Below are 115,343 nucleotides of genomic sequence, written 5' to 3'. Positions count from 1 at the left end.
GGGTGATACACGGAAATCTCCTTCCATGATCTGCCGACCCCGACCGATGAAATGCCCGCTGCAATAAGCGGGTATCGCCGGGGATTTCGCGAACCGTGGCATGGAAATGTCGGGAAATATCAAATGCGCGCACGCGACGTATCAGCACGCAGGGGGGCGGATACCTGACGCGCTGTCGAGGCAACTTCGGTCACAATCGCACAGCATGCACCAGTCGACGGTGTCTGATTGCAGAGGCAGAACCGAGTCTTTCGACTGCATCGAGATCAATGGATCCGGGCAGGAGCAGGAACGAGGGAACCTCTCGCCCCTTTATTCACCGCGATCAGACGATACGCTGGAGCCAGCATATGCGCGGGATAATTTATTCAATCGAAACCATTCGATTCGACTACCTCATCCAGACGAAAGGTCTCCGCCCGAACCCCTTCGCGGGACCGGAAGCGCCCGGGATACCTCAGCCGGAAGCAGGGCGCTACCTGGCTGAACATGCTCAACGACCAGTCCGATGGCTCGAGTGCGTGGCGTCGGCTCACGGAGAGCAGTTCGCGTGGGTCACCCCGAAGATGTTCCGCAAGACCGTCGCGACGCTGCCGGCTCAGGACCTCGACGCGCGGGCGGCGCAGCAGCAGTTGGGCCACGCGGGCGATGCCACGACCAAGCGGCACTACATCGATGAGCCGAACCAGGCTCCGGACTTCACCCAGGAGAGTGCCGGCGACCGATTTTCCGACCGGCTGAGGCCAGCGCTCGCACATATGGAGTTCGCCGTATCCAATCTCGAGCTTCTCGCCGTGATGTTCTCGGACTTCACTTCCGCTGGCGCAGCATCGGTGGGCCGCGATGGCCTGACCGCCGAAGCTGCTCGACAGAGGGTGCGCGAGAGCCCAGGGGGCGCGCACTCTCCGGCTTTTCGGGGCCGACCCTCAGGATGCCGATTCGAGCGAATCCGTTGTGCCGCAAGGCTCGATCCCCGCCGACGTGGTGTGGACGCCGCCGCCGGCCGCCGTGTCGGCCAGTCCACCGGGGCAGTGCCGTGCGGTGAAGTGGGCATCGATGGTCTCGGCGATGTCGGTGAGGGAATCGAGCTGGGTGGGGGACAGGACGTCGGTGAAGCAGTGGCGGATGCCCTGCACGTAGGTCGGCCAGGCGGCCTCGAATGCGGCGCGGCCCGCGTCGGTGAGCACGACGTCGTAGCCGCGGGCGTCGCCCTCGCTCGGCGCGCGTGTCACCGTGCCGCGCGCCTGCATCCGGGAGATCTGGCGGGACAGGCGGCTGCGCTCCCAGTTCAGTGCCGCGGCGAGGTCGCGGGCCCGGAACCGCCGGCCGGGGATGTTGAACAGCCGGAGCAGGATGACGAAGTCGGCCTCGGTGAGCCCGAAGTCGCGGACCAGCGTGCGGGCCAGCACCTCGTTGACCTCGATCCGCATGCGCTGGAAAGCGACCCAGGCCCGGGTCTCCCGTTCGTCCATCCACACCTCGCTCATGGCGTCGAGCCTACCGGCCGGCTCGCTTTTGTTGACATGTAACCCTCATCAGCCTAGGGTTTAGTTGTTTACATGGCAACAAAAGGAGCTTCGATGACCACATCGCTGACCGCGACGCTGCGTTCACCAAGTTCTGACTTCCGACGCCCGCGGCCTGATCGCCGTCGAACAGGCCCTTCCAGCAATGGATCTCGGTAGATCCGGGATCTCGACAAAGGAGTTCGACATGAGTGCTGCCAACGACTGGAACGCGCAGACGATCGCGGAGTTCCGTGCCAATGAGGGCAAGGTCGGCGGAGTCTTCGAGGGCGCCCCGATCGTGCTGCTACATCATCGCGGCCGCAGGACCGGGCGGGAGCTGATCACTCCGGTGATGTATCTCCCGCACGAATCCCGGCCCGACCTCATCTATGTCTTCGCGACCCGGGGTGGTGCGCCCGTCAACCCGGATTGGTACTACAACCTCATCGCGGCGGGCGGTGGCAGCGTCGAACGGGGAACCGACGCATACCCCGTCACCCTGCGCGAACTGCCCGGCGGCGAACGTGATCGCGTCTACGCCGAGCAAGCGCGGCGCTTCGCAGGCTTCGCCGAGTACGAACGCCAGACTGCCGGTGTGCGCACCATTCCCGTTCTCGAATTGGCCCGGGCCTAGCCGACTTTCGACCGAGAGGAGAGCACGATCATGACCAAGGCAGTCAGGTACGACGAGTTCGGCGGTATCGACGTGTTGCGCGTCGACGAGATCGATCGCCCGGTGCCCGGAACCGGGCAGGTGCTGGTTCGGGTGCGGACCGCCGGGATCAATCCGAGCGAGTCGGTCATCCGCACCGGTGCGCTGAACGACATGTTTCCCTCCACGTTCCCGTCCGGACAGGGCAGTGACCTCGCCGGGGTCGTGGCAGAGGTGGGCGCCGGAGTCGGCGGCTACGCGCCGGGTGACGAAGTGATCGGATTCTCCGAGAAGCGTTCCGCCCAAGCCGAACTGGTCGTGGTCGACGCGGACAACCTCACGCCGAAGCCGGGGAACATGCCGTGGGAGGTCGCCGGCGGCCTCTATGTCGTCGGCGTCACCGCGTGGGGAGTGGTCCAGGCCGTCGAGCCGAAACCCGGTGAGACGGTCGTCGTCTCCGGTGCCGCCGGGGGTGTCGGCTCGCTCGCCGTCCAGCTCCTGCGCGACGCCGGTGTCACGGTGATCGGGCTGGCAAGTGCGGACAATCACGACTGGCTGCACGGCCACGGTGTGCTCCCGGTCGCCTACGGCGACGGCGTCGCCGACCGGATCCGGACCGCCGCGCCCGATGGCGTCGACGCGTTCATCGACACCTTCGGCGACGGGTACGTGGACCTGGCCCTGTCCCTCGGCGTGCCGGTCGACCGGATCGACACCATCGCCGACTACGTGGCCGCCGCGAAGTATGGCGTGAAGACCGACGGCGGAGCCGAAGCCGGCCCGGGTGGTGAAGTGCTCGCGCGCATGGCCGGGCTGATCGCTTCCGGCCGCCTCGAGTTGCCGATCGCGGGGGTGTACCCCCTGGCGCAGGTCCGCGAGGCCTACACCGAACTCGAACGCCGGCATACGCACGGCAAGATCGTTCTGACGCTCTAGTCCGTTCAGCGGCAACGACTTCCGCCGACGATTCGACCGCCGCCCGCCCGCCGGCTGCCGTGCCGGCGCGCGATGCCGAGGCGAGAACTCCGGCACAGAACGATCCGAGCTGCGGCAAGATCGCGGCCACGACGTTATCCGGAGTCAACGTGAAGTGCTACCACACCTCGGCCGGCAGCCGGCGATGGTCCCGGCGACAATCGGGACGATCGCCACGGTGGACCGTCGCCAAATTCGGCAGTCCCGACCGCGCCGGAGAGCGGGTCAGCCAGGGCGAGGTGGAAGCCGGTACTTCACGAATCGGCGACCATTGTTGCGAACATGGTGCCCTTCTGATGGCATCTGGTTCGATCACCGGAGTCGGCGTAGGTTTGCCGTGTGAGTACCTCTCGGGCGGGAGGGGTCGGATTGGGGTTTGCTCGGCTTGCGCTGGCCGAGCGTGTCGGCATCGCGATGTCCCGCCGCCGAGGCAGTGTCATCGCCTGTTCGTCGCTGAGTCGCGGTGTTGTTGAACAACACCATCACCAAAGAAGAACATTCTCGGCCGGATAGGCCGTCGGCACATCACGATCGCCGGTGAGTAGTGGTTGCCGGAAAGCAGGCCACGAAACTTGATGGGCGTTGGAGCCTCGGTAGGTAGGTGGTACGTCATGACACGCTTGGTGCCGCAGCTCCCGTACACATTGACGTCTCCGCTGCTCAATCGTGGAACGGCGTTCAGTGTTGCGGAGCGGCGCGAGTTCGGGTTGACCGGCCGGCTCCCGTCGGCGGTCCTTACTTTGGATGATCAGGCGCGGCGCTTGTGGCAGCAGTTACAGGAGTTGCCGACCGATTTGGCCCGGAACCTGCTCCTCGAACAAGTTCACAACCGCAACGAGGTGCTGTATTTCAAGGTGCTTTCGGAGCATTTGCCCGCGTTGCTGCCGGTGGTATACGACCCGACGGTGGGGGAGGCGATCGAGCAGTATTCCGACGAGTACCGCGGCCAGCGCGGCGTGTACCTGTCCGTCGACCGTCCAGAGGAGATCGCCGCATCCTTCGAGACATTAGGGCTGGGTCCCGCTGATGTGGACTTGATCGTCTGCAGTGATGCCGAGGAGATTCTGGGTATCGGCGACTGGGGTGTGGGCGGGATGCAGATCGCGATCGGGAAGCTTGCAATCTACACCGTCGGCGGCGGGATCGATCCGGCGCGCACCATCGCGGTCTCCCTGGACGTCGGCACCGACAACGAGCGTCTGCTCAACGACCCGTTCTATCTGGGTAACCGCCACGCCCGCCGCCGCGGCGCCGACTACGACACGTTCATCGGGAACTACATCGACACCGCACATCGGCTGTTCCCCCACGCCATGCTGCATTTCGAAGACTTCGGCCCCGAACACGCGCATGCGATCCTGGCGAGGTACGCACCGGATTATTGCGTATTCAACGACGACATACAGGGCACCGGGGCGGTGGTCATGGCCGCGGTGTACTCCGGACTGAGGGTCGCGGGTACCCGGATGAGAGACCAGAAACTGGTCGTGTTCGGTGCCGGAACCGCCGGGGTCGGTATCGCTGATCAGCTGCGCGACGCGATGGTCACCGACGGTGCCACCGCCGAGCAAGCCTGCTCGCAGATCTGGTTGGTGGACAAGCAGGGGTTGCTGTTCGACGACATGGACGACCTGCGCGACTTCCAGAAGCCTTACGCCAAGAACCGCCAGCAGTCCAACATCGCTGCCGGAGATCGGGTGGGTCTGGTCGGCGCCATCACGATGGCCGCGCCGACGATCCTGCTGGGCACATCGACAGCGCACGGCGCGTTCACTCGCGAGGTCGTCGAAGCGATGACCGCGTCCACCGAGCGACCGATGATCTTCCCGATCTCCAACCCCACCGAGAAGATCGAGGCGATGCCGGCCGACGTGCTGGCCTGGTCGCACGGCAGGGCGCTGGTCGCGACCGGGATCCCGGTCGACCCTGTCGAGTACAACGGCACGACCTACCAGATCGGGCAGGCGAACAACTTCCTGATATTCCCCGGCCTGGGCCTGGGAGTAACCGTCTCCGGCGCCAGGCGCGTGACCAAGAGCATGCTCGAGGCTGCCGCGAAAGCCATTGCCCGCGAGGTTGATCCGAGCGCACCGGGTGGCGCTCTGCTGCCGGACGTGCAGAACCTGCGGGCGTTGTCGGCGACGGTCGCCGAGGGCGTATACGCCGCCGCTCATGACGACGGGGTGGCCACCAACACCCCCGGCAACATCGTCCAAGCCATCCACGAGGCCATGTGGCAGCCCGTATATAGCCGAGGGCAGCGGCCTATGGCCGGGGGCAGCGGCGATGAAACCGATGACGGACCTCGATCTTCGGAAGCAATGAACGGATCAGTCATGCCGAAACTGCAGTACGGCGACTACCAGTACGAGATCTATCTCGACGGACTCGACGGCCGACTACCGAAGTACCCAGTCGATTATGCCTCGCTCGAACGCGCAGCGGCCGAGGTGCTACCTTCCTTCGTCTACTCCTATGTCGCCGGCGGTTGCGGTGACGAGGCTACGCAGCGCGCAAATGTGGATGCCTTCTCGCGCTATGCGATCGTGCCGCGCATGCTCGTCGGCGCGACCGAACGCGACCTGTCGGTGTCGCTGTTCGACATGCAACTGCCGACGCCGCTGTTCATGTGTCCGATCGGGGTTATCGGCCTGTGCGCCCAGGACTTCCACGGCGATATCCACGTGGCCGAAGCATCCGCGCAGACCGGTGTACCGATGATCGCCTCCACCCTCACTCAGGACCGCATGGAAGAGGTCGTCCAGCACGCCGGGAACACGCCGGGGCTGTTTCAGCTCTACACCCCCAACGACAGGGATCTTGCCGCCAGTTTCCTGGCCCGCGCCGAACGAGCCGGATACCGGGCCGTCGTCGTCACCTTGGACACCTGGACCACCGGATGGCGGCCAAGGGACCTGAACACCGGCAACTTCCCCCAACTACGTGGCTACGTCCTGGAGAACTACTTCACCGACGACGTCTTCCTCCAACGGCTGACCAAGCCCGTGCGAGAAGACCCGAAGGCGGCGGCGACGGAATGGATGAATGTGTGGGGTAACTCGTTGCGCTGGGACGATCTGAGCTGGCTACGTTCGCTCACAACACTGCCGGTCCTGCTCAAAGGCATCCAACACCCCGACGACGTTCGAAAGGCCCGCGACTACGGCATCGACGGCATCTACTGCTCCAACCACGGCGGCCGGCAAGCCAACGGCGGGCTACCCGCTCTCGACGCGCTACCAGCCGTCGTGGCAGCCGCCGACGGGATGCCGGTGTTGTTCGACTCCGGCGTGCGCACCGGCTCCGACATAGCCAAAGCCCTCGCGCTGGGGGCAACCGCTGTCGGGGTGGGACGCCCTTACGCGTATGCACTCGCCGTCGGCGGTGCTGATGGCGTCGTGTCCCAAATACGTGCCCTGCTCGCCGAACTGGACCTACTCATGGCCATCGACGGCTTCCAGAGTGTGGCCGACCTCCGCGCAGCCGGTGCCCAACGCATCTAGCTGTATGAGGTCCTGACGTTCGTGACGCCGGCGGGCAGACAAGCTCGGCCCCAAAGCAACTGCTGAGCAACTCGGTCACACCACCGAGAAGAACGTCAAGTATTACGCCAAGGCTCGGCCGCGGATCGTGCCGCGGCAGAACGCGACGGCACTGTCCGGCCTTGCCCCGCAGTTTGCCGGCGACCCCGACTCGGGCGATCTCGCACCGGCCGCCGACGATGGCTCTGCACATGGTTATGCACAGCTAGGCGATGCGCACACCACTGTCGAGATCGCCGTCGAGCAGTGCGGTGCCCAATGTCGTCGCCTGATGCCGCATCGTATTGCGGTGCCGCCAACTCTCGACGAGCCCGGCCTCGCGCAGTATCGATACGTGTTCACTGGCCGTCGCGGGTGAAACATTCAGTCGGCGTGCCAGTTCGGTCGTGGTGCAGCCCTCAGCGATCTCCTGCAGTGCGGCGGCGCGCGTGCGGCCGAGCAGTGCGGTCAGCGCCGCGTTGGTCGCGCGCGGACCCCATGCCGCGGCGAAATCGGCGATATCGCGCAGCACCGGAACCACCAGCATCCTCGGCGCGTCTTTATCGACGGCGGATTTCAGCAGTTGCGGTCCGGGCCAGATGAACAGCGACGGAATGATGATCAGGCCACGCCCGTCGAGGTGTTCCGCGTGGGATCCGATCGGGGCGAACACTTCCAGCACGGGCGCCCGCCACCGCGCGAAGGGCGCGAGCCCAGCGAAGAGCCGTTCGATCCCCTCGGTGGCAATCGTGCGGGCCATCCGCTCGGCCGCCACCTCGAGATACGACTGCATATGCGCCCACCGACCGGCGAAGGCCACCGTATGGAATGCCTCGACGGCGAGCGCGACATCGCGGCGGGCGGCGTTGTCGCGCTCGGACAGGTCCTGCGTCCAGGCGGGAAGCGGATGATCGGTCAGCGCGCGCTGCTGAGCGGTGTGTTCCACCTCGCGGCGGAGTTCGTCGCGAGAGGCCAGATGCAATGCCTCGATCCCCGCTGACATCGACCGCGCACCACGGGTCGGCGTGATCAGGTCGACGAAGTGGTACCGGCCCGGAAAGACATCCGCGAGCACGCCGAAATTATCCGGCAGTGCACGCCGAACCTGCCCACGCCAACCGTCGTACAGTGGTGCGTCGGTGCGCTGCACCACCCGGGTGGCCAGCATTGTTTCGGCCATCGCGCCGAGCGGTGCCCCGATCCGGATACGTGTCAGATCCTCGGGTGTGCAGTAGATCCGCTTCATACACCATCCCGCATCGTCGCACCGAGACACCTCACGGTACCCGCGATCATCGCGGACCTCGCAACATCACCGCAAGAACCGGATCCAAGCGCATGATCTCATCCGTGGCCGACTGCGTGGCCGACCAGCGAAACCAACTCGGCCACCGCCATTTCCGCCGCCTGGCTACCACCGCGCCAACGCTCAGCCGTCCCAGCACCAGCCCGACAGGCCGCGCCACTACCTCGTTCACCATCGTCGACTCCTGAATACGCATTGTTCAGCAGCCTAGGAATCAGTGAGCCTGACCTCACCATGTTTCGGCCGTGGCCTAAACACTCGAACTCTGGGACTGGTTCGCGCACATCGGCAACACCGACCCCTTGCCCGGCATCGCACAGGACATTGCGAAGATGCTCGGCCACACCGGATCGAACCCCATCGTGGTGTAGCAGGCCCATCCTCCCGACACGCGGTAATGGGGCTGCACGACAGGCTGGTACCCCAGCGGCCGGCCGGGAGGACACGTCGTGATATGTGGGTGTGGCGGTGATTTGCCGTTAGGGTTTCATGCATGTGCGACATGATTGCTGGCCTGGATGGTCGGGTGAACGTCGGTACTTCCGGTTTTCGTGGCAGCACGGTGGGCGGCTACCCCGAACCCGCACCCAGCAGAGGCCGCGGACTCGGTGAACGGTTCTCGCGATGAGCGTCACCTCCCTGACGGCGCGGTGTCTCGGGGTGGCCGCGCTGTTGCTGGCATCGGTGACACCCGCCATGGCGACGCCCGTCACGGCGAGGCCGAGCGCGTCGCCGTTGGGACACGTGGGCCGCTGGCTCACCGACGACGCAGGCAGGGTGATCACCCTGCACGGGGTAAACCTCGTGTACAAGTTCCCGCCCTACTTCCCCGCGGCCGGGGGCTTCGGCGACAGCGACGCTCGATTCCTCGCAGCGCACGGGTTCAACGCGGTGCGGCTGGGATTCACCTGGAGCGCGGTGGAGCCGCGGCCCGGCGTCTACAACGATGGATACATCGCGCAGATCGAACAGACCCAACAGGTGCTTGCCCGGCACCACATCTACGCCCTCATCGATTCTCATCAGGATGCGTTCAACAAGCTGGTCGGCGGGACCTGGAATGGGTTCCCCGACTGGGCGGCATTTCCCGACGGACTGCCGGTACAGCCGAATCCGGGCCTTTTCGGGGCCTACACGCTGAGCCCGGCACAGAACCGGGCATGGGCCAATTTCTGGAGTGATCACCGGGCATCGGATGGCGTCGGTGTGCAGGAGCACTATGCGGCGATGTGGTCGCATGTCGCGCAACGCTTTGCCGGCGAGCGCTACGTGTTGGGCTATGACCTCATCAACGAGCCGTGGCCGGGCATCACGCACCCGACGTGCCTGGTGGACGGTTGCCCCGAGTTCTCGCGCGACGTGCTCGCGGCCTTCCAGGGCAAGGCGATGCGGGGTATCCGGCAGGTCGACCCCGAGCACCTGCTGTTCTACGAACCGTTTGTCACCACCGATTTCGGTGCGCCGGTGCGAATGCCGAACCCGACCGGCGATCCGCGCGCCGGAATGAGCTTCCACGACTACTGCCTCGGGCCGATCCAGACGTGCCCGGAGAACGGCTTCGACAGCACTCGCGCCGCCGGTACCGTCGGGCTGGTGACCGAATTCGGGGCGACGGACAATCAGGCGATATTGGCCCGCGTCACCGGCAGACTCGACGACACCATGGCCTCCTGGATGCTGTGGTCGCTGACGCAGAATCAGCTGCCGGGTCATCCCCAGCAACCCCCGACCGGCGCCAATTTGATCAGCCCCGCCGCCAGCGTCGAGCGTCCGTATCCACAGGCCGTCGCAGGCACCCCGCGGGGCTGGCACTACGACTCCGCCACCGCAACGTTCAGCCTCCGATACGACACCGCCCGCGCCGACTCGGGCCGACCGGGCGGCGACTCCTGCACCGAGGTATACCTGCCCAGGAGCGACTATCCCAACGGCTACCGGGTCGAGGTCCAGGGTGCCGAGGTCGTGTCGGCCCCCGATGCCGACCTGCTACAGCTGCGGGCCACTCCCGGACAGGGCACCGTGCAACTGACAGTGACACGGCGCTGAAGCATCGCTGCGATCAGCGGGCGGTGAAGCCGCCGTCGATCGCCAGGGCCGCGCCGGTGACGAAGCCGGCTTCGTCGCTGAGGAGATAGGCGCAGAAGGAGGCGATCTCTTCTCGACCGGCGCGGCCGCTCCCTCGAACACCTGATCGAACTGTCGAAGACCCTGCAGGACCACGGTGTGGATCTGGTGGTCCTGGATCAGGGCATCGACACCTCCACCGCTGTCGGGCGAATGTTCTTCCAGATCCTCGGTGCCATAGCCGAATTCGAGCACGCCCTGATGTCCGAACGTACCCGTGACGGGCTGGCCGCCGCCCGCCCCCGCGGCCCGCGGTGACCGTCGGCGACGTAGACGGATTTGGACGGGGCATGTGCCTGTGTGGGCGGGCCGTTCAGTCGTAGTACCGCCGCTTGAGCGCTCCGACCTTGGTCTGGTAGGTGTGGATCACACTCCCGGCCGCCTCGGAGACGCCCGCGCAGAACTCGATTTCGGTCAGCTCACGCACAGTGCCGGGCTCGATGCGAACCGCGAATTTCCTCATGCCCAGCGTGCCGATCGTGATCCGTCCGTCGCTCGATTTGCCGACGGCTCTGGTGGCGTCCCGGTCGGCGAGGAAGGCCAGATCCGTCGCATCCTCGGCATCGATGCTCAGGTTCGTATACTCCCGGTAGACACAATCTCCTTTGAGTCCGCCCGGGGCGATAATTTCGGTCTCTCGGTGGCTGTCGAGTCCGCGATTACGCCGTCCAGCCATAGCGTCGTGGGAGGTGGCGTCGACATCGATGCCGTACGGCGTGTACAGCTCGTGCATGTACCGGGTCTGCAAATAATTGCCATCCGGAAGGCGGTCGAGTACGCCCGCTTGGACTTCCGACCGGAACGTATTCAGGTCACGGGCGCCGACGACTTCCGGACTTTCACCGAACGAGACAAATCCGTCGTCGTCGGCCTTCCCGACATGATCACTGATATTCAGATTATCGGGGTTTCGCGATTCGAAACCCTGGTCGAATATCCTCGGGCCGCGTGAATCCATCCGGGAACAGAGCGTTATGCGGTTCCAGATACGCATCGTTGGCACTCTTGTCGCGCCACATGATGGCATGGCCGTCGTCCTGTAGCGCGAAGAAGATCTCCGACGGATCAATCGCCTGTTTGGAGTCGTCGAGTGCATGGTCGGGCATCGACCGGGTGAGGTCGTCCGGCAAGTGCCGATCCTCACAGCCTGGTTCGAAGGAACGAGGCTCGGCACTCGCATATTCGATTACTCGCCGCGGATCATTGACTCGCTCGTCGAGAACCTTGGACAGGTACTGCCTGTCGATCCTCGGTGGGGTCTCCCTCGGCGACTCGGAGTCCGAATCGGCCCGAGGACCGGTCCGATCATTGTCCGGTTCCGAAATGTCGTTGCTGTGGTCGAGTCCCAGGTCCGGCGCCGAGTGCTCGTCAGCTGGCACATGGTGGGCGTGGTCGGTCTGGGCTTCAGCTGTCGAACGCAGCGACTCCGTGGAATCCGGAACGGCCGATTGGGATTCGTTCTGCCGCACCGGATCCGGCGAAATCATGGTGGATTCCGGCAGTCTGAGGCCGTGATCCAGCTCGATCGGCACCTTGTCGCCGACAGACTTCGGCGCCACAGGATCTATCTCTGGCAAATCGAGGCTGGACTTCGGTTTCTCAGGCTGGAGATCCGGGCTAGCCTCCGCGGCCACAGGCGAGGGATCGGTGCGTTCCTCGGGTACCTCTGGCGGTAGGTCCTGGCTTACCCTGGGCTCCTGTGCGGGGAGATCCAGACTTGACTTGGGCTGCTGGTCCGGAAGGTTCAGGCTCGAACCAGGTTCCGGCCACGGCGTACGCGAAGCCTGCCTCGGCGCACGATCGGCAGGATCGACCGGACTTGTCACTGCGCCCGGTTGCCCGGCTACCTCGGAGGGCGGTACTCCCGACTTGTCCGCCGTGATGCTCGCATCGACGCCAGAGTCGGTTAGGAGGCGATCACTCCGTTCTGGGGCCACGCCTTCTCGCGCTTGGCCCGGAGCCTGATCTGGCCGGCCGCCGACCGGAAAATCACGTCCTCCGGTTGGTCCGTGCGGGCGCTGTTGCTCGCCTTGTCTATCGTCAGGACCCGATCGAGGTTGTCCCTCGTCTCCCCGAACTGGTACTCCACCTCGTTCGGGTCGTTGCGTATCTGGTTGTAGTAGATCAGAAGCGCCATCGTGTTGTCCCCCCGAGTCGGTCAGGCTTGGATCCCGCCTCCGCCCGGCCAGGTCTGGTCGTTGATTCTCGAGCATCAGAGCGATGTTGCGCACGAAGAGATCCGCGAATATACGCGGGAGCTGGAACGCGGACAGTTCGGAACACTTCAACTGGCTCGCGAACAGGAGTTGATGTTGGTTCGTGAGGCAATACCGGTGCAGGAGCTGGAGCTCGCGCAGACCCGGGACATGCTACGCGAGATCGGTGAGGAGTTGTCGCGGGGGCGTGAACCCTCCCGCGACGTGCGGACTCCGGTTCCGGAGAAAAAGTGGGTGCCGGTTCGAGAGGCGCCCGAGCATCCGGCGCGTGAGCCGTTGGCGGTGGAATGGAACGCACCCGAACGGCAGCTCGGTCAGCTGATAACTTTGGTAAAACAGGTCGCTGCGCCGACACTGGCACTTAAGGAAGTCATCACTCCGGCCGTGGTGCATGATTCGCTGGTGCAGGAGAAGGACTGTCCTGCACAATATTTGGAGCGTTTAACGCGGTCGCCGGAGTATCAGCTATGGCTGCAGCTCGAGCAGGAACGACAGGCGCGCGCAATGGCGCGTACGCGGGGAGTTGAGGCGAGGAGCCTCGGCTTGGCAAGGACACGGTGAGATATGGCGATCATTTTTGACACCGACATCGGAGGGGAGCCCGACGATGCTTTAGCTTTGGCTGTGGCCGCTGGTCGTCCGGACCTGTCGCTGGTCATTACCAGCGACGAACACGATGGTCGACGAGCCAAGATGGCACGGTCTCTGCTGGACTTGTTGATGCGCTCGGATGTGCCGGTCGTGGCCGGTAGGGATCTCGGACGGGCGGATAATTGGGCGGCCGACGGTTTCGCTCCCGAGGGCGTTCCGGCGCAGCCATCCGATGTTCTGGCCGCGGTCGATGATCTGTTCGGCAGGACCTCGGAACATGTGTTGTGGGTCGGTACGGGCCCGATGTCGAACCTCGCCGATGTTCTCGCCGGCATCCCAGCGGCCGCCCAGCGGCTGATCGTTACCCAGGCGGCCGGTTCGCACAGTTGGTTGCCGGACCGGGCCGAGCCGAATATCGGGGCGGATCTGCCTGCAGCACGTGCGGTCCTCTCCTCTGGTGTTCTCATGAAAGTGCTGCCGGTGGAAGTCACCTCGTACCCGTTCAACGTGATCGATCGAGATTCCAATGAATACGATGTGCTCGCTCGCTCCAAATATCTAGCCTGCACAAAGCTGCGTGCACACATGGATTCTTGGCTCGAACACCACCGTAGCATTGATCAATCCGCATTACTTGCCTTGGCGTCGATGCTGGATAAGCCGTTCTTTTCGGCGTCGCCCACGAGAATCGGCCTTAACGAGATCGGGCAGATCGAGGCAGGCGAGTATATGGTGATGATGGTCGACCACGTTGACGTTCTGGACTTCAAACTATGGTGTATACCCCTGCTGTCGGGTGTCGAAGACTTGCCTCACACGGTTGTGCGTCCAGCGCTTCCGCCGATCCGATTCAAGACCACTCAGGAGGCGATCGAAATACATCAATCCGAGCCTCTTCCAGGCCGCAGCGGGGAAGGGGTGTAGATAAGGTATGGTGAATCCGGGCGGCGGTTGTGCGCAACTACTCCCTATTTCGCGGGATGGACAGGGAGATCTGGTCGAAGATGACGATGCGATGCGCCAGTTAGCGGAGAGGTGTGGACGATGACCGAGGCTGCTGAATATTTTCTTGCCGAGCGAAATTGGTTGTTGAGCGAGACGAACAGGCTGCAAGCTATCTATAAGCAGGCCGGATACACCGATGAGGGAGAGCGAGCAATCTATAAGGCAATAGAGTTGACCGAACGCTACGTCCAATTGCTGCCTGAGGCTCTGGTTTCGCGATGCCCGTTCACTGGGGAGGCGGTCTATTGGCCGATGGATACGGTCGATTTCGATGGTAGGTTCTGGGACGAGGATAATCCGGCTCGGCGCGTTCGTGAACAGGTGCCACCGTCGTGGTTGACGATGGTTGGTGCGGTGCGGTTGAGCGAGCCTGTTACGTCTGCACCGTTTTTCCGTACACCTGGGCCGGACGCTCCCTATGTGGTTCCTCGAATCCTTGCTCACCCTGAGACTTGTGCGGTAATCAGTGAGATCAAGATTGGCCCTCATGCTGGTTGGGTGATCGCATATCACAGCACTAGACGGCAACTGGGTATCGCGCTAGAGAATTTCTGGGGTACCAACAGATATGATGTATATGACGATGAAGGTCGATGGATAGGCTGGGACGAACATTCGCAAAGCCTTGATGAGTATGATTTCGAGCTCGGGCCGTGGCTTGAGTCGGGAAGGCTCCTGTGGATAGCTCCTGGCGATAATGAGGCTGAGCTTCGCCGCGGTATCAATGGATGTCCATATGTTGGAATTGAGGGTACTCGGCTGATGCAGTCGCTTTATTTGGACGAAATCACCAGGTATTGATGGCAGGGTCGGGTGGCTCGAGCGGATTGTGCCCCGGGTTCGCGAACCGATCGTGGTGGAATGGCAGTCGCGAGAGCGGCAGCTCGGTCAACTGATAACTTTGGTCAAGAAGGTCGATGCCCCGGCGCTGGCAATAAAAGGAGTGATCACCCCGGCAGTGGTCCGTGATCACATGACGCAGGAAACCAACTGTCCTGCACAATATTTGGAACGGTTCACCCGCTCGCCTGAGTATCAACGTTGGCTGCAGCTCGAGCGGGAACGACAGGAACAAGAACGCATGAGAGCGCGGGCGCGTGAGGGCCAAGAGTTGGGCCGCGGCCTGGCAAGGACACGGTGAGTGGTATGCCTATCATCCTGGACACGGACATCGGCGGAGAACCCGACGACGCGCTGGCGCTGGCCTTGGCGGCCGGGCTTCCCGATCTGTCCCTGGTCATCACCGGCGACGAACACGACGGGCGCCGAGCCAAGTTGGCACGCCAATTATTGGACTTGTTGATGCGCTCCGACGTGCCGGTCGTCGCCGGCCGCGATCTCGGGCGAAGGGACAATTGGGCGGCCGAATCGCTCGTGCTTCCCGGCGTTCCGGACCAGTCGACCGACGTTATCGGGGCGGTCGATGCTCTCCTGAGCGCAAGCCCCGAGCCGGTGATCTGGGTGGGCACAGGGCCGATGTCGAACCTGGCTGACGTCCTCTCGGCTCTTCCTGCAGCTCGGGAGCTGTTGATCGTCCAGGCTGGAGGATCGCACTCCTGGTTCACCGACCGCCCCGAACCGACTATCGGGGCAGACCTGCCCGCAGCCCGAACAATTCTGTCCGCAGGCATACCGATGCAACTGCTGCCAGCGGAAGTCACAATGGGCGTACTGAACGTCATCGACCGGGACGCAATCGAATACAAGGTCATTGCCCGGTCCGACGACCCGGCGTGCATCGCGCTGCGCAACCATATGGACCTCTGGTTCGACCAGCACCGTGGCGACTTCGACCAGACCGCCCTGCTCACCCTCGCCTTCGCGGTGGACTTGAGCCATTTCACCGTGTCGCCGCGCGCCATCGAGCTTGACCAGGTCGGTCGCATCCAACCTGGCGAGCATGTGGTGATGATGGCCGATGCGGTCGACTACCGAGCATTCAATTCTTGGTGCATTCCCAGGCTTGCCAACCTGGAAAACCAGCACCGCGCAATCCCTCGGCCCAGCCTGCCGCCGATCCGTGCACTGACCGCAGTCGAGATACTCACCGCCGATCAGGGTAAGCATCGGGCGGTCGAGGGGAACGAGTAACTGGCTGTATTTTGTCACATTCGGACCTGAGTTAGGACATTTGCTTTAGTGCCCCGGTTCGGACTGGTTGATCTGGTCAAGGATCTCCGCCTGCGCCGACGGGATCTCGGGCGGGAACGTCTGGGTGACACCATTGATGGTGATCGTGGCGCTGCGCAGCGGCCGCAGCTGCTTCACGACGTTCCCGATCGCCAGCCCGGTCACCGCCTGTACCCGGCGGGCGACCGCGAGCGCGGTGAACACGATCGTCAGGTGCGCCTCGATAGCATCCCGCGTCCGGTGGAACATCGGCCGCGCCCGCAGATCGGTCTTCGACATGCGAAAAGACTGCTCGACGTGCCAAAGCTCGTGGTATTTCGCGATCACCTCCGCGGCCGGCATCACCGCGGCTTCGACGTTGGTGACATAGCCCTTCAACCCAACCAGGGACCGGGCCCGCTGCAACGCCTTGTCGTCGATCGCCCGGTCCTTCCCGGGGATCTTCACGAATCGTGTCGCCTTGACGGCCTTGTCGCCGGCCACGACCGCCCGCGCTTTGGCTTCCTGGGCGTTCAACGTGATGGTGTCGCGTTTCGCCCGCGACACCGAGTAGTGCCAGATCGCCCGCCAAGCCCGGGTGTTGTCCGGGCTCCAGACCGGTTCGGCCCGCTTCTTGCGGTCGTTCACCCGTGTGTTCGAGTGGCGCGGGGTGACCGTATCGATGATCTGCCCGTCGTCGAAAAGGTCTCCGTGCCAATGGAAATGCGACGCCAGATCCCCTGGCGCTTTCACGGTGCGTGAGCCGACGATGAACGACATCCCGGCCGCGTCGAGCTCGGACAGGTTGCCCACCGACAGCATCCCGGCGTCCGCGGCGATCACCATCGGCGTGCCGTCGAGACCGTGGCGGGTTCGGAACGCTTCGATCACCGGCAGAATCGTCGTCGTTTCTGCCTTGTTCCCCTCGAAACAGGCGATCTCCAGGGGGAACCCGGACCGGTCCACCAACAGACCGACCACGATCTGCGGATCGACCCGCCGCTCCTTCGAATACCCGACTTTCCGCAGGTCATCCTCTTTCTCAGCCTCGAAATACAAGGTAGTGACGTCGTAGAGCAGCAGGCCCAAACCGCCACCGTCGGTCGCGTGATCGAAGCACTTACCGGCGATCAGATCCCGGTAACCGCCAGCCTGAACCTTGCCGAGGTGGCGTTGGATCGTCTTGTAGGACACCGGATCCGCGCCCAGATCGGTCAGGACCCGCGCCGCGTCGGCTTTCGAGGTCGGCTCCACGATCCGCGCGATCACCAAGTCCCGGAACACCGGATCATCGACGACACCGAACCCGAGACCGTCGAACACCGAACCCAACGCCTGGTAGAGCAGTTGTGAACCCGTTGCGACCGTCCTACCCGACACCCTCACCGCAGCTGCTGGTTCCGTCGTCACCGGCAGCCGGCCGCTACGCCAGTCGGCGACATCCTCCATCCGCTCGACCGGGACCACGGCCTCCACGCCCAGGTCGAGTTCCTGCTGGCCTGCGGCGACGACGCCACGCGCGTACTCAATCAGCAGTCCGAGTTCGGCGTCGGAACGGGCGGATCCGACATGCTCGACAACCTCTACACGGCCACGAACTTTCGCGACCACCTGCACCGCTACCGCGCCGGACGCGGTCCGTACTCGCCGCACGAACACCCGCCGACCCTACCGTTAGTGCCCCGATCCACACCCAGAACCAGCCATCGATCCCGGTCACAGCCCAAAGCGCCGGAAATCCGGCTGGGCATGTCCTAACTCAGGCATGACATTGGTGCGCCATCTTCCAGGGCGTCGTCTTGATCGGTCCAATCGGATGGCTGCGCATACGCGTGGCGGCCGTAGCTGGCCGGGTTGGCGCGCTCGGCCGCCAGGCGGGTCCGCTCGGCCTCCTCCCGCGCCAGCCGGTCACGCTCCTCACGCTCCCGGCGAGCGGCCAGTTCCTGCGCGGTCTCGGCCTGCCGCTTGCGGTCCTCCTTGATCAGCTTCTGCCGCAACTCGGCGAATGCCGCCGAACCGCGGTCGAGCGGATGAGCCCATCGTTCTCGGCGTGCTTGTAGAGGAATCACAGGGCGCTCATCACGGCTTCGGCAGCATACGTCGCCTTTCGGTCTCGCTAACTTTGATCTTCATGCCATGGCCCACAACCAAAGCAGCTGATTATCCCGCGACAATTCTACAGACCTGCCACTTCGGGAATAATTAATACTCCAGCTGCAATCAAAGGCTACCGATGCGTCCGTAGCGGAACGATGCTGGCTTGCCCGCCTCTTGACGAGCGGCTTCTTCCTCCCATAACCGGAAGGATCTACGCCACAGTGAGTAGATCTCGTCTAATTCGACAGAAGTAACCCACCGTCCCTCAGACTTCGCTAGATCGAATAGCTGGCCCACCCTTCGATAGATGTCAAAGACAGGGCCCTCGCCTTGAAGGTAGGTACTACGTGCTTCTTCGGTCTCTCTGATGAACCGAGCTTCGGTAAGCTTGGCAAGATCTACATCGGAGCTTCCAGCTGCAACATTGGCTACATCCTCGGGCGACGCCGGATCGAAGAACCCGGTACGAAGATTCAGCGCCTCTCCGCTGACGTCACCTTCGGGTGACTCGATAATTCTAATAGTGCGATTGTAGAGGCGGAAATAAGATGGCGCTGCAGGCATCCGTAGTCCCCTTTCGACGATCAGGTGCAGGAACCGCGATCATCGCGAGACCGGGGCCGTGTCCGCGCTAGCGGTACACCCCGAATCGCCAGGTCACAACCTAACTCGCGACTTTGTCGAGGCCTGCCATTGAGTCGACTAGACGCCCCCGATAACGGCGTAATGGAAGGATGGATCTTCCCCTGCAGCGAGCCTGGCGGACTCTTCCTCCCACAAACGGAAGGATTGATGCCACAGCGAGTACACTTCGTCCGCCTCCTCCGAACTGATCCGTCGCCCCTCGGCCTTGGATCTGTCGAAGATTTTCTGTATTGAATCGTATATGTCGAATACGGGCCCTTCGCCCCGCAGATAGTAGCTACGCGCGACTTCTGTTTCCTTCACAAAATTCTCTTCGGAAAGCATCGAGAGATCGTAATCGTCACGTGCTCCGAGAACGCTGGATATCTCGTCGAAGGACGCCGGCTCGAAGAGACCGGTATCGATGTTCAACTTCTGCCCGGACACGCGCCCTTCAGGAGGCTCGTCGAGCCGGATAGTCCCGTTGTAGAAACGAAAATAGGACGGCGATTCCCGTAACCACGACATCCGACATGCCCTTCCATCTGTACTGTAGGAGTACCAAACCAATCATATACGCGCCTATTGCTCGCCTTGTTCACTGGCTGCAGAATGCGGTTCAGGCTGGTAAACCTCGATCATCTCACGTGCGGTCTGGGCTCTGATTGGCAGCAACGAAGGAATGGCCCTGTCAGGCAGGTCTTTGATACCGGCCACGAGGGGAACACTCCATGCCCGGAAGGTGAGGTGCTCGAACGTATCGACCATCAACACGCTGTGTTCACCGGATTGCAGGCGTCCAACCGGATCCAGACCGATACTGCTCGGTGTCACGGTGAACAGTCTCGGATCGACCGCCAGAGCCAGGGCGAGCAGCGCGGATTGGTCGATGCTGCTGCGGTGGTGGTCGAACCAAACTTCCATGTGCTTGCGCAGCATCGTGGAGACCGGATCGTCAGCGCGGGCGATAATGTCGTATTCGACCGCATCACGATCGATCGCGTTCAGCAGGTGCATGGTCGTCTCCACCGGTAGCAGGCGAAGCAGCGTACGGGCGGAAAGGACGGCCCGCGCCGCGGGCAGATCTGCCTCGATAGTCGGCTCGGGACGGTCCGTATACCATGCAAGCGAGCCGCCCACCTGGGTGACGACGAGCCGCTGTGCGGCCGTCGGGAAGGCGGTGAGAACGTCGGCGAGGTTCGACATGGGACCTGTGCCCACCCACATCACGGGCTCTGGCGTTCTGCCCAACAGGGCATCGACCGCAGTGAGGACATCCGTAGGCTGATCCGGGACACCGGGGGGGACAATTCCTTCCGCCGCCCAGTTCTCGGTTCGTCCGAGATCACGGCCGGCGACAACGGGTACGTCCGAACGCATCAGCAAGTCGAGGATTTGGCGCGCCATCTTTGCTCGGCGTCCGTTGTGTTCGTCGCTGGTGATGACCAGAGACAACTCGGGGAGCCCCGCGGCTACGGCCAAGGCCAGGGCATCGTCGGGTTCCCCGCCGATGTCGGTGTCCAGAATGATCGCCATATCAGTCACGCGTCCTTACCATGGCGCGGGCGTTCGATTCCATCTCGCGCGCCCGACTTCTCATTCGTTCCTGCTCCTCCCGCTGACGTGCCAGCCACCGCAGGTTCTCCGGAGAACGGGCCAACCGCTCCAAATACTGTGCGGGACAGTCCATCTCCTGTGCCAGTAACTCATGCACCTTAGCCGGTGTGATTACCTCTTTTATCGCCAGCGTCGGCGCGTCCACCTGTTTGACCAAAGTTATCAGCTGGCCGAGTTGTCGTTCTGGTGATTTCCATTCCACGACTGTCGGTTCACGCACCGGCGACGGCGGCAACCCACGAACCGGCACCGGCTGCCTCTCCGGCACTGGAGTCAGTGCTTGGTGGGACGGTTCCTGCCCCCGCGACAGTTCGTCCCCGACCTCGAGCAGTCTTTCCCGGGTTTGGGCGAGCTCCAGCTCGTGCGCCGATATCGCCTCACGAACCAACGCCAGTTCTTGCTGGCGGGCCATTTGCTGCGGATCGAACAGTGCGCGTTCATGTTGCCGCTGTACATCGAGGACTTCTTCGAATCCGACGTCCCGTTGATGCTCGAGAACCATCTGATGTTCCTGGTCGGCCAACTCCATAATGTGACGTTCGAGAATATCGGCCCTGTCCCGCTCGACCCCACGCGCCGGTCCCGGCTCGAGCTCACGAACGGGGATGCGATCGGGCTCACGGGTCCCGCCTCGCTCGGGCTTGCGCACGGCGGGCTGATCGAATTCCCGACCCGACTGTCGCTCGGGTTCGTGGACCGAACCGTGTTCGGGTCCACGGGCTATACCCCGCTCGGGCTCGCGCACTGGAGAATGTTCCGGCGCACGGGTGCCGGATTGCGCTCGTGGCTCCGGCGCCCTGCCCTCTCGTAGCTGAGCGAGTTCGTGCTGCGCCCTCTCTCTCGCCGCACGGGTCCGGGCGATTTCGGCTTGGCGGGCCTGGTGACGTTGCTGTGCTTCCCGACGCTCTCTTGCACGTTCTTCCGCACGCTCCTTTTCTCGAGCTGCGGCCTGCTCGTGCTGCTCGACCAGTTCATGCTCACGCTGCCGCGCCTGCTTCTGCTGCTCCAACAGCACGCGTTCCCGTCGTTCAGCCTCCGCACGCAACCGGCTCAGCTGTGCCTCGCGAGCTGCCTGCTGCCGCCCCTTATCGTGCTGTGTGGTCCCCTGATCGTCATGCCCGGCCTCCCGGACGTGTGGTTCACGCTGAATGGTGACCACCACGCTGGGCGGGCCCTCAGGCGTCGCATGGTGTGACACCATGCCTTCGGTCTTGCCGTCATACATGGCGCGGACCTCGCTGACCACCCTCGGATCAATACCCTGTGCGAACAGGCGATCCGCCATGTCACGAAGGGTTTGGGTATCGGATCGGATCTGTCGTTCCCGCTGAGCGAATTCAGTCGGGCTCAGCTCCCCCGATGTCATTGCATGCCGGGCAGCATCCAGGGATCGCTGTTGCATGGCAGTGATCTCCTCACGGGCTTCCTGCTTCTGTGCCAGCACTTCTCGCCCGACCGACACCGCCTCATCCGCACTATCGGCATACAGTTGGCGATTCGGGTCTTCTTCGCTGAACGGACGATAGATCGCAGGCGGAAGCTTCTCCGAATCTTCGCCGATGAGCTCACGATGAACCGCGAACAGAGATTCATCCGTGTGCGGCATCTGCTCGATGCGATGCAACTCCCACTCCGGGGACTTACTGCTCACCAGTAGCGGTTCACGGTCCGGCCCCAGATCCAGCAAGGTCATACGTTCGACGTGGTCTCCGCTTCGGACCGTGACTGGAACTTCATCACGCGCTTGCTGCCACGCCCGGTACACCGCCGGATCAATGCCCGCGCCAATCCGATCCGATATCCGCTCACGCAGGTCCCGGGCCGCGCCCTCGATTGCCTGTTGACGCTCGCGCCGAACGGCATTGGCCGCCTGGTCGGTCAGCCTCTGATTCTGATCGGTAATATTCGGCTCGAAATGCGCCGCACGAGCAACAGATTCATCGAGTGAGGTCTGAAGATGACGATTGATCGCCTCGATCTCCGCAACCTCCGAGCCGCTTTGCTCCGCCGCATGTCGGCCGATAACCGGCGCTACATCCGCGGTTTCGGCGAGCGCATTCAGCCGGCGCACGGCATCCGGTGGATATGTGCCATCACGCAGTTCCCGCTCGATCATCGCGAGCTCGCGCTCACCTGACCTCGCAGGCAGCACTCGCCGTCCCCCCTCGGCGGTCGGGTCATGCAGGGAAACCAGGCCGCCACTATCGGCGCCTCCGCTCCGGACCCCAATGGCTGGAGAGTTCTGACTCCATAGGCGGTAGATTTCCGGATCAATGCCGCCATGGATGGCGGCGGTCGCCCGCGACCGTAGACGCAGCAGGGCGCGCTGCGTGTCCATCTCATCGGCACGAACGCCGCCGGGCATTTCCGGCATACCGATCCGACGGAACGGATCGAGCCACCGGGTGGTCGCGTGATCCAACTCCGCTCCCACACGGTGACGGATCTCGTTGACCTCGGATCCCAAATTTCCCGACTTCGCCATGGAATCCAGGTCTTCGGCAATCCGTCTCTCCGACAGCGCCTCCCGTGCGAGGTCCAATGTCTGCTGGTCAGTACTATGCGCGGTGAAATCCGCTTTCTCATTGTCACGCTCGCACAGCGCGCTCAGAATCGCCGCCGGGTCCCTGCCTTCCTCCGCCAGCTCCCCAATACGGGCGAGCAAATGCTCTGGTCTGCCAACCGGAAGTAACTGCGGCCTGCGGTCTCCCCCTAAGTCGATCAGCCGGAATCTCGGCGGTGGCGCATTGGTAAAGACAGCCCTGCTTGCATCGGGTTTGATCTCAATCGTCACAGCCGCCCTCGCTTGACGCCACGCAGAGTACGCATGAGGATCGAAGCCGATTTTTGTCAGCTTATCGATTTTGTCGCGCAGTTCCTTCCCGTTATTTCGAATCTCTTCAGCCAGCCTTTGCTCATAGTCGCGAATCTCACGCTTACCTGGTTTAAAACCACGCTCGGAAAAATAGGAATCGGCCTGTTCCGGCACGCGATCGAGGTGCCGTGAGACCGACTCTGCCAACTCGGAATGCAACTCGGTCCGCAATTCTTCTACCAACGGTAAATCGCGCATGATACGTGTACCGATCCGCATCGCATCTTCGGAACTACCGACGGAGATGCGGCCGAAGTCCCGGGTCGAATCGTCGACCGCAAAACGATGCCGGTGATAGAGCTGGACAGGGTCCACCCCTTCTTCACCAGCAATACGCTCAATTACCGCAACCGAATGCTCACTCGAACCCGTCGGCACCAGCAGTGGATCGCTCCCAGGGCCGCGATCGATGAGCACCATCCTCGAGGCCTTGCCGGATTCATCCGAAATATCTATCGCCAGCTTCGGCCTGTCCGACCGCCAAGCATCGACAACGGCTGGATCGAAACCGGGCTCATTCACCATATGAGCCACGAGGTCCTTCAAGCCACGTCTGCTCAATTCCAGTCGCTCGAACTCGGAATGCAGGAGACTCCGAATACCGCGCCCCGCTTTGGGAGCGAAACGCTTAGCGCCCGAGTCGTCCTTGAGATACGCAATCCGCCTATCGACCGACCGATCGACGGACGCACTGGCATCACGCTCAATTTCGGCTCGATCGCGAACGCCAGACGCGGTGTCCGGCACATCCGAGTGAGTATATTGCGAGTCTGACTGGCGTAGATTAGCTTCACCGATTGCCTCATGATCGACACCACGGGTGTCCGGAGCGGGCTTCGGTGGCGGACCGTCGGGACCAGGCTGTGGCACAGGACCGTCGGGCTCCGGGCCTCGATCCTCCGGACCGTGTTCAGGATCATGCGGGAACTCGTCCGGCAGTCCCTTCTTCGTCGCCTCCCAGAACACCTTGTTGGTCTGGCGATCTATCTCGGAGCGGAGCGCCTTCTCCTCCGGGCGCAAATCGTCGCGATGTTCATCTTCCGCCAGCGATTCGAAGTCCCTCCTGACCTCGAACAACGCATGCTCAGTATCCACGAATTTATCGACGTGACTCAAATGCAGCCTGAACTCCGCAATGTGCCCATTCGGCATGCGAACCTTCATCTGCAGGTCTCGATATCCCGAAGCTGTGGGGTTCGCAAAGCGATCGTCAAACGACACCACTTCAATCCGCCGATCGGCAGAAATGAGATCTAGCGCACGATACGCGTCGTCAATCTTGTCGAATTCTATCTTCGCGCCGACGAGATCAGTTAGCCGCGATACGTCGCCCTGATACTTCTTAATCTTCGCCCGCGCCCGCTCGGGATCCTTAGGCTGTTTACGCCAACCCGCCTTACCGTTAGTTCGACCAGCGATATCACTGACTATACGGTTAAGTTCGCCTTGGGTCGATTCCCAAATGTCGTACTGATGCTGAAGAAATTCCCGTTGATATAACGGATCCAATCGCCTGTAGCGATCAAACCCCGGCTGACGTTGGTCCATGGGCTCGACTCGCCTCAATGAATCCTGGAGTTCACGCGATATCGCCTGTTGCTCAGGCGTAAGCGGCGTCGGCTCAATACGAACCGGATCTGCCAGCACGGCTTCGGGCCCTCGCTCGGCAACCGAATGCGCCGCATCAGACAGAAAGGGAATCGCATCCGGTCTGGTCACCAACGCGTGCAGCGTCTGGGGCCTTTCCAGAAGAGAATGTTCCAGATACGGAGTGTTCTGCATCAACTGCACCAACTCCGGATGCTCCGGCAGTTCATTGCGCACGGCGTCGCCGATCGGTCCGCCGGATTTGGTGACGACACCCCGCTCATCCGCCCGGTCCAACGCCTCCGCGACATGGTTCTGGCTCACATAGCGTTCGGCGTCCTGTCGCGTCGCAGACTCGTCGCCTCCATGCCCATCTGGGGTGTCTGGCCTAGCCCCTGGCTCTGGCGGTGAATTCCCGTCAGTACCACCACCGTCTCGCTGTGGGTTCGCTGCGGGATCGTCGAGGCTGGTGGCGATGTCGTGGTTCGCCGCAACCGACGCTGTCGAGCCCTGGGTTTCTACTCCTCCCAGGTCCGTTGTTCCGGCCAAGCCCCGCTCTCGCGGCTCTGCCACTCCGCCCAGCCGATCAGGCCCGCCGAGCCCTGTTCGTGCGGCTGGTACTTCAGCGTATTCTTGTCGATTGTCATCTCGTACTCCACGTTCTCCTCCGGTGGAGTCGCCAGAGACTGCACCTGGACGCGATAGTTGATCGTCTCCGGCGTCTCCAGAATGCGCTGCGCGCTCAGACGCCACCGGGGTGGGTAGATCCGCCTGCCGCTCGGCCGGCCGGTCCGTTTGGCCTCCTGGAAGTTCTCCACGATCATCGTCCCGCTCCAGCTCGGGTATTCCGTCACCACGCCGGTTTCCGAGTCGATCACCAGACTGGTCATCCCCAACCCCACCCCGGCTTCTCTCTCCTCCGAGGTGAGGATCGATTGGACCAGCCACCCGCCCTCGAACGGGTACAGCCGAAACTGACGGTCGGGATTGAAGATCCGCGCTAGGTACGCCTCGACCTGGTCCTGGGTGCGGTATTCCGCCATGAATTCCTCCTTGATGCGGTGATGGGATCGGCGTGAACCACAGACCCGTCGAGCCATAAGCCATATCGGGCGGCGGGTGTGGAAACATCGTGCCCGCCTGGGGATCCCACCACACCGGTCCACTCGCACCGTGCGGATACACGATGACCGTGGCATGCGAACCACCTCGAACCGGGGTGCCATCGGTGTTGTAAAGCAATTGACCGGTGACCTGGTCGCGAGCATGCCACTCGTTGACGACCAGAGCGGATGAGCCGGGCCCCATTCTGTCGACGATGTCGTGCAGTCCGGCGAACTGAGCGGGAAGCGGTCGTCCGTCGGTCAACTGATGCAGGCCATCGCCGATCCATTGCGCAGCGCGCTGAACACCCCCGCGCTCACCGCCCTGAGTGTCGATCGTGCCGTCCGGCAGCCGATCCCGCCACCTGGGCGCGCTCACCTGCGGATGTCCCTGGAACGCGGACAACGCCGACAGCGAGCAATCGAGACAGTTGTTGCTGCGGCCTTCGACGTTGATTCCGCCGTCGTTGATCAGCTTGCCATAGCCGTTGGTCCGCGGATCGGCTCCTACCAGGAAACGATTTCCCTCGCGTAGCGCGTCCTCGACCGCGGCCTGGTATTCGGGGCGCTCAACGTCATTCAGTCGTTGGGGGCCGTTCGTACGAAGTTCCGACGGGTTATCGAATGGCGTGGGTGTGTTCGCGTGGGCTACGTCGTTACTCAGCTGTCGGATTTCCACTGGACTCAACCCGGGATGGTTGGGATCCGACGGCAACAAACCGACATGGTCGCGCAGTTGCCGAGCGATGTCCCCGGAAGACATATCCGGATGCCAGGGCCCGCGATCCTCGCTGACATTGATGTGCAGATTGGCCTCGGCCGGATTATGGGTGTACTCCAGGTCCACCAGCAGTCGGTCACCCGACAGCAAACGCTGAGCACGGTTGAACTCCAGATCCGTGGCCAGCTGCGCCCTTTCCCACACCTGCCCCACACGATCCGGGTGTACGCGCCCGTCGGTGGTGACATGCACCTTGATACGAGCGACCGCGATCGGGCCGCCTTCGGCTCTGGGGTAACGGCGGAAGTCGAAGGAAGGCTTGGCATTCGGCCCCAGCTTGGATGTCACCGGAGTGACTCGATCGCCTTCTGGGCGCCACTGACGGAACCACTCTCGCGACTGCCGGGCCTTGTGCGCCGCCTCCAGATCCTCCCGCGACGGACCGCGCGGTGGTCCGTCTTCCGGACGCGAGAGTTGCGGACCACGGTGCGGGCCAGGCTGTTCCGGACCCGACGTTCTCGCCGGATCCTGCCGCTCGACATACGAACGATCGCCCGAACCTCGCTGCGCGCGGGGATCCTCATGCGCTCGGGCGCTTTCCGATGCGTCCACTCGCTGTGGGGGAGTGCTCGACTCCGGCGCTTGTGTCAGATCCTGCTGAGAGTCGTGCCGCGGCCTGGGCACAGAATTCTGGCGGGGTGGAATCTGCTCCGGTTGCTCCGGCGTGGGTTGATGGGGGTCTTGGCGTGTTGGAGTTCCATGCTCCACCCGCTCCGCGGCACCCCGGTCGTTCGACTGCCGAGGTTCGCTGTACCGCGGCGTAGAGGGGCCCGACTGCCGCCGATCAGAATCTTGCGACGCATACGGATCACGAGGCCCCGGATCCGGTGCATGTTGCGGATCGTTCCGAGGAACCTCCGGTGCCTGCGAGAAGGTCCGCGGAGCCTCCGAGTCCGACGTACCCTGCATCCAACGAGGCTGCTGATCACGCTCCGGTGCCACCGGACCACGCTGCTCGTTCGGTACCTGTTCCTGGTGTCGAGGCGGCGTCGGAGACTCGTTCCTAGGAGACGACGTCGACTCCGGAGCGCGCATGGGATCCGGCTGCGGGTCAACGTGTGACGTGTCCGTGGACGCCCGTCCACTATCGATCAACTCAGGTGATCTCGCGGACACAGCTTCCGTTGCCGGCGGCCTCTGCTCAGTCGAATCTCGCTGCGGTGAAACAGATTCCGAGATATCGTGCGTTTCAATGAAGCGAGAGTTGTCGAGATGGGCGAAGCGCGGGTTGTATATCGGCTTACCAACCTCAACCGATAGCACTTTTCCACTGCCGTCGACAATTACCTCGCGAGGCCAGATTCGGTAAATGCTATTGCCTTCGATTCCTCCTGGCGCCAGAATTTCGGTCTCTTTTTGACTGTTGTTGTGGTAGGCGCGGCTGCGGGCCGAAGCGTCGTGCTGCGTGGCGTCGACGTCGATGCCATGCGGCGTGTACAGCTCATGCATGTATCGCGTTTGCCGGAATGTACCATCCGGGAACCGCGTAAGCTTGCCCGCCCCAACTTCCGATCTAATCGTATTCAGATCGCGAGTAATGATGGCTTCCGGACTCGCGCCGAACGATACGAACCCATCATCCGCAGCATTTCCGATATGATCGTCGATGCATAGACGCCTCGGGTTTTTCGACTCGAAGTTCTGACCGAAGATTTCGGGACCGCGAGAATCCATGCGAAACAGCGCATTCTGCGGTTCCAGGTACGCATCGCCCGCGCTCTTGTCGCGCCACACAACGGCATGACCGCTGCCGGGGGAGCCGAGGTAGATCTTCGACGGATCGATAGTTTGTGCGGAATCGTCGAGCGCGCGCTCAGGCATCGAACGCGTGAGTCCATCTGGTAGATCTTTGTCGTCACAGCCCGGGACGAAGAACCGAGGCTGGGCACTCTCGTATTCGGGTATCTGCCACGGGTTCTCGACTCGCTCGTCGACAACCTTCGACAGGTACTGCCTCTCGATCTCGCGCGGGGACTCTCGCGGTGTCTCGGAATCCGAGTCACGAGGCGAGTCGTTCCGATTATCCTCGGATTCCCCGCTGTCATGCCCGTGATCGACATCAGCATCCGAGGTAGAGGGCGCTACAACGGGAATATCGTCGACGACCGGACTAGCCGCGCCCTGGTTGGTCGCATCAGGGCGATCCCTGTCAACAGCAGCAGTAGCGGAGTAATGCGACCGAGTTTCTGGCGCCGGAGGCTGCGGCTCAACGGTCGGAGGCGCTGGCCGGGATTCGCTCTCTTGCACGGACTCCAGCCCCTTCACCGGATCCGGCAACGAAAGGCCGAACAGCGGGTGCGTAGGCTCTGTGGTCCGTTCCTGACGAGCGCCACCTTCAAGCACAACGGGATCGGTTGTGGTCGAGCTCGTGTCGACTGTCTGATGCTCGGCGTCTTCGCCGACCGGATGCTCAGGTGACGGTGGTTCGCCATCCTGCGCGACTGTGGACCTCACTGGCTCGAGCGGCGGCAGATCCAGGCTCGACTTGGGCTCCTGCGGGGGAAGGTCGAGACTGGAACCAGGTTCCGACGGGGATGTTCTAGAAGGCTTTTCCGCAGAACGACCGCCTGGATCAGCAGGCTCTGGTGTCCTGCCCGGGGTGCCGGCACCGGGGGAGTTCGGCTGCCGGGGCTCCTCGGTGGTTTTGCTGTCGGACACACGCGCGGCAGGCGACGATATATCGCGCGGCGGCGCCGCAGAGCGGTCGACCGCGGGCTGTGCCCGGCCGGTTTCATCCGAGGGTGATGACGGTCCGCGCGACCGGCCCGAGTGGACCTTGGGGCCCGTTTCCTGCGCGGCTCCGCCCCCCGCTCCGGGTGCGACAGGGCTGAATTGCTCGACCGGGCGCGCGGACTCGGTACGAGAGTTGGCATCAGCCGCGGTGCGGTCGACCGTCGTGGCGCTGTCGGCTGGACGTGAAGAATCGGCACCAGGGGTCGGTCGCGCCGCAGTGGGTTCCGGCGACGTATCGACGCCGCCTGGCGCACGGGGGCCGTCCAGGGCCCGGGCAGACGTAGCCGTCGAACTTGTCGGCGGGGTCGGTGCATCCGGTCGGGTGGCAGCGTCCGTCCGCTGCGGGGCGTCGCTGGCAGCGCGCGGGGTGCCAGTCGGCACCGATCCCGCTGGTGTCGCTCCGGTGGACGACGGCGCGGCAGGGGAGGTAGGTGATACGGATCCCGGTGACGAAGCTGCCGAACGATCCGGCACGGACCCGGGCGCCGTTGCTGCTTGCCCAGCGATGCCTCGGTCGCCGCTGGCCGAGACGCCGCCGTTGGTGCCCGAAGTCTGGGGTTGTGGATCTGGCCCGGATGACCGAGCATCGGCACCCGAGCTGGCATTCACCGAATCCGATTGGGATGCAGCAGAGTTCTCACTGCCCGCCGCACGCGTCGACTCCGGTGCACTCGGCGTATCGGCCGTAGCCACCGACGCCGTGGCGGTGCTTGCTGGAGACGTGGATTCCACGGGCGCATCGGAGTGCGTCACCGACGACGGCGTGGTGTTCGACTCGCTGGGGGTACTCGGAGTGTGGCTCGGTGTGGGATTCGATTGTGCCGGTGCGCTATTGGCGGGTTCCGTGGTTTTCGTGGTGTCCGGTGTCGTGGTGGTCTCGTGTGTCCCCACTTCGGCGTTGGGGTGCACGCCCACTTTGTTCCCCAGGCCGCCCCCGCCGCCTTCCCACACGTTGGTCAGGTCGACGTGCTGTCCGGTCACCACCGATGTCGTCGTTCCGGCCACCGCGTTGCCCACGACGTTGCCGACCACCTCACTGGCCTTGGCGGTCACCGCCCTACCCACATTGCTCGTGACACTCGTGATATCGGCCTTCGCGGCGGCCGCGGCGACCCCCTCGCCGAGCTTTTCACCGACCGGTCCGGCCACGGTGCCCGCGAGCGCACCGGAAAGGGTGGACAACCCCACCGATTTCCAGTCCATGTTCTTTCTGGTGCCCTCGGCGATCTGAATGCCCTGAGCAGCAAGATCCGTGCCCGCCCCCAAAGTCGAACCGACACCGGCGTTCACGAGGAGCTTGGCGCCGCGCTTCTCCATGAACTTGGCGGCATCGATGCCGAGCTTGCTCAGCAGTTTCCGGAATGCCGCCTGTATCGCGGCCTTTCCCGCGACGATGGTGCCGGCCTCTTCGGCCTGGCCGACCCCGGGAATCCATGACCAGAGCAGCATCGCCACCATGATGCCGACCGAGATGTAGATACTGATCTTCGTATGCTCGATATCGGTGGCGCCCTCCTCGAGCTGACGCGCGAAGCTGTCGCAGGCGTCGATCAACTGCTTCAGCTCACCGTCGTCACCGCCGATGTCCTTCCAGTAGCTCGACATCGCATCGTGGATCTGACCGTCGATGGCCGATAACGCCGAGTTCATCGCCTGATCGGCGGGTTCCTGCAGGCCCTTCAGCTTCTCGGCCATATCCGACCAGTGGCCCGCAGCCCGCCGCATGGCGTCCTCGTCGCCCTCGGGCCAATGTCCGACAATGAAATCCTGGATGTAGACCAGCGGCCCGGGCAGCGTCGGAAACCACAGCGTCACGTAAACAACTCCCCGAGCTACAGTTTCTTCGCCTGCTGGGCCAGCGTCGCAGCGTTCTGCTGATCCTGTTGCTGCAGACCATTCGCCGTCGTGGTGATCTTGTCGCCGGTCGATTTCAACCTGTCCACGAACGCCGCCAATACCTTGATCGTGGCCTCAGGACCGCCCTTCGCGTCCTCTCCCTGTGGGTAACCCTTCTCGAACTGCTTGCCCGGCCCGTCCGTACCCCAGCAGTGCCCCTCGGCCTGCAGTCCGTGCTTCAGCTTCGCCAGCGCCGTGTTCACCTCCTCGCCCAACTGCTCGAAGTGCGGCGACACCGCGCGCAAGCGATCCGGATCCGCCCACAGCTCGGCCATGGTCATCCTCCTTCGTCAGGTCGTGCACTTGCCTCGACGTACCGAATACGCCGAGGGTTCCATCACATTCATTGCGGCTCTGTCGGATTCGCCGTCCTACCGCACGCCGACACCGCCATTCCGGAGCGATTCAGCCCGGTCGCGGCGGCTGGGGCTCCTGCTGCTCGGGCATCCACGCCCGCAGGTCCTTGGAGTTCGGTGCACCGGGCACCACGTCCCCGAAATCGGGCAGTCCATCCACGATCGACTTCATCGGAGCAACAACCTGCTCACGAGCTGTGGCCGCCGCTTCCATCGCGCCCTTGATCGCGGCATTGATGTCCTGCGACAGCTTCTGTGGCGTACTGCGACGGTAGGCGTCCTCAGCAATCGTGACGTCGGTGACCATCCCAGTCGCCGTGACCGTCACCCGCGCAAGATTATTCGGAGATGTCGCACGCACGGTCATCTTCGCCAGCTTGCTCTGCACCTCTCCCATCTGGGCCAGTTCGCTGTCGAACGCGCTCTCGACCTGCCCCAGCATCCGACGCAGATCATCGTTCCGCGAACGGATCTCGTCACGTTCCCACTGCTCCAAGTCTCTACTCCTCGACTCGGTCCGCCGTTGCCTGCAAGCTTTGCGCCGCTTGCCATTCGCGCCACCAGCGCAGCAGATTCGCGCCGCTGAACTCCTGGTACGGAAAGGCGTCAACATTGATCTGAATCCATGCACCCTCGAGCGGGCATACCTGCTCGAGGATGTCACGTCCCGAAACCAGCCTCCGTAGCCACGGATTCGTATCCGGAGGCAACTTGCCCGCAGAGGAGTAGACCGTCAGGGTGAGATCGCCCCGCGGATTCCATGCCAGCGGCCAGTCCTGTTCTCCGCCTGGATCGTCGGCGGACCGCAGCAGGATGAACTCACTGCGGCTGAACGCATCGATGAAGTCACCGACGGTGTTGAACCCGAAGCTCACACGCCACACCACGACTTCGAACCCGTTCGCGAACTGCCAGCCCGAGTAGTCCTCGGTGGGAACGAAATCGGGGTTCAGCCAAGTTTCCGCGAATGCGCCATCCTCGCCGGCCCGTCGGCCGCCGATCAAATTTCGCCGCTGCAATGATGCGTCGTCGACCCGTGGATCGGCATAGTACTTCCATTCCCCCGGATTCGCCCGCGCCCACGCGAAGTCCCGCTCACCCGCCTCCGGCAGGATCTTCACCCTCGTTCGGGTTTTGTCCGAGATGTGCAACACTTCCCGTGCCGCCAGCCGACTTAGGTCCCCGGTGTGGAGCTCAGGCTCAGGCTCCTGCTCAGGCGACTCTGTACTGGCCGTGTGATCCCACGACGATCCCATCACCTGATGCAGGTACTGCAGGTGTGTCTTGTCATCCAAATCTGATGCAGGATCGTCCCGTTCGGTCTCACTCAGCTGGTGCCAGGTTGCAGCCAAGTCGGTGCCCGAAAACTCCGGCTCCGGCGAGGTGCCGGACTTGAAGGAGACGCGGACCGCGGGTAGCGGACACACCTGTTCAAGAATGTGCCGTCCCGATACTGTCCGCTGCCGCCGCGAATCCAACCCGTCGGGCAATCGGCCCGGCGACGTGTAGACGTCCAGCCACCACTCGTCTCCGCTCGCACGCAGCGGCCAACGCTCGCCTGCGGGGTCGTCCTCGGGCAACAGCACGATGACATCGCTGTCAGCGAAAGCCTGCACGAACTGGCCCAGTGTGCAATTTGCCTTGACCAACTTCATTGCGGCGACTTCGAAATCATTCGTCAGTCCAGCGGTCTCCGACTTTGGCAGCGTGTACTCGGGGTTCCACCAGACTTGACGGAACCCGCCATTGTCGTCAGCCCGCAGGGCCGCCACCACATCGGACACCTTCACAGCAGACCGGTCCGCGGCGCCGTCGGCAAAGTACTTCCACTGTCCTGGATGATCTCGGGCCCAGGCAAAGTCCGCCTCATCGGGCGTATACGGCAGTGGGCTACTCCTGGAGAACGGAACGTCAGAAATGTGCACGTCAGTCACTGTCACCCCGCTGCTGTTGGTTGAAGATCGTCGGACACCCACACATCGCCCTCGACCGCTGACTTTCGTGACTGATCCCGCAACTCATCGACCGCCTCACTCCAGCCATGACATTGGTGCGCCATCTTCCAGGGCGTCGTCTTGATCGGTCCAATCGGATGGCTGCGCATACGCGTGGCGGCCGTAGCTGGCCGGGTTGGCGCGCTCGGCCGCCAGGCGGGTCCGCTCGGCCTCCTCCCGCGCCAGCCGGTCACGCTCCTCACGCTCCCGGCGAGCGGCCAGTTCCTGCGCGGTCTCGGCCTGCCGCTTGCGGTCCTGCTCGATCAGCTTCTGCCGCAACTCGGCGAACGCCGCGGAACCATCGCGCGTCGTGCGCGCGTCGGTGATGAAGAACTGCCGCTGACTCGTGCGGGACGCTTCCCGATAGTCGGTCAGCAGCCGATCCATATGCGCTGCATAGTTGTTCATTTACCATCCCCCATATCGATCTCGATCTTCACACCGTCGGTGCGGGGCGAGGGCGCCGGTGCGGCAGCTGCCGCAGGAACCGCCGGCTCCGGAGAAGGCAGGTTCAATTGGTGCCCCGATGCCGACTCGTGCGCCTGGGGTGGGCTCTGCGTGGGAGTCGGCTCGTAGAGAGTGGCCGGGTCGAAGTCGGCGTTCGGGACGTACTGCTCGTCGGCTGCGTCGATGCCGAACCTGCCACCGGCAGGAGCGGCCGCGGCGGACTCGATTACCGGCTTGCGATTGGAGCCTGGTTCCTTGGTCCACATCGCCCGCGGCTGCACTATGCCGCTGGACTTGTGCTCCGCATCCGCCTTTCCGCCGCCACTCCCGCCGCCCATATGTGGCATGCTGCCGAGCGACGAACCCGTCGTGGACGTGCCGGTCGAGGCGGTGCCAGCTGTCGAAGTGCTGGCCGAAGTCGTGGTTGTTGTCGTTGTGGTGGTCGTGGGCGAGCCGGTCGTCCCCAGCGACGAACCCGCATGCGGTGACGACGAGCTGTCCGACGTCGAGATCGAGGCAGACGACGCCGAACTCGTCAACGACGCCCCGCCACCACTACGGGACTGCGCCGATGTGGTCGACTCGTGCGAGGAATCCTTCGACCCGCTTGCTGACGGATCCCCGCCCGGGGTGAAGAACGGCACACCGTTCTTGATCCCCATCGAAAACTTCTGCGCCTTACCGTCCGGACCGGTCACCGTCGTGGTCACCGTCCCATCCGAAGACTGTGACACCGACAGATTTTCACCACCCAAGCTGAAGCTCGCCAGCTGCTTCGATCCCGTGGCGCTCGATATTGCCGACGCGGCGTTGGCCGAATTGCCCGTCAGGCTACTCAGGCTCGTCTGCAACGCACTCGCCGCCTGGCTCGCACCCGACTGCAATGTGCTCGACAGCTGACCCACACCCGACTCGACTGTCTGCATGGTCTGCTGCGCCTGACTCAACAGGCTCGATAGCGAATTGCTTTGCGACGAGGCCGGATTCACCGACGTCGGGTTCGTCGCGGCCGGATTCTGTTGTGTCGCTGACGAACTCGTCTGCACACCAGCCGTCGATGTGTTCGCCGAACCCGGTCCCTGCTGGTTACCGTTCGCCTTCGGGCCGTTCTGCTGTAGCTTCGGGAACTCCGCGGGATCCTGATTACCGAGCAGATCCGTCACCGGCTTGTACGCCTGCTTGATGTAATAATCGGCCAGCACACACTGATTCACGAACGCGATAACCGCCTCGCGCACCGCCGGACCGAAATGCTCTTGCAGCCACTGCTTGCAGATATCCTCTACAACGTGTGACTGGTCACCGTCACTATCGGTGACCTGGGTATGGAATTGCTCCTGCATAATGGTGGACTTGTTGGTATTGCCCTCGTTGCCCGCCGCAACTCCGATGATTTGACTCACCGGATCATCCAGCCCACCACCCAATTTCATCGCATGCCCAGCGACTGGCATCTGCTCACTGGCGAACTGCCCGATAAATGTCGCTTTATCTTTCACGATGCTCAGCAGCACATCGGGCAACCCTTGCAACGCCGACGCCAACGCCTTCACGAACTGACTCTGCTGGTCCGCATGCGAGTGGAACCCGGCCATATGATCCTGCGCGGCATCCCCCGACTGCCCCTGCCACACCTCCGGCACCGCGTTCGCCACACCAGCGACCTCCTGCGCCACCTGCGACAGCGCAGCATCCCCACCGCCGCCGGTCGCCGCGGTCTGCAACTGCTGCGCCAGCTTCCGCAGACTATCGACGTCCATACCCCGCTGCTGGTCGAAATACTGCCCCTCCAACCGACGCATCTCCCCCTTCTCACCCCGGGGGTCTTCCAACGTCGACACACTATCGCCTGCGTAACCGACCGCGGTGTTGGCCGGAATCTCGATTTGATCGAAACCAGGCAGCCTCAACAGATCCCAGACCCGGCGATACCGCACCAACGCCCGCTCGAACCAGTCCAACCCGGGAACTGCCTCATTGAGCAGATCATCGGCACTCTGACCCGTGAACTGGATATCACCATTCCAGATCTTCGCATTATTGAAATAGTTGCTATCGTCGTCACGTAGCCACCGCGTCAGATCGGATTTCGCCTTCGACGCTCCATTCGAATACGTCTGCTCGTACGCGCTCGCGGCCTGCTGTGGATTCGTCACCGCTACCCCAAACTACCTGTAGCCCTGGCCATTCCAGCCGCGCGATCCTGATCGGTGCCCGTGTGGGTTGTCACCGCGGTCCGAAACGCTCCGGCAGTCGCGCTCGACGCCTCGGACCACGAATGCAACATCGCGACAACACCGTCCACACCGTCGACGATCTTCTTACCGTGCTCCTGATAGTCCCGACCAGCATGCGAAGCCTCGAACCCAGCGTTCGCGATCCGAGTCGCATGCGCCTTCGTCACCTCCGCATGCGGCTCGAGCTTCTGCGCCATGCCATGCACGGCCTCCGGGACGAACAGCATCGCTCCCCTCCTTATCTCTCGATGGCAACCACAGAACACGACCCACCCCGAGCAGCGGCCCACCCGCCGATCATGTCAAACACTCTCCGGCCCCGCCACCAGTCCAGCGCAACTAATCCTGTGCGTGACAGCAAGTTACAGCCACTCATCCAACAGGTCCGTTACTCACGCCACTCGTTAGCCATCCGAGCGACCTCACGAGCCACCGTCTCTCGCGATAGCGGCTCTACGTGAAAGTCGTTGTACTGCTCGCGATATCCGTAGCAGCCGTCACCATCCACGTCGATCCAACTCATGTACTGAGCAGGCAGCGGACGACGGTCACGCAACGCGGCCTGGACCTCGATATGCCCCCAGCCGACACGACGTGTGGTGAGCAGGTTCCGCATCCGCTCGGCCGTGGTTACCTTTGTGCCGGTCCATGATTCGAGGCTGACCTCGATCCGATCGATCGACTCCACCAGCTTCGGACCACGTCCGGCCGGAACGGACCCCACGACCACCGCGAACACATTGGGAATCAGTGTCGGCGAACCGATCTCGACCACCACGTTCCCCCCGAACTCATCGGTCGGCCCGGGCCGCTGAAACAGAGTCACACCGACATTCGTGTCGATCGCGCCGTAAACGCGCATCCGATTCCGCCGCTTACCGATCAGCGCCGCCGACACCTCCGGACTAGCAGCGACCCGCAACGCTGCGGACAGATCCACATCGCCATCGCGCGGCAATCGGGCCCGCAGCTCCTCGGCCATCTTGGCGTACTCGTTCTGCCATTGCACCGACGAAATCAACCGCAACGGAAACGGATACCGGTCCAGGCCGGTCTCATTCCAGATATGCATGAACTCGTCGGGAGTGAACTCCCACTTCACCGACTATTGCCCTCGTTCTCGACCCGACGCGTCTGCGCCGCAGGGATATTCGCACCAATAGCACCAGGTGCCATCGGGTCTATGTGGCCAACGAGCTCTTCTTCGCGATTCATAATCAAATAATCTGCCGATTTATGTTCCCGCTCGTCATCCTCTTTTTTCTTCGCACCCGCACCGCCCATACCGGGCATGCCATTCATACCAGCCACACCGGTCCGGCCGGCACCAGCAGCAGCCGCCGCTGCCTGACCAGCATTCCCGATGCCACCCCCAGCGACACTACGACCCATGCCACCACCGCCCCAGACGCCACCACCGGCCCCGCCCAGGCCGCCGCCGCCCGACCCCAACCCGCCACCGCCGCCACCGAATCCGGCCGTATTCGTCGCCGACGGACTCACGCTCGACGGGAGCGTATTCTGCGAACCAGTACCGGGCAGATGGCTTCCCGTCCCTGGAAATTGCGACGATGGATCAGCACTCGACGGTTTCGTCTGTTGCGAATTATCGGGCTGCTGAGAATTCGGTGTGGTGTTCTGTGTGCCGGGACTGCTGGACCCCGGCGAAATACCACCTGGGCTAGGTGCCGTGGCCGGACCGCTGCTGTTCGGGGCATCGACATGCACGAAGGTCGCCACACCATCACCAGCCGGCTTGTACGTCGTATCGTAGTTGGCTTGCATCGCCGCGATCGCGACGCGATGCAGCTCGTCTTCCGAACGGCCCGCCGTCATCGCGGCAGCAGGGGAAGTCACACCGAGCGACTGATAGAACGCGGGGAGCTGGGACGTTCCCGGCGTGGCCGATGAATCGGCCGGGGGTGGGACCGATAGCTTGACTGCCTCCGACCCGTCAGCCGCCGACCGCAGCCGACCCGCCACACCCGCAATAACTTCCTGAATGTCGGCGACCTGCTGAAAGAATTTATGCGCGGCGTCGGACGCGGCGTTGGCGGTATTACCTTTCATTCCGCTGGCTATCGCGTTCTGAACCCCCAGATTCGCCCCGAAAGTTCCGCCGCTCAGTTCTTGGCCGATCGAATCCCATGCATCCGCATGAGAATGCAACATTCCCGGCAGTAGCTCCTGAACTTTGGAATATATTTCCTGATGCGATACGCCGCCCCAATTTTCGAGGTTTGTTATATAGGACTTGTCGGTGTCCTTGTATGACAAGTTACTTTGCATGTCGAGAGAACCGGCTCTGGCGACATTCGCATCATTGATCTGGGCCGCAACCTTCGAGTTCTGGCCGAGAATTAAACTTTCCAGCGGATCTGGGACGCCGTTATTCGGATTTGTCATGATCAGTTATCTTTTCCGATTTCCGGCTCGATCGCTGTCGCGATATCCAGCAAGCCGTCGCACGGCGAAGCCTGGGTGGCATTCTGGTTGAGATCGGTAGCAATCTGAACGAATCCGGCTTTCGTTCTGAGGTCGATCTCACACGTGCCGTGCAGTGTAGTGTCCCTATTCCAGATGGCCTGGCGACCGCTCACGGTAATCGGCGGACCCCAGGCAGCGTTCTTCTGCAGATCCTGATCCCACGGCACATTGGCCGAGTTTATTCTCAAATCTTTAGTCTTCGAGGTGAACTCGCAGGTCAAGAAGGTCTGCTCCGCGACCATATCCTGTATTCGCTGACGTGACGCTGGATCGAACCCTGCCTTTTCGATCGTCTGATCACTAATCCATGTACACGGATCGAAGACGACCACCGGGAGCCCCGCGGCATATTTATTATCTTTTTGCGAGGGTGGTTGCAGCTTCGGGTCAGTCAAGGTCGGTCGCGCCGATACTGTGCTCGTAACGACCGCCGACGACGAGGCGCTGCTCGGGTTCTCTGTTGCATTTTTCGAGGTTGTGGCATCATTCGACGAACACGCCACTGTCGTCGCACATGCGGTCAGTCCTATCCAAGCCCACGCGGATAACTTCACTTCCCGATCTCCTCCGTCGTAACCTTGATCGACTGCCGATGCATCTCATCTGCCTCCTGGATCAACTTACCCGCCAGAAGGTGCGCCGCGGCCATCTGCAGGGCCGCCTCCTTGGCGCTCTCCAGGGCGTTCACCAAATCGCGCGCTTTACCCTCGAACCCCGCTTTAAGCTCTTTCGAGGAGGTGAATGTACTAAATCCCTGAAGCGAATAAAGGTTCCGAGCGCGAACTATCTGCGGATCGATGGTGTTGTCAACCAAACGCTTATAGGCATCGGCGCACTCCTTCGCCACCCCCGCCTCCATCGTGAACGTCCCTGCAGCCGCCTGCTGATACAGACCGTTCGCCGTCGACAACCCGACATCCATGGCCCCCACCGGCGGCCTCCCTCCTGCTCGTGTCAGGCAACCATACTCGGACTGGAACATTCCAGTCCGAGGGCCTCAGCGACGAACTTTCCTACGAAATCACCCCTGATGCCCACTCGCCGCGGCGGCGCGACTGCCGACACGGTCCAACAGCTACGTGTCGGCAGCGATGCGAGCCGACAGAGTCGCTTCAAACACGTTTGTGGACAATAGCTTCCGCATCGGTATCCAGGCGCATGCCGATGACGCTTATCCCAGCAATGGGACAGCACAACACATCCGTACCGGTCGGGATCTATAGAAGATAACGATTGGGACACGTCGCATGAATCTCACCGACTGGGGCAGCGATCCCCAGATGTATCACAGCCGGAGTCATTGCCCGGTCCGGACGGAACTATGTGCAGCGGCTGCCCAAGCCCGCCGGCCGAACTGAACGGCTGGAACGGCCCCCATCGGACGCTCACGCTGGTCGCGCGAACGTGCTGAGCTGCTGCCGATTTCACGATCCGGACCCGCGGGGACTGCCTGTGGGTGGGCTGGCGTAACGGTTGGTGTCCTTCTCGTGGGCCAGTCCGAGTTGTGCCGCAGCGGCTTTGCGACCGAGCTTGTTCAGGATCAGGATGGCGCCGGTCGTGCGGGTGGTGCCCAGGGTGACCCACGAGAATTCGCTTCCGCGGGCCTGACGCCAGGTCCTGTACACGTTGTGTGGGTATCGGACTGTGCCGGCGCGGGACGGGAATACCAGATTCAGCGGATTTGGTGTGTCGGCGTTGAGGTAGGCCTCGCGGAGGCGCCGGAAGGTGGGTAGGGCCCAGAGGGGGATCGGCATGCGCCGGGCGCCGTTCAGGCCGGCTTTCGTGTGCGGTTGGCGGGTGATGGTTTTGCCTTTGCGGGGTTTGGCGATCCCGGTGATCCACGCGTAGGGGGCAGGGGTGCCGTCGTTTTCGGTGGCGTCGAGGTCGATGCCGCCGGGTATGCCGTCGTGGCGATCGGGCTCTTCCCAGACCAGTCCGAGGATCTCGCCGGGGCGGATGGTCAGCGCGAGACCGACCTCGAAGATGTCGAGAATCGTTTGGTCCCGGTCGCAGTCGCGGCCGGCGGGGGTTCCGGGGATCGCTTCACCTGCCGCCCATCGCCCGAGCTGATCGCGCAGTCGATCGAGTTGATGGATGTCGAGTCCGTGTGGGCTCGCTGGGGTGTCGTCGATTCCGGGGATAGCCTCCGCGGGGTTCGTGGCGAGGATGCCCAATTTGAAGGGTACGTCGAGGATCTCGATGAGTAGTTGGCGGTGCAGTTTGGCCTTGGTCTTGTGTCCCTGTTCGAGAATGACACGGATGTGCTCGCTCAGCCGCGGTGTGGTTGTCTGATGGATTGTCAACTCGGCCAGGTCCTCGATCTTGATGACCTTGTCGGGTACGCGGAGATCGTCGGAGTGAAAGACCTCGCTGAAGTAGCGGTCGAGTGTGGCCTGATCCCGGCCGTGGGGATTCTCCTCGGTCTGGAGTCTGTACCACTCGTCGATGACGACCTGGAGTTGTGAATCGGATGTGTAGTTGTTGACCTGTGCGCGACGTCGCTGGGTTTTTCGGAGTTCGCCGTTCTCGATGTAGGCGTCGAATGCCTCGTCCTTGGTTCGTCCTATACCCTGTAGGGGCTCGGTTCTCCCATTCCGCCGTATCTGTCCACACGCGATGAAGCTTCTGCCGTTGGGGCTGCGGCGATAGCGGGGTGTGCTCGGAACGCCTTCTCGGAGAGGTGGTTGTTCGGCCATGTGGAGCTCTTTTCTGTCTTGTATGTGTGGCTGCTTGGCGTCAAAGGGCAGCGACGAGATCGCAGGTGATTAGGCGATTTAATGAGCCTGTTGATGGTTATCGACGTCGCGAACGTCGACTTGGCTATCCAAGATGCGTCGTGACGTTGGACGGGGGTACTGGATGCTGCTGGGGCTGGCAGGTTGTATAAGTAATTGAATTCCACGGAGCATTGCCTGTCTAGGCTTTTCGCGGCCACCCTTAGTGGGCCCACTGCCAGTGGGGCCGTTCGTCTATTAATTGAGTGTGGATGGCATCGCCATAGTCGAATCAGAGAAAGCGCTGACGGTTCAGTTTCGCGTCTTTCGTGGCTGTATGGGCGAGGTCTTCGCGCAGCGATCAACGCGTTATGTTGGCTCGATCGTCGCCGGGGATGAACTCGGCAGGCAAGCCATCGGCGTCCCGTCGATGTGGTCGCTGTGCAGCGGCCGGCACCAGCCATGCAATCTACGAGGGAATTCCGGCCAGCACGCTCGCCCGATTTCTCGGGTATCAGGCCGGTCCGGCCAGGTGTGGCACTGCAATACGTCGGCTCGAAGGTGTTGCTGCATCTACTCGCTGATCTATTCAGCTCAGCGTGCCCGCGCCTGCGCGCCGGACGGCGCTGTGCGCCGGCCACGTTCGATCCATGTCACGGACGTCCAGTCCGGTACCGAAGGGCCACCCAATGATCAGTTCGACCAAGAATGGTTCCAGGGGCACCCCCGAGTTCGCCGACGACGGAGATGGAAGCATCGCCGGACTGCGGGAATGGGCACAGCGACGACTCGCTCACCAGAATGACCCTGCGATCACAGCGGCCTGGTCCGAGCAGGAGGTGAATGACGAGCGTGAACTGGCCGAACGCATCCGCAAGAACGAACGGCACCGGCGATGGAAACGCGTGCGATCCGAATCCGACGACGAGGACCGCGCCCTGCGCACGCAACGCGCGATCGATAAGGCCGACACCGCCGACCGGCTCACCGCCCGCAGGGCCCTGGCGGTGCAGCGGCGCATGACCTCGGCTCACGCCCGGCTCGCATCGCTGTACCGGCACCGGATGTGGTCGCTATTCACGCTCAGCGGCGTCGTCGCCGCGGCAATGACCTGGAGCGGGACCGATGTTCAGCACAACATCGCACCCGGCGGAGCCGGTAATCCTTTGTACTGGTTCAGCTACTTGGTGGAGTTGATGATCTCCACCTGCCTGGTGGTGATCATGGTCGGCACAAACAAGGTCGGCGAGTACGGGATCACCGTTGACCGCCGCATGGTCGCTGCTGCGGAGTCGGCGCTGCTTGCGCTCACCGTCGAGCTCAACACCTACCCGTATTGGCATGACGGGCCGACCATGGCAGGGGTCGGCGTGCATGCCGTGCCCCCGGTGATGATCGGGGTCGCACTGATGATCCATCACGCCGCCAGCATCGGTTACGGACAGGCGATCCGGATCCAGGCCGCCGAATTGCCGGACGACGACCTCACACGGACAACCGCCCGAACCACCGGCGGCGCACACAACCCAGACGCGGACGTACACGCCCGGTGCCACGACCGTCCCAGCAGTACGCGTACGCGGGCTGACCTGCCCGCCGCGAACGCGTCCGACAGTTCGACACTCAACTCGCAGCCGCGAGGCGTACGCGGCGGTGACCAGCGCAGTTCTTTCCGTCCGCGTCGCATCGCTGGCACTGTGCGTCCTCAGCCCCGACTCTGCTCGATCAATTCGCGTTCTCATCCGGCAACTGCGGGATCCGACGCGGAACAGACCCGCGGTACGCGTCGGGCGCCGGGCCGGGATGCAGCGGACGCGTCGACACCACACACCAGTCGCACTGGCGATACGGCCCGCACCCGTGACGTGGGCGCGGGCAGGCGCCGGAGAGTCGACCGAGAACAGATAATCCAGACAGCCGAGCAACACCCGAGTTGGTCGAACAAGCGCATCGCGGACGAGTACGGATGTAGCGCCAGCGCCGTCGACAAGATCTTTCGCGTCACTCGGCGCCCGGGCCGGGAACCCCCGCCGTCTGTCCCGCAGGTGCAACTGCCGGTGTAACGCCAGAGACCGGCTCGGCGCACACCAGCCGATCGCTCACGCTCCACGCACCGCCGAAACCCTGTCGAGCTGCCGCTCCCGGCGCGAACTGGCGTAGGCAATGACTTCGTTCGCCGGGGCGGCATGGAATCCATGCCGATAATATTCGGCTCTACCCGCCAATTTCTGCATGACTACATACACCACTGGCGGTGGCCCCACCATCTGCGGCGCGGAAATCTACAGACGGGCAGTCGATTCCGAGCCCGTAATGGCACGGCAAGCCCTCCCGAATATGCTCGGCGCCCAACCCAGCCCGGACGTGAAACCCACATCCACGGGATATGCCCCGAGGATGTTCATGCCCGACGACAATTCATCTCCCGCTGCGCCCTCGCCGTGACTGACCGATCCGAATCGGCCCGAGCGACTGGGTTTGAAGCCCAAGACCCTTGCGAACCGGGCGAGTGCTGGAAAAGGGTCGAACCACTCTTTGGCTATTGTCGGCCTCTTTCGCTATCACATCAAAAATGTCGAGAATCGGCACGAATCCGTGGCCGACGAATACCTACGCGATGCAATTGACGATATCCCTCTGCGTGCGGTGACGTGACACAGAAGAAAGGTGAGCACGTTGGCTAAACGTGGGCGACCGCCCAACCTTGATGGCGTGCCGAGCAAACCGACCTATCACAGAAGCCCTAACGGTAAAAGTGTTATCGCCAAGGGCTACCTTCGGTTGAACGGTAAGACCGGTCCCTTGCAGGGCACAGGATCGACAAAAGCCGCCGCGCGCGATAAGTACTACCAGAACGGAGAGGAACGTAAAGCCACGCGTCATGCCACGGTCAACGACCACACCAGCAACACGAAACTGCGTGTGGTCATCGATGAGTGGCACAGACGGCAGGTGAAGAAGAATCCGCGGCACCGGAATCAGTGTCGTTGGATATCTACTTCTCCGAGGTGTTCCGTTCGACGGATCGTCGGGCGGCCAAGAATGTCATCAAGATCGAGGATCTGGCCGAGCTGACGATCCGTGAGGCCACCGCGCCCAAACTCATCGCGCACGTGGACTCGATCCTGGAGCTGGGGTACAACGCGAAGGCGCAACGGCACCGGCAGCTGTTGATCGAAATCATGGAGATCCCCAAGCAATGGGGGATACTCGATACCAATCCTGCCGAGGCCATCGAAGAGATCCGCGACAAGGACCCCAACCCCCGCGGCCTCACCGAGACCGAGCTTCCCGGCCTGCGCGCACAGCTCGCACAGTGGGCGGCAGGCGAGGCGATCCCCGGCACACCTGCCGGGCGTGTATGTGATCGGGACCAGACGATTCCCGACATCTTCGAAGTGGGCCTAGCCCTGACGATCCGTCCCGGGGAAATCCTCGGCCTGGTGTGGGAAGAACCCAATCGCCACGACGGCATCCCGGGCGGGATCGACCTGGACGCGGCGGACGAGAACGGTGCCCCTGCCCCGTACGCGTGGATCACGGGTATCGCCAAGCCATTGCGTGGCCAATCGATCACCCGCCAGCCGCACACGAAAACCGGGGAGGACGGGATCCGGTGCATGCCGATCCCGCTGTGGGCGCTGCCGATCTTCCGACGTCTCTACAAGGACCACCTCGCCCGCCGGACACCGAACCCGTTGAACCTGGTATTCCCCTCGGCGAAGGGGACGGTGCGGTATCCGAACAATGTGCGCCGCGCCTGGAACAGTGCCCGCGGTACCGAGTTCGCGTGGGTCACCCTCGGCACCACGCGCAAGACCGGCGCCGGCACGGTCATGAACACACTCGGCCCCAAAGCCACCGCCGAGCAACTCGGGCACACGACCGAGAAGAACGTCAAGTACTACGCCCAGACACCACCGCGGATCGTGTCGCGCGAGAACGCCGACGCGTTGTCCACACTCGGCCCGGAGTTTGCGGGGCAGCCCCGATCGGGGGCTGACGCGAGCGCGGACGGCAGCGGATCTGCATCGGTTTATGCTTGTGAAAAATCTGGGAAATCGCGGAAATCTGCTGGAAGCTCGCGGGTAACTGGTAGGAACCAAGCTGAGCATATTCCCGCAGGCCAGAAACGGAAAAACCCCGGTAAGAGGGGGTTTGCTGTGCGCCATCAGGGACTCGAACCCCGAACCCGCTGATTAAGAGTCAGCTGCTCTGCCAATTGAGCTAATGGCGCTTATGCAGTATTCCGTTCCGGGGCCCGTCGGCTCCGTTGCGGTGCGGGGAAAACCATAACAGGCGCGCGGTTGGAAAGTGAAATCGCCTGGTCAGGAGGGTGGGGTGGGGGGTTGAGGGGAGCCGGACCAGTCGGCTACGAGGGTGCGGAAATCGGCCAGGGCACCTCGCCATTGGGTGTCGCCGCGCCAGATGGCGTGCCAGCGGCGGGTGAGGTCGATATCCGCGAGCGGGACCTCGACCAGTCGGCCGTCGCGTAGTTCCTGACTCACCACCAGTTCGCTCAGGACGGCGCCGAGTTCGCCTGCGGCGGCGGCGATCTTGACCGCGGCGTTGGTTTCCAGTTCCAGTGCGGGATCGGCCATCGGTGCGCCGACGGCGAGCTCGAGCGTCTCCCGGGTACCGGAGCCCTGCTGGCGGGTGACCAGCGGCAGTTGCGCCAATTCGCCTGCGGGGAGAGGGATTCGGCGGCGTGCCAGGCGGTGTGCCGGGCCGACGACGAGAACCAGGCGGTCGTGGGCGACCGGCTGACTGGACAGGTCGGTCGGCACCTGGGGAGTCTCGACGAATCCGAGGTCGATCTCGCGGCCGCGGACCGCGTCGATGACCATGGCCGAGCTGCCCACCAGAAAGTGGACCGGCGTGCCCGGTGTGCGCTGCCGGAATTCGGCGAGCCAGCGCGGCACGAGGTATTCCGCGACGGTCTGACTGGCGCCGATACGGATCTTGCTCGTGGCCTGTTCGCTCAGCGTCGACGCCCCGGTCAGCAGTGCATCGGCGGCCTCGACCACCCGGCGGCTCCACTCGGTCACCATGCGCCCGTGCGCGGTGAGCACCGCGCCGTGGCTGCGCCGGTCGAGCAACTCCAGGCGCAGGCGCGATTCCAGTACCTTGATGCGCTTGCTGGCGGCGGGCTGGCTGATCCGCTCGGCCCGAGCGGCGGCGGAAATGCTGCCGAGGTCGGCTATGAGAACCAGCACGCGCAGCGCCTCGAGATCGAGATCCAGCCTGGGTAACGCAATCATCAACCACCTCCGGCCCTCGATGCTACCTATAACCGGGGGTTATGGATCCAGTGGAAATCGCTCTCTACCGGCGGTCGGCCGTGGATAACAGGCTGGATGGCATGAGTCGGATCGCGGATGCCGTGCAGGTTACTTCGGAGGAGACGACCCGGCGGGGGCGCACGGCCCTGCTCGCGCGGCGGGTGCCGGGATTCGCCCTGGCGGTGCTGATCGCGGTCGTCGCGATGGTGATCGGCCGCCTGATTCCGGTCGTGGGAGCACCGGTGACCGGCGTGGTGATCGGCGCGGCGGTGGCGGCGATCCGCGCGCCGGGCCGGATGCTGCAGCCGGGAATCGAGCTGGCGTCGAAAATGGTGCTGCAGCTCGCGGTGGTGACGCTGGGCACCCAGCTCTCGCTGGCGCAGGTGGTCCACACCGGTTTCGCCTCACTGCCCGTGATGGTCGGTACCCTGGCTGCCTGCCTGGTGGCCGCGTACTTCGTGGGACGCTGGCTCGGCGTGGTGGGTGATCTTCGCACGCTCGTCGGCGTCGGCACCGGCATCTGCGGCGCCTCCGCGATTGCCGCGGTGACCCCGGTGATCGGTGCGGTCGGGGCCGACGTGGCCTATGCGGTGTCGACGATATTCCTGTTCAATATCGCTGCGGTACTGAGCTTTCCGGCGCTGGGGCACCTGCTCGGACTGGGGCAGCATGCCTTCGGGCTGCTCGCGGGCACGGCCGTCAACGACATGTCGTCGGTGGTCGCGGCCGCGAGCACCTACGGCGGGGTCGCGGCGAACTATGCGGTGGTGGTCAAGCTCACCCGGACGCTGTTCATCATTCCGATCTGCCTGGGGCTGGCCGCCTGGGTCGCGCGGCGGCGTTCGCGCTCGGGTGCGGACGCACCGGCGCGACGGACGCGGATCATTCGCCTGGTGCCCTGGTTTCTCGTGGCGTTCCTGGCCGCGGCGGCGCTGAACTCCGCCGGCCTGCTCGGCGCGGGGGTGCGGCACGGCATGGTCGGGGCATCGATGTGGTTGATCACGATCGCGCTGTCGGCGATCGGCCTGTCCACGGACGTGCGGGGGCTGCGTACCGCGGGCGCGCGGCCGCTGGTGCTCGGGGCGGTGCTGTGGGGCGTGGTCACGCTCACCAGCCTGGGCATGCAGTACCTGTTCATGGGCTCGATGCACAGCTGAAACCGGGCCGGTCGGTCGGCTTTTCGTCGTGTTTGCTGGGACTCGGAGGTTCCAGCTGGCACAATTAGCGCCGCGTAGTCTCGGCCGGATCCCTGCGGGTGTGGTGGTGAGAGCGCATCCGGGGCTGCCCCGGAGGCGCCCGAGTGCGGAACGGGGTTGCATATGCGCACAGTTCGGCAGTGGGGTGCGGCACTGGCCGTGCTGACCGCGGGGGCGTTGGTGGCGGGGTGCGGAGCGCCGGCGCAACCGGTCGGGGGGATGCCCGATTCGCCATCGATCTTCCAGATGCTCACCCCCAGGGTGGTCGCGCCGTTCGCCGACAGGGCGGTCGGAGTGCCTGTGGCCGATCCGCTGCAGGTGCGAGTCGAGAACGGCCGATTCACCGAGGTGTCCCTGATCAACCCCGACGGCATCCCGGTGTCGGGGCGCATCGCACCGGACGGCCGCTCCTGGCAGATCACCGAATCGCTGGGCTTCGGCCGCACCTACCACCTGCGGGCGGCTGCGCTGGGCATCGGCGGCCCGGCCTCGGCCGACATGACGTTCACCACCGTGCAACCGGACAACCGCACCCACCCGTGGCTGCTACCGGGGGAGAACGAGGTGGTGGGTATCGGTCAGCCGGTGGCCGTGCAGTTCGACGAGAACATCCCGAACCGGCGCGCGGTCCAGAACGCGATCAAGGTGACCACGGTGCCGCCGGTGGAGGGCGCCTTCTACTGGGTGAATCCGCGCGAGGTGCGGTGGCGCCCCGAGCATTTCTGGGCACCGGGCACCCGGGTCACCGTCGATGTGAACACCTACGGGCGCGACCTGGGCGGCGGACTGATCGGCGACAGCGAGATCCATTCCGGGTTCACCGTCGGTGACGCCCAGGTCTTCACCGCCGACGACAACACCAAGATGGTGACCGTCGAACAGAACGGCCAGGTGGTGCGCTCCATGGCGACGTCGATGGGCAAGAACTCCGCACCCACCGACAACGGCATCTACATCCTCAGCGACCGCTTCGACCACATGATCATGGACTCCTCGACCTACGGCGTCGCCGCCACCAGCCCCGGCGGATACCGCTCCCGGGTCGACTGGGCCACTCGCATGTCCTACAGCGGGATCTTCATGCACTCCGCGCCGTGGTCGGTCTGGGCGCAGGGCTCGGTCGACACCAGCCACGGGTGTTTGAACCTGAGTCCCGCGGATGCGCGATGGGTGTACGAGAACGCCAAGCGCGGGGATATCGCGATCGTGAAAAATACTGTGGGAGGGACGCTTTCGGGTGTCGACGGGCTGGGGGACTGGAATGTGCCGTGGCCGCAATGGAAGGCGGGCGACGCGGACATCCATCGCTGAGCCGTATCCCGCGGACCATCCTGGATCGTCGGCGACCGCGCTCGGCCGATCGCGAGGCACGGAACGAATCGTGCAGCGCAAGTATGGGGTTCGTCGAGCGTCTCGGTGTCGCATGATGGTTTCGTGAGATCACCAACGCAGCGATGGAACAGGTTCATCGAACACGTGCAATCGGCCTCCGCGGCGCTGCCGGCCGAGACGAGGAAGTCGATATTCGGCACCGCGGCAGGCCACGAGGCGACCGTTCCCGAAGACCTCGGCCCGTTCGTCGATACCGTGGCTCGCCATGCCTACCGAGTCACCGACGACCAGGTCGCGGGCTTGCGCGCGGCGGGGCGCTCGGACGACGAGATCTTCGAGGCGACGGTGGTCGCGGCGGCCGGCGCCGCCGACCGGCGGTTGCGGGCCGCGCTGCGCGCGATGCAGGGGCGCCGATGAGGATCGAAGCCCTCGAGCGGGGCCACGATCTGGCGGGTCGCTGGACGCTGCGCACCATGCGCGCCCTCGGCCGGATGGAGGTGCCCGATGTCATCAAGGTCATGTTCTACCGGCATCGATACTTCGGCACGCCGTTCAGCGACCTGCTGCAGGATCTCATGCGCGGGCCCTCGGAGTGGACGATCGGCGAGCGAGAGTTGTTCGCCACCTTCACCTCCGCCCGCAATCAGTGCGAATTCTGCCGGACCTGCCATCAGGTGGTCGCCGAGAGCTATCAACCACGAGAACTGGTGATTCGCGCGCTCGAGCGGCCCGCCGATTCGGGCCAGCGCCCCGAAGTCGTTGCGGTACTGGACTTCCTGGAGAAGCTGGCGGAAGCACCGGATGATGTCGAGCCCGATGATGTCGATCGGGTCCGGCGGGCCGGAGTGACCGATTCGGCGCTCGAGCAGGCCATTCGAATCAGCGCGGCCTTCCATGTCATCAACAGGATCATGGACACCGTGGGCGGCATTCCGCCGCGAGGTCGTCAATTGCCAATGACCCGCTGGGTCCTGCGTCGCCTGGGGTACACCACGTTTCCGACCGTGAAGTACCTGTCGTTCGCGCGATGATGCTCAGCTCTCTCGGTCGCGCCGGGTACCTAACCGTGCGGATCGCCGGCGGGCAACGGTCCCTCCAGTCGGCGGTTGGTCATCGCCAGTTGGCGGTCGGTGCTGGTCGCGAGATTGTGGAGCTGGTCGGGGGTGAGGCGGCCGCACGGGTGGTTCCAGTGCAGGGCGATGATGTCACCGGGGGTGGCGTCCGGTATGGCGTCGTAGTCGTCGTCGGCCGCCGGAAGATGGCGGATCTCGGGGGTGGACAGCGTCAGGCGGTGGCCGTCCCAGTGCAGTGGGCGGATGCGGACGGTGAGTTCGGGGCCGTCGCGGGCGACGACCAGCGCAGGAGAGATGCGGCAGCTGTCGAGCACGTGTACGGCGGTCTCGTCCGCGCCGCGGCCCAGGAGCCTGGTCCACGGGTACACCCCGAAGACGTGGAACCCGTGATCGGGCGCAGCCTCCTCGGTCAGTTCCGCGGTCAGGTGCGTCCAATAGTGTCCTGCGACAGGGCCGATCACGGCCAGCAGCTCGCGCAGGAACGTCGCGCGATCCAGCGCCGCGCCGACTCCTCCTCCGTGCCAGTACGATTCGACGAGCCTGCCGTCCAGCGGATCGGAAATGCCACACAGCCTTCCCATCACCCGCAGGTAGGGCCACACGCCGGTGAATTGTCGTGCCGCGGCGCGGATCTCCTCGGGGGAGCCGGCGCGCAGGGCGAGCGTGCCGGGCGGTCCGCAGTAGCCGAGCGCGTTGGGGGCGTAGGCATATCGGGCGAACATCCAGATACCGGCCTCGCGTGTGCGAGCCGGGGACGATGCGGCGGGCGGTGCGATGGACGACCTCCTTATCTCTAATTCTTGTGGTGAGTCAGCAGATTCGCGGTAGCTGCTCGCCGATCGGCAGGTCCACCACGCGAGTGCCGCCCAGCGCGGTCCGGGCCACGACCATGCCCGGATGCTCGGCCACGCACGTGCCGATCCGTTCGGCGCGCGCGCCCAGCGGATGATCGCGCATGGCGGCGAGCACGCGGTCGGCGTCCCGGGCCGGGACGAAGGCGATCAGCTTGCCCTCGTTCGCGACGTAGAGCGGATCCAGGCCCAGCAGCCCGCAGGCGTCGCGGACGCCCGGCGGGATCGGAATCCTGGTCTCGTCCAGCCTCACCCCGGTGCCCGCCGCCCGGGCGATCTCATTGAGGCTCGCCGCGACGCCGCCGCGCGTGGGGTCGCGCAGCACATGGATATCCGCGCCGGTGGCCAGCATCGCGGCAACCAGCCCGTGCAGGGCCGCGGTGTCGCTGCACACCGTGGTCTCGAATTCGATGCCCTCGCGCCGGCTCAGCACCGCGACGCCGTGCAGTCCGATCTCGCCGCTGACCAGCACCGCGTCGCCGGGGCACGCGCGCTGGGGACGAATGTCCACGCTCTCGTCCAGCACCCCGATGCCCGTGGTGTTCACGTAGACGCCGTCACCGTGCCCGGCGTCGACGACCTTGGTATCGCCGGTGACCAGGGTGACGCCCGCGGTCAGGGCGGCCGTGCCCATGGCGGTGGCGACGCGGGCGATCTCGGACAGCGGCGTGCCCTCCTCGAGGATGAACGCGGTCGAGAGCACCAGCGGACGGGCGCCGGACATCGCCAGGTCGTTGACGGTGCCGTTGACCGCTAGATCGCCGATGGAGCCGCCGGGGAAGTTCATCGGTTTGACGACGAACGAGTCCGTGCTGAACGCCAGCCGGGTGTCGCCGATCGGGACCACGGCCGAATCACCCATTTCCGCCTGGGCGGCCGGGCCGAATGCGGGCAGGAACAGGTGCTCGATGAGCTCGCCGGACATCGCTCCGCCGCCGCCGTGCCCCATGACGATGTTCGGCGAATCCCGCAGCGGCATGGGGCAGACCCAGTTCTCCATGTCGATGGCGGGAGTTTCGGTTTCAGGCATGAGCCACCTCCGCCGGGAGATCCAGGCGCCGGTACAGGTAGTAGGCGGCGCACGCGCCCTCGGAGGACACCATAGTGGCGCCCAGCGGATTTCGCGGGGTGCACTGCTTGCCGAAGGCGGCGCACTCGTTGGGCTTGATCAACCCCTGCAGCACCTCGCCCGAGCGGCAGATCGTGGATTCGGCGGTATGCAGATCCCCGACCGCGAAACGGTCCTCGGCGTCGTATTCGCGATAGCGCGGCGAGAGCTTCCAGCCGCTGCCCGGGATGACGCCGATGCCGCGCCAGGCGCGGTCGGTCACCTCGAAGACGTCGGCCAGCATCGCCTTTGCCGCCGGATTGCCCTCGGGCGCAACGACACGCGGGTAGGCGTTCTCCATCTCGTGCCTGCCCGATTCCAGCTGGATCACCGTCCGGCGGATGCCCTCGAGAATGTCCAGCGGCTCGAATCCGGTGACCACCACCGGAACCCGGTACTTCTCGGCGAGCGGGGGATATTCCTGGGTGCCCATGACGGTGCACACGTGCCCCGCCGCGAGGAAGCCCTGCACCCGGCAGGTCGGCGACTCCATGATCGCGGCGATCGCCGGCGGCACGAGCACGTGCGAGACCAGCAGCGAGAAGTTGCGTATGCCAAGGCGTTTGGCCTGGTACACGGTCATGGCGTTGGCTGGTGCGGTGGTTTCGAAGCCGATGCCGAAGAACACCACCTCGCGGTCGGGTTCGGTGCGGGCGATCTCGAGCGCGTCCAGGGGCGAGTAAACCACCCGGACGTCCCCGCCCTCGCTCTTGACCCGGAACAGGTCCTTCGAGCTGCCGGGGACCCGGAGCATGTCGCCGAACGAGCAGAAGGTGACGTTCGGTCGCGCCGCGATCTCGAGCGCCTTGTCGATCACCTCGAGCGGCGTGACGCACACCGGGCAGCCGGGGCCGTGGATCATCTCGATCTGATCGGGAAGCAGCTGATCGATGCCGTGCCTGATGATCGAATGCGTCTGTCCACCACAGACTTCCATGATGGACCAGCGCTTGGTGGTGACCTTGCGGATCCGATCGAGCAGGCCCGCGGCCAGCTCCGGATTGCTGAATTCGTCGAGATACTTCACGATCGGACCTCCGGATTCTCGGGTGGTTGGGTGGCGCGGGGATCGTCCAGGCCCGCCTGTGCCGCGGCGCGCGCGAAGCCGTCGCCGAACTCCTCGTTCAGGACGCCCAGATGTTCGAACTCGGCGAGGGTGCGCAGGGCGGACTGCTCGTCGAGGCGCTGGAGCGCGAAGCCGACATGGACGATGACGTAATCGCCTGGCGCAATGTCGGGGATGTACTGCACGCACACGTCCTTGTGCAGACCGCCGAAGTCGACGACGGACATCATCGTGCCGTCGCGCTCGTGCAGGCTGAGTACCTTTCCCGGGACCGCTAGACACATGTCGTACTCCTTCCGCTCAGCTCGCCCCGGCGGCGAGCAGCTGACCGAACGCGAGGCCGCCGTCGTTGGGCGGCAGTCGGTGATGGCTCAGGACGGTGAAGCCGTTGTCGTGCAACAACCGCCGCGTGGCGCTCAGCAGCAGCGCATTCTGGAACACGCCACCGGCCAGGGCCACGGTCGTGTCCGGCGGCGCGGCGCGCACCGCGACGTCGAGCACCAGGTGCGCCACCGCGTCGTGGAATTGGGCCCCGATCGCGGCGGGCGAAATCCCCTGCCGCGCATCGGCGATGACCGCCGCAAGCACCGGCGCCGGATCGATCTCCGCGTTCTCGAGATCCTCCGGCAGCCCGAATCGATAACGGGCGCCATCGGATTCGGCCACCCGGGACAGGCCCTCCAGCTCGATCGCGGCCTGCGCCTCGTAGTCGACGGTGTGCCGCACCCCGGCCAGCGAGGCGACCGTGTCGAACAACCGGCCCATGCTCGAGGTGGGAACACAGCCGAATCCGGTCTCGAGTTGTCGTGCCAGTACCGTGCGTTCCGCCGGCGAGCAGGCCCGCACCGCGGCGATATCGTCGGACCATTCGATTCCGGCGGCCCACAGGTGCGCCAGCGCCATCCGGTACGGCCGGCGCACGGCGGCGTCGCCACCGGCCAGCGGTACGTATCGCAGATGCGCCAGGCGGCGGAACCCCTTGTACCCCGCGAGCAGCACCTCACCGCCCCAGATCGCGCCGTCGGGGCCGAAACCCGTGCCGTCGAAGGCGAATCCGAGCACCGAGACGTCAAGGTCGAGGCCGTGCTCGCCCATCACCGCGCAGATGTGGGCGTGGTGGTGCTGCACCAGGTGTACCGGGAGCGCACCGGCATGGCGGCGGGCCCACTCGGTCGAGCGGTAGCGCGGATGTGCGTCCGCGGCGAACTGCACGGGATGCACCGCGGTGAGTTCCTCGAGGTGGTGTTCGGTCTCGGTGAAGGCGCGCAGGGTGGCCAGGTCGTCCATGTCGCCGACGTGCTGGCTCAGCCAGGCGTAGCGGCCCTGCGCCACCGCGCAGGTGTTCTTGAGGTCCGCCCCGACGGCAAGGGTCGCCGGAATCGCCGCGGGCAGTGTGAGAGGCAGCGGGGCGTAGCCGCGCGAGCGGCGGACCGGCAGCTCGAGCCCGTCCACCACGCGTATCACCGAATCGTCGCAGGGCACCAGGATGCGGCGGTCGTGGGACAGGATGGCGTCGGCCAGCCCACTCAGCCGGTCCCGGGCGTCGGCGTCGTCGTAGCAGATCGGTTCGCCACCAAGGTTTCCCGAGGTCATCACCAGTGTCTGTGGACCGGGCGAATCGCCCGGCAGGCCGAACAGCAGCAGATGGATCGGCGTATAGGCCAGCAGCACACCGAGATCGGGATTGCGCGGCGCGACGGCCTCGACAGGGTAGGCGGTGTCGCGCCTGGGGAGCAGGACGATCGGGCGGGCGGACCCGGTCAGCAGAGCGGCTGCAGTATCGTCCACCTCGACGATCTCCCGCGCGGCATCGAGGCCCGGCACCATTACGGCGAAGGGCTTGTCGCCACGGCGCTTTCGCCGGCGCAGCTCGGTGACGGCGGCGGAATTTCCGGCATCACAGGCCAGGTGATAGCCACCGATACCCTTGACCGCGAGAATTCCACCGCGGCGCAGCAGGTCCCGTGCGGCCGCAATCGGGTCGACGGCGAGCACGGCATCCGGCTTGCGCGGACCGGTCGAGCTCGAGTCGGATATGCCTGCCCTGGAATCACCTGAAGCTGTGCCGTCCGTAGTGGGCTCGCGCTGTTCGGCAGAACCTATCTCCGAATAGCTCAGTGTGGGACCGCAATCGGGGCAGGCGATCGGCTGGGCGTGGAAGCGCCGGTCGCTCGGATCGGCGTATTCGCGGGCACAGGCCGCGCACATGGGGAACTCCGCCATCGAGGTGCCGGACCGGTCGTAGGGCAGCGTGGCGATGATGGTGAACCGGGGGCCGCAGTTGGTGCAGTTGACGAAGGGATGCCGATAGCGGCGGTTCGCCGGATCGCGCAGCTCGGCCTCGCAGTCGGCGCACAGGGCCACGTCGGGGGAGGCCAGGGTACGCCCGCCGCCGCGGGTGGTCTCGGCGATGTGGAATCCGGTGCCGCCGCGGACCGGGATCTCGGCCTGCTCGACCGATTCGATGACCGCGAGCGGTGGCGGCCGGGTTCGCAGCCGCCGCGCGAATTCGTCGAGATCCGCTGGCGCACCCTCGATCTCGATGAATACCCCGGAGCTGTCGTTGGATACCCGGCCGGACAGGGCGAGCTCGGCGGCGGTGGTGTAGACGAAGGGCCGCATGCCCACGCCCTGGACCACGCCGCGGACGGTCAGGCGGCGGCGGATCCGGCCGGTGCTCACGGCTCCTCCCCGGAGCCGAGCAGCCGCAGTCCGGCCATCGCGGCGGCCGCGCCGTCCGCGTCGGTCTTCTCCACCGCCAGGCCCATGTGGATGATCACCCAGTCGCCGGGCCGTGCCGGATTCTCCTCCAGCAGACCGATATTCACCCTCCGCCGCTCACCGGAGACGTCGACCAGGGCGACCTGGTCGTGGTAGCCGTCGAGGATCTCCACGACCCGGCCCGGGATTCCGAGGCACATCGCTCACACCTCCTGTCGATCCAGCAGATCGGCCAGCACCGTTTCGATCGCGGCCACGGCGGGCGTGACCGCCGCCGCGACGGGGCCGCTGAGCCCGATGCCCTCGGCCACCGTTTCGACCCGGCAGCCCACGATCACGGTCGGCGGGACGACCCCGCCCAGCGTGCGCACAGCGGCGAAGACGGCCTCGGGATCCATCGCGTGCGCGTCGAGACCGCCTGCGCGGCCTCCACTGTCGGAGTTCGAACCGCTGTCCGTGCGGCTCGCCCCGGGTTCGGCGCGCAGGATCTCGATGGTTCCCGGCGTGCCCCGGCGGGGCAGCGCGTCCACCAGTACCAGCGCATCCCAGCCGTCGAGCAGGTCGTAGGCCAGGTGCATGCCGCGGATCCCGTAGTCGCGCACGCACACATCCGGTCCGGGGTCCGCGCGCAACCGCCGGACCACCTCGGATCCGAATCCGTCGTCGCCGAGAAAGATGTTGCCGATCCCGGCGACCAGCACGCGGCCGCTCATCCGCGTCACATGTGCCGAATCTTCAGGTAGCGCCGGAGATCCGGGATCGAGCGGATGCCGGCGGCTGCCACCGTCAGCACGATCACTGCGACGATGACGGTCGCGATAATTCCTACGGTTTCCATGGCGGAGTGTTCCTTTCGTGGGTTCTCAGTACTGCGGGTGCGGGGTGTCCAGCGGCTCGATCTCGTCGGGGGCGAAATACAGGTAGCGGCCGTACCATTCGTGCAGATCCGCGGCGGGATCGTCCTCGACGACCACGCCGATGTGCACCTCTCCGTCGACGTCCTCGTGCACGGTGACCACCCGCGCGGTCCGTCCGGCGTAGAACAGGTCGTGCGCGTCGGCGCGCCGGGCCGGGTGCAGGCGTACCCGGCTGTCCTTGTGCACCAGCACACCGGCGATCGGCACAGCATCGGAGTCGGGTGCAACGGCGTTGTCGGCGAGCGGATCCCACCAATCGATGCCGTCGGGGACGGAGGGCAGCACCCGGGGACCACCCGCGGCGGGATCGCGCAGCACGCCGTGCAGCTGCCGCATCTGCTCGGGAGTCATGGCCTCGCAACGGTCGATGATCTGCGCCGCACGCGGGTCGGTCGCCCGGGCCTGACGCTTCTCCTCGTCGGTCAGCGTCATCACGCGCAGGGTGAGGATCTCGTCGATCTCGGTCGAGTCGAACAGGGGAATCTCGCTCTGCTCGGCGACCTCCGGGTGGTCGTAGAGGATGATCGGCGAAATCAGCAGCAGCGCATGGGATCCGACCGGGCCCGCGAGCACCGGGAAGCACCGGTGCTGCACGCAGGCCGCGGCTGCCGGGGCCGCGGCCGGTGCGGGGTCCAGCAGGGATACGAAAGCGCCGTCGGTGATTTCGGCGATCAGGTGCGCACCGATGAAGGAGTGCGCGATGGCATCGTCCCGGTCCGCGGCGGCCGGCCCGGTGTTCCGGGCGACGACGGTGCAACGCCGCATGCCGTCCACATCGTCGACGGTGAGCTCGAGCCGCCCTGCAAGTGACCTCCGCTCCCGCACTATTCGGCCGACGGGGTCGCTTGCCGGGATCTCCTCGGCCTCGCGGTCGCCGTCGACTTGCAAGTCGAAGGCGTTGTTGCACACTGCGATCGGACCGAGGACGATCTCCTGCTCGATCGCCTCGTCCCAGCTGAGCCACGATTGCCCGCCCACCGACATCTCGGTGACGGCCTGCCCGGCCGGGTCGATGATCGTGCGCCGCTGCAGCTGCAGGAATCGCACGGCCAGTGTGAGAGTGGCCGCGGGCTCCGCCTCGACGAGGAACTGTGCCGACAGCCCGGAACCCTCGCCCAGGCCCGCCTCCTCGGCTCCGGGCGGGCCGAGCACCCCGAACTGCCAGCGGGACTGATTCTTTCGCGCGCTCGCCCGATAGGGGTAGAGCAGATATCCCTCGTACAGGACGGCATCGGCCACCGCGCGAGCCCCGGCCCACGCGCCCTGCCCGTATCCGGCCGCGCTCACGGTCGTTCCTCCTGGTGAGCGGCCAGCAATGCGGCCACGGTCTCGTCGTAGCCGAGCAGGCCGTGCAGGGCCTTGAAGGCGGTGAGCTGCTCGAGCGTTTCGCGCGAGAGCCGCAGCCATCCGGTATTCGGGAAGTGCGCGGCCATCAGGTCCTGCCACACCGCGACGGGCATGTCGAACGGGTCGTTGCGATCCCAGGGCACCTGCTGGACGGTGAATCCGCCGGCGCCCCTGCTGAATACCGTCCCGCTGAACAGGAATACGAGCGGCGCGGTGCCGGTCCGCAGGGCATGCATGTACTTGGAACCGGCCACCTCGAGGTCGTAGGTGCACGGCATCGGCAGGTCGATCTCGGCGCCGCCGTCGAACCCGGGAACCATGGTGGCGCAGTGCATCCAAAGGAACGTGCGCTGGGTATCGTGCCAGCGCTCGCGCGGCCCGAACAGGTCCAGCAGGCCCGCGCCCTCCTCGTCGGAATAGGCCCTGCGGCGCGGTTCGATCCGGACCTGGGCACGCAATGCGATGGCGTGCACCGGCTCGTCGGTGACCGCGGCGATGCCCACTCGCGCGGAGAGCATCGGCGTCACCGCGTAAGGCTCGGGCCGGATCTCCAACACCGCGAAGGTGACCGCGTCACTCATAATCGCCCCTGCCCGGCCGGGCACGGGCCGCGGTGGCCGCGAAGAACTCGTCGAGGTAACGCCGGGCGTCCTGGCCGCCGTCGAATCCGCGCCACAGCAGCCGCATTCGCCCGACGAACTCGTAGCAGGCATCAATGGGCAGCAGCAGGCAGGCCCCCGCCGTGTCGCGGTCGGGGCGGCGGATCAGCAGCGCCTCCACATCGGGGGCGAGCGTGCCGAGCTCGGGATGCCGGTCCACGATCGCGCGCCAACGCTCCATCGGCAGTTCGGATTCGGTGGCTCCGGCGGGCCCGGGATAGAATGCGACGGTGCGATCGAGCGTGGAATTGCGGAAGAAGAAGGCCAGGCCCACCGGGATTTCCAGCTCGTCCCATTCGGACGCGTCGATCACAACGCCGGGAAAGGCGAGATACCGGTCGGGCACCGCGCGATAGCGCAGCGCCGCGGCCTGATCGGTGAACAGTAGATAGCAGGCCCGGCACACGCAGAGCAGCTGCCTGCCTTCGGTATTCACCACGTGCTGGTGCTCTCCGGGAATCGCCTCCGCGCACATCTCGCACCGTTCGCCCGCGGGCGTCGGAGCGGGCTGCGTGTCCGCCAGCCGCCGCAGGATTTGGAACGAGGAGTTCATCCCGCCACCCCCGCGGGAACGGCCACCGACAGTTCGCCGTCGCGGACGAGAACGGGCAGCGGATCGAGGTGCCCGCTCCCATCGACCCTCGCCCCGGCGTGCACGGCGTCGTAGTGTGCCTGGCAGACCGGACAGCGCAGCACCGCGTCACCGACCGGGAATCCCATGCGGCGGTGCAGGACCGCGCCCGCGAGCGAGTTGTCGCACGCCGGGCAGTGGTCGCGGTAGACGTAGAGCTCGGTGCCGATGCGGCAGGCCAGCACGGCCTGCCCGGCGATGGAAAATCCGCCGACCTCGCCGGGGGACAGCCCGGCCAGTTCGGGGACCGCGATCCAGCTGCCGGTCCGCGGCGCGGCATCGCGCACGCGGGTGAACAGCGAATCGGCCGAGAACACGCTTGGGTCCGAATCCGGTTCGGCGGCAACCACTTCGATCGCATCGATCTCGGGCGCCGCGGCGCGCACGGCCTCCTCGACGGCGAGCTCGAGCGTCACCGACGACGACGGGCAGGTACGGCAGCTCCCGGCCAGCGCCAGCCGCACCACCCCGTCCTCGACGCCGAGCAGGGTCACGTCGCCGCCGTGTGAGCCCAGGTACGGCCGCACGCTGTCGAGCGCGGCCCCCACCCGGGTGCGAACGCCCTGCGGGTGCAGGCCGTGCACGAGCAGCAGGCTCGCCACCAGATCGTCCGCGGCCAGCAGCTCGGCCGTGGGCTCGTCGAGCACCGCGACGATCCGCGCCAGCCCCGCGCCGTACAGCTCGACCACCTCGTGGAGCAGCTGTTCGGCGCGGTCGCGGGCGGCGGTGCCGCCCGCGGCGCACGCGTCCAGGAGCGTCTCGATCCGATCGCCGGCCTCGCGCCAGCGGTCGGGCGCTGCGGCGTCGTTCCGGTCGGCCGGGTGATCGTTCACCATGTACCTCTCCCGTCGCCGGGCCGACCCGGGACTACTCCGCGGTCAGCGTCTGGGTGGGGGAGTGCAGGGTTTCCAACGTCTTCCCGTTGCCCAGATACATGTGCACCCCGCACGGCAGGCACGGATCGAAGCTACGCACCGTGCGCATGACGTCGATGCCCTTGAAGTGCTCGCGATCGTTCTCCTCGAAGATCGGCTGGCCCTGCACCGCGTCCTCATAGGGCCCCGGAGTGCCGAAGCTGTCCCGCGGGCTGGCGTTCCAGGGCGTCGGCGGATACGGATGGTAATTGGCGATCTTGCCGTTCCGGATCACCATGTGGTGCGAGAGCACACCGCGCACGGCCTCGGTGAAGCCGCAGCCGATGCTCTCGTCGGGCACCTCGAAGCTCTCCCAGGTCTTGGTCCGCCCGGCGCGGATCTCCTCGAGCGCCTTCTCGGCGAAGTGCAGCGCGCATGCTGCGGCGTACGCCTGGAAGTAGGTGCGCGCCCGATCGCGCTCGATCGTGTTGCTGCCGTGCGCGGGGATCTTCCACTCCAGCTCGACCGGGCCCTTCAGCGCGGTCTTGGGCAGGTTGATCTGCACGCTGTGCCCGGTGGACTTCACGTAGCCGATGTCGACCAACTCGGCCAGCGCCGTGGACCACAGCCGGGCCAGCGGCCCGCCGCCGGTGTCGAGCGCGAGGTGATTCTTGCCGTCGAACCAGCGCGGCGACATCACCCAGCTGTACTTGTCGTCCAGGTCGCGCTTCTGCGGCTTGGGGTTGGTGTGCTGGTTCCAGGGGTGCCGCCGGTCCACCGGATTGCCGAGCGGATCGGTCTTCACGAACATCTCCTGGTCGGACCAGTCCTCGTAATACGAACTGCCCAAAAGGATTCGGAGGCCGAGGTTGATATCCACCAGGGAGGTGGTGACCAGTTTGCCGTCGACCACCACGCCGGGGGTGACGAACATCTTGCGGCCCCAGTTCTCCATGTCCTTGTAGGCGAAGTTGCACACCTCGGGATCCTGGAACGAACCCCAGCAGCCGAGCAGGGTGCGGCGCAGGCCGACCTGTTCGTAGCCGGGCAGGGCCTCGTAGAAGAAGTCGAACAGGTCGTCGTGCATCGGCACGACCTTCTTCATGAATTCGACGTAGCGCATCAGCCGGGACATGTAGTCGGTCATCAGCTGGATCGTCGCCACCGTGCCCACACCGCCGGGATACAGCGTCGAGGGGTGCACATGCCTGCCCTCCATCAGGCAGAACATCTCCCGGGTGTACCGGCTGACCTGCAGGGCCTCGCGGTAGAACTCACCGGTGAACGGGTTCAGCGCGCGCATGATGTCCGCGACGGTGCGGTACCCGTGCGCGTCCGCGTGCGGCGCCAGCGCCGTCTCGGCGCGGGCCAGGACGCCCGGATTGGTCTCGGCGACCATCTTCTCGCAGAAGTCCACGCCGACCAGATTCTCCTGGAAGATGTTGTGGTCGAACATGTATTCCGCGGCCTCGCCGAGGTTGACGATCCATTCGCCCAGATGCGGCGGCTTCACCCCGTAGGCCATGTTCTGGCAGTAGCACGAGCAGGTGCAGTGATTGTCGCCGCAGATGCCGCAGATTCGGCTGGTGATGAAGTGCGCGTCGCGAGGATCCTTGCCGCGCATGAAGATCGAGTAGCCGCGGAAGATCGAGGAGGTGCTGTGACACTCGACCACCTCGCGATTGTCGAAGTCGATCTTCGTGTATATGCCCAGGCTGCCGACGATGCGTGTGATCGGATCCCACGCCATCTCCACGAGGGCATCCGGGTCGATCTTGCGGTGCGACGGTTCCGGGATGATCTGAGTCATCGCAGTCCTCCTACCATGTGCGCGTCGCGCCGGTCTCCAGCGCGGTGCCCCGATGCCGCCAGTGCGGCTCCTTGTCGACCGTGCGGGTCGTGACGTGGCGCAGACTGCGGATCACCGATCCGTACAGCCCCGATGCGGTGGACGAGAACTTGCCGCCTGGCGGCTCGTCCATGAACGGCATGAACTTGTCCGGGAAGCCGGGCATGGTGCATCCGATGCAGATGCCGCCCACGTTCGGGCAGCCGCCGACCCCGTTGATCCAACCACGCTTGGGCACATTGCATTTCACCACCGGACCCCAGCAGCCCAGCTTCACGATGCACTTGGGCGAGCCGTATTCGGTGGCGAAATCACCCTGCTCGTAGTATCCGGCGCGGTCGCAGCCCTCGTGCACAGTCGCACCGAAAAGCCAAGTGGGGCGCAATGATTCGTCCAGCGGAATCATCGGGGCCTGGCCGGTGGCCATGTAGAGCAGGTAGGTCAGCGTCTCGGACAGGTTGTCCGGTTGGATGGGGCAGCCGGGCACGCAGACGATCGGGATGCCCGCCTTGCTCTTCCACTTCCAGCCCAGATAGTCGGGCACCCCCATCGCACCGGTCGGGTTTCCGGCCATGGCGTGGATGCCGCCGTAGGTGGCGCAGGTGCCGACGGCGACGACCGCCGTCGCCTTGGGCGTCAGCCGATCGAGCCATTCGCTGGTGGTCATGGGCTGGCCGGTGGCGGGGTTGTTGCCGAAGCCGCACCAGTACCCCTCGGTGTGCAGCTGCTCGTTCGGGATCGAGCCCTCCACGACGAGCACGAACGGCTCCAATTCGCCGCGGTCGGCCTTGAAGAACCACTCGAGGAAGTCGTCGGCGCCGCCGGTGGGGCCGCATTCGTAATCGATCAGCGGCCAGTGGACCGCAATCTTGGGGAGACCAGGCAGCGATCCCAGCGCGATTTCCTCGATGCTGGGTTGAGTGGCGGCAGTCAACGCCACGGAATCGCCATCACAACTGAGCCCGGCGTTTATCCACAGAACATGGATCAAGGCCTGTTCGGCTTCGACTGCTTCGCGAGTTGGCATGGAGTGCCACCATTCTTGAAGCGGATGGTCACACGGAAACGGGCTCTTACCAGATATCGGCGAACCGAATCCGTGCGGTGACCCTGATCACGTCAGTCTAGGCGGGTGCGTTGGCATCCTCAAGGGTGCTCGACGGAATTGATCTTTGCTCGGAAAGCCATCGGTACCAGCGGAAAAGCCCGTCGCCGGTGGTCGCGGACACGGGCAGGATCGTGATTGCCGGGTTGACGGCCCTCGCGTGCCGCCGGCAGGTCTCGACATCGAAATCGACATAGGGCAGCAGGTCGATTTTGTTGATCAGCGCCAAGCCCGCGGCGGCGAACATATGCGGATATTTCAGCGGCTTGTCGTCGCCCTCGGTCACCGAGATGACCACGACCTTGGTCCGCTCGCCCAGGTCGAACAGGGCCGGGCAGACCAGATTCCCGATATTTTCGATGAACAGCAGCGTACCCGCGGCCGGATCGAGCGCGTCGAGGGCGCCCCGCATCATCTCCGCATCCAGATGGCAACCGGCGCCGGTGTTGACCTGGACCACGCGGCAGCCGGTCGCCCGGATCCGTTCGGCATCGAGCAGCGTCTCCTGATCGCCCTCGATCACGGCCATCGGCACGTCGCCGAGTTCGCGGATGGTTCGCTCGAGCAGGGTGGTCTTGCCCGCGCCCGGGGAGCTGGTCAGATTGAGCGCGAGGATGTTGCGTTCGGCCAGGCGGGCCCGGATGCGGGCGGCCAGCCGGTCGTTCTTGGCCAGGACCTTCTGGTCCAGCGTCAACGTCCGGGTGGCCGGCGGATGCTCGTGGTCGTGCGCGCCGTGCTCGTGCGGGTGATCGTGATCGTGTGGGTGGCCATCGTCGTGATGCGGGTGTTCGTGGGGAATCGTGATCACCGCGGAGTCCTGGCCGCAGCCACAGGTTGCACACATGTCTCACTCACCTCCATCGTCCGGATACGGAGTTCCTGTCCGGAACGCACCTCGACATCGGCGCTTCCGCACGGGCACAGCAGGATGAGGTCGGCGAGGCCGAATTCGGCGCCACAGCTGCGGCACCGGGCCGCGCCGGGGACGATTCTTATCTCGAGGCACGCGCCCTCCGCGACGGTTCCCTCGGCGACCAGTTCGAAACAGAATTGCATCGCCTCGGGAACGACGGCGCACAGCGCGCCGACCTCGACGGTGACGCTGTGCACCCGGGCGCCCGCCGCGTGCTCGCACACGGTGTCCACGACGCTTTGGGTGATGGCCAATTCATGCATGGCGGCTCGGTTCGACGACCTGGATGTCTCAGATTACTCCCTGGGACGTTCGGACCGGGACGCACGATTCGGCGGATTACCCCGGCGGTGCTGATGCGGCCCGGTGGCGTCGGCGGTGGGCCGCCTGTTTGGCGCGGTTGCCGCACAGGGACATGCTGCACCAGCGGCGACCGCGGCCGCGGGTGCGGTCGGCGAACAGGAGGGTGCAGGTGGGGCTCTCGCAGGACTTGATGTGGGTGAAGTCCTGGTCGCAGATCAGCTCGGCCATGGCCTGGGCGATGGGGAGTAGCAGGGTGTCGGGGGAATTCCAGCGGCGGCGGTCGGTCAGGGTGAGGGGGCCCTCGGTGCCGGCGGGAGGCCCTGCGATCGCACTGAAGCGGCGGTCGAGCTCCAGGAGCTCGTTGATCGGATCCAGTTGGGGGAGAACGGATTCGGTCAGCGGATGGCCGCGATGCTCGGTGACGAAGCCGCGAAACCACTCGCGCAGGGTGCGGGCCTGGGCGGCCAGGCGTTCGAGCTCGCCGGGCAGGGCGCGCTCGCGCAGGTCGGCCAGGACCTGTTCGGGGACCATGTCCGCCTGCCGGAGCCAGTCGAGCAGACCCTCGCCGTCCTCCAGCCAGTCCACGACCGCATCCGTCGGTGTAGCCACCGAGTTCAGGAAATCCAGCCCGGCCGAATCGGCCAGGAACAGCGCGGGCGTCGACTGCGTCATCGGCTCCTCCTTCACCTCGAAGAGTAACCGCCTTGAATGTGGTTGACAAGTTACTGGTGCCATGCATAACCTTCTAAATAACACTAAGACGGTTACTCGTTCGGAGCGACAGCAAAGGATGACCATCATGACCGCAATCCGCTACCGCAAGGTCGACGTCGACGGCTTCGGCATCTTCTACCGTGAGGCGGGCGCCCCGGGGAGCCCCAAACTCCTTTTGTTGCATGGCTTCCCGACCTCGAGCCACATGTTCCGGGATCTGATTCCCCTGCTGGCCAACGACTTTCACATCATCGCCCCCGACCTGCCCGGGTTCGGCCGCTCGGACATGCCGGACCACAAGGAATTCGACTACACCTTCGACAGCATCGCCGCAGTGATCGACCGCTTCACCGACGTGGTCGGCTTCGACCGGTACGCGGTCTACATCTTCGACTACGGCGCCCCGACCGGCCTTCGGCTCGCGGTCGCCCACCCCGACCGCATAACCGCCATCGTCTCCCAGAACGGCAATGCCTACGTCGAGGGTCTCAGCGAGGGCTGGAACCCGGTCCGGGCCTACTGGGCGGATCCCTCGGCCGCCAACCGCGATGCCCTGCGCACGATGCTGACCCCCGAGACCACGCGCTTTCAGTACACCCACGGCGTGCCCGACGAGTCCCTGGTCTCCCCGGACGGCATCGCGCTGGACGACCACTACCTGGCCCGCGCCGGCGCCGACCAGGTGCAGTTGGACCTGATGCTGGACTACCGCAACAACGTGGCCCGGTACCCGCAATTTCAGGAGTACTTCCGCACCCACACTCCGCCGTTCCTGGCGGTGTGGGGGGCCAATGATCCGTTCTTCCTGCCCGCCGGCGCCGAGGCCTTCCGCCGCGACCTCCCCGACGCGCGGATCGAGTTCCTCGACACCGGCCACTTCGCCCTGGAGACCCACGCCGCCGAGATCGCCGGGGCCATCCGGGGATTCCTCGCCGACTGAGAGGCCGAGGCGTCCCGAGTCGATCTCGTGACCGGGTCGTCCCGCTGTCCGAGCACATCTGGACGGCGGGGACCGATCTCATGCGATGGGAGAGGCGAATCGCGAGGGCGACAATCCCGCGGGCAGGGCGCTCTCGTGTCCCAGCGCCATCGCGACGGCTCGGGCCCCGGCTGCACGAGCGCCTCGGCACGCCGAGCGAGTGCCGCGGCACGATCGGCTGCGGGATCTGCGCTAGCGGACCGTGGCCATCCCGGTCGTCGTTGATTCGCCGATGGGCGCGAATGCACATGTCGTAGCTGCGATACTGTCCGCCGCAGCGACGGCGTCCGTCTCGGCCCGTATCGCGACCAGTGCCCTGAGCTTGGTCATGGCGCGATGCTGGGCGACCCGGATCGACCCCGCGGTGCCGCCCACCGCCGCGGCGGTCTCGGCGGCCGAGAGTCCCACCGCGACACGCAGAATCAGGATTTCGCGTTGATGCGGCGGCAGGGCGCCGAGCAGATCGCTCATCCGACGGGCGGCCTCGGATTGCAGTGCCCGCTGTTCGGGACCGGTGTCATCGCAGGGCAGGTCGGGAACCTCCTCGACCGGGATGATGCGGTTACGGGCGGCGCTGCGGTAGGCGTCGGCGACCTTGTGTGCGGCGATGCCGTAGACGAAGGCCATGAAAGGTCGTCCCTCATCGCGGTATCGGGGCAGTGCGCGCAGGACCGCGATGCAGACCTCCTGTGCGACATCGTCCGCGGAGACCGTGCTCCCGGAAATGTGGTTCACCCGGGCCCGGCAATAGTGCACGATCTGCGGGCGTATCTCCGCCAAGACGCGTGCGGTCGCGGTCCGCTCGCCGCGAACCGCCCCAGTGAGGTCGTCCTCCAGCAATGCCATCGCCTCTTCCGAACCATGCGGCCGGGCCGCAGTCGGGTGTGCCGAGTTCCATTCCACTCGGCGACGCTGTGAGAAGGCTGTAAGGGCGCTGTGGAGATGATTCGGGCGCCGGTGAAATCGGGGACGGGCACGCAGACAGGGCGGCGAGGTCCCTAGTTCATGGTGTGTCGAGTATGGATCGCGTTGACAGCGTGTGGTTTTCGATATCGTGGATGGCCCGGTCGAGGGTGTCGACGGCGGCCTGCAGCCGGGCGGAGGCGGCGCCCTCGCCGACGAGCCGCCGCAGACCGGTCAGGTGTAGCGCCGTCAGTAGATGGTCCACGACGGAGCCCGCGAACTCGGTGCCCATGTCGATCGTTTCCGGCGAGACGGCGGTGGACGGGAGGGCGTGATGGTTTCGCGGCGGTATTTCCGCGGGCGGGCCGAGGCTGCGGGAGATCGCGTCACCCGAATAGTCGGCGAACAGCTGCAGGATCTGCAGGTCCGCGGGCGTGGGGCGATGCGGGCGCGGGAAGTGGGTCGACACGATGCCGACGACCCTGCCGGTGAAGTCGATCAGCGGGGTGGACTGCACGGATCGGAATCCCGCGGCGGCCGCGATGCCCCGGTGCGACGCGAACCCGGGATCGGTGTCGACGTCGTGCAGGATCGTCTGATCGCCGTGCGAGGCCCGGCCGCAGACGGAACTGTCGTCGTCGACGACGGAGAAGTGCTCGAGGAATTCGGCGTCGAACCCGGACTGGTCGGTGATCAGCAACGCACCGGAGGCCGGGTCGACCAGCTGTACGTTCCCGAGTTCCGCGCGAGTCAGCGAGAGCGCCGTCTCCAGGACCGTCTGCACCAGCGCTTCCACCGGGGGGTCGTCCTCCAGCGTGGCGGTGGCCGCACGCACCCGGCCTAGCGCACCGGGCTGCTCGAGCAGGAACCGCACCCCATCGGCGAAGTGATCGGCGCGCCGCGTCAGGGTGGCGGCTGCCGGGGCCGACGGGTACGGGCCGGTGCGCCATGCGGCGCGAATCCGGTTCAATGGTGTTTCGCAAGCGCTGGTCATTGGATATCGCGTCCTCGACTGTGCGGCGCCTCGGACGAACAGGCGCCGGGAGCCCCGAGCCATACCGATTCTATCCCGGCCGGATGCGGGAATCTGCGGCGGAATCGTGGATTCCGGTGGTAACGATGGAAAGGCGAAATTTCAGAGGAGGATCAATGCTGGGCCGGATCGTCGACGGACTCCTTCGCATGCCACCGGCCACGGTGCCCGAGCCGGTAGTGCGCCGGGACATTGCTATACCGATGCCGGACGGCGTCACGCTGCTGGCCGACTGGTATCGCCCACCCGGATCGCATCCGATGCCGGTGGTGCTGATTCGGACGCCGTACGGCCGCCGCGGATTGCTGAGCGAGCTGTTCGGCCCGGTGTTCGCCCGGCGCGGACTGCAGGTGGTCTATCAGAGCACGCGCGGGACCTTCGGCTCCGGCGGCGAGTTCCGCCCGTTTCTGCACGAGAAGGACGACGGCCTGGCCACCGTGGCGTGGCTGCGTGCGCAACCCTGGTGCGACGGCCGGGTGGCGATGGCGGGGGCCAGCTATCTCGGGCATACCCAGTGGGCGATCGCACCCTATGCCGATCCGCCGCTGGAGGCGATGTGCCTGGGCGTTACCTCCTCGGACTTCACCGACGTGTTCTATCCCGGCGGTGTGCTGGCCCTGGACGACATGGTCGGATGGTCGGCGCAGATCGGCCGTCAGGAGGATCGGTTCGCTACGGTTCGCGCGCCGCTGCGACGCCGCCGCGTCCGTGCGGCCACCGCGACGCTGCCGGTCGGGCGGGCGGACGTCGCGGCGATCGGACGGCGGGTGCGGTTCCTGGCCGACGTTGCCGGAAATGTGGAGACCCCGGAGTTCTGGTCCGGGACGGTGCACCGCCCCGAGGACGTGAGCACGCCGGTCAGCATGGTCGCGGGCTGGTACGACCTGTTTCTGCCGGGGCAGCTACGCGATTTCCGGCGGTTGCGCGCGACCGGGAATCCGGCGCGGATCCTGATCGGGCCGTGGAGCCACGGCGACCCCGCCAGTTTCCGGCCGATGATCGCCGACCAGGCCGATTTCCTGGCCGCTCATCTGCTCGGCGACCGTGCCGCGCTGCGCCGGGCGCCGGTGCGCGTGCACCTGCAACGGGCCGGGCACTGGCTGGACTTCGAGGAGTGGCCGCCCAAGTCGGTCGAGCGGCGGATCCATCTGCCCAGCCTCGGTGACGCGCCTGGCGACGCGGGCCCGGACGAGTTCACCTACGACCCGTCCGATCCGACCCCCTCGGTCGGCGGTCCGCTGCTGTTCGGCAAGGCCGAGCAGCAGGACAACCGGGCGGTCGAGGCCCGCCCGGACGTGCTCGTCTACACCGGCGAACCGCTGGCCGCGGACCTGGACGTGGTCGGCGAACCGATCGCGACAGTGCACGTCCGCACCGAACGCGCCGGGGCCGATCTGTTCGTCCGGCTGTGCGATGTCGATGCGAAGGGGGTGTCCCGGAATGTCACCGAGGGCATCCTGCGACTGCGGGAGCGGGCCGACGGGCCGATCGAGGTGCCGTTGTTCCCGACGGCGTACCGGTTCGGCCGCGGGCATCGGCTCCGGGTGCAGGTCGCCGGCGGTGCATTTCCCCGATTCGGCCGCAATCACGGCACTGCCGAGCCCGTCGCCGACGCGGTGGCCGGTGTGCGGTGCGGCTTCCAGGTGTTCCACGATCGCGAGCGCCCGTCATCGCTGATGCTGCCGATCCTCGCCGAATGACCGTGGCACCCGATCCGGCGTCCGGCGGGCGGAATCCCGGCGCTGGTTGTCGGTGTTGATTCGTAGAGTGGAAGCACCGAAGCGCCGAGCACACACAGACGGGGGACTCATGGCCGACCAACTGACGATCATGGCCGTACACGCCCATCCGGACGACGAGGTCATCAGCACCGGTGGGATCCTCGCGCGATATGCCGCCGAGGGCATCCGAACGGTCCTGGTGACCTGCACCAACGGCGAGCAGGGCGATGCGCCGGGCGGGATAAAGCCCGGGGAGCCCGGCCACGATCCGAATGCGGTACGGGCCCAGCGACTCTCCGAACTTCAGGAGTCGGCGGCGCTGCTGGGCATCGAGCACGTCGAGCTGCTCGGATATCGGGACTCAGGAATGGACGGGTGGGAAGGCAACCGGGATCCGGAAGCCTTCTGGAACATCCCGGTCGAGCAGTCGGCCGCCCGCCTCGCGGATCTCATGCGGCAGTACCGGCCCCAGGTGGTCGTCACCTATGACGAGAACGGCAACTACGGCCACCCCGACCACATCCAGGCCAACCGCGTCGCACTCGCCGCGGCGGCGGCCACGGATATCCCGGACAAGTTCTACTACACCGCGATTCCGCGCGAACGCTCCCGCGAGATGTTCGCGACGCTGCGCGCACAGGGCATGATCGACCAGGACCCGCCGGACGACTTCGGCACACCCGAGGAGCAGATCACCACGGTCGTCGACGTGGCCGCCTATACCCAGCGCAAGGTGAAGGCGCTCGAGGCGCACGCCAGCCAGGGCGACAGCGTGCCGTTTCTGCGGATGCCCGCCGAACTGCAGCAGCTGATGTTCGCCACCGAAAGCTTTGTCCGGCATGCCAATCGCGTCGCGGCCGCACCGGCTCGGGAAACCGACCTCTTCGCCGGGCTCCGCTGAGCGGTCGCGGTTACACCTCCAGGTCCTGCCGCAGCGGGTGGGCGTGCTCGTCGAGTTCGATGCGCCGGGTGCCCGCGGATCCGTCGGCCACGATGGTCAGCAGCGGCCGGCGGCCGGGGCGTTGGATCCGGACGATGACGGATCCGTCTCGGGCGCGCTGGATTTCGGCGACGGCCTGCTCGCGGGCGCGGTCTCCGACGGCGGCGTCGAGATCGTCCAGGCCGTGCTCGTCGTAGAGGACGACCTCGACGCCGCGGCGGCGGGCGGCGCGGGCGGCGATGACGACCGGTGGATGCGCGAGCTGGGGCGCGCGCAGTGCGTCGCGTAGTTCGGCCTCCTGCAGCGCGCATTCGTTCCGGATGCCGTCCACGGGTTCGAAACTGGCGAGCAGTTCGAGCAGCGGCCGGGTGAGCCTGCCGAGTCGATGCAGCTGCCGGTCCCGCTCGGCGACGGCGGCCGCGTCGGCGGCCTGGGCGGCGATCCGGTGCAGGGTTTCCTCACGCAGGTCCAGCGTCGTGCTGGCGACCGGGCCGATGATGCGGGCGAAGAACGTCGCGGCCAGCAGCGGTGCGAGATAGAGGAAAGGGACCGTGAACCCGTGCGAGGCGTCGGTAGGCAGGCCCATCCGGACGGCGAATTCGGCGAGCAGGACCACCATCGTCAGCCAGGCGAGTACGACGCGACCACGCATACACATGAATACGCATACCGCCGTGGCGCAGCCCAGGGACCATTCCTGCACCGTCGTGTTGTCCGACATCGACGCCACGGCGCAGACGATCGCGTACTGCGCGGGACCACCGGCCGTCAGGATGGCCAGCGACGCCCCGAGGGGCGGCGGGTCGCCCGGCACGGCGAGCAGCGCGCCACCCGCGGCCGCGGTGAGGACGAGGCAGGCGAGCATCGGCCACGGCTGGGAGAACAGCACCGGGGTGGCGGCGAGGGATGCGGCGTAGGCGGCGAGGAAGAACGCGACCGTCACCCACGCGGCGCGGGAGCGCATGCCCAGCAGGGTCCGCATGCTCAGCGGGGTGGGGGAGTTCGCGACGGTTCGGCATGTGTCCGGGGTGATGTGACGCTCGGCCATCGGGCCCGCCCAGCTCAGCCGGACAGTGGTGCCCCCACCCGGCCGGGAGACGATCGAGGAGGTGCCGCCGCCCAGCTGCCGCATCCTGGCGTGGATGCTCAGTGCGATGCCGAGCCGGTCCGGGCGCTCCACGGCGGTGTCGAAACCGACACCGTCGTCGATGACTGCGACCCGGAAACCGCCGCCGTCGACCCGGATATCGACGCGGCGGTGGGCGTCCGATCCCGCGTGCCGCATGCTGTTGCGGACGGCCTCGCCCGCCGCCGCGGCGGTGACGCTCACCGCCGCGGCCGGGAAGCCCCACCGTTCGGCGCCGCGATCCACGACGACCGCGATCGGCAGGTCCGGCTCGATATGCGCGACAGCGGCACGCAGGCTGCAGACGACGGCCGGTGCATCCAGCACGCGGCCGAACGGATGCTCGAGATCGTCGAGGTAGTTGAGGGTCTGCAGGGCCTGGCGCCGCACCGCGTCCCGGTCGGCGCCGCGCGCCGCGGCCAGCAGCGTCGACATCACCCAGTCGTGGGTCAGCGCGGCGAATCGATCTCGTTCGGCGGCGCGGCTGCGCAGGGCAGCCGACGATGCGGAGCTCTCGAACGCGTCGTTCTGCACCGTGTCGAGCGATCGCCCGGTGCGGATGAACACCAGGACCGCCGCCACGAACAGCGCGCTGTAACTGAACGCGTACAGCAGATCGGGGACGAAGGGCACGTTGACCTCCGGCGCCCGCGCCGTGTAATTGACCACCGTGGCCGCCACCGCGGTGACGGCGAGAGCCAGCAGGCTCGCCCGCGCCCGCCAGACCACCGCGGCCGCCAGCCCGGCCAGGGCCGGTACATCGCCAAGCCACTGATCCTGATGCAGCGGAACCCCGTGCCACGCGGCCAGCCACGCGATGAGCGTCACCGGGTAGCCCACCACCGCGAGCACGGCGGCCCGGCGCATCCATCGGGGATCCCGATGAAAGCTCAACACGCCCAGCGCAAGCCCCGGCCCGAACGCCACGGCGATCGCGAACGGCGTCCACCACGACTCGACCCCTCGCGACTGGTTCTCCAGGTCCGGCGCGACGAGCACCAGATCCGCGACATACCCCACGGCGACGAGCCGGCCGGACAGGCGCACAAAGCGGTCGGCGATCGCGTCGCGAGCACCCAACATCGCAGTCACCCGCTCACCTCATCCGTCCACGGCCATGTCCCCGTACCCTACCCACTGGTAGGACAGGTATTCCGCGTCCGGGTTTCCGACGATCCGGAGCCCGTAAGGCCCCGGAGCCTGGACTCTCCTTGCTCGTAGTCCCTCCCCTGAGGTCGAGTTCCATCCCATGCCGCTCCAGCGTTCCAGGGGTGGCACCACATCGTGGTCGCGAACGGCGTGAGGAGCGACGCAGCCGCGAGCGCGCCCGCGGTGTGCAATGCATCCAAGTGTGATGCGTATCATCGATGATAGTATCAAGATTGGAAGTATTCTTCGGAGAGGGTGGCGCTCTTGGATGGCTTCATCGGCAGGCAGCGTGAGCTCGGGTTGCTCGATCGGTCGATTCAGCGGGTTGTCGCCGGTGGGCGCGCGGGCCGCCCCGGCCGGGCGATACTCATGCGCGGGCGTCGGCGAGTCGGCAAATCACGCCTCGCGGAGGAGTTCGTCGAGCGGTCGGGTTTGCCGTTCCTTTACTTCACCGCGTCCGCGCAACGGTCGGCCGAGCTGGATCTCCGTCTGTTCGTCGAATCGGGCGAGTTGTCGTCACTGCCGGATGCGGCCCGGTTTGCCGGGCAGCATCCCAGAGACTGGGATGCTGCGCTGACCCTGCTCGCCTCGGTGCTGCCCGATGATCAGCCGAGTGTCGTCGTCATCGACGAAATGCCATATCTCATCGGCAACGACCCGGGCTTCGAGGGCAGCCTGCAAAAGGTGTTCGATCGAGAACTGTCGCGCAAGTCGATGTTGCTACTGTGCATCGGATCCGATCTGGCGATGATGGAAGCCCTCAACGAGTACGGTCGGCCGTTCCATCAGCGGGCGAGTGAAATGGTCGTCCCGTCGCTGAATCCTGCCGATGTAGCGGAGATGCTGAGACTTCCGGCCACGGAGGCATTCGACGCCTTCCTGGTATCCGGCGGCCTGCCACTGATTCTGGACGAGTGGCCGCAGGGTGCGACACCGGCGGAATACCTGGCCGACGTGGTCGATGACCCGACATCGGCCCTGCTGGTCAGCGGCGAGCGCGCACTGGCCGCGGAGTTCCCCGAGGATGCGCAAGCCCGGCGGGTACTGAGTGCGATCGGGGCCGGGGAACGCACGCACACCCTGATCGGCCGGGCTGCGGATCTTCCCACGGCAAGCCTGAGCCGGGCGCTGCGATTGCTGACCGACAAGCGCATCGTCGAGGCGCTGACGCCGCTGTCGACCCAGCCCTCCCGCGAGACCCGCTACATCGTCGCCGACCCCCACTTGCGATTCTGGCTGGCCTTCCTCGGCCCCTACCTGTCCGAAATCGAGCGGGGCCGTGGCGATCTCACGCTTGCACGGGTCGAGCGACGCTGGACATCGTGGCGCGGTCGGGCAATTGAATCCATTGTGCGCGAATCACTTCGGCGCCTACCGGAGCAGCTTCCCGAATCCACCAATGCCATTGGGGGCTACTGGACACGCACCAACGATCCGGAAATCGACATCGTCTGCGCGGACAGGGAACCCATCGCCAAGACGATCACTGCGGTGGGCTCGATCAAGTGGCTCGACGACAGGCAGTTCGACAGCCACGACTTGACCCGCCTGTACCTGCATCGCTCGAAACTGCCAGGCGCGGACGAGAGCACGCGGATGCTGGTTGTATCCCGGTCAGGTATCAGCGTTCCGGGCGTTACGGGATTTACGCCGGACGACCTCATCGCCGCATGGCGATGAGCGCCGGATCGTCCGGGCGCGCAGTGCGCGCCACGATGTGATGGCAGTGCCGGGACGGCTACCGAACGATGGGTTCGGTCGCGGGCGGACCAGGCGGTGGCGGAGTTAGTGCGGCGGCCGGATCCAACGGGCTCGGGCTTTTCGGGTTGCGGGGCGGCGGGACAAGCTGTTGCAGCGGCAGGGGCGCGGATCGGGGGCCGTCTGTCGCTGGGGACGGTCGGCAGTGTTGCGCGTCGCTGCAGGTGGCGGGCATCTCCGTGTCGGCTCGGGCGATGGGGACCGAACATGCGGATATTGCCAGCGCGAGCGTTATCGAGTGCAGGTATTTGGCGCGCATCGGTGTCACAACCATATCGGGTTGCCGTATACGGCGACGGAATTGTCGGCGTCGGCGGTCGAGGTGGACACGATGGCGTAGGAGCGCAGGCTCACCGGGCCCATGCAGGCATCGATTTTGATCTGTATCCGGTCGAGCGTGACAGACGCGTGCGCGCCGGTGAGTTTCTTGGTCGCCAGCGGCACGGTGGTGATCGTGCCCGGTTTCGGGGCGAATGACACGTTCGGAATTGCCAGGGCGCTCGCGCCCGCGTTCACCCCGCCGACCGAGATCCCCACGTTGGGGCCGATGGCCGCGGACAGCCCGACGGTCAGCCCGTTGGACACATCGACCTGGCAGCCGATCTCGTATCCCACGGCCATGCTCCCCGAGTCGACCGGTACCCGGCCCTTTCCGGAGATGTCGGCGATTGCCTCCAGCCGGACGAATCCCTCACGGGTGAAGGGTGATCCGGCCAGATTCGGAACGCGATCCAGATTCTCCGCGGCCTTGGTGACTCGCACTTGCCAACCGTCGTCGGTGACGACGGCGCGCGACGAGTCCGCTACCGGATCCGCGGACGCGGTCCCGAACGCGCCGGCAACGAGAGCTGCCGCCGCTATACAGGGCATCGCGAGGGTAGAGCTTTTCATTCGAAGGGGTCCTTGTCTCGAGTCTTCTTCGGCCTTGCGTAACCCCGACCGATCCGGGCCCGGAAAGGTGACAGGCCGATTCGGCGGTGGGTGCGTTGTCACACTCTCGGTCCGGCCGCGGTCGAGGAGTTGACGCCGGATCACGGCATCCCGACCGAAAGGAAAGTCCCATGACCACTCTCACCGAACGCGCCGCCGGCCTGCCCCGCACCTCCGCTTCCGGGCGGGTGCGCACGATCGCCTACTGGGCGTGCACCGTGAGCCTGGCGTTCATGATGATCAGCGGCGCCTACGGCGAATACACCCATCAGTACGGAACTCTGGAAACCCACACGATCCTCGGCTACCCCACATACTTCATCTCGCTCATCGCGACTTGGAAGGTGCTCGGCAGCGCCGCGATCCTCGTGCCGGGGTTCGCGCGGTTGAAGGAATGGGCTTATGCCGGAATGTTTTTCAACATGAGCGGTGCGTTCATCTCGCACCTGGTCGAACACGACTACGGATCCGCCGGCATGCACCTGACGGTCACCGCGGGCATTTGTGCACTGGTCGTCGCATCCTGGGCACTGCGCCCCGCCGACCGCTCGCTCGTCCGGGCCGGCTGATCGTCGGGCCGAACCGGCCTGCCCGGACTTCGCTCGAGCAGCTGTTCGCGAGTAGTGTCCTGAGCGGGGTGCCTATTTCAAGGGAGCCCCGGTAATGACAAAGTTCGTTCAGACGATCGAGTTCACGACCACGCACCTCGACGAGTTCAACGAGAAGCTCGACGCCTGGCTCGCTGCGACGGCGGGCAAACGCACGGCTCTGCGCGGCCTGGAGGCCAAGGATCGCGACCGCGAGAACACGTACATGGAGGTGGTCGAATTCCCCTCGTACACCGAGGCGATGCAGAATTCCGGCCTTCCCGAAACCACCCGCTTTGCCGAGGAACTGGCCGTTCTGTGCGACGGCCCGGCCACCTTCCGCAATCTCGATCTGCTGCGCGAGGACGACATGTCCGACGGGCAGGGCAGGAGTCTGATCGTGCGAAGTCTCGACAATCCCGACGAGTCCCGACCCTTCGAGGCGGGCATGGGCCATGTGGATCTCGTCGAGACACCAGACGGTCCGGTCGGCCGTGCCGTGTTCGAACCCGGCTGGCGCTGGTCCGAGCACGTCAAGCCGATCGCGGGAACCGACAGCTGCCAGGCCATGCACGCCAGTTACTGCCTCTCGGGCCGCATGCGGCTCCGCATGGACGACGGCACCGAAGGCGATATCGGCCCGGGCGACTTCCTGTTCTGCCCGCCCGGCCACGACGCCTGGACCCTCGGTGACGAGGCGTGCGTGATGCTCGACTGGTCGGGTGCCGCGCGATACGCGCAACGGGATTGAATCCTCGGCCCGGGCGATCGTCCTGGCATCGGAGCCTGAACGATCGGCCGTGCTCCATCCGGAGGCATCAGATCTGGCGATAGATGTCATCCAGCCCGATGAGCAGCACATCGCCGGACTCCGCGGCCGCCTGCCGAAGCTCATCGAGGTGTTCAGGGTCATCCAGCCCTGCTTGACGGCGCGGGGGACGTCGGGAAGGCGGCAGGCGGCGGCTGCGCGCGAACTCTGAATTGCCCACCTGGGGGAGAGCTGTCCGGCCGAGTCGCGGATGAGCCGTCCCGGGGTCCCCAGGTGGGTTCGGTTCGGTGGACGGACCGTGCAATGTCGTCCGTGGTGCGGAAAAAACGTCAAATAAGCAGAAGGCCCAGGCGAGAGATTCGTCTCTGGCCTGGGCCTCGCAGGGGGGCTGATGTCCCGGTGATCGTGATCCGGTCGGTCGGGACCGTTGTGCGCTGAGCGCGGTGGTCCGATGAGTGAGCCGCACGGATGAGAATGGTCCGCCGCGGCCCCCGGACCACGGGGTGTCGGTCAGATGGTGGCCGTGTCGATGACGAAGCGGTAGCGAACGTCCGAGTCTTCGACGCGTTCGTATGCCTCGTTGATCCGGCTCGCCTCGATCAGTTCGATCTCCGCGCCCAGGCCGTGCTCGGCGCAGAAGTCGAGCATCTCCTGGGTCTCGGCGATGCCGCCGATCGCGGAGCCGGCGAGGATCTTGGAACCCCCGAGCAGCGAGAACAGGTTCAGTGAGATGGGCTCCTCGGGGGCGCCCACATTCACCAGCGCGCCGCCGGTCTTCAACAGGCTCAGGTATGCGCCGAAGTTCAGCGGCGCGGACACCGTGGAGAGGATGACGTCGAAGGAACCGGCCAGCTCCTCGAACGTTTCCGGATCGCTGGTGGCGTAGTAGCGGTCGGCGCCCAGCTTCAGGCCGTCGTCCTTCTTACGCAGTGACTGAGAAAGGACGGTGACCTCCGCGCCGAGAGCGTGGGCGATCTTGACGGCCATGTGGCCCAGGCCACCCAGGCCGATCACGGCGACCTGTTTGCCGGGGCCGGCGCCCCAGTGCTTGAGCGGGGAATACGTGGTGATGCCTGCGCACAGGAGCGGTGCGGCCACGTCGAGGGGCAGGCCCTCGGGGATGCGGACGGTGAAGGCGTCGGCAACGACGATCTTCTGCGAGTAGCCGCCGTAGGTGGGCTCGCCGTCCTTGCCGACGCCGTTGTATGTCGGTACGTTTCCCCGCACGCAGTGCTGCTCCTGGCCGTTGCGGCACGCCTCGCACACGCGGCAGGAGTCGACCATGCAGCCGACGCCGACGCGGTCGCCGACCTTGAACTTGGTCACGGCCGAACCGACGGCCTCGACGATGCCGGCGATTTCGTGCCCCGGGACCATCGGGAAGATGGCCTCGCCCCAGCCCGCACGGGCCTGGTGGATGTCGGAGTGGCAGATCCCCGCGAACTTGATGTCGATCAGGACGTCGTGCTCGCCGACCGTGCGGCGCTCGATGGTGGTGCGCTCCAGTGGAGCCTTGGCGCTGGGCGCGGCATATGCGGCAACAGTGGTGGTCATGGTGTCCAGCGTCCGCGACGAACCGGCACTTGCCCAGCCCACCGCTTTGCGTACGTCCAGTGGTCCTACTACCGACAGGATCAGGCTCGTGGTCGTACGACCGGGAATACTGGAGAACATGAGCGACAACCCCGTCCCGGACGACGCTCGGGCCGGCCGTTCCGACGGCCTGGACCAGCGTGCCGAGCTCAGCGAGTTCCTGCGGACGCGCCGGGCCCGGCTCGACCCGGCCGATGTGGGGATTCCCTGGCATGGGCGGCACCGGCGGGTGCCGGGTCTGCGGCGCGAGGAACTGGCGCAGCTGGCGGGGGTCTCGGTGGCTTACTACACACGGCTCGAGCAGGGCAACGGGCGCAATGTGTCGGCGGAGGTGCTCGACTCGATCGCGCGCGCTCTGCGGCTGACCGACGCCGAGCACGCGCACCTCACTCATCTCGCCAAGCCGAAGCAGCAGCGGCGCAAGTATCGGACGCCCAAGCGGCAGCAGGTGCGGGCCACGCTGCAGCAACTGCTGGAGTCGATGGACGGGATGCCCGCGTATGTGGCCGGGGCGCGGTCGGAGATTCTCGCGTGGAACCGCATGGCGGCGGCGCTCTTCGGTGACTGGGGGCAGTTGCCACCCGCTGAACGCAACTGGGCGCGGCTGACATTTCTTTCTCCCGACTACCAGCGGCTGTTCCTCGACTGGGATTCCAAGGCGTCCGACATGGTCAGCTACCTCCGGATGTATGCGGGCCAGCACCCGGACGATCCGGATCTGTCGGCGCTGGTGGGGGAGTTGTCGGTCAAGAGCGAGGAATTCCGGCGGCTGTGGGCCACGCACGACGTGAAGGAGAAGGGGCATGGCGTCAAGCGGATGCGGCACCCTCTGGTCGGCGAGCTGACGCTGGCATACGAGACGCTGTACCTGCCGGACGACACGGAGCAGTATCTGTGCCTCTACCACGCCGAACCGGGCTCGCCGTCGGCCGAGGCCCTGTGCCTCCTGGCCAGCTGGGGCACGGACGCCGCCCAGGCCCCCACCTCCGAGGGTGCGCCGCCTGCTCGAAATCAGTGACGCCGCAGTCGTTTCAGCGGTGGGCTGAGGCCCGTGCGGCGAGCAAGCCCGGAACCGGCACGCTATACCCGTAGCAACCGGACCTTGCGGCCGTCGGCGGTGACTTCATCGGTGAAGACGCCGCGCTCGGCCAGCGGCGCGGCATCACGCCGTCGACGGCAACGGGTAGCGCGGCCAGCCCGAAGCTCAGGAATCCCAATTCTTTTCTGCGGCGATGGTGCCCTCGATGCACCTTGGGGCGCTGTGGTCACGGCCCGAGCAGCGCAAGGGGGATCACTGCGACGCCATCCCGACGGCGGAATGCATGCTCCCCGGCGTAGATGACGATCGAGTCGATGAGGTCGTCCCCGATGCGATCGCCGAGCCATCGCAGGTGTTTGACGTCGGCATCGGAAACCCGGTCGGCGAGTTTGACTTCGATGGCGAGTACACGTCCGTCGGTGCGCTGCACTATCAGGTCGACCTCATGGTCACCGTTGCGCGTGCGCAAGTGGCCGAGGCGTGCTTCGGCGGCTTCGGCGTAGGTGTGGATGCTGAGTGCTGCCAGATGTTCGAACAGACTACCGAGGATTGTGCCCTCCGTGAGTCTTGTGCTGCCCTGCTCGGCGCGAAGGAGCGCCGCTGCGTCCAACCCGAGGAGGCGGGCTGCCAATGCCGGATCGGCCAGTTGGTGTTTGGGGGATTGTCCTAGTCGTTCCAGATGGTTTCGGTTCGGGATCCAGGCGGGGATCGGGTCGAGCAGCCACAGTGATGACAAGGCGTCGCGGTAGGTGAGTGTGGTTTCCTTGGCAGGTTTGCTGGATAGTCCGGCGGTCGCGGCATCGAGGATCTTCGAGTAGGCCGTTGTGGTCGATGTAGCGGCGGCATAGGCAGCAAGCCATGCTCGCAGAACCTCCGGTTTGCGGACGGGGTAGCCCTGCTCTGGGAATTCACGTTGGACGACATTGGTGAGATAGGCGTCGAGTTCTGCTCGCCGAACCCGCGCGGGCAGCGTACGGATCGCGGGGAATCCGGAGGAGGTGATCTCCTCGACGTAGGCAGGCAGCCGGACCGCGGTGGTGCCGGTGATTTCTGTCAGGCCGTCGAGCAGGTTCGAGAGTCCTACCGCCGGTGTTTCGATACCGCGTTCGGCAACGCTCAGCGGCCGCATCCGCATCGGGACGATCCGTCCTACGCCGGAGTGGACGACGGCCCCCCGGGGTGCCGAGCTACCGGCGATGATGAAATGGCCGGGTGGGGAGCCGGCATCGACAGCATTGCGGACGTGATCCCAGACTTCAGGAAGCCGCTGCCATTCGTCGACGAGGACCGGCCCGGGGGCACGGGTCAGGACGGCTGGGTCCGCCATGACGAGTTCGCGTTGCGTGGGTAGGCTCAGATCGATGATCGATTCGGCGCGTTGCATGGCGGTCGCGGTCTTCCCAACTCCTTTGGGGCCGAATATTGCCAGTGCGCGGAGGTGGGGTTGCAGTTCGTCAAGGGCTGCGTCGACGATACGTCGGCGGTAGTCGACCATGGCTGTAGTCTACCGATCGCATGGTGTGTACTCTTCTGATTGCAGGTTAGATAGTCGTCCGATCGCATACCCAGGAGCGTGAGATCAGGGCATGTGGTTCGTTCGGCGTGGCATTGTACCGCTTCTACCTGCAGAAACAGCGAGTGCGCGAACCGTTGGTCCGCGCACTCACTATTGGGGTGGCTGACGGGACTCGAACCCGCGACACCCAGGATCACAACCTGGTGCTCTACCAGCTGAACTACAGCCACCATTTGCCGGAATAACCGGCGCGGTAGATATTAGCGTGTCGGGCGGCCGGGGACCTAATCGGTGCCCTGGGCTGGGGTTTTACCGTCGTCGGCGGGGCCGAGCTGGGCGGCCACGGCCGCGATTTCCGCGGTGGACGGGCCGGGAGCGGGGACGAACGCGGTGCGGCGGTAGTACTCCAGTTCGCGGATGGATTCCTTGATATCGGCCAGGGCGCGGTGGGTCAGGCCCTTCTCGGGCTGGCCGAAGTAGATGCGGGGGTACCAGCGGCGGCACAGTTCCTTGATCGAGCTGACGTCGATCATGCGGTAGTGCAGGTGGGCGTCCAGGGCGGGCATGTCGCGGGCGAGGAAGCCGCGGTCGGTGGCGATGGAGTTGCCGGCCAGCGGGACCGTGCCCGCGGTGGGCACGTACTTGATGATGTAGTCCATGACCTGTTGTTCCGCTTCGGCCATGGTGACTGTGGAGCGGCGCACCTCCTCGGTCAGACCCGAGCGTGCGTGCATCTCCCGCACGACCGGTGGCATCGCGGCCAGCGCGTCGTCGTCGGCGTGGATGACGATGTCCACGCCCTCACCGAGGATGTTGAGATCGCTGTCGGTGACGAGGGCGGCCACCTCGATCAGCCTGTCGCTGTCCAGCCGCAGGCCGGTCATCTCGCAATCCATCCACACCACAAGTTTGTCGGACACCTGGGTCACAGTAGTGCGCTGAGCAATTGTTTTGTCCGCTGCCCGCTGGATTCGCCGCGCTCGGCGCGATCGCTGTCGGGTGCGACCTCCGATAGGCGGCGGTGTTCTTGCCACGAGTGATGGTCGCGACACAATTGCTGCTGAGTGGCATCGGCTCGCTGTCAGGTCGTCGGCGATATGGTTTCCACAGATCGAGCGCGTGACTTCAGGTAAATGCAACGTTGGCGCCCAGTTAGCAGAGCGGCAGACGGAGGAGCGGCGATGACGACACCGGCGGAGAAGGCGGCGGCCGCGCGCGAGGCGGCCCAGGAGGCGGCGCGCGTCGCGGCGGAGGCGGCGGCCGTGGCCGAAGCCGCCGAGCGGGAGGCGGCACAGGCGCAGGTGGCACCGGATTCAGCTGCCCGGGAGATTGCCGCCGGATACGCCTTCGAGGGCGCGGCCCTGGAACTCGGCGCGGTGCTGATCGACGGCACGGTGGACTCCGCTGCGCGCGTGCGGATTCCGATGAAGACGATGAACCGGCACGGGCTCATCGCGGGCGCCACGGGTACCGGTAAGACCAAGACCCTGCAGGGAATCGCCGAACAACTCTCGGCCGCAGGGGTTCCGGTGGTGCTGGCCGATGTGAAGGGCGATCTGTCCGGGCTGGCGCAGCCGGGCGCAGCCAGCGACAAGATCGTCGCGCGCGCCACGGAAACCGGTGACACCGACTGGAGGCCCAGCGGGTTCCCCACCGAGTTCGTCTCCCTCGGCACCGAGGGCATCGGCGTGCCGATCCGGGCCACCATCACCTCGTTCGGGCCGGTGCTGCTCAGTAAGGTGCTGGGGCTCAACGAGACTCAGGAGTCCACGCTCGGACTGATCTTCCACTGGGCCGACAAGCAGGGGCTGGCGTTGCTGGATCTGAAGGATCTGCGCGCGGTGATTCAGCACCTGACCAGCCCCGAGGGCAAGGTGGATCTGCAGGGCATCGGCGGTGTTTCGGCGGCGACGGCCGGGGTGATCCTGCGGGCGCTGGTCAACCTCGAGGCCGAGGGTGGCGACACGTTCTTCGGTGAGCCGGAACTGGATCCGGCGGATCTGCTCCGCACCGCGGGCGGCCAACGGGGATGGCAAGCCGGCGGAGCTTGCGGAGCCGGCGGGGTGGGCGAATACGGCGTCATCACGCTGTTCGAGCTGGGCGCGCAGGCGGCCCGCCCGGTCCTGTTCTCCACCTTCCTGATGTGGGTGCTGGCCGACCTGTTCCAGACGCTGCCCGAGATCGGGGACATGGACAAACCCAAGCTGGTGTTCATCTTCGACGAGGCGCACCTGCTGTTCGACGGCGCGTCCAAGGCGTTCCTGGAGCAGGTCGAGCAGACGGTGAAGCTGATCCGCTCCAAGGGGGTCGGCGTGTTCTTCTGCACCCAGCTGCCCACCGACATCCCGAATCCCGTTCTCTCGCAGTTGGGTGCGCGCATCCAGCATGCGCTGCGCGCCTTCACCCCCGACGATCAGAAGGCGCTGTCCAAGACGGTGCGCACCTATCCCAAGACCGCGACCTACGACCTGGAGAAGGCGTTGATCTCGCTCGGGATCGGCGAGGCGGTCGTGACGGTGCTGTCCGAGCAGGGCGCGCCCACCCCGGTCGCCTGGGCGCGACTGCGCCCGCCGCGCTCGCTGATGGACACCATCGGCGACGACGCGATCCGATCCCGCGCCCAGTCCAGCACACTGTTCGCCACGTACGGCCGGACCATCGATCGCGAGTCGGCCTACGAGATCCTGACCGCGAAAGTGGAAGCGGCGCAACCGGATTCGGATTCGGACCCGACCGCCCGCCCCGCGCCCGCCGAGAAGTCCGCCGCCGAGCGCATCATGGACAACCCGGCGGTCAAGAACTTCATCCGTTCCGCCGCGACAGTCGCGGGCAGGGAGATCAGCCGCAGCCTCTTCGGTACCCGAAAGCGTTGAGTCGCAACAGTTTTCTCGTCCGCAGTGGGCACGGAGCCCGGTCGGCACGTCCCGCAGCGCCGGGATCGGTTGAAGCCGTGCGCTTTTCGACCTCTGATACGGTAGTTGCCCGCGGCCGAAAGTGCACGTGCAGCGTGAGATCCGTCAGGAAGCGAGTCGCGGGAACAGAATCTCCGCGTTGCCGCGGTTGACGGCGTGCAACTGTCCCTCGGGCCACTCGTGGGTGTCGAGGTAGTTGTCGAAATACCCGACGGCCGGGCTGGGCGCGAAGGGCCAGTCGCTGCCGTAGAGGATGTGGCTCGGATCGGCGAACGCCTGTAATGCGGGCAGCGCGGTGGGGCTGCCCGACAGCGCCGTGTCGAAGTAGAAGCGGCGCAACTCGGTCAGTATGCCCTCGGGTGAGCCGCCGGAGCTTACGACGCCCGCGGTGACGGCGACCCGGTGCGCGAGGTAGGGGAGGGCCCCGCCGGCGTGCGACAGGATGACCTTCATATTCGGATACCGCGTCAGCACCCCGGCCATGGCCATGTCCACGGCCGTGCGGGTGGTGTCGAACGGGAAGTCGACGATGGGGCCGGGTGTGCCCGGCAGCATCGGCAACGCCATCTCATTGGGGTGGACGAAGACGACCGCGCCGCGCGCGTCGAGCTCGGCCCATAGCGGCTCGAAGGCCGGATCGCCGAGGTATCGGCCGCGGGCGTTGGCCATCAGCACCACGCCGTCGGCGCGCAGGGTGTCCAGCGCGTAGACGGCCTCGGCGGCGGCGCCGTCGACATCCGGCAGCGGCAGGCTGGCGAACAGGCCGAAGCGGGCCGGCCGGTCCTTGACCACCTCGGCGGTCAATTCGTTGTTGGCGCGGGACAATTCGCGTGATTTCGCGTCGTCGCCGAAGTGCGTGCCGGGCGCGCTGACGGACAGGATGCCGGTGGCGATGCCCAGCTTGTCCATCGCCTCCACCGCGCTGTCGGCTGACCAGGACGGCAGCGGCCAGCCCGCGGCCGTGAGGTTCTGGTCGGCGAGGGACTTGCCGTAGCTCGGCGGCAATACGTGCTGGTGAACGTCGATGCGTGCGGAATCGATCATTGGTTGACTCCTTCGAGCGGATCGTCGCGCAAGTATTTAGCTTGCTAACTATTGTGATGCTAGGCTAGCACTCGTGGTCACCGCGGACAAGGACGGCATCGAGGAGCTGGCGCGCGCTGTCGACGCGCTGTTCCTGGCCATGCGTCAGGTGCGCTCGGCCGCCGCCCCCCAGGATCGACTATCGGTCTCGCAGCAGGCGATGCTCGAACCGCTGCTGGACGAATCCGGCCAGGCGGTCGAGGCGCAGCCGGTCGGGGCGCTGGCCGCGGCCGCCGGCGTGAGCATGCCGACCGCGACGCGCATGCTCAAACAGCTCGAGGGCCGGGGCGTGATCACCCGTACTCGCGCGGCGCAGGATGAGCGGCGCGTCCTGATCGAACTGACCCCGCTCGGTCATGAGCAGATGGCCGAGCTACGCACCCAGCGCCGCGACGCGCAGCGGTATGGCCTGGCCGAATTCGACGACGAGGAGCGCGCGGAATTCGCCGCGTTTCTTCGCCGCCTCACCCGCGTCATCAAAAGCCGCGGGTTGCACTGATTCCCGGGTGCTCGGCAGACGCCGAATCCCGCCGGTGGAACCGCATCCGTTCCTGGGCCTTGGAACGGATACGGATCGACCGGCGGGATCGGACCTGGAAAATGAGGGAGCGATCAGCCCAGGTCGCGGACCAGCATGTCGGCCGGGGTCTCCCGCCGGACCAGTTCGCTGCAACGCCCGTCGCGGACCGAGATGATCGGCGGGCGCCCGACACCGTTGTACGACGAGGCCAGGCTGTGGTGATACGCGCCGGTGCACGGGATGGCCAGCACCTCGCCCGGGCGTAGGTCGGCGGGCAGGCTGACGTCGGCGGCGAGGATATCGCCCGCCTCGCAGTACCGTCCGGCTACCGTCGCGGTCATGTGCGGTCCGGTGGGGTGCCGGTTGGCCACGACCGCCTCGTAGCGGGCGCCGTAGAGCGCCACGCGCGGATTGTCGTTCATGCCGCCGTCGGCGATGACGAACGTCCGCCCGCCCTCGATGTGTTTGACCGTCATCACGCGGTACAGCGTGACGCCCGCACGGGCGACGATGGCCCGGCCCGGCTCGAGCGAAATTCGCGGGCGCGCAAAGTGATTCAGTGCGCACGCGGCGTCGAGGGCGTCTTCGACGATGTCGGCGAGCTCGGCCAGGTTCATTTCCGAATCGCCGCAGCGGTAGGCCACCGCGTGCCCGCCGCCGAGGTCGAGTTGGGGCAGGGTGATGCCGTATTCCCTTTCCACGCGGGCCATTTCGGCGATCAGGCGGCGTACCGCCTCGCCGTAGTAATCGGGGTCGTGGATCTGTGAGCCGAGATGGCAGTGGAAGCCGACCAATTCGAGCATCGGCTGGCGGATCACGCGATCGATCGCCTCGATCGCGGCCGCGCTGCCGAGCGGGAACCCGAACTTCTGGTCGATCACGCCGGTCCGGACCGCGGGGTGTCCGTGCACGTCGATGTCGGGGGACAGCCGCAGCAGCACCTGCTGGCGCCGGGGCGCCACGGCCGCGAGCAGCGTGACCTCGGTGAGCGAGTCGATCACGATCCGGCCCACGCCTGCGTTGACCGCGGCCTCCAGCTCCGAGAACGGTTTTCCGCTGCCGTGCAGCACGATTCGCGCCGGATCCACGCCCGCGGCCAGCGCCACGGCGAGCTCGCCGGCCGAGCACACGTCCACCGACAGGCCCTCCTGGCTGACCCAGGATGCCACCGACTTGGTCAGCAGAGCCTTTGCCGCATAGATGATTTCGGCATCCGGAAAGTACTTGCGGTACAACTGGCAGCGGCGGCGCACCTCGGTCTCGTCCAGCACGTAGGTCGGGGTGCCGTATTGATCGGCGATGTCGGCCAGGGCCACCCCACCCACGGTGATCCGGCTGAGGTCGTCGTAGTGCGTCTCGCACGGCCAGACGGTCGCGTCCAGGCGCGGGGACATCATTCCCGACCGCAGCGACGGGAAGATCTCGAGCAACGTCACGGCTTCTCCTGTGTGTTCCCCGCTTTCTCCTGAGACTGCGGGGGTCATTTACAGGACTACGCCGATCTCACTTCACCCGATCCGGTCGTAACGCGCCCTTGACTCGGGACCGCCCGATCTTGACGCGGTGCTGACGCCGGTGTGATCAGCCTCCCATTTTCTTGTAGAAGGCGCCCACGATGGGTGCGGTCAGCGCCCGCGGCGAGTACTGGCCCGCGACGCTCATACCCTTGCTGATCAGGCCCGGAACCACCCGCATCTTGTTGCGGACGAGAGCGTCGATCGACAGTTTCGCGGTGTACGCGGCCGTGACCCAGATGAAGTCGGGGACCTTGGCGCCGACCTCCTCCTGGTCCGGGTTGTCGGTCCGGACCGGACCGGGCGCCAGCAGCGTCACGTGCACGCCGCTGCCGGTCAGCTCGCCGCGCAGCGATTCGGAGAAGCTGTTGGTGAAAGCCTTGGTGGCCGCGTATGTGGCGTTGTTCGGGATGGGCATGTTGCCCGCCGCCGACCCGGTGATCAGGATGCCGCCGCCACCGCGCGAGATCATGCCGGGCAGCACCGCCAGGGTCAGATCGTGCACGGCGACCGCGTTGAGCTCCATCACCGACCGTTCGAAGTCCAGGTCGAGCTCGGCGACCGGCCCGAACGTGGCGACCCCGGCGTTGTTGCACAGGATCGCGATGTCGCGGGAGGAGAGCTCGGCCGCCAGCGGGGCCCGCTGCTCGCGATCGGACAGATCCACCGCCCGCACCTCGGCGGCGACGCCGTACCGCTCGGTCAGCCGCTGCGCCAGCTCGCCGAGCAGGTCCCCGCGGCGCGCGACCAGGATCACCGAGTAGCCGCGCCGGGCCAGTTCCTCGGCCAGCGCGGTCCCGATACCCGAGGAGGCCCCGGTGACGACGGCGCGATTATCTGAGGTAGGGGCAGGAATGCTCACGACCGAGCCTCGCTGGCGCTCGGCGCGGTCGTGCGCATGGCACGCTGGCTCATCGGTTCACTCCGCTTCGCTCCGCTCACGTACCGGGAGCCTACCGGGTGTTCCCGGACCTGCCGTCCCTCACGCCCGCGCGAATCGGGCATCGGGACCGTGGCGGTGCGGGTGGTGCTGGCACCACCCGCGCTCGTGCGTCGGCCGTACCCCGGATTCGGGTGCTGCTCCCCTGGGGGCGGTGGAGTGTGGCTCATAGGCTCGAAAACGGTCCGGTGATCATTCTGGTCATAGGCGGGTTGGAGAGGGAAATGACTTGGGTGAGAGTGGGTTTCGGCGTGCTCTGGGTGCGGCGGCGATACTGGGGGTGGCGATGTGGGCAGTGGCCGCATGCGGCGGAGACCGGGCCGTGAGGCCGACTGCCGATCCGGGGGATGCGGGACGGGCACAGATAGTGCGGGCGCTGGATGCGGTGACCGCGCACGGGCTGCCGGGGGCGCAGGTGGTGATCACCGGGCCGGGAGTGGACTGGACGGCCGGCTCGGGTGTGGGCGATCTCGGCAGTCGCGCGCCGTTCCCCGTCCAATCGGAGGTCCGGATCGGCAGCAATACCAAGACCTTCGTCTCGACGGTGCTGCTGCAGTTGGCTGCCGAGCACAAGGTCGATCTCGACGCGCCGGTGGAACGCTATCTGCCGGGGGTGATCCGGGGGAACGGCAACGACGGCGCCCGCATTACGATACGAGAGTTGTTGCAGCACAGCAGCGGCCTGCCGGAGTATCTGACACCCGAGGATCCGTCGAACCCGCAGCCGCCGAATCCCGCTCAGGTGCAACTGAGTCCGGCGACCATGCGGCAGCACCACACCCCCCGGGAGATGCTTGCCAACGCCCTGACCATGCCGCCGCAGTTCGAGCCCGGCGCGAAATCGGTGTACACCAACACCAACTATCTGGTGGCGGGCATGGTGATCGAGCGGGTGACGGGGCAGTCGACCGCGGCCGAGATCGACCGGAGAATCATCGCGCCGCTGGGGCTGCACGGAACCTACTTCCCGGGCGACGGTGATACCGGAATCCGTGATCCGCATCCGCGCGGATATTTCACCGTCGACGGTAAGCCGGTCGACGTCACCGAGTTCGATACCTCGTGGGCGGGTGCGGCGGGCGCCATGATCTCCACCGGAGCCGATCTGAATCGATTCTTCACCGCTCTGCTCAACGGAAAGCTGCTGCCCGCGGCCCAATTGGCCCAGATGCAGCGAACCCGGCCGAACGATCGGCTGCCCGGAGGATATGGGCTCGGGCTGGCTCGTCTGCCGGTGTCCTGCGGTGCGCAGGTATGGGGCCACGGCGGTGACGTTCCGGGCTTCGAGACCATGGACGGCGTCCGTGCCGACGGCCGAGCGGTGACCGTGACGGTCGATGGAACTCCCTCGGATGAGCAGGGCTACGACACGGTTACCAAGGCATTCGACACCGCGATATGCGCGGGGGCCTGACCGGTACTCCAGCGGGATCCCGACCAGTACTCCAGCGGGATCTCGCGCAATGCCCGGAGGGATCACGATGAGTAGCCAGCAAGCCGAGCGAAACGAGATTCGATGAGAAAACCAGGTAGGGGGACGTTCGTCTGCGCGCTGACGGCGGCCATGCTCGCCGGCGTCGGGGTAGCGGCCGCGGTCCCCGAGCCGGCCGTCGCCCCCGCAGGGCTGGAGCGGTTCTATCAGCAACGGCCGCAGTGGAAGCCATGCGCCGAACCCGATCTTGCCAAGGCGGCTGCGCAGTGCGCCGACATTACGGTCCCGCTGAATTACGCCGAGCCGCAGGGGCAGACGATCACGGTGGCGATCGATCGCCTGCCTGCGACCGATCCCGCGCACCGGCGCGGGATCATGCTGTCCAATCCGGGCGGTCCCGGCGGCCCGGGCCTGGGCTTCGGCCTGGAATACGGTGCGGCGCTGGCCCCGGACGTGCGCGCCCGATACGACCTGATCGATATGGATCCGCGCGGCATCGGCCGATCGACGCCGGTGGACTGCGGATGGCCGATCGGCTTCGGGCTGCAGTCCGCGGGGGAGAGCCTGTTGAGCTTCGGCGAATCCGTTGCCACACATGCGGACCTGGCGGCGCGATGCGTTGCCGCCGAGCACGGCAAACTGCCGTACATCACCACGCGCAATAGCGCCCGCGATATGGACGTGATCCGGGCCGCGCTGGGGGAGAACAGGATCAGCTACTACGGCGTCTCCTACGGCACCTATCTGGGGGCGGTGTACGCGCAGCTGTTCCCCGAGCGCGTCGATCGGCTCGTGCTGGACAGCGCGGTCAACCCGCGGCGGTACGGCATCGGCATGATCCAGGACATGACCGCGCCCAACGAGGCGGCATTCGAGGCATGGACCGTCTGGACCGCCGCGCGTGACGACCGATATCACCTGGGCGCCACGGCTTCCGCGGTACGCGCAACGGTGACCGGACTGATCGACCGGTCCGCCCGGGATCCCATCCGGATCGGTTCCTATCGGGTGGACGACCACTGGATGCCGGTGGTGCTGTTCGGAGGCCTGGACAATCCGCTCCACTACGACGTGCTGGCAGGGGAGATTCAGCAGCTCGCCGCCGCGGCGGCGGGACAACCCGTGCGGCCCGCCGGGGACCTCGGCCAGGCCCTGTCGCACATGCTCACGGCCCCGGCGCCGGGCGGTTACGGCCAGGACTTCGTCCTGTGCGGCGACGTCGCCGCGCCCCGGAACCCGCTCTGGTACTGGCACAATATCGAGGCGAGCCGGGCCACCGCACCGGTCTTCGGCGCCTTCACCAACAACCTCACGACCTGCGCCTTCTGGCCCAGGCCGATCGAGCCGCCGACCGCGGTGCACAACGCGGTGCCCGCGCTGATCGTGCAGGCCACCGGCGACACCCGCACCGCGTACTCCGAAGGTGTTGCCCTGCACCGCGATATGACAGCCTCCCGCCTGATCACCCTGCAGGGCGTCGCCATCCACGGCATACTGGGCCGCTACCCGGATCGGTGCGTGGAGTCCGCCATCAACGCCTACTACCGCGACGGCGTCCTGCCCGCCGCCGACAGCACCTGCACCGGCTGATTCGGCTGCGACATGTGCGTACCTCCGCATCCGCTCCGGCCGTGCGCGGTCCAAGGGCGGCTTCGCCGACAGCGCCGATCAGGCCGCGGCGAACCGGATCTCGAGCCCGCCCGTCGCGACCGGGTCCGCCTCCCTCCACATCTGCTCGGCAAGGGCGAGGTCGGCGACACCGATCACCAGGGCCTGCGGCGAATTCCCACAGCCCGGGGGTGGTTTCGGTCATCGGGTCGAGCAGGCGCCGCCATCGGTCACGGGCCTGGGCAGGGTGCTCGGCGGCGACGACGATCTTTGGGCGACAGGGCCATCCAACTCGGCGAGCAGCTCACCGAACGTCGCCGGTGAGCGGTATCGGCGGTCTGCCGCCCCGAGACACCGCCTAGCGGGGACGGGGTTCGTAGAAGGCTATGCCCCAGTTCAGGTGTCCGTGCCAGACGCTGGCGATCCGGCCGCCCTGCACCGCGGCCTTGGGTTCGCCGACCGGGCCGCCCGCGGCGTGCACTGCGGCGACCGTGGCGTCGAGATCGGTTGTGCCGAAAGCAATTCCGGGAAGGCTGGCGGGTTTGCCCGACCCGACCACCTCGAGTACCGCCGCGCCGGCGCGATAGAAGGCCATCTCCGGGCCCGCGGGGCCGCGGGGGTGGAAACGGCGCCGTGGTTCGGCGCCGAGGACGGAATTGAGTGCCGTAATCGCGTCGTCGAGATCGGGCACCCAGTACACGACGTGATCGATGAAGCTCACCGCGTTGGGGTGCGGGGCGTCGGCGGCACCGGCACCCTGGTCGGCGGCGTGGGGCAGCAGCTCGGGAATGTCCAGGGCGGCGGGATCGGCGGAAGTGCCGTCGAAGCCCCAGCTGGGTGCCGTATTCACCGTGCACTCGATCTCGCCGATCCGGAAGCGCCCGTCGGCGATCGCGAAACCCAGTGCCGCCCAGGATTTTTCCTCGCCCGGCAGGCCGAGGCGGGTCAGGGCGGCGCTCACGACTCCACCTCGCTGGCGCTCGGCTCCGTCGTGCGCGCCGCGCGCTGGCCTGACGGTTCGCTCCGCTTCGCTTCGCTCACGACTCCACCTCGCTGGCGCTCGGCTCCGTCGTGCGCGCCGCGCGCTGGCCTGACGGTTCGCTCCGCTCACGACTACTCGGCTCCGTCCCGCGTGAGGCGTGTCGGCCCGATGGTTCGCTCTGTCCCGGCCCGCTCACAGCCCCGCGGCCAATCTGGTGCCCTGGTCGATCGCCCGCTTGGCATCCAGCTCGGCCGCGACGTCGGCGCCGCCGATCAGATGGACGCTCACGCCGGCCGCGGTCAGCGGCTCGGCCAGCTCACGCACGGATTCCTGTCCGGCACAGAGAATGACGTTGTCGCAATCGATGACGGTGGGCCGGGATCGCTGCTCGCCGAAGCTGATGTGCAGGCCGCGGTCGTCGATGCGCTCGTAGTTCACCCCGCCGATCTGTTCGATGCCCTTGGCCTTGACCGCGGCGCGGTGCACCCAGCCGGTGGTCTTGCCCAGGCTCTTGCCGAAGGAACCCGATTTGCGTTGCAGCAGAACCACTTCGCGGGTGGCGGGGGAGGGACGCGGGGTGGTGAGCTGACCGAGGGCGTCCGGATCGTCACTGGTGACTCCCCATTCCTGTTTCCACTCGTCCAGCTTCAGCGACGGATGCCCCTCGACGGTGAGGAATTCGCTGACGTCGTAGCCGATTCCGCCCGCGCCGATCACCGCGACCTTCTTGCCGACCGGCTTCTCCTCCCGCACGAGCTCGGCGTAGGTAAGCACCTTCGGGTGGTCGATGCCCGGAATGTTCGGAATGCGCGGGCGCACGCCGGTGGCCAGCACGACGTGATCGTACCGGCCCTCGATCAGCTCCGCCGCCCCGACCCGCCGGTCGAGGAACACCCGCACGCCCGCGACATCCAGCTTGCGCGTGAAATAGCGGATGGTCTCGTTGAATTCCTCCTTGCCCGGGATGCGCCGGGCGATGTCGAACTGACCGCCGATCTTGTTGTCGGCCTCGAACAGATCGACCTTGTGCCCGCGCTCGGCCAGGTTCACCGCGGCCGACAGCCCGGCAGGGCCCGCGCCGACGACCGCGATCCGCCGCATCCGCCGGGTGGGCAGCAGCCGCAGTTCGGTCTCGTGGCCCGCGCGCGGATTCAGCAGGCAGGACACCGTCTTGTGGACGAAGGCGTGGTCCAGGCAGGCCTGGTTGCAGGCGATGCAGGTGTTGATCTCGTCCTCGCGGGTCGCGCGGGCCTTGTTCGCCCATTCCGGATCGGCCAGCAGCGGGCGCGCCATCGAGATCAGGTCGGCGTCGCCTCGGGTCAGGATCTCCTCGGCCGTCTCGGGCATGTTGATCCGATTGGAGGCACAGACCGGAATGCTCACGCGCGCGGTGACCTTCGCGGTGTACTCGGCGAAGGCCGCGCGCGGCACCGAGGTGACGATGGTCGGCACCCGCGCCTCGTGCCAGCCGATGTCGGTGTTGATGATGCTGACCCCGGCGGCTTCCAATTCCGTTGCCAGCGCCAGGATTTCGTGCTCTGTCTGGCCGTGCTCCACGAATTCGGCCATGGACAGCCGGAATACGATGATGAAGTCCGGACCCACCGCGGCCCGGATGCGCCGCACGATCTCGAGCGGGAATCGCCGCCGGTTCTCCGCCGAACCGCCCCAGCGGTCCGTGCGCTTGTTGGTGCGCGGGGCGAGGAACTGGTTGATCAGATAGCCCTCGCCGCCCATGATTTCGGCGCCGTCGTACCCGGCGAGCTTGGCCAGCTCCGCGCACCGGACATAGTCCTCGATGGTGCGCTCGACGCCCTTGTCCGACAGCTTGCGCGGCCGGAACGGATTGATCGGCGCCTTGATCGAGGAGGCCGACACGCTGAACGGCACATAGGCATAGCGCCCGGCGTGCAGGATCTGGATGGCGATCTTGCCGCCCTCGGCGTGCACCGCGCGGGTGATCGCGCGGTGCCGGTAGGCCTCGGTCCGGTTGGTGAGCTTGGCGCCCAGCGGCAGCAGCCAGCCCTCCCGATTCGGCGCGTAGCCACCGGTGATGATGAGTCCGACACCGCCGCGGGCCCTTTCGGCGAAATAGGCCGCCAGCTTGTTCGTATCCCAGGCCCGGTCCTCGAGGCCGGTATGCATGGATCCCATCACCACCCGGTTGCGCAGGGTGGTGAAGCCCAGATCCAGCGGTTCGAACAGGTGCGGATAAGGGTTCGGCTCACTCACGTGGGTCACCTTTCGGTCCGGGGCGGAGAGGGGGAGCGGTATCACCGCCGAGCGCGGCGAGTACCTCATCGCACCACTCGGCGAATCCCGACTCGATGCGAATACCGCCGCGCAGCACCAGATATTGGTGCAGCGCGGTGCCGGTGAGGCCGTGCGGGTCGGGGAAGTCCTTCTTCTCGATCAGCTGGAACAGCTCGAGCCGCTGGGCGTGGGCGTCGCGATGACGGGTCACCTCGGCGCGCAGCGCCGCGAGATCGCCGTGCGCGGCGGCGCGAATCTTCACGCCCAGCTCGCTGCGGAGCGGGCCGACATCCTCGGCGGGCGCGGCGATCCAGCGGGCCAGTTCGGTTCGCCCGGCCGGGCTCACGGTGTAGACCTTCTTGTCCGGCCGGCCCTCCTGGGCGACGGCCTCGCTCGCCACCCAGCCCTGCTGCTCCATGCGCTTGAGCACACGGTAGATCTGCTGGTGGGAGGCGCTCCAGAAGAAGCCGATCGACTTGTCGAACCGGCGAGCCAGCTCGTAGCCCGAACCGGCGCGCTCGGTCAGCGATACCAGCAGCGCATGCTCGAGGGCCATGCGCCGAGGCTAACTGATACTCGCCGTACTATGCAACTGGGTGCATAGGGACAGCTGTTCACAGCCGGGGACTCGAGGTAGCGTCGGGAGCGGTGCTCGGAAGCACCAGCTCGGATACGGGAAGGACGTCTCGCGATCCCGGGAGGTTCGCGAGGCGTTCTTCTGTATCTATGGCGCCGAGCGCCAGGCGGCCATGCCCAGGGCGATCAGGCGCACCTGTCGCACCGTGCGTTCCACGACGTTCTGGCGGTCGCGGGGCAGCGCGGCCACGTAGTCGGCGATGTGCCCCGCAACCGTCGAGACGATGAGATCCGCGGCCAGCTCCAGATCCTCGGGCGACCAGCTGTCCAGCGCGCGCAGGCGGGACAGGTCGACGACCAATTCCCTGGTGAGAAGCTGCATTTCGATCGAGATGGCGGTGCGCAGGACGGCCGACCCGCCGTACCGTTCACGAACCAGGAAGCCGTACAGCGCATCTCGCCCGGCGATCTGTGCGAAGACGAAGCGCACCGTCTCGGCGAGGCGGGCGTCGGGGGTGCGCCGCAGATCCCGTAGGGCCAAACGCAATTGGCGCACGCCCTCGTCGACGAGTGTGGTGCCGAGCTCGTCCAGCGAGGCGAAGTGACGGTAGAACGCGGTGGGCACGATGCCCGCCGAGCGCGCGACCTCCCGCAGGCTCAGCGCGGCGAATCCGCGCTCCGCGGCCAGCTCGAGGGTGCCCTCCAGCAGCGCGTGGCGGGTGCGCTCCTTGCGCTCCCCCCGGGACTCTGTCTGTTCGCTGCGCTCGGTCATCTCGGTGAGCATACATCCGTTCACGATGCGTCTGCTCCTCTCGGTGTCGCGTCGGTCACACGACCTGCTGGTTGAAATTCCGTGCCGCGTCGGCGCACACTTGGATTAGTGTACAGATGTGCACTGAAATTCTACGAGCTACACCGGGTGGTGGGAGAAGAGTTATGGCAGGACTGATCGATCTGGTTCAGACGCTGACCACACCGCATACCCTGGATCGCTATCTGGAACTCGTGCGCCCCACGCTGACCGTGCGCGACATGCGCGCGGAGATCGTCGAGGTGGATCGGCGCACGCCCGGCTCGATCACCCTGACGCTGCGGCCGACCCGGCAGTGGCGAGGGCACCTCGCGGGACAGTATGTGCAGATCGGGGTGCTGATCGACGGCGTCAAGCACACCCGGTGCTATTCGCCGATCGATCCGCAGGGCGCCACGCGGCGGCTGCGGCTGACGGTCAAGGCGCATCCGCACGGCCTGGTTTCGCGGTATCTGCACCGCCACGCCGCGCCCGGCATGGTGGTGGATCTGGCTCCCGCGGCGGGCGTGTTCACCCTGCCGCAGCGGCGCCCGGATGGGATCGTGCTGATCAGCGGCGGCAGCGGGATCACCCCGGTGCTGTCCATGCTGCGCACCCTGGACGCGGAGAATCATCGCGGGCCGGTGGTGTTCCTGCACTACGCGCAGTCGCCCGAGGCGGCGCCCCATCGCGTGGAACTGGCGGAAATTGCCGAGCGGCACAACAACTTCCGGATCGCCCTGTGCTATCCGGAGCTGGGCCGGTCCGAACTGCTGGACGGCGCGCCCTGGAGTTGCGCGAAGAACCCAGTGGCGGGGAGGTTCGGCTACGACCAGCTCGAGCGCATCGCGCCGTGGTTCGCCACCGCCCAGACCTATGTGTGCGGTCCGGCGCCGCTGATGACGGCGGTCCGCACCGTCTACCAGGCTGAACAGCTCGACGACCGGCTGCACCGAGAGGAGTTCACGCTCGCCGCGGCGCCGGTGGATCCGGGCGAGATCACCGGCGCCACCACCTTCTCCGCCAGCGCGACAACCGTGCCCAACGCCGGTGCCACCCTGCTCGAACAGGCTGAATCCGCCGGCCTCACACCGGAATACGGCTGCCGGATGGGAATCTGCTTCTCCTGCACCTCGATCAAGCGCTCCGGCTGCACCCGCAACCTGCGCACCGGGGAGCTGGACAGCGATCCCGATCAGCCGATTCAGCTCTGCATCAACGCCGCCGTGGGCGACGTGGATATCGAAATCTGAAGGGGAGAGCCGTGAGCGAGCGAAGCGAGGGAACTATGAACACAGCACCACAGGTTGCAGCGGAGCGAAGCGGAGCTGCGACCATACTGACCGAAACCCAGGACGGCCCGCTGGTTCTCAGTCCGCAGCAGGTCGAGGACATCGGCCGCGCGCTGGACGAGCTGCGCGACCGCATCACCGCCGACCTCGGCGAGCGTGACCGGGACTACATCTACTCGATCATCAAGACGCAGCGTGGTTTCGAGATCGCCGGGCGCGGGCTGATGTACCTGGGATTCCTGCCGCCGTTCTGGCTGGCCGGGGTGGCGGCGCTGAGCCTGTCCAAGATCCTGGACAACATGGAGATCGGCCACAACGTCATGCACGGCCAGTGGGACTGGATGCGGGAGCCGGGCCTGAATTCCCGTGTCTTCGAATGGGATACGGTCTGCCCGGCCGATCAGTGGAAGCATTCGCACAACTACATGCACCACACATACACCAATATCCACGGCCGCGACCGCGACATCGGGTACGGCGTCCTGCGCATCGACGAGGGCCAGCGGTGGAATCCCTACTACCTGGGCAACCCGATCTACGCCGCCCTGCTGATGCTGCTGTTCGAATGGGGCGTGATGCTGCACGATCTCGAGGCCGAGAACATCGTGCGGGGCAAGCGGTCCTGGTCCGAGGTCAAGCGGCTGCTGAAGGGGCAGTGGCGCAAGGCGGGCAGGCAGGTGCTCAAGGACTACGTGGTGTTCCCGCTGCTGTCCGGGCCGCTGTTCGTCTCCACGCTGGCCGGTAACGCTACCGCCAACCTGGTGCGCAACGTGTGGGCGTACTCGATCATCTTCTGCGGTCACTTCCCCTCGGGCGTACAGACGTTCACCGAGGAGGAGACCGCCGAGGAGACCCGGGGCGAATGGTATGTGCGTCAGATGCTCGGCTCGGCCAACATCACCGGCGGCAAGCTGTTCCACATCCTGTCCGGCAACCTCTCGCACCAGATCGAGCACCACCTGTTCCCGGACCTGCCCGCCAACCGGTATCCCGAAATGGCCCCGGAGGTCCGCGTCCTGTGCGAGAAGTACGGGTTGCCCTACAACACCGGCCCGCTGAGCGAGCAGATCGGTTCGGTCTGGCTCAAGCTGTTTCGCCTGGCGCTGCCGCCCGCGCTCGCAGGGAAGACGCCGCAGCCAGCTGTTATCGTGATGAGAAACAAGCCACAGCCGGATCCGAGTGAAGCGGGCGTTTGATGATCGGGAAATTCGAGAGCAACAAGGATCTGATCCAGGAGCTGACCTCCTCGGGGGCGCGGCACGTCGGCAACATCGCCTCGATCATCACAGGCACGGTCTCGGAGGTGACCCGGGAGATCGGTGACTGGATCACCGACGCGATCGAAATGCGGGAGGCCGCCGCGGCCGCGCAGCGCGACCGCGAGGCCGCGCACGGCGTCAACGCCGGGCGCGAGGAGCCCGACGTGCTGATCGACGAGCCCGCGCCCAGTGCACGGGTGTCCGCCGACCAGCCGTACATCGATGCCAACGTCGAGATCGTCGACCCGGGGCGCTAGAACACCGGCAGCCGCCGCCGGTGTTCGGTCACGTCGGTGATCAGATCCTTGTAGCCGTCGGCCAGTTCGGCGAGCTGGACCCAGTGCAGGTGGGCCTGCGCGTCCACCCCGTGCGGGCCGCCGATGCCGGCCCGGGTACGCCCGCCGGACTTGCCGGCGGTGCACGGCAGGCCCAGGGCATCCTGTGCCGCAACCCATTTCGCCGCCATGCGGTCGATCACCGCGCCGAGGGTTTCGGTGTGCAGTGAGGCGCCGGAGCGGTGCGCGATATTGTCGGCCACCCAGATGTCTATGCCCGCAACTTGTTTCGCGCGTTCGGCGTCGATGTCGTCGACCAGCTGGCTGTAGTGGGCCCGCTGATCGCTGCCCGCGCCGGGGGCGTGCGCGGCCGCGAGCGCGAGATACCGGCGCTCGTGACAGCCGACCAATTCGTGGGCGGCATCCAGCACGGGACGATGTCGGCCGTGGGCCGGGCCTCGCCCGTCGACGGGTGCGCGGAAGGCCCGCAGCAGTTCCACCACCGACGGCAGCTCGTCGGATCCGATACGGCCACCGGCATATTCGGTCGCCATAACACTCCCACCCTTGCTTCGGGATCGGACCGTGGTTGCGCCAGGGCCAGGGAGGTTTGGGGAGGTGCGCTCCCCGGCACCGGCGCAGTCCCTGTTCCCGCACGCGGCAGCCCATCGCAAAAGGACACGGTGAGAACCGGGAAATCCGCGACGATGCGATGAGCAATGAGTCCAGGAAACGGGACTCTTTCAGGAAAGCGCGTCCAGATAGCCCGCGCAACAGGACGAACCCCTCATGGCCAAGCTGCCGGGTAATCGTTATAGACAGTTACGGCCGTGTCACGTGCTCGCGAAGATCGATGATCTATCGGGGCGCGGCGAGATGGCTGCGCCACGCCCGAAAGTTCCGTAACCTGGTATTTCATGTCCGCCTACGTGTCCTCCCCGGAGCTGACCTTCTCCTTCCTGTTCGCGCTGGAAGATCCGGAGCGAATCGCGGAGGTGGTGCGTGGCCTCATGGAGCGCCGCACGGTGTCGGTCTTCCGGCTCGCCCCGATGTCCGGGGCGGACGGTCCGCCGGAGCGGTACGTCGTGAATTGGGCGTCGATCCCGCAGATCTCGATCACCACCGCGGTTCCCGAAACTGACGAGTTGCTGGAGCGGAGACCGATGCTCGTCAATGCCTTTCTGAGCGAGGGCGGCGAGATCAGTCTCTACTCCGCGGAAGGGAAAATGCGCCGGTAGGGGGCGGTATTGACGAGATCTGCATCGCCCGTTGTGCGCGGCTCGTTACGGTGATCTTTGACATGAGACCTCTCAGTCTTTTGCCAGCTACGGATCAGTGAACTCTCAGATCGACCCAGCAGGGTGTTCCTGGTCGGTGGTCCAATACGGAGCGCCGACGGTTCCACGCCCCTGACAAGAGAGGTTGATCTTTTATGATCCCGGTCATCATCAACACTGGTTCGGCTGCGCTCAACGGCGTCCTCAGCACCGGCAGCGCTGCTTTCCACGGCCTGGCCAGCACCCTGTGGACCGGCTCCTTCGGCTAAATCGCAGCTGACGCGAGTGCACACTTGCATACCGCCCCGGCGTCCCGCGGACTCCGGGGCGGTGTCGTGTCCCGCGCCGGGGCGTGGGCGGATCAGCTCGCGCGGGCCAGACGCTGGACCAGCACCTGTTCCAGCAGCGCCACCAGTACCTGCTTCACCGACTCGCGGCTGCGGGCATCGCATTCGACCATATGGATGGATTCATCGATGCGCAGCGCCTCGCGCACCTCATCCAGATCGAAGCGGTCGCCACCGTCGAACCGGTTGACCGCCACCACGAACGGGGTGCCGTTGCGCTCGAAGAAATCCAGGACCGGATAGCAATCCTCGATCCGTGCGGTATCGATCAGGATCACCCCGCCCAGGGCGCCGTCGAGCAGGTCGTCCCACAGGAATTCGAACCGCTCCTGGCCCGGCGTGCCGAACATGTACAGCACCAGCGAACGGTCCAGGGTGATCCGGCCGAAGTCCATCGCCACGGTGGTGGTCGTCTTGCCCGTGTACTGTTCCGGATCCACCCCGGTCGACACCTCGGTCATCGCGGCCTCGGTGGACAGCGGTTCGATCTCGGAGATGGCGCCGATGAAGGTGGTCTTGCCGACGCCGAAGCCGCCGCTCACCACGATCTTGACCGAGACGGCGGCCTGTTCCGGTGGGGCCGGGGTGGGTTCCGGTGTAGCTGAAGTCTCAGAGTGCCCGAACAAGATCCCTGATCCTCTCGATGGCTGCGGTGGATAGATCATCGGCCGACGCCGCCTCCGCGTGACCGGCGAGCATCAGATCGCTGACCACGATCCGAGCCACGCCGATCGGAACACGCAGTGTGGCAGCGATTTCGGCGATGGAATGGGGGTGTCGGCACAGCAGCGCCACGGTCCGTTGCTCGAACCGCAGCGATGCCGAGGGTGCGGTGTGGGTTGTGCGAATGAGGGTTTCGACGCGCAGCCCATCGACCAGCGGGGTGGTTCGCCCGGCCGTCATCAGGAACGGCCGGACCAGGGGGCCGGTATCTCCGTGCTCCACATCCGCGGTGTCGCCGGGCTGGCGGTCGATCATCCGCGCAGCGACTGTCGTAATTCGGCGATCAGTGCCGGGGTCAGGATCGCGCCGGCCCGATCGGCGAGGATGGCCATCTGATATCCGACCAGGCCCACATCGCTGTCGCTGTCGGCGATGACGCCGATGCAACTGCCGTCGGAGATCGCCGACACCAGCAGGAAGCCGCGCCGCATCTCGATCATGATCAGCTTCAGGCCATCGAAATCGTAACTGCGCGCGGCGCTTCGGGCCAGGCTCACCAGCCCGGAGACCATCGCGGCGAGGCGGTCCGCGCCGGCCCGGTCCAGCCCCTCCGACATCGCCATCAGCAGCCCGTCCGAGGACACCGCGACGGTATCCCGGACACCGTCGGTGGAGCGCACGAAATCGGTGAGCAGCCAGTTGAAGGTGTGTGAACCGGATTCCGGCAGTTGAGTGGTCACCGGGGGTCCTCCTGTGCTGTGGATGCCGGAATTGGCGCCGGCTCATGCATTTCGCCGCGCCGATGACCGGCCCGGAAGCTTGAAAGCATACCCCTGGTCTGCTCGGCGGAGTGGTCCGCCGCGGGCGATGTCCGGTGTCGCGGCGGCGCCGCCGGGGCGGGTGTGGCGGCGACCGGATCCGGTGCGGTCGGGGACGGAATCCGCTTGGCGCGCTTGACCAGACCGTTGCGGGTTCGTTCCACTTCCGGCGCGGCCGTGGCGGCGTGTTCCGAATGGCCTGGCGCATTCGATTGCGGCTCAGCTGGATTCGGATCGGTCACCGGAGGCGACGACCGGGGAGTGGAGGTTGCCGGGTTGGTGCCCGGGGCCTGCCCGTTGGTCCAGGACGACTGCACCGAATGCCTATTCCGTTGCGCGGAAAGGGCGTTCAGGGAATCCTTGATTCGGCCCGGCGGCAGTGTCGGGAACGGATCCGGGCGGGGCGCCGCGCCGTTCGTCGAGGCATCGTACGGAGCGGAATCCGTTGCGGTCACCGGGTTTTCGGAGAATGCCCAGTTCGAGCCGTTCGCCGGTGCCGGGTCGAACGACGCCCGGGCATTGCGGTCCGCCGCGATTGCCGGACGGTCGTGTGCGGCCGCTTCCAACGCCGAGCGGTCCTCGCTCGCCGACAGTGTGGTCGGAGAGCCCCCGGCGGGCAACGCGGCCTGCGCCGACTGGAGGGCCAGGGAGGTGCGGGGTGCGACCGGCCCGGCGAGCAGCGTGAGGGGCAGCAGCATCCGGGCCGCCACGCCGCTGATCGGCGAGACCGTCAGCTCCACCTCGATGCCCAGGCGTCGGCTCAGTCGCCCGACGACGTGGTGCCCCAGGAACCGCGTCGGCGCGACCATGAAGTCGGCCTCCCCGCGCAGCCGCGCGTTGGCGGTCGCCAGCTGCTCGGGCGACATGCCGATGCCGTGGTCGACCACGGCCAGCAGGTACCGCTGCCCGACGAGGCGGCCGTAGATCTCGACCTCGACCTCGGGCGGCGAGAAGGACAGCCCGTTCTCGATCAGTTCCGCCAGCATGTGGGCGAGCTCGCTGACCACACCGCCGGTGACCGGCACGTCGTCGACGCGGCGCACCACCACCCGCCGGTAGTTCTCGACCTCCGACAGGGCCGCACGGATGACGTCGGTCAGCGGGATCGGCTCGCTCCACCGGCGCGGGCTGGCCTGGCCGACCATGACCAGCAGGCTCTCGGCGTTACGCCGCATGCGGGTGGCCAGGTGGTCGAGCTCGAACATGTTCGACAGCGCCCGCGGGTCGAGCTCCTCGCGTTCGAACTCGCTGATCAGCGCCAGCTGGCGGCGCAGCAGATTCTGATTGCGCCGGCCCAGGTTGGCCAGCGATTCGGTGGTGTTGCGGCGCACCGTCGCCTGCGCCGCGCCGAGTTCGTAGGCGGTTGTCTGCACACGGTCGAATGCCACGGCCACCTGGGCGATCTCGACGCTCGCGCGTTCGGGGGCGGGCACCGGCTCGGGCGGGCCGGGATCGTCCGCGTCCGGATCCTGCCAGGCGCGGATCAGCGCGGGCAGCCGCTGGGTGGCGACCTCGTCGGCCGTCGCCGCGAGCGCGGCCAGCGGGCGCACGATGGCCCGCACGCCGGAGAAGACCAGCCGCGCCAGCACCAGCAGTGCGAGCAGGGTGCCGACGCCGTATGCGGCCAGGGTCCGCTCGGCGATCTGACGCAGGTGCCGGGCGCGCTGATTGATGTCGCCGCCGATCGACTGCTGCACGCCGCGCTCCGCGTCGATTACCGAGCTCGTCTGTGCCCACCAATCGGTCGCGGAGACCGGCGTGAGGAGCGGTCCGTGCTGCGCCGCGATGGCGACGCCCTCCGACTCGGCGGAGCGCAGCGCGTCGGCCGAGTGCATCAAACTGGTCACCGCCACGCGCTCGCTCGGGGTCGCATCGCGCGGATATGTCTCCAGCGCGGCCTGTTTCGCGGCCCGGATGTCGAGGAACTGCACGTACTCGCCGGGGCCGAACCCGCCGGCGGCGAAGACGCCGCTGAGGAAGCCGCGTTCCTGCGCGGTGAATTCCTTCGCATCGCCCAGGGAGTACAGCGCGGACAGGCCCCGCCACACCTGATCGTCCTGGGCGTTGTCGAGTCCGAGCCGGTTGCGGGTGAGCGCGGTAATCGCATCGGTGTAGAAGGCGAAGGCGGTCGTGCGGTCGGTGCGGTGCGCGTCGATTCCGGCCCGCTCGTCGCTCAGCGCCGCCAGATCCCGCAGCGCGGCACGCACATCGCCGGCGCCCGGGGCGCGGTCGTCCAGTGCCGCGCTCAACGCCTGCAGGGCCCGGTCGGTGGCGGGGCGCTGGGCGTCGAGCGCCTGCCGCATCGCCGCGTCGCCGGCGAGCATGCCGTTGGACAGGCCCCGCTCGCGCTGCACCTCCTGCACCAGGTCCTGGACCGACAGCGTCAGCGACACCGCGCGCACCGTCTTGTCGGTGGCCCGGTACGCACGCACCTGGCCGGCCATCAGCAGGCCCAGTAGGACGAGCACCAGGACGACCGAAACCGCCAGCACTCGGATCAATTGACCGCGGATGGTGCGCGGACGCAACAGCCCGATCGTCGTGGCACGTTGCTTGCTACCGTTCGGCAACAATGGTGCTCGACGGAATTGCACTTCGACTCCTCATTCCCGCTCACCGCACGGCCTACGGCCCGAGCTGCGGACAATCAGAAGCAAGGTGACACATGACGCCGCTTCTCGCAACACGAGAGGGTGGATGTGACGAAGCAAACGGAGTGTCGGCGCGTGTCATCACAGTCGATGACACATCCACCTCGGAAAGAACCATGAACGTGACCTGGTTGCGAAACAATCGGTGGTATCGCGGCTCGGCGTCGAGCCGGATACGCCCGAGAGGAGCGTGGTCATGCAACCTGACACCCCCGCTTACCCCGTCCGCGTTAGGGGTGATCTCGACCCGGCGCTGTCGCGCTGGCAATGGATCATCAAATGGATTCTTGCGATTCCGCATATCGTGGTGCTGATTTTCCTGCACATCGCCTACTTCGTCGTGACGGTCATCGCATTCTTCGCGATTCTGTTCACACGTCGTTATCCCCGAGGCCTTTTCGACTTCAACGTGGGTGTCATGCGCTGGAGCTGGCGTGTCCGGTTCTACGCGTTCTCGCCCGCGGGCACCGATCGGTATCCGCCGTTCAGCCTGAAGCCCGACGAGAATTACCCGGCGGATCTCGAGGTGGATTACCCCGAACAGCTGCACCGCTGGCTGGTGTTGATCAAGTGGTGGCTGCTCGCGATCCCGCAGTACCTGATCGTGGCGGCCTTCGCCGGTGGCTTCTGGCGCTGGGGAGGTGGCGGGCACCGCCATCACCATCACCACCACGGCGTGGGCGGGGGGCACGGCCACTGGATGATGGGCGGCGGCGGGATCTCCCTGCTGGCCGTGTTGGTGCTCATCGCCCTGATCGGGCTGCTGTTCACCGGCCGCTACCTACGCGGGCTGTTCGACCTGGTGATGGGCCTGAACCGCTGGGGCATCCGGGTGCGCGCATACTCCTCGCTGATGCGGGACGAGTACCCGCCGTTCCGGCTGGACCAGGGGGCACGTGAGCAGGAGGCGGCCGCACCCCCTGAATGATCCGATCGAGCACTACCTCGCGTCCCCGTCGCCCGTCGGCGGGGACGCGTTTGTGTCCACACTCGGTGATCGCGCCGCGCTCTGGGAGCGGTAGATGCGCCGCACCACGTCCTCGATGCCGGGCTCCTCGATGGACAGGTCGCGCACCTCGGCCCGCGCCGAGACCGCGGCCAGGAGCTGTGCGGCGGTGATGCTCTCGGGATCGAAGGCCAGCCGCTGCCGGATGCCGCCGCCCTCGCTGGCGATCAGCTGCGCGCCGCGCAGGCCGGTGAGTTCGGGTGCCGGCGCGACCAGATCGACCACCAGCATCCGGCGCACTCGCACGGTGGCGGCCAGCCCCGTCAGAGATCCGTCGTGGACCAGGCGGCCGCGGTCGACCACCAGCACCCGCTCGCACAGCCGCTCGATATCGCCCATGTCGTGGGTGGTGAGCAGCAGGGTGGTGCCGCGTTCGATGCGCTCGTAGGACAGGAAATCGCGTAATCGCTGCTTGGACAGCACATCCAGGCCGATGGTGGGCTCGTCCAGGATGAGCAGTTCGGGCGAATGTAGCAGTGCCGCGGCGATTTCCGCCCGCATCCGCTGCCCCAGCGATAGCTGCCGCACGGGCGTGTCCAGGGTGCCGGCCATCTCCAGCTGCTCCACCAGTTCGTGGCGGCGCTTACGGGCCCGATCCGGATCCAGGCGGTGGATGGCGGCCAGGATCGAGAACGATTCGCGCAGCGGCAGATCCCACCACAGCTGCGAGCGCTGCCCGAACACCACCCCGATCCGCCCGGCCAGCTCGCGCCGCTGCCGCACCGGTTCCAGCCCGCAGGTGCGCACGGTCCCGGAGGTGGGCACCAGGATGCCGGTGAGCATCTTGATGGTCGTCGACTTGCCCGCGCCGTTGGCCCCGATATAGCCCACCGCGGAGCCGGAACCGATCGAGAAGCTCATCCTGTCGACTGCGGTGATCACCTCGCGACGACGGGTCCAGCGCTTCTCGGTTTTCCGATGAATGACGAATTGTCTTGTCAGATTGTTGATTTCGATTGACACCGCTATCCACCGCCTCCCTGATAGTGTCGCACTCCCTGACGCCAGCACAGCAGTGCCAGTCCCCAGACCCACGCCGCCGCGATCGGGCTCGCCCATGCCAGCCAGCTCGGCAGCCATGCCGGTCCGGGCAGCCGCAGCAGCGCGATGGTGGGCAGATACGCGACGAACGACACCGGCACCCCGAAGCCGAACAGCAGTGTCATCGGCGCGCGAAACACCGAGCTGGGCTGTTGCGCGGCGAAGGCGCCGCCGTAGGTGAAGCTGTTGGTCAGTTCCGATCCGTCGACGAGGAAGAACTGCAGGCCCGCCGCGCACACGAACAACCCGGCGAACAGCGCGATGCCCGTCGTCAGCGAGAGCGCCAATAGGGCCAATGTGGTTACGGTCCAATCAATGTCGTTGATCTCCAGGCCGATGCACAACACGGTCGCCGCCACGCCGGCGCGGGCCACCCGGCGCAGCGAGACATCGCTGGTGATGAGCTGCAACAGCAGCGGCTGCGGGCGCAGATGGAAGGCATCGAGGGTGCCCGCGCGGATGTACGCGGGCAGCGTGTCGGTGTGCCCCAAGGCGATCTGCGCGATCGCGAAGGCCAGATTCGACATGCCGAACAGCAGCAGCATCGCGTGCAGATCCAGGCCGCCCAGCACCCGCACGTTGTGGTAAATGACCCAGACCTCGGCGAATTCCACCACACCGACCAGGAGCGAGGAGAGCATGTCGGCGGCAAAGGAGAGTGGATACGCCTGCTGTGAGCGCATCCGCGAGCGGAGTACGGCACTGTACGGGGTGAACCATGTTCCCGAGGTCCGGGTGGTTCCGAATAGTTCAGCCACCCTGTACCTCCAGTTTACGGCGGCCCGCCCGCAGCAACACCCGGCCCAGCAGAACTGTGACAACAACCCAGAATACTTGTACAGCAACTACTTCCAGAGCATTCCAACCGGTGGCCCGCCCCGAAAGCACATCGATCGGCGTCTGCAGCAGGGACGGGAATGGGGTGAGTTCCGCCAGCGTGCGCAACCATCCGGGAAACAGATGCACGGGAACGAACAGGCCGGCCAGGAAGGTGGCCACGATCTGATACAGCAGCCGGATGCCGCGGGTCTCCACCATCCAGAATCCGGTCAGGCACACCGCGAACAACAGCAGAAACGAGATCGTGACGGCCAGTACGATACTGAGCACGCCCAGCACGTACGCGCCGGCCTGATGTGGCATCGCCAGCTCGAAGGCCAGCAGTCCCGCGGCGACACTGGGCAGCCCGCGCAGCAGCAAGGCGCACGCCGCCCGACCGAGATCGGTTGCCAGATAACAGAATTGAATGTCCGCGGGTCTGAGGAAGTCGATCGCGACGTCGCCGGTGCGGATCCGCTCGGCGATGTCCAGCGTCGGCCCCATCAGCCCGAGCGAACCGAGCAGTCCCTGCGAGAGCCAGACGTACGCGCCGATGGAATCCGATGTGTAGCCGCCGAATCCGGTGGTGGCGCGCACGGCCGCGAGCATCACCGAGGCGCGGACCAGCCCGAACACCACATTGGTGAACATGCCCGCGAACATCGCGAGCCGATAGTGCCACTGACGTAGGAACCCTGCTGATGCCAGTCGCCAATAAACCCCTGCAGCGGCGTGCACAACCACACAACCGTACGGGGGTGGGTATCCGTTAACAACTTCTTCGCCCGGATTCGAATGTTCTCCGAAGTGATACCGGCCCAGCCTGTCACTATGGAATAAAACGTGAGCTGAGACACAGTGTTGCGCAATTGTGACCTCCGTCGCGAGCTGCGTCGCATATGTTGTTGCCTACAACATATGGCCCCCGTCACCGGACACCCGAACCGGCGGCGGCGGCCGCCAGCTCGAAAGGTTCACCTGATGAGGATGAAACGGTATGGGGCCGTGGCCGTTGCGCTCGCCGGCCTGCTGACCCTCACCGCCTGCGGATCCAACTCCTCCAGCGGCGGCGGCAACTCCACCGGCTCGAACGGCAGTAGCGGAGGCAAGAACGGGACCGTCGGTGTGATCCTGCCGGAGACCGCGACCTCGGCCCGCTGGGAGGGCTTCGACCGTCCGATGATCACCAAGGCGCTCAACGCCGAGGGATTCGACGCCGACGTCGAGAACGCGCAGGGCGACGTGCAGAAGTTCAGCAGCCTCGCCGACGGCATGATCGCCAAGGGCGTCAAGGCGCTGCTCATCGCCTCCATTAACAGCGAGGTCGGTAATGCCGTGGCCGCCAAGGCGCACAAGGCGGGCATCCCCACCATCGATTACGACCGGCTGAACCTCGGCGGCTCCTCGGACTACTACGTGTCCTTCGACAACGTGAAGGTCGGTGCGTTGCAGGGCCAGGCCGTGGCCGACGCGCTCAAGGCCAAGCCGGCCGCCCAGGTCATCGAGATCGAGGGCGCGCCGACCGACAACAACGCCACCCTCTTCCATCAGGGGCAGGAGCAGGTGCTCAAGCCGCTCTACGATTCGGGCGCGCTGAAACTCGTTGCCAGCCAGGCCATCGACGGCTGGGACAACCAGAAGGGCGGCCAGACCTTCGAGCAGCTGCTCACCACCAACGGCAACAAGATCGACGGCGTCGTGGCCGCCAACGACGGCCTCGCCGGCGCCATCGTCACCGTGCTGAAGAAGAACGGCCTCAACGGCAAGGTCCCGGTCACCGGCCAGGACGCCACCACCGACGGCCTGAAGGCCGTCCTGCGCGGCGATCAGTACATGACGGTGTTCAAGCCGATCCAGGACGAGGCCAACGCCGCGGCCAAGCTCGCCGCCGATCTGGCCAAGGGCGACAAGGCCGCCGCGGACGCCGTCGCCACCGGCACCAGCCAGGACCCCAAGGGCAACCGGACGGTGAAGTCGGTGCTGCTGGAGCCGCACACGGTCACCCGCGACCAGGTGAAGACCGTCGTGGATCAGGGCTACGTGAGCGCGAGCGATCTGTGCTCGGGCGATGTGGCCTCGATCTGCACCCAGCTCGGGATCCACTGAGAGGTAGAGCAATCGATGAGTGAGCCGCTGCTGCAGATCTCCGGGCTCAACAAGAGCTTCGGTGCGGTCCATGTTCTGCACGATGTCGAATTCACCGCTCCCGCAGGGGAGGTCACCGCGCTGGTCGGCGATAACGGCGCGGGCAAGTCGACATTGGTGAAATGCATTGCCGGAATTCACGGTTCGGACTCCGGCACCGTGAAGTTCCGCGGCGAGGAGGTGCACCTTCGCGGGCCGAAGGACGCCGCCGCGCTGGGCATCGAGGTGGTCTACCAGGACCTTGCCCTGGCCGACAACCTCGACATCGTGCAGAACATGTTCCTGGGCCGGGAGCGCGGCAAGCCGTGGTTCCTGGACGAGGCATCCATGGAGGACGCGGCGCGGCGCACGCTCGCATCGCTGTCGGTGCGCACGGTGAAATCCGTGCGCACCCCGGTGGCATCGCTGTCCGGCGGGCAGCGCCAGACCGTGGCGATCGCGAAATCGGTGCTGTGGAACAGCAATCTGGTGCTGCTGGACGAGCCGACCGCCGCCCTCGGGGTGGCCCAGACCCGGCAGGTGCTGGATCTGGTGCGTCGGCTCGCCGAACAGGGGCTGGGTGTGGTGCTGATCAGCCACAACCTGGCCGACGTGTTCGAGGTAGCCGACCGGATCGCGGTGCTGTACCTGGGCCGGATGGCGGCGCAGGTACGGACCGCGGAGGTCACCCAGAATCAGGTCGTGGAACTGATCACCGCGGGACGCTCCGGCGAGCTGGGATTGGCCCGGCCGGAATCCGCGGTGTTGTAGGCGCGAAGCGCAGAATTAGCAGGAAAGCAGTAGTGATGACGCAAGTTTCGGCCGAGACGGCAGGCGGCGGGGAGAGCCCCGAGACCCCCACCGGCGCCCCGACGGCGATCGCCGATTTCGGCATCGACACCACCACCGTATCCACGGCGGAGGCCGTGCGCGCCTATCTCGCCCGCGTGAGGGGCGGCGAGATCGGATCGCTACCAGCGCTTCTGGGACTGGTGGTGCTGGTCGTGCTGTTCTCCTCGCTGTCGAATGTGTTCTTCTCGCTCAACAACATCGCGAATCTGCTCGCCCAGGGCGCCGGGCAGACCATCATCGCGATGGGCATCGTGTATGTGCTGCTGCTGGGCGAGATCGATCTGTCGGCGGGCACCGCCTCCGGTGTGGCCGGGGCGGTGCTGGCCATGCACTATGTCGACAACGGAAATCTGTTGACGGGCATGGGCAGTACGGTCTTCTACATTTTCAACGGCCTGCTGCTGCTCGCCGCGGTACTGGCCGCGCTGCTGCGGATCTGGCCCGGGGTGGCGATGTCGCTGCTCGGGGTGGTGATCACGGTCGTCGGCTTCCATGCCAATCCGTGGATAGAGATGCTGCTGGCGGTGTGTGTCGGCACCGCCATCGGCTGCATCACCGGATTCCTGATCTCCAAGATCGGAATGCCCTCGTTCGTGGTGACACTCGCGCTGTTCCTGGCGTGGCAGGGCGCGATTCTGCAGCTGATCGGCGAGGGCGGCGTGCTGGGCATCAGCTCCTCGCACGTGCTCGATGCGGTGGCGAACGGGAATCTGTCGGTGCTGTGGAGCTGGGTGCTGTTCGTGGTCGCCGCCGGCGGCTGGGCCGGGGTCACGCTGTTCGGTCATTTCCGGAGGCGGGCAAAGGGATTGGTGGTGCAGCCGACGCCGCTGGTGATCGGCAAGGTGGTCGCGCTGCTGGTGCTCGCGGGCATTGCGACCGCGTTCATGTCGGTGAACCGGTCGCCGAGCAAGCTGATCACGATATCCGGGGTGCCGTACGTGGTGCCGATCATCCTGGTGCTCTTGGCCATCGGCACCTATGTGCTCAACCGGACCACGTACGGTCGGCATTTGTACGCGATCGGCGGCAACGCGGAGGCCGCGCGCCGGGCGGGTATCAACGTCACCCAGTTGCGCTCGAGCGTCTTCGTGATCAGCTCCGGCTGTGCCGCGATCGGCGCGATCGTGTACTCCTCCAAGGTCGGTTCGGTCGATCCGCAGGCCGGTGGCCTGAACACCCTGCTGTTCGCGGTGGGCGCCGCGGTGATCGGCGGTACGTCGCTGTTCGGCGGCAAGGGACGCATTGCCGACGCCGTCATCGGTGGCGCCGTGCTGGCGGTCGTGTCCAACGGCCTCGGTCTGCTGAAACAGCCGGCCGCGGTGGTCTCGGTGGTCACGGGCCTGGTGCTGCTGCTGGCGGCCACCGTGGATGCGCTCTCGCGCCGCAGGGCCGCACATACGGGCCGATGAATTCGGCGGCCGCCCAGCCGTGTGTCATGGTGATCGCCGATCGCGCACCGACTTTCGGCTGGGACGGTCCCGGGCGTGTGCATTGCGGAGTGAGGGGTTGTCGATGTGGGAGGTGCCGTCGTGAATGTCGCCCGGCCCGATGAGGTGCGGCGCTTCAATCGGGCCTCGCTGTTGCGGTTGCTACATGTGGGCGGTCCGGCCACGCGCGCCACGCTGGCCACGGAACTGGGGTTGAACCGCTCGACCATCAAGATGCTGGTGGACGGGCTGGCGGGGGACGGGGTCGTCGAGGAGCGGGTGCCACGGCTGCCGCAGGGCGCGGGCCGCCCCTCGCTGTTGGTGCTGCCGCAACCGCATGCGGTCGTGGTGCTCGCGGTGGATGTGCAGGTCGAGCACGCGGGCATCGCGCTGGTCGGCCTGGGCGGTCATATTCTGGGGCGCAACAGCTGGAATCTGCGTGGGCGGCAACGGGATCCGGACGAGGTGGTCACGCATGTCGCCGAATCCGCGGCGCTGCTGGCCCAGGATCTGGACCTGCATCCGGTGGCGGCGGGGATCTCGGTGCCGGGCGTGGTGCGCCGCAACGACGGCCTTGTGTACAACGCGTCGAATCTGGGCTGGGACGAGGTGCCGTTCGGCGACCGGATGGGCCGGGTCCTGGGTGTGCCCGTGGTGGTCGGCAACGACGCCGAGCTCGGTGCGCTGGCCGAATACGTGCGCGGGGTCGGGCGCGGGGCCTCGGACGCGGTGTTCGTCTCCGCCGACGTCGGGGTGGGCGGGGGCATCATCGCCCAGGGCGCGCTGCTGCGCGGCTCGGCCGGTTACCTCGGCGAAATCGGCCACATGACAGTGAATCCCAGTGGCCGGGTCTGCCATTGCGGCAATACCGGCTGCTGGGAGACCGAGGTCGGCGAGCACGCGCTACGCCGGGCGCTGGGCCTGAGCGAGACCGGACCCCGGGGCGCGATCGTGGCCGAACTGCGTGAGCTGCAACGGGATTCGGATCCGGTGGCCCGTCTCGGGGGCTATGTCGACTGGCTGATCCTGGGCCTGGTCAACGTCGTGAACATCCTCAGCCCGGAGCTGGTGGTGCTCGGCGACCTGTTCGCGATCCTCCCGGAGGCTGTGGTGCAGCGCGCCCAGCGGGAGGTCCGGCGGCGCAGCATGGTCTCGCGGGCGCACGGAGGTGTGCGGATCGAAAGGTCTTCCCTCGGGCCGGATCTCAAGCTTCTCGGGGCCGCGGAGGCCGCCTTCGAGGACGTGCTCGCGAGCGTGTGAGGGCTGCCGGAGGGGGCAGCTGGGAACTCGTTATGCCACGTGGTGTAACCACGCGTAGGCCCCGTGTCCCGACGACAGTGGGCACGGGGCCTTGCGGGCTGCGCGGCGCTATCGGCGCTGTGCAGCAGCTCTTTCTAGTGCGCGGGCGGGCATGCGGGCGGGTTGCCGGGCTTCTGGCCGCCGGGCGGGGGAGCCTGGTGCCCGGAGGGCGGCGGTCCCTGGTGTCCGTTCGGCGGCGGCGCGCACTGCTGTCCGTTCTGCGCCGGCGCCTGCGGAGGCTGCGCGCTCGCAACCGCGGACCCAATTCCCAATGCCCCCAACGTCAGTCCGCCAACCGCTACCGCAGCGGCCAGCCTCGACGTGATACCCATACCAACCTCCTGGTTCCCGGACCGGAATCCGAAACGCCGTCCGGCACCTGCCGGACCGACGAGGGAAATCCTCGGGCTCGGACATTTGGCTGTCGTTGGGGCAGGTTAGGTATGAGCTGTGAAGAACGCGGCGCCGCCGGCCCGCGGGCTATCGGCGCGGCGGCGACCTCAGTTCGTGGTGGGAGCCGCCGGGGCAGCCGAGGCCGACGGGGTGGCGCTGGCCGAATGCTGCTTGGCCTGGGTGATGTCGGTGGCTGTGATGGTGGTGCCGGACTCCTTGCCGCGTACGGCGACCATCTCACCGAGGGTGAACTGGGACTGCTGAGCCGGATTCTTCTTGGAGCCGAATTTCGTCTGCGGGGTGATGGTGACGGTCTCGGTGGTGCCGTCCTTCTTGGTGAGCGTCCAGGTGTCGGCGTTCTGCGAGGCGATGGTGCCGAAGATCGCGTTCCCGCGGTGCTTGCCCGGCTTGGCCGTGCTGGAGGCCGAGGCCGAGGTGGACGAGGCCGGCGCCGAGCTGGTGTTGCCGGACGATCCGCAGGCGCTCACCCCGACCACGATGGCGACGGCCGCGCCGGTGGCGCCGGTGACCAGCGCGATCCTGCGGCGGCGGCTGGAGGTTGACGGGGAGCCCGAGGGGGTCGGATGTGTCATGGCGGCAAGACTATTCATCGATTCTGGGAGTCGCCTCCGTGCCCTCTGTCAGTTCACGGGGGACCGGCTGTGACCTAGCTGGCAGGGTCTGACCAGCGGAGATCGCTGCGGAACGGGGTCACAATCGTGCGGTCGAACGAGAAACCCCGCCGCACCCGGGTCTCGGGTGTGGCGGGGCGGGTCGACCGTCGGCGTGGGAGCGTGTGTGATAAAGCCGACGGAGTCCTGGGTCAGCTCAGCGGCAGCAGAGCGGTCGGTGCATCGGCGGCGGATTCGGCCAGGGCCTCGAATTCGGTGATCTGGTCGATGTCGGTGGCGCCCATGGAGATATTGGTGACCCTCTCCAGGATGATCTCGACCACCACGGGAACCCGGAACTCCTGTGCCCACTCCTTGGCGCGGGCGAAGGCGGCGGCGATCTCGTTCGGATCCTCGACGCGAATCGCCTTGCAGCCCAGGCCCTCCGCGACGCGGACGTGGTCCACGCCGTAGCCCTTGGCCAGGCCGATGGAGTCGTCGGCATTGATGTTGTCAAAGCCGAGCTGCACGAAGTAGTCCATGTCGAACGCGCGCTGCGCCTGCCGGATCAGGCCCAGGTAGGAGTTGTTCACCAGCACGTGCACGTACGGCAGGTTGAACTGGGCGCCGACGGCCAGTTCCTCGATCATGAACTGGAAGTCGTAATCACCCGACAGCGCAACGACATTGCGGGTCGGGTCGGCCGTCACCACGCCGAGCGTCGCGGGCACGGTCCAGCCCAGCGGTCCGGCTTGGCCGCAGTTGATCCAGTTGCGCGCCTGGTACACGTGCAGCAACTGCGCGCCGGCGATCTGCGACAGGCCGATCGTGGAGACGTAGCGGGTGTCGCGCCCGAACGCCCGGTTCATCTCCTCGTACACCCGTTGCGGTTTCACCGGAACGTTGTCGAAGTGCGTCTTGCGGTGCATGCTTCCCTTGCGCTCGGTGCACTCGGCGACCCAGCCGGAGTAGTCGGGCAGGGTTCCGGCCTGCTTGCGCTCGCGGGCCACCGCCAGCAGCTGCTCGAGCGCGGCCTTGGCGTCCGAGGCGATGCCGTAGT

At 66.0% G+C, this 115,343-nt stretch carries 102 protein-coding genes and 2 tRNA genes (1 of these 104 only partly in view); 37 read left to right on the top strand and 67 right to left on the bottom strand.

The features are described from left to right. Positions 1-926: 926 nt before the first annotated feature. A complete protein-coding gene (locus tag ABH933_RS24965) occupies positions 927-1,487 on the bottom strand; it encodes a MarR family winged helix-turn-helix transcriptional regulator (RefSeq protein WP_429421039.1) in 561 nt (186 codons plus the stop codon). A 226-nt stretch (positions 1,488-1,713) separates the two neighbouring features. Between ABH933_RS24965 and ABH933_RS24960 the strand changes: the two genes are divergently transcribed. From ABH933_RS24960 to maeA, 3 genes are all read left to right on the top strand, one after another. Then, complete coding sequence (locus tag ABH933_RS24960; protein ID WP_429421041.1) at positions 1,714-2,142, top strand: nitroreductase family deazaflavin-dependent oxidoreductase; 429 nt, start codon at positions 1,714-1,716, stop codon at positions 2,140-2,142. A gap of 30 nt (positions 2,143-2,172) precedes the next feature. Further along, positions 2,173-3,096, top strand: a complete 924-nt coding sequence (locus ABH933_RS24955) for an NADP-dependent oxidoreductase (protein WP_429421043.1) — start codon at positions 2,173-2,175, stop codon at positions 3,094-3,096. A 650-nt stretch (positions 3,097-3,746) separates the two neighbouring features. Next, positions 3,747-6,638, top strand: a complete 2,892-nt coding sequence (maeA, locus tag ABH933_RS24950) for an oxaloacetate-decarboxylating malate dehydrogenase (protein ID WP_429421044.1) — start codon at positions 3,747-3,749, stop codon at positions 6,636-6,638. A 244-nt stretch (positions 6,639-6,882) separates the two neighbouring features. On the opposite strand, the gene ABH933_RS24945 is transcribed toward maeA, so the two are convergent. Further along, the gene (locus ABH933_RS24945) at positions 6,883-7,902 is read right to left on the bottom strand and encodes a winged helix-turn-helix domain-containing protein (protein ID WP_429421046.1); all 1,020 of its coding nucleotides are present in this window, start codon (positions 7,900-7,902) and stop codon (positions 6,883-6,885) included. Positions 7,903-8,586: 684 nt separating this feature from the next. Between ABH933_RS24945 and ABH933_RS24940 the strand changes: the two genes are divergently transcribed. Continuing rightward, positions 8,587-10,008: a cellulase family glycosylhydrolase gene (locus ABH933_RS24940; protein ID WP_429421048.1), complete on the top strand. Its 1,422-nt coding sequence runs from the start codon at positions 8,587-8,589 to the stop codon at positions 10,006-10,008. A 13-nt stretch (positions 10,009-10,021) separates the two neighbouring features. On the opposite strand, the gene ABH933_RS24935 is transcribed toward ABH933_RS24940, so the two are convergent. Beyond that, a complete protein-coding gene (locus ABH933_RS24935; RefSeq protein WP_429421386.1) occupies positions 10,022-10,114 on the bottom strand; it encodes an SDR family oxidoreductase in 93 nt (30 codons plus the stop codon). A gap of 35 nt (positions 10,115-10,149) precedes the next feature. On the opposite strand from ABH933_RS24935, the gene ABH933_RS24930 reads away from it, so the two are divergent. Continuing rightward, a complete protein-coding gene (locus ABH933_RS24930) occupies positions 10,150-10,344 on the top strand; it encodes a recombinase family protein (protein ID WP_429455105.1) in 195 nt (64 codons plus the stop codon). Between the two features lie 55 nt (positions 10,345-10,399). Here the strand turns inward: ABH933_RS24930 and ABH933_RS24925 are convergent, their stop codons facing one another. The 3 genes from ABH933_RS24925 to ABH933_RS24915 all read right to left on the bottom strand — a co-directional run bounded on the left by ABH933_RS24925 (position 10,400) and on the right by ABH933_RS24915 (position 12,223). Beyond that, a complete protein-coding gene (locus ABH933_RS24925) occupies positions 10,400-10,819 on the bottom strand; it encodes a hypothetical protein (protein ID WP_429421050.1) in 420 nt (139 codons plus the stop codon). A 166-nt stretch (positions 10,820-10,985) separates the two neighbouring features. Beyond that, positions 10,986-11,720, bottom strand: coding sequence for a hypothetical protein (locus ABH933_RS24920; RefSeq protein ID WP_429421052.1), 735 nt, complete (start codon positions 11,718-11,720; stop codon positions 10,986-10,988). A gap of 272 nt (positions 11,721-11,992) precedes the next feature. Then, positions 11,993-12,223: a hypothetical protein gene (locus tag ABH933_RS24915; RefSeq protein WP_429421053.1), complete on the bottom strand. Its 231-nt coding sequence runs from the start codon at positions 12,221-12,223 to the stop codon at positions 11,993-11,995. A gap of 61 nt (positions 12,224-12,284) precedes the next feature. On the opposite strand from ABH933_RS24915, the gene ABH933_RS24910 reads away from it, so the two are divergent. The 5 genes from ABH933_RS24910 to ABH933_RS24890 all read left to right on the top strand — a co-directional run bounded on the left by ABH933_RS24910 (position 12,285) and on the right by ABH933_RS24890 (position 15,989). Next, positions 12,285-12,863, top strand: coding sequence for a hypothetical protein (locus tag ABH933_RS24910; protein ID WP_429421055.1), 579 nt, complete (start codon positions 12,285-12,287; stop codon positions 12,861-12,863). 3 nt (positions 12,864-12,866) lie between these two features. Continuing rightward, a complete protein-coding gene (locus ABH933_RS24905) occupies positions 12,867-13,817 on the top strand; it encodes a nucleoside hydrolase (protein ID WP_429421057.1) in 951 nt (316 codons plus the stop codon). 120 nt (positions 13,818-13,937) lie between these two features. Beyond that, positions 13,938-14,699 carry a hypothetical protein gene (locus tag ABH933_RS24900; protein ID WP_429421059.1) on the top strand — a complete coding sequence of 254 codons (762 nt, stop codon included), beginning with the start codon at positions 13,938-13,940 and terminating at the stop codon, positions 14,697-14,699. A 100-nt stretch (positions 14,700-14,799) separates the two neighbouring features. After that, the gene (locus ABH933_RS24895) at positions 14,800-15,039 is read left to right on the top strand and encodes a hypothetical protein (RefSeq protein WP_429421060.1); all 240 of its coding nucleotides are present in this window, start codon (positions 14,800-14,802) and stop codon (positions 15,037-15,039) included. Between the two features lie 5 nt (positions 15,040-15,044). Beyond that, on the top strand, positions 15,045-15,989 hold the full coding sequence (locus ABH933_RS24890) for a nucleoside hydrolase (protein ID WP_429421062.1): 945 nt from the start codon (positions 15,045-15,047) through the stop codon (positions 15,987-15,989). Between the two features lie 45 nt (positions 15,990-16,034). On the opposite strand, the gene ABH933_RS24885 is transcribed toward ABH933_RS24890, so the two are convergent. From ABH933_RS24885 to ABH933_RS24805, 17 genes are all read right to left on the bottom strand, one after another. Further along, a complete protein-coding gene (locus ABH933_RS24885; protein ID WP_429421064.1) occupies positions 16,035-17,666 on the bottom strand; it encodes an IS1634 family transposase in 1,632 nt (543 codons plus the stop codon). A gap of 95 nt (positions 17,667-17,761) precedes the next feature. Beyond that, on the bottom strand, positions 17,762-18,076 hold the full coding sequence (locus ABH933_RS24880; protein ID WP_429421066.1) for a hypothetical protein: 315 nt from the start codon (positions 18,074-18,076) through the stop codon (positions 17,762-17,764). Positions 18,077-18,227: 151 nt separating this feature from the next. Beyond that, positions 18,228-18,668: a hypothetical protein gene (locus tag ABH933_RS24875; RefSeq protein WP_429421068.1), complete on the bottom strand. Its 441-nt coding sequence runs from the start codon at positions 18,666-18,668 to the stop codon at positions 18,228-18,230. A 138-nt stretch (positions 18,669-18,806) separates the two neighbouring features. Continuing rightward, positions 18,807-19,256, bottom strand: coding sequence for a hypothetical protein (locus tag ABH933_RS24870; RefSeq protein ID WP_429421070.1), 450 nt, complete (start codon positions 19,254-19,256; stop codon positions 18,807-18,809). A 54-nt stretch (positions 19,257-19,310) separates the two neighbouring features. Continuing rightward, positions 19,311-20,264 carry a nucleoside hydrolase gene (locus tag ABH933_RS24865; RefSeq protein WP_429421071.1) on the bottom strand — a complete coding sequence of 318 codons (954 nt, stop codon included), beginning with the start codon at positions 20,262-20,264 and terminating at the stop codon, positions 19,311-19,313. Between the two features lies 1 nt (position 20,265). After that, complete coding sequence (locus tag ABH933_RS24860; protein ID WP_429421073.1) at positions 20,266-31,239, bottom strand: toxin glutamine deamidase domain-containing protein; 10,974 nt, start codon at positions 31,237-31,239, stop codon at positions 20,266-20,268. 17 nt (positions 31,240-31,256) lie between these two features. Next, on the bottom strand, positions 31,257-31,595 hold the full coding sequence (locus ABH933_RS24855) for a WXG100 family type VII secretion target (RefSeq protein ID WP_429421075.1): 339 nt from the start codon (positions 31,593-31,595) through the stop codon (positions 31,257-31,259). 130 nt (positions 31,596-31,725) lie between these two features. Beyond that, the gene (locus tag ABH933_RS24850; protein WP_429421077.1) at positions 31,726-32,172 is read right to left on the bottom strand and encodes a YbaB/EbfC family nucleoid-associated protein; all 447 of its coding nucleotides are present in this window, start codon (positions 32,170-32,172) and stop codon (positions 31,726-31,728) included. A 4-nt stretch (positions 32,173-32,176) separates the two neighbouring features. Then, positions 32,177-33,601, bottom strand: a complete 1,425-nt coding sequence (locus tag ABH933_RS24845) for a hypothetical protein (RefSeq protein WP_429421078.1) — start codon at positions 33,599-33,601, stop codon at positions 32,177-32,179. Positions 33,602-33,706: 105 nt separating this feature from the next. Continuing rightward, positions 33,707-34,078, bottom strand: a complete 372-nt coding sequence (locus tag ABH933_RS24840) for a hypothetical protein (protein ID WP_429421079.1) — start codon at positions 34,076-34,078, stop codon at positions 33,707-33,709. Next, complete coding sequence (locus tag ABH933_RS24835) at positions 34,075-36,273, bottom strand: hypothetical protein (protein WP_429455096.1); 2,199 nt, start codon at positions 36,271-36,273, stop codon at positions 34,075-34,077. Before ABH933_RS24835 ends, ABH933_RS24840 begins: the two co-directional genes overlap by 4 nt. A 2-nt stretch (positions 36,274-36,275) precedes the next feature. Beyond that, positions 36,276-36,581, bottom strand: a complete 306-nt coding sequence (locus ABH933_RS24830) for a hypothetical protein (RefSeq protein WP_429421083.1) — start codon at positions 36,579-36,581, stop codon at positions 36,276-36,278. 161 nt (positions 36,582-36,742) lie between these two features. Beyond that, positions 36,743-37,456, bottom strand: a complete 714-nt coding sequence (locus ABH933_RS24825; RefSeq protein WP_429421085.1) for an ESX secretion-associated protein EspG — start codon at positions 37,454-37,456, stop codon at positions 36,743-36,745. Beyond that, positions 37,453-38,760, bottom strand: coding sequence for a hypothetical protein (locus ABH933_RS24820; protein ID WP_429421087.1), 1,308 nt, complete (start codon positions 38,758-38,760; stop codon positions 37,453-37,455). Before ABH933_RS24820 ends, ABH933_RS24825 begins: the two co-directional genes overlap by 4 nt. Positions 38,761-38,762: 2 nt before the next feature. Further along, entirely contained in the window at positions 38,763-39,344 is a 582-nt protein-coding gene (locus ABH933_RS24815; protein ID WP_429455103.1) for a DUF3558 domain-containing protein, read from the bottom strand. A 47-nt stretch (positions 39,345-39,391) separates the two neighbouring features. Then, entirely contained in the window at positions 39,392-39,772 is a 381-nt protein-coding gene (locus tag ABH933_RS24810; protein WP_429421091.1) for a hypothetical protein, read from the bottom strand. A 493-nt stretch (positions 39,773-40,265) separates the two neighbouring features. Beyond that, positions 40,266-41,537, bottom strand: coding sequence for a hypothetical protein (locus ABH933_RS24805; RefSeq protein ID WP_429421093.1), 1,272 nt, complete (start codon positions 41,535-41,537; stop codon positions 40,266-40,268). Between the two features lie 707 nt (positions 41,538-42,244). On the opposite strand from ABH933_RS24805, the gene ABH933_RS24800 reads away from it, so the two are divergent. Beyond that, positions 42,245-43,618: a hypothetical protein gene (locus ABH933_RS24800; RefSeq protein WP_429421094.1), complete on the top strand. Its 1,374-nt coding sequence runs from the start codon at positions 42,245-42,247 to the stop codon at positions 43,616-43,618. Positions 43,619-44,536: 918 nt separating this feature from the next. Beyond that, entirely contained in the window at positions 44,537-45,754 is a 1,218-nt protein-coding gene (locus tag ABH933_RS24795; protein ID WP_429455095.1) for a hypothetical protein, read from the top strand. Here the strand turns inward: ABH933_RS24795 and ABH933_RS24790 are convergent. Together ABH933_RS24790 and ABH933_RS24785 are read right to left on the bottom strand one after the other, a co-directional pair. Further along, a tRNA-Lys gene (locus ABH933_RS24790) sits at positions 45,720-45,792 on the bottom strand. The genes ABH933_RS24795 and ABH933_RS24790 overlap by 35 nt on opposite strands. 91 nt (positions 45,793-45,883) lie before the next feature. After that, positions 45,884-46,816, bottom strand: coding sequence for a LysR substrate-binding domain-containing protein (locus tag ABH933_RS24785; RefSeq protein ID WP_429421098.1), 933 nt, complete (start codon positions 46,814-46,816; stop codon positions 45,884-45,886). Positions 46,817-46,917: 101 nt separating this feature from the next. Here ABH933_RS24785 and ABH933_RS24780 point away from each other — a divergent pair, with 101 nt between their 5' ends. The 4 genes from ABH933_RS24780 (at position 46,918) to ABH933_RS24765 (ending at position 50,396) form a co-directional block, all read left to right on the top strand. Next, positions 46,918-47,994: a YeiH family protein gene (locus tag ABH933_RS24780; RefSeq protein WP_429421099.1), complete on the top strand. Its 1,077-nt coding sequence runs from the start codon at positions 46,918-46,920 to the stop codon at positions 47,992-47,994. 162 nt (positions 47,995-48,156) lie between these two features. Then, on the top strand, positions 48,157-49,344 hold the full coding sequence (locus ABH933_RS24775) for a L,D-transpeptidase (RefSeq protein WP_429421101.1): 1,188 nt from the start codon (positions 48,157-48,159) through the stop codon (positions 49,342-49,344). A 123-nt stretch (positions 49,345-49,467) separates the two neighbouring features. Then, positions 49,468-49,782, top strand: a complete 315-nt coding sequence (locus tag ABH933_RS24770; protein WP_429421103.1) for a hypothetical protein — start codon at positions 49,468-49,470, stop codon at positions 49,780-49,782. Further along, positions 49,779-50,396 (top strand): carboxymuconolactone decarboxylase family protein, encoded by a 618-nt coding sequence (locus tag ABH933_RS24765; protein WP_429421105.1) that lies wholly within the window; start codon positions 49,779-49,781, stop codon positions 50,394-50,396. Before ABH933_RS24770 ends, ABH933_RS24765 begins: the two co-directional genes overlap by 4 nt. Before the next feature lie 29 nt (positions 50,397-50,425). Here ABH933_RS24765 and ABH933_RS24760 read toward each other — a convergent pair whose 3' ends face one another. The 17 genes from ABH933_RS24760 to ABH933_RS24680 all read right to left on the bottom strand — a co-directional run bounded on the left by ABH933_RS24760 (position 50,426) and on the right by ABH933_RS24680 (position 65,434). Then, positions 50,426-51,214, bottom strand: a complete 789-nt coding sequence (locus tag ABH933_RS24760; protein ID WP_429421390.1) for a DUF6390 family protein — start codon at positions 51,212-51,214, stop codon at positions 50,426-50,428. A 34-nt stretch (positions 51,215-51,248) separates the two neighbouring features. Next, a complete protein-coding gene (gene hypE, locus ABH933_RS24755) occupies positions 51,249-52,319 on the bottom strand; it encodes a hydrogenase expression/formation protein HypE (protein ID WP_429421107.1) in 1,071 nt (356 codons plus the stop codon). Beyond that, the gene (gene hypD, locus ABH933_RS24750) at positions 52,312-53,424 is read right to left on the bottom strand and encodes a hydrogenase formation protein HypD (protein ID WP_429421109.1); all 1,113 of its coding nucleotides are present in this window, start codon (positions 53,422-53,424) and stop codon (positions 52,312-52,314) included. The genes hypE and hypD overlap by 8 nt, the downstream gene beginning before the upstream one ends. Continuing rightward, a complete protein-coding gene (locus ABH933_RS24745; protein WP_429421110.1) occupies positions 53,421-53,747 on the bottom strand; it encodes a HypC/HybG/HupF family hydrogenase formation chaperone in 327 nt (108 codons plus the stop codon). Before ABH933_RS24745 ends, hypD begins: the two co-directional genes overlap by 4 nt. 16 nt (positions 53,748-53,763) lie before the next feature. Continuing rightward, the gene (hypF, locus tag ABH933_RS24740) at positions 53,764-56,145 is read right to left on the bottom strand and encodes a carbamoyltransferase HypF (protein ID WP_429421112.1); all 2,382 of its coding nucleotides are present in this window, start codon (positions 56,143-56,145) and stop codon (positions 53,764-53,766) included. Further along, the gene (locus tag ABH933_RS24735) at positions 56,142-56,384 is read right to left on the bottom strand and encodes a HypC/HybG/HupF family hydrogenase formation chaperone (protein WP_215917484.1); all 243 of its coding nucleotides are present in this window, start codon (positions 56,382-56,384) and stop codon (positions 56,142-56,144) included. The genes hypF and ABH933_RS24735 overlap by 4 nt, the downstream gene beginning before the upstream one ends. Positions 56,385-56,387: 3 nt before the next feature. Then, entirely contained in the window at positions 56,388-56,897 is a 510-nt protein-coding gene (locus tag ABH933_RS24730; RefSeq protein WP_429421114.1) for a hydrogenase maturation protease, read from the bottom strand. A gap of 5 nt (positions 56,898-56,902) precedes the next feature. After that, entirely contained in the window at positions 56,903-57,022 is a 120-nt protein-coding gene (locus ABH933_RS24725) for a DUF6893 family small protein (RefSeq protein WP_429421116.1), read from the bottom strand. A gap of 25 nt (positions 57,023-57,047) precedes the next feature. Continuing rightward, entirely contained in the window at positions 57,048-58,388 is a 1,341-nt protein-coding gene (locus ABH933_RS24720) for a hypothetical protein (RefSeq protein WP_429421118.1), read from the bottom strand. Beyond that, the gene (locus tag ABH933_RS24715; RefSeq protein ID WP_429421120.1) at positions 58,385-59,029 is read right to left on the bottom strand and encodes a DUF6084 family protein; all 645 of its coding nucleotides are present in this window, start codon (positions 59,027-59,029) and stop codon (positions 58,385-58,387) included. The genes ABH933_RS24720 and ABH933_RS24715 overlap by 4 nt, the downstream gene beginning before the upstream one ends. Beyond that, on the bottom strand, positions 59,022-59,660 hold the full coding sequence (locus ABH933_RS24710; protein ID WP_429421121.1) for a DUF5947 family protein: 639 nt from the start codon (positions 59,658-59,660) through the stop codon (positions 59,022-59,024). The genes ABH933_RS24715 and ABH933_RS24710 overlap by 8 nt, the downstream gene beginning before the upstream one ends. Further along, complete coding sequence (locus tag ABH933_RS24705) at positions 59,657-60,574, bottom strand: NifU family protein (RefSeq protein WP_429421123.1); 918 nt, start codon at positions 60,572-60,574, stop codon at positions 59,657-59,659. Before ABH933_RS24705 ends, ABH933_RS24710 begins: the two co-directional genes overlap by 4 nt. Positions 60,575-60,605: 31 nt before the next feature. Then, positions 60,606-62,402 carry a nickel-dependent hydrogenase large subunit gene (locus ABH933_RS24700; RefSeq protein WP_429421125.1) on the bottom strand — a complete coding sequence of 599 codons (1,797 nt, stop codon included), beginning with the start codon at positions 62,400-62,402 and terminating at the stop codon, positions 60,606-60,608. A 10-nt stretch (positions 62,403-62,412) separates the two neighbouring features. Then, positions 62,413-63,468, bottom strand: coding sequence for a hydrogenase expression protein HypE (locus ABH933_RS24695; protein ID WP_429421127.1), 1,056 nt, complete (start codon positions 63,466-63,468; stop codon positions 62,413-62,415). A 97-nt stretch (positions 63,469-63,565) separates the two neighbouring features. After that, positions 63,566-64,390, bottom strand: a complete 825-nt coding sequence (hypB, locus tag ABH933_RS24690; protein WP_215917492.1) for a hydrogenase nickel incorporation protein HypB — start codon at positions 64,388-64,390, stop codon at positions 63,566-63,568. Beyond that, the gene (gene hypA / locus ABH933_RS24685; RefSeq protein ID WP_429421129.1) at positions 64,351-64,722 is read right to left on the bottom strand and encodes a hydrogenase maturation nickel metallochaperone HypA; all 372 of its coding nucleotides are present in this window, start codon (positions 64,720-64,722) and stop codon (positions 64,351-64,353) included. Before hypA ends, hypB begins: the two co-directional genes overlap by 40 nt. Before the next feature lie 76 nt (positions 64,723-64,798). Continuing rightward, on the bottom strand, positions 64,799-65,434 hold the full coding sequence (locus ABH933_RS24680) for a CGNR zinc finger domain-containing protein (RefSeq protein WP_429421131.1): 636 nt from the start codon (positions 65,432-65,434) through the stop codon (positions 64,799-64,801). Between the two features lie 127 nt (positions 65,435-65,561). Between ABH933_RS24680 and ABH933_RS24675 the strand changes: the two genes are divergently transcribed. Beyond that, positions 65,562-66,416 (top strand): alpha/beta fold hydrolase, encoded by an 855-nt coding sequence (locus ABH933_RS24675; protein WP_429421133.1) that lies wholly within the window; start codon positions 65,562-65,564, stop codon positions 66,414-66,416. Positions 66,417-66,647: 231 nt separating this feature from the next. Here the strand turns inward: ABH933_RS24675 and ABH933_RS24670 are convergent, their stop codons facing one another. Both ABH933_RS24670 and ABH933_RS24665 read right to left on the bottom strand, forming a co-directional pair. Then, a complete protein-coding gene (locus ABH933_RS24670) occupies positions 66,648-67,301 on the bottom strand; it encodes a sigma-70 family RNA polymerase sigma factor (protein ID WP_429421135.1) in 654 nt (217 codons plus the stop codon). A 157-nt stretch (positions 67,302-67,458) separates the two neighbouring features. Continuing rightward, complete coding sequence (locus ABH933_RS24665; protein ID WP_429421137.1) at positions 67,459-68,352, bottom strand: GAF domain-containing protein; 894 nt, start codon at positions 68,350-68,352, stop codon at positions 67,459-67,461. Between the two features lie 155 nt (positions 68,353-68,507). Here ABH933_RS24665 and ABH933_RS24660 point away from each other — a divergent pair, with 155 nt between their 5' ends. Together ABH933_RS24660 and ABH933_RS24655 are read left to right on the top strand one after the other, a co-directional pair. Continuing rightward, complete coding sequence (locus tag ABH933_RS24660) at positions 68,508-70,091, top strand: CocE/NonD family hydrolase (RefSeq protein ID WP_429421139.1); 1,584 nt, start codon at positions 68,508-68,510, stop codon at positions 70,089-70,091. A 109-nt stretch (positions 70,092-70,200) separates the two neighbouring features. Continuing rightward, positions 70,201-71,013 (top strand): PIG-L family deacetylase, encoded by an 813-nt coding sequence (locus ABH933_RS24655; protein WP_429421141.1) that lies wholly within the window; start codon positions 70,201-70,203, stop codon positions 71,011-71,013. Between the two features lie 10 nt (positions 71,014-71,023). Here the strand turns inward: ABH933_RS24655 and ABH933_RS24650 are convergent, their stop codons facing one another. After that, positions 71,024-73,261, bottom strand: a complete 2,238-nt coding sequence (locus ABH933_RS24650; protein ID WP_429421392.1) for a sensor histidine kinase — start codon at positions 73,259-73,261, stop codon at positions 71,024-71,026. Positions 73,262-73,582: 321 nt separating this feature from the next. Between ABH933_RS24650 and ABH933_RS24645 the strand changes: the two genes are divergently transcribed. Continuing rightward, positions 73,583-75,007: an ATP-binding protein gene (locus tag ABH933_RS24645; RefSeq protein ID WP_429421143.1), complete on the top strand. Its 1,425-nt coding sequence runs from the start codon at positions 73,583-73,585 to the stop codon at positions 75,005-75,007. 342 nt (positions 75,008-75,349) lie between these two features. Here the strand turns inward: ABH933_RS24645 and ABH933_RS24640 are convergent, their stop codons facing one another. Next, a complete protein-coding gene (locus ABH933_RS24640; RefSeq protein WP_245400888.1) occupies positions 75,350-75,976 on the bottom strand; it encodes an MspA family porin in 627 nt (208 codons plus the stop codon). 170 nt (positions 75,977-76,146) lie between these two features. Between ABH933_RS24640 and ABH933_RS24635 the strand changes: the two genes are divergently transcribed. The 3 genes from ABH933_RS24635 (at position 76,147) to ABH933_RS24625 (ending at position 77,582) form a co-directional block, all read left to right on the top strand. After that, on the top strand, positions 76,147-76,584 hold the full coding sequence (locus ABH933_RS24635) for a DoxX family protein (protein WP_429421145.1): 438 nt from the start codon (positions 76,147-76,149) through the stop codon (positions 76,582-76,584). Positions 76,585-76,678: 94 nt separating this feature from the next. Further along, the gene (locus ABH933_RS24630) at positions 76,679-77,353 is read left to right on the top strand and encodes a cupin domain-containing protein (RefSeq protein ID WP_429421147.1); all 675 of its coding nucleotides are present in this window, start codon (positions 76,679-76,681) and stop codon (positions 77,351-77,353) included. Next, positions 77,325-77,582 (top strand): hypothetical protein, encoded by a 258-nt coding sequence (locus ABH933_RS24625; RefSeq protein ID WP_429421149.1) that lies wholly within the window; start codon positions 77,325-77,327, stop codon positions 77,580-77,582. Before ABH933_RS24630 ends, ABH933_RS24625 begins: the two co-directional genes overlap by 29 nt. 299 nt (positions 77,583-77,881) lie before the next feature. On the opposite strand, the gene ABH933_RS24620 is transcribed toward ABH933_RS24625, so the two are convergent. Beyond that, positions 77,882-78,925: an NAD(P)-dependent alcohol dehydrogenase gene (locus tag ABH933_RS24620; RefSeq protein ID WP_429421151.1), complete on the bottom strand. Its 1,044-nt coding sequence runs from the start codon at positions 78,923-78,925 to the stop codon at positions 77,882-77,884. A 118-nt stretch (positions 78,926-79,043) separates the two neighbouring features. Here ABH933_RS24620 and ABH933_RS24615 point away from each other — a divergent pair, with 118 nt between their 5' ends. Continuing rightward, positions 79,044-79,982 (top strand): helix-turn-helix domain-containing protein, encoded by a 939-nt coding sequence (locus tag ABH933_RS24615; protein WP_429421152.1) that lies wholly within the window; start codon positions 79,044-79,046, stop codon positions 79,980-79,982. A gap of 247 nt (positions 79,983-80,229) precedes the next feature. Here ABH933_RS24615 and ABH933_RS24610 read toward each other — a convergent pair whose 3' ends face one another. The 3 genes from ABH933_RS24610 to orn form a co-directional block, all read right to left on the bottom strand. Beyond that, positions 80,230-81,498, bottom strand: a complete 1,269-nt coding sequence (locus tag ABH933_RS24610) for an ATP-binding protein (RefSeq protein ID WP_429421154.1) — start codon at positions 81,496-81,498, stop codon at positions 80,230-80,232. A gap of 175 nt (positions 81,499-81,673) precedes the next feature. Then, positions 81,674-81,749: transfer RNA gene (locus tag ABH933_RS24605), tRNA-His, on the bottom strand. 54 nt (positions 81,750-81,803) lie between these two features. Then, positions 81,804-82,439, bottom strand: coding sequence for an oligoribonuclease (orn, locus tag ABH933_RS24600; RefSeq protein WP_429421156.1), 636 nt, complete (start codon positions 82,437-82,439; stop codon positions 81,804-81,806). 261 nt (positions 82,440-82,700) lie between these two features. On the opposite strand from orn, the gene ABH933_RS24595 reads away from it, so the two are divergent. Further along, the gene (locus ABH933_RS24595; RefSeq protein WP_429421158.1) at positions 82,701-84,392 is read left to right on the top strand and encodes a helicase HerA-like domain-containing protein; all 1,692 of its coding nucleotides are present in this window, start codon (positions 82,701-82,703) and stop codon (positions 84,390-84,392) included. A gap of 144 nt (positions 84,393-84,536) precedes the next feature. On the opposite strand, the gene ABH933_RS24590 is transcribed toward ABH933_RS24595, so the two are convergent. Next, positions 84,537-85,475 (bottom strand): amidohydrolase family protein, encoded by a 939-nt coding sequence (locus tag ABH933_RS24590; protein WP_429421160.1) that lies wholly within the window; start codon positions 85,473-85,475, stop codon positions 84,537-84,539. A gap of 73 nt (positions 85,476-85,548) precedes the next feature. On the opposite strand from ABH933_RS24590, the gene ABH933_RS24585 reads away from it, so the two are divergent. Continuing rightward, entirely contained in the window at positions 85,549-86,013 is a 465-nt protein-coding gene (locus tag ABH933_RS24585; protein WP_429421162.1) for a MarR family winged helix-turn-helix transcriptional regulator, read from the top strand. A 113-nt stretch (positions 86,014-86,126) separates the two neighbouring features. Here the strand turns inward: ABH933_RS24585 and lysA are convergent, their stop codons facing one another. Together lysA and cmrA are read right to left on the bottom strand one after the other, a co-directional pair. Then, positions 86,127-87,470, bottom strand: a complete 1,344-nt coding sequence (lysA, locus tag ABH933_RS24580) for a diaminopimelate decarboxylase (protein WP_429421164.1) — start codon at positions 87,468-87,470, stop codon at positions 86,127-86,129. A gap of 145 nt (positions 87,471-87,615) precedes the next feature. Continuing rightward, a complete protein-coding gene (gene cmrA, locus ABH933_RS24575; RefSeq protein ID WP_429421166.1) occupies positions 87,616-88,410 on the bottom strand; it encodes a mycolate reductase in 795 nt (264 codons plus the stop codon). A 400-nt stretch (positions 88,411-88,810) separates the two neighbouring features. Between cmrA and ABH933_RS24570 the strand changes: the two genes are divergently transcribed. Next, positions 88,811-89,902 carry a serine hydrolase domain-containing protein gene (locus tag ABH933_RS24570; RefSeq protein WP_429421168.1) on the top strand — a complete coding sequence of 364 codons (1,092 nt, stop codon included), beginning with the start codon at positions 88,811-88,813 and terminating at the stop codon, positions 89,900-89,902. Between the two features lie 102 nt (positions 89,903-90,004). Next, positions 90,005-91,510 (top strand): alpha/beta hydrolase, encoded by a 1,506-nt coding sequence (locus ABH933_RS24565; protein WP_429421170.1) that lies wholly within the window; start codon positions 90,005-90,007, stop codon positions 91,508-91,510. 376 nt (positions 91,511-91,886) lie between these two features. Here the strand turns inward: ABH933_RS24565 and ABH933_RS24560 are convergent, their stop codons facing one another. The 4 genes from ABH933_RS24560 to ABH933_RS24545 form a co-directional block, all read right to left on the bottom strand. Further along, entirely contained in the window at positions 91,887-92,489 is a 603-nt protein-coding gene (locus tag ABH933_RS24560; RefSeq protein ID WP_429421172.1) for a VOC family protein, read from the bottom strand. A gap of 213 nt (positions 92,490-92,702) precedes the next feature. Next, on the bottom strand, positions 92,703-94,742 hold the full coding sequence (locus ABH933_RS24555; RefSeq protein ID WP_429421174.1) for an FAD-dependent oxidoreductase: 2,040 nt from the start codon (positions 94,740-94,742) through the stop codon (positions 92,703-92,705). Beyond that, positions 94,735-95,319 carry a PadR family transcriptional regulator gene (locus tag ABH933_RS24550; RefSeq protein ID WP_429421176.1) on the bottom strand — a complete coding sequence of 195 codons (585 nt, stop codon included), beginning with the start codon at positions 95,317-95,319 and terminating at the stop codon, positions 94,735-94,737. Before ABH933_RS24550 ends, ABH933_RS24555 begins: the two co-directional genes overlap by 8 nt. Positions 95,320-95,487: 168 nt before the next feature. After that, positions 95,488-96,111, bottom strand: a complete 624-nt coding sequence (locus ABH933_RS24545) for a TetR family transcriptional regulator (RefSeq protein ID WP_429421178.1) — start codon at positions 96,109-96,111, stop codon at positions 95,488-95,490. Positions 96,112-96,275: 164 nt separating this feature from the next. Here ABH933_RS24545 and ABH933_RS24540 point away from each other — a divergent pair, with 164 nt between their 5' ends. Genes ABH933_RS24540 through ABH933_RS24530 form a run of 3 tightly spaced genes read left to right on the top strand, consistent with a single transcriptional unit; the run spans position 96,276 to position 98,937 of the window. After that, the gene (locus ABH933_RS24540; RefSeq protein ID WP_429421180.1) at positions 96,276-97,382 is read left to right on the top strand and encodes a ferredoxin reductase; all 1,107 of its coding nucleotides are present in this window, start codon (positions 96,276-96,278) and stop codon (positions 97,380-97,382) included. Positions 97,383-97,417: 35 nt separating this feature from the next. Further along, positions 97,418-98,617: a fatty acid desaturase family protein gene (locus tag ABH933_RS24535; RefSeq protein ID WP_429421182.1), complete on the top strand. Its 1,200-nt coding sequence runs from the start codon at positions 97,418-97,420 to the stop codon at positions 98,615-98,617. Then, positions 98,617-98,937, top strand: a complete 321-nt coding sequence (locus tag ABH933_RS24530; protein WP_215917528.1) for a hypothetical protein — start codon at positions 98,617-98,619, stop codon at positions 98,935-98,937. Before ABH933_RS24535 ends, ABH933_RS24530 begins: the two co-directional genes overlap by 1 nt. Here the strand turns inward: ABH933_RS24530 and ABH933_RS24525 are convergent. Then, a complete protein-coding gene (locus ABH933_RS24525) occupies positions 98,934-99,509 on the bottom strand; it encodes a DUF4254 domain-containing protein (RefSeq protein WP_429421184.1) in 576 nt (191 codons plus the stop codon). The two genes, ABH933_RS24530 and ABH933_RS24525, sit on opposite strands and share 4 nt — an antisense overlap. Positions 99,510-99,872: 363 nt before the next feature. Between ABH933_RS24525 and ABH933_RS24520 the strand changes: the two genes are divergently transcribed. Further along, complete coding sequence (locus ABH933_RS24520; protein ID WP_429421186.1) at positions 99,873-100,193, top strand: hypothetical protein; 321 nt, start codon at positions 99,873-99,875, stop codon at positions 100,191-100,193. A 400-nt stretch (positions 100,194-100,593) separates the two neighbouring features. Here ABH933_RS24520 and ABH933_RS24515 read toward each other — a convergent pair whose 3' ends face one another. From ABH933_RS24515 to ABH933_RS24500, 4 genes are read right to left on the bottom strand one after another with little or no spacing between them, the layout of a single operon-like run. Further along, positions 100,594-101,208, bottom strand: a complete 615-nt coding sequence (locus ABH933_RS24515) for a GTP-binding protein (protein ID WP_429421393.1) — start codon at positions 101,206-101,208, stop codon at positions 100,594-100,596. Next, positions 101,189-101,557 (bottom strand): DUF742 domain-containing protein, encoded by a 369-nt coding sequence (locus ABH933_RS24510; protein ID WP_429421188.1) that lies wholly within the window; start codon positions 101,555-101,557, stop codon positions 101,189-101,191. Before ABH933_RS24510 ends, ABH933_RS24515 begins: the two co-directional genes overlap by 20 nt. Then, complete coding sequence (locus tag ABH933_RS24505) at positions 101,554-101,982, bottom strand: roadblock/LC7 domain-containing protein (protein ID WP_429421190.1); 429 nt, start codon at positions 101,980-101,982, stop codon at positions 101,554-101,556. The genes ABH933_RS24510 and ABH933_RS24505 overlap by 4 nt, the downstream gene beginning before the upstream one ends. Further along, positions 101,979-104,654: a nitrate- and nitrite sensing domain-containing protein gene (locus ABH933_RS24500; protein ID WP_429421191.1), complete on the bottom strand. Its 2,676-nt coding sequence runs from the start codon at positions 104,652-104,654 to the stop codon at positions 101,979-101,981. The genes ABH933_RS24505 and ABH933_RS24500 overlap by 4 nt, the downstream gene beginning before the upstream one ends. Before the next feature lie 253 nt (positions 104,655-104,907). On the opposite strand from ABH933_RS24500, the gene ABH933_RS24495 reads away from it, so the two are divergent. Further along, positions 104,908-105,639 (top strand): DUF4389 domain-containing protein, encoded by a 732-nt coding sequence (locus tag ABH933_RS24495; protein ID WP_429421192.1) that lies wholly within the window; start codon positions 104,908-104,910, stop codon positions 105,637-105,639. A 12-nt stretch (positions 105,640-105,651) separates the two neighbouring features. Here ABH933_RS24495 and ABH933_RS24490 read toward each other — a convergent pair whose 3' ends face one another. The 3 genes from ABH933_RS24490 to ABH933_RS24480 are packed head-to-tail and all read right to left on the bottom strand — an operon-like array spanning position 105,652 to position 108,228. Further along, complete coding sequence (locus ABH933_RS24490; protein WP_429421194.1) at positions 105,652-106,680, bottom strand: ABC transporter ATP-binding protein; 1,029 nt, start codon at positions 106,678-106,680, stop codon at positions 105,652-105,654. A gap of 2 nt (positions 106,681-106,682) precedes the next feature. Next, entirely contained in the window at positions 106,683-107,516 is an 834-nt protein-coding gene (locus ABH933_RS24485) for an ABC transporter permease (RefSeq protein WP_429421195.1), read from the bottom strand. Next, a complete protein-coding gene (locus ABH933_RS24480; RefSeq protein WP_429421196.1) occupies positions 107,509-108,228 on the bottom strand; it encodes an ABC transporter permease in 720 nt (239 codons plus the stop codon). Before ABH933_RS24480 ends, ABH933_RS24485 begins: the two co-directional genes overlap by 8 nt. Before the next feature lie 330 nt (positions 108,229-108,558). On the opposite strand from ABH933_RS24480, the gene ABH933_RS24475 reads away from it, so the two are divergent. The 4 genes from ABH933_RS24475 to ABH933_RS24460 all read left to right on the top strand — a co-directional run bounded on the left by ABH933_RS24475 (position 108,559) and on the right by ABH933_RS24460 (position 113,240). Continuing rightward, entirely contained in the window at positions 108,559-109,683 is a 1,125-nt protein-coding gene (locus ABH933_RS24475; protein ID WP_429421198.1) for a sugar ABC transporter substrate-binding protein, read from the top strand. Positions 109,684-109,698: 15 nt separating this feature from the next. Then, positions 109,699-110,472, top strand: coding sequence for an ATP-binding cassette domain-containing protein (locus tag ABH933_RS24470; protein ID WP_429421200.1), 774 nt, complete (start codon positions 109,699-109,701; stop codon positions 110,470-110,472). 35 nt (positions 110,473-110,507) lie between these two features. Then, positions 110,508-111,962: a sugar ABC transporter permease gene (locus ABH933_RS24465; protein ID WP_429421202.1), complete on the top strand. Its 1,455-nt coding sequence runs from the start codon at positions 110,508-110,510 to the stop codon at positions 111,960-111,962. A gap of 120 nt (positions 111,963-112,082) precedes the next feature. Next, positions 112,083-113,240 carry an ROK family protein gene (locus ABH933_RS24460; RefSeq protein ID WP_429421204.1) on the top strand — a complete coding sequence of 386 codons (1,158 nt, stop codon included), beginning with the start codon at positions 112,083-112,085 and terminating at the stop codon, positions 113,238-113,240. A gap of 539 nt (positions 113,241-113,779) precedes the next feature. Here the strand turns inward: ABH933_RS24460 and ABH933_RS24455 are convergent. Together ABH933_RS24455 and gcl are read right to left on the bottom strand one after the other, a co-directional pair. After that, on the bottom strand, positions 113,780-114,265 hold the full coding sequence (locus ABH933_RS24455; RefSeq protein ID WP_429421206.1) for a DUF5666 domain-containing protein: 486 nt from the start codon (positions 114,263-114,265) through the stop codon (positions 113,780-113,782). Between the two features lie 230 nt (positions 114,266-114,495). Further along, positions 114,496-115,343, bottom strand: partial view of a glyoxylate carboligase gene (gcl, locus tag ABH933_RS24450; RefSeq protein ID WP_429421208.1) — the 3' portion only. Its footprint extends 943 nt past the window's final position; 848 of the gene's 1,791 nt are visible here — the last part of the coding sequence; the start codon falls outside the window, past its right edge; it ends in the stop codon at positions 114,496-114,498.

The sequence above is a fragment of the Nocardia sp. GP40 genome, from assembly GCF_050434125.1.
GTDB lineage: Bacteria > Actinomycetota > Actinomycetes > Mycobacteriales > Mycobacteriaceae > Nocardia > Nocardia albiluteola.
Note: the sequence above shows the minus strand (reverse complement) of the source record. Positions and strands in the feature narration are given on the sequence as shown.

Coding starts and splice junctions, on each gene's coding strand:
- ABH933_RS24965 (WP_429421039.1), bottom strand. CDS start 1,487: ATGAGCGAGGTGTGGATGGACGAACGGGAGACCCGGGCCTGGGTCGCT.
- ABH933_RS24960 (WP_429421041.1), top strand. CDS start 1,714: ATGAGTGCTGCCAACGACTGGAACGCGCAGACGATCGCGGAGTTCCGT.
- ABH933_RS24955 (WP_429421043.1), top strand. CDS start 2,173: ATGACCAAGGCAGTCAGGTACGACGAGTTCGGCGGTATCGACGTGTTG.
- maeA (WP_429421044.1), top strand. CDS start 3,747: ATGACACGCTTGGTGCCGCAGCTCCCGTACACATTGACGTCTCCGCTG.
- ABH933_RS24945 (WP_429421046.1), bottom strand. CDS start 7,902: ATGAAGCGGATCTACTGCACACCCGAGGATCTGACACGTATCCGGATC.
- ABH933_RS24940 (WP_429421048.1), top strand. CDS start 8,587: ATGAGCGTCACCTCCCTGACGGCGCGGTGTCTCGGGGTGGCCGCGCTG.
- ABH933_RS24925 (WP_429421050.1), bottom strand. CDS start 10,819: ATGCACGAGCTGTACACGCCGTACGGCATCGATGTCGACGCCACCTCC.
- ABH933_RS24915 (WP_429421053.1), bottom strand. CDS start 12,223: ATGGCGCTTCTGATCTACTACAACCAGATACGCAACGACCCGAACGAG.
- ABH933_RS24905 (WP_429421057.1), top strand. CDS start 12,867: ATGGCGATCATTTTTGACACCGACATCGGAGGGGAGCCCGACGATGCT.
- ABH933_RS24900 (WP_429421059.1), top strand. CDS start 13,938: ATGACCGAGGCTGCTGAATATTTTCTTGCCGAGCGAAATTGGTTGTTG.
- ABH933_RS24890 (WP_429421062.1), top strand. CDS start 15,045: ATGCCTATCATCCTGGACACGGACATCGGCGGAGAACCCGACGACGCG.
- ABH933_RS24875 (WP_429421068.1), bottom strand. CDS start 18,668: ATGCCTGCAGCGCCATCTTATTTCCGCCTCTACAATCGCACTATTAGA.
- ABH933_RS24870 (WP_429421070.1), bottom strand. CDS start 19,256: ATGTCGTGGTTACGGGAATCGCCGTCCTATTTTCGTTTCTACAACGGG.
- ABH933_RS24865 (WP_429421071.1), bottom strand. CDS start 20,264: ATGGCGATCATTCTGGACACCGACATCGGCGGGGAACCCGACGATGCC.
- ABH933_RS24855 (WP_429421075.1), bottom strand. CDS start 31,595: ATGGCCGAGCTGTGGGCGGATCCGGATCGCTTGCGCGCGGTGTCGCCG.
- ABH933_RS24840 (WP_429421079.1), bottom strand. CDS start 34,078: ATGAACAACTATGCAGCGCATATGGATCGGCTGCTGACCGACTATCGG.
- ABH933_RS24830 (WP_429421083.1), bottom strand. CDS start 36,581: ATGCTGTTCGTCCCGGAGGCCGTGCATGGCATGGCGCAGAAGCTCGAG.
- ABH933_RS24820 (WP_429421087.1), bottom strand. CDS start 38,760: ATGACAAATCCGAATAACGGCGTCCCAGATCCGCTGGAAAGTTTAATT.
- ABH933_RS24805 (WP_429421093.1), bottom strand. CDS start 41,537: ATGGCCGAACAACCACCTCTCCGAGAAGGCGTTCCGAGCACACCCCGC.
- ABH933_RS24800 (WP_429421094.1), top strand. CDS start 42,245: ATGATCAGTTCGACCAAGAATGGTTCCAGGGGCACCCCCGAGTTCGCC.
- ABH933_RS24785 (WP_429421098.1), bottom strand. CDS start 46,816: ATGATTGCGTTACCCAGGCTGGATCTCGATCTCGAGGCGCTGCGCGTG.
- ABH933_RS24780 (WP_429421099.1), top strand. CDS start 46,918: ATGAGTCGGATCGCGGATGCCGTGCAGGTTACTTCGGAGGAGACGACC.
- ABH933_RS24775 (WP_429421101.1), top strand. CDS start 48,157: ATGCGCACAGTTCGGCAGTGGGGTGCGGCACTGGCCGTGCTGACCGCG.
- ABH933_RS24765 (WP_429421105.1), top strand. CDS start 49,779: ATGAGGATCGAAGCCCTCGAGCGGGGCCACGATCTGGCGGGTCGCTGG.
- hypE (WP_429421107.1), bottom strand. CDS start 52,319: ATGCCTGAAACCGAAACTCCCGCCATCGACATGGAGAACTGGGTCTGC.
- ABH933_RS24745 (WP_429421110.1), bottom strand. CDS start 53,747: ATGTGTCTAGCGGTCCCGGGAAAGGTACTCAGCCTGCACGAGCGCGAC.
- ABH933_RS24735 (WP_215917484.1), bottom strand. CDS start 56,384: ATGTGCCTCGGAATCCCGGGCCGGGTCGTGGAGATCCTCGACGGCTAC.
- ABH933_RS24730 (WP_429421114.1), bottom strand. CDS start 56,897: ATGAGCGGCCGCGTGCTGGTCGCCGGGATCGGCAACATCTTTCTCGGC.
- ABH933_RS24725 (WP_429421116.1), bottom strand. CDS start 57,022: ATGGAAACCGTAGGAATTATCGCGACCGTCATCGTCGCAGTGATCGTG.
- ABH933_RS24715 (WP_429421120.1), bottom strand. CDS start 59,029: ATGAGTGACGCGGTCACCTTCGCGGTGTTGGAGATCCGGCCCGAGCCT.
- ABH933_RS24710 (WP_429421121.1), bottom strand. CDS start 59,660: ATGAACTCCTCGTTCCAAATCCTGCGGCGGCTGGCGGACACGCAGCCC.
- ABH933_RS24705 (WP_429421123.1), bottom strand. CDS start 60,574: ATGGTGAACGATCACCCGGCCGACCGGAACGACGCCGCAGCGCCCGAC.
- ABH933_RS24700 (WP_429421125.1), bottom strand. CDS start 62,402: ATGACTCAGATCATCCCGGAACCGTCGCACCGCAAGATCGACCCGGAT.
- ABH933_RS24695 (WP_429421127.1), bottom strand. CDS start 63,468: ATGCCAACTCGCGAAGCAGTCGAAGCCGAACAGGCCTTGATCCATGTT.
- hypB (WP_215917492.1), bottom strand. CDS start 64,390: ATGTGTGCAACCTGTGGCTGCGGCCAGGACTCCGCGGTGATCACGATT.
- hypA (WP_429421129.1), bottom strand. CDS start 64,722: ATGCATGAATTGGCCATCACCCAAAGCGTCGTGGACACCGTGTGCGAG.
- ABH933_RS24680 (WP_429421131.1), bottom strand. CDS start 65,434: ATGACGCAGTCGACGCCCGCGCTGTTCCTGGCCGATTCGGCCGGGCTG.
- ABH933_RS24675 (WP_429421133.1), top strand. CDS start 65,562: ATGACCGCAATCCGCTACCGCAAGGTCGACGTCGACGGCTTCGGCATC.
- ABH933_RS24670 (WP_429421135.1), bottom strand. CDS start 67,301: ATGGCATTGCTGGAGGACGACCTCACTGGGGCGGTTCGCGGCGAGCGG.
- ABH933_RS24665 (WP_429421137.1), bottom strand. CDS start 68,352: ATGACCAGCGCTTGCGAAACACCATTGAACCGGATTCGCGCCGCATGG.
- ABH933_RS24660 (WP_429421139.1), top strand. CDS start 68,508: ATGCTGGGCCGGATCGTCGACGGACTCCTTCGCATGCCACCGGCCACG.
- ABH933_RS24655 (WP_429421141.1), top strand. CDS start 70,201: ATGGCCGACCAACTGACGATCATGGCCGTACACGCCCATCCGGACGAC.
- ABH933_RS24650 (WP_429421392.1), bottom strand. CDS start 73,261: ATGTTGGGTGCTCGCGACGCGATCGCCGACCGCTTTGTGCGCCTGTCC.
- ABH933_RS24640 (WP_245400888.1), bottom strand. CDS start 75,976: ATGAAAAGCTCTACCCTCGCGATGCCCTGTATAGCGGCGGCAGCTCTC.
- ABH933_RS24635 (WP_429421145.1), top strand. CDS start 76,147: ATGACCACTCTCACCGAACGCGCCGCCGGCCTGCCCCGCACCTCCGCT.
- ABH933_RS24630 (WP_429421147.1), top strand. CDS start 76,679: ATGACAAAGTTCGTTCAGACGATCGAGTTCACGACCACGCACCTCGAC.
- ABH933_RS24620 (WP_429421151.1), bottom strand. CDS start 78,925: ATGACCACCACTGTTGCCGCATATGCCGCGCCCAGCGCCAAGGCTCCA.
- ABH933_RS24615 (WP_429421152.1), top strand. CDS start 79,044: ATGAGCGACAACCCCGTCCCGGACGACGCTCGGGCCGGCCGTTCCGAC.
- ABH933_RS24610 (WP_429421154.1), bottom strand. CDS start 81,498: ATGGTCGACTACCGCCGACGTATCGTCGACGCAGCCCTTGACGAACTG.
- ABH933_RS24595 (WP_429421158.1), top strand. CDS start 82,701: ATGACGACACCGGCGGAGAAGGCGGCGGCCGCGCGCGAGGCGGCCCAG.
- ABH933_RS24590 (WP_429421160.1), bottom strand. CDS start 85,475: ATGATCGATTCCGCACGCATCGACGTTCACCAGCACGTATTGCCGCCG.
- ABH933_RS24565 (WP_429421170.1), top strand. CDS start 90,005: ATGAGAAAACCAGGTAGGGGGACGTTCGTCTGCGCGCTGACGGCGGCC.
- ABH933_RS24550 (WP_429421176.1), bottom strand. CDS start 95,319: ATGGCCCTCGAGCATGCGCTGCTGGTATCGCTGACCGAGCGCGCCGGT.
- ABH933_RS24545 (WP_429421178.1), bottom strand. CDS start 96,111: ATGACCGAGCGCAGCGAACAGACAGAGTCCCGGGGGGAGCGCAAGGAG.
- ABH933_RS24540 (WP_429421180.1), top strand. CDS start 96,276: ATGGCAGGACTGATCGATCTGGTTCAGACGCTGACCACACCGCATACC.
- ABH933_RS24535 (WP_429421182.1), top strand. CDS start 97,418: ATGAACACAGCACCACAGGTTGCAGCGGAGCGAAGCGGAGCTGCGACC.
- ABH933_RS24530 (WP_215917528.1), top strand. CDS start 98,617: ATGATCGGGAAATTCGAGAGCAACAAGGATCTGATCCAGGAGCTGACC.
- ABH933_RS24525 (WP_429421184.1), bottom strand. CDS start 99,509: ATGGCGACCGAATATGCCGGTGGCCGTATCGGATCCGACGAGCTGCCG.
- ABH933_RS24520 (WP_429421186.1), top strand. CDS start 99,873: ATGTCCGCCTACGTGTCCTCCCCGGAGCTGACCTTCTCCTTCCTGTTC.
- ABH933_RS24510 (WP_429421188.1), bottom strand. CDS start 101,557: ATGATCGACCGCCAGCCCGGCGACACCGCGGATGTGGAGCACGGAGAT.
- ABH933_RS24495 (WP_429421192.1), top strand. CDS start 104,908: ATGCAACCTGACACCCCCGCTTACCCCGTCCGCGTTAGGGGTGATCTC.
- ABH933_RS24480 (WP_429421196.1), bottom strand. CDS start 108,228: ATGTTCACCAATGTGGTGTTCGGGCTGGTCCGCGCCTCGGTGATGCTC.
- ABH933_RS24475 (WP_429421198.1), top strand. CDS start 108,559: ATGAGGATGAAACGGTATGGGGCCGTGGCCGTTGCGCTCGCCGGCCTG.
- ABH933_RS24470 (WP_429421200.1), top strand. CDS start 109,699: ATGAGTGAGCCGCTGCTGCAGATCTCCGGGCTCAACAAGAGCTTCGGT.
- ABH933_RS24465 (WP_429421202.1), top strand. CDS start 110,508: ATGACGCAAGTTTCGGCCGAGACGGCAGGCGGCGGGGAGAGCCCCGAG.
- ABH933_RS24455 (WP_429421206.1), bottom strand. CDS start 114,265: ATGACACATCCGACCCCCTCGGGCTCCCCGTCAACCTCCAGCCGCCGC.